The sequence below is a fragment of the Pedobacter sp. genome, from assembly GCF_039594775.1.
Classification (GTDB): Bacteria; Bacteroidota; Bacteroidia; order Sphingobacteriales; family Sphingobacteriaceae; genus Pedobacter.
This window is the reverse complement of sequence record NZ_JBCNMT010000001.1, coordinates 57672-173014: the sequence shown is the minus strand read 5'-3', so window position 1 is coordinate 173014 and position 115343 is coordinate 57672. Positions and strand designations below refer to the sequence as shown.

The 115343-nt window shown below is 37.3% G+C and carries 106 protein-coding genes (2 of these 106 cut by a window edge); 59 read left to right on the top strand and 47 right to left on the bottom strand.

The genetic code is table 11. From position 1 onward, the window contains the following. A protein-coding gene (locus tag ABDV71_RS00710; protein ID WP_343530473.1) for an OmpA family protein crosses the window boundary here: on the top strand, positions 1-394 show its 3' portion. 287 nt of this gene lie to the left of the window's left edge; only the last 394 of its 681 coding nucleotides appear in the window; its start codon lies off the left edge, out of view; its stop codon occupies positions 392-394. Positions 395-451: 57 nt separating this feature from the next. Here ABDV71_RS00710 and ABDV71_RS00705 read toward each other — a convergent pair whose 3' ends face one another. Further along, entirely contained in the window at positions 452-796 is a 345-nt protein-coding gene (locus tag ABDV71_RS00705; RefSeq protein WP_343530472.1) for a hypothetical protein, read from the bottom strand. A 47-nt stretch (positions 797-843) separates the two neighbouring features. Further along, positions 844-2148, bottom strand: coding sequence for an Ig-like domain-containing protein (locus ABDV71_RS00700; protein WP_343530471.1), 1305 nt, complete (start codon positions 2146-2148; stop codon positions 844-846). 114 nt (positions 2149-2262) lie between these two features. Between ABDV71_RS00700 and ABDV71_RS00695 the strand changes: the two genes are divergently transcribed. From ABDV71_RS00695 to hutH, 3 genes are all read left to right on the top strand, one after another. Beyond that, positions 2263-3279 carry a Gfo/Idh/MocA family oxidoreductase gene (locus tag ABDV71_RS00695; protein WP_343530470.1) on the top strand — a complete coding sequence of 339 codons (1017 nt, stop codon included), beginning with the start codon at positions 2263-2265 and terminating at the stop codon, positions 3277-3279. Positions 3280-3285: 6 nt separating this feature from the next. After that, on the top strand, positions 3286-4119 hold the full coding sequence (locus ABDV71_RS00690; protein WP_343530469.1) for a DUF5694 domain-containing protein: 834 nt from the start codon (positions 3286-3288) through the stop codon (positions 4117-4119). A 219-nt stretch (positions 4120-4338) separates the two neighbouring features. After that, on the top strand, positions 4339-5829 hold the full coding sequence (gene hutH, locus ABDV71_RS00685) for a histidine ammonia-lyase (protein WP_343530468.1): 1491 nt from the start codon (positions 4339-4341) through the stop codon (positions 5827-5829). A gap of 174 nt (positions 5830-6003) precedes the next feature. On the opposite strand, the gene ABDV71_RS00680 is transcribed toward hutH, so the two are convergent. The 6 genes from ABDV71_RS00680 to ABDV71_RS00655 form a co-directional block, all read right to left on the bottom strand. Further along, on the bottom strand, positions 6004-6846 hold the full coding sequence (locus ABDV71_RS00680; RefSeq protein WP_343530467.1) for a DUF2807 domain-containing protein: 843 nt from the start codon (positions 6844-6846) through the stop codon (positions 6004-6006). An 11-nt stretch (positions 6847-6857) separates the two neighbouring features. Beyond that, positions 6858-7226 carry a GntR family transcriptional regulator gene (locus ABDV71_RS00675; protein WP_343530466.1) on the bottom strand — a complete coding sequence of 123 codons (369 nt, stop codon included), beginning with the start codon at positions 7224-7226 and terminating at the stop codon, positions 6858-6860. Between the two features lie 17 nt (positions 7227-7243). Further along, positions 7244-8020: a hypothetical protein gene (locus ABDV71_RS00670; protein WP_343530465.1), complete on the bottom strand. Its 777-nt coding sequence runs from the start codon at positions 8018-8020 to the stop codon at positions 7244-7246. Positions 8021-8026: 6 nt separating this feature from the next. Next, positions 8027-8854, bottom strand: a complete 828-nt coding sequence (locus tag ABDV71_RS00665; RefSeq protein ID WP_343530464.1) for an ABC transporter ATP-binding protein — start codon at positions 8852-8854, stop codon at positions 8027-8029. A 184-nt stretch (positions 8855-9038) separates the two neighbouring features. After that, entirely contained in the window at positions 9039-11345 is a 2307-nt protein-coding gene (locus ABDV71_RS00660) for a TonB-dependent receptor (RefSeq protein WP_343530463.1), read from the bottom strand. A gap of 116 nt (positions 11346-11461) precedes the next feature. Then, a complete protein-coding gene (locus tag ABDV71_RS00655; protein WP_343530462.1) occupies positions 11462-11797 on the bottom strand; it encodes a hypothetical protein in 336 nt (111 codons plus the stop codon). A gap of 132 nt (positions 11798-11929) precedes the next feature. Between ABDV71_RS00655 and hutU the strand changes: the two genes are divergently transcribed. From hutU to ABDV71_RS00640, 3 genes are all read left to right on the top strand, one after another. Next, positions 11930-13570, top strand: a complete 1641-nt coding sequence (hutU, locus tag ABDV71_RS00650; protein WP_343530461.1) for a urocanate hydratase — start codon at positions 11930-11932, stop codon at positions 13568-13570. Positions 13571-13733: 163 nt separating this feature from the next. After that, the gene (locus ABDV71_RS00645) at positions 13734-15038 is read left to right on the top strand and encodes a voltage-gated chloride channel family protein (protein WP_343530460.1); all 1305 of its coding nucleotides are present in this window, start codon (positions 13734-13736) and stop codon (positions 15036-15038) included. Between the two features lie 56 nt (positions 15039-15094). Beyond that, positions 15095-15724, top strand: coding sequence for a hypothetical protein (locus ABDV71_RS00640; RefSeq protein ID WP_343530459.1), 630 nt, complete (start codon positions 15095-15097; stop codon positions 15722-15724). Between the two features lie 307 nt (positions 15725-16031). On the opposite strand, the gene ABDV71_RS00635 is transcribed toward ABDV71_RS00640, so the two are convergent. Together ABDV71_RS00635 and ABDV71_RS00630 are read right to left on the bottom strand one after the other, a co-directional pair. Next, complete coding sequence (locus tag ABDV71_RS00635; RefSeq protein ID WP_343530458.1) at positions 16032-18824, bottom strand: outer membrane beta-barrel protein; 2793 nt, start codon at positions 18822-18824, stop codon at positions 16032-16034. Positions 18825-18966: 142 nt separating this feature from the next. Next, positions 18967-19566: a hypothetical protein gene (locus tag ABDV71_RS00630; RefSeq protein ID WP_343530457.1), complete on the bottom strand. Its 600-nt coding sequence runs from the start codon at positions 19564-19566 to the stop codon at positions 18967-18969. 248 nt (positions 19567-19814) lie between these two features. On the opposite strand from ABDV71_RS00630, the gene ABDV71_RS00625 reads away from it, so the two are divergent. Both ABDV71_RS00625 and ABDV71_RS00620 read left to right on the top strand, forming a co-directional pair. After that, a complete protein-coding gene (locus ABDV71_RS00625) occupies positions 19815-22175 on the top strand; it encodes a PIG-L family deacetylase (protein WP_343530456.1) in 2361 nt (786 codons plus the stop codon). Between the two features lie 227 nt (positions 22176-22402). After that, a complete protein-coding gene (locus tag ABDV71_RS00620; RefSeq protein ID WP_343530455.1) occupies positions 22403-24112 on the top strand; it encodes a sodium:solute symporter in 1710 nt (569 codons plus the stop codon). Positions 24113-24380: 268 nt separating this feature from the next. On the opposite strand, the gene ABDV71_RS00615 is transcribed toward ABDV71_RS00620, so the two are convergent. Then, entirely contained in the window at positions 24381-25229 is an 849-nt protein-coding gene (locus ABDV71_RS00615; protein ID WP_343530454.1) for a DUF2911 domain-containing protein, read from the bottom strand. 91 nt (positions 25230-25320) lie between these two features. Between ABDV71_RS00615 and ABDV71_RS00610 the strand changes: the two genes are divergently transcribed. Continuing rightward, positions 25321-26142 (top strand): NAD(P)H-binding protein, encoded by an 822-nt coding sequence (locus ABDV71_RS00610; protein WP_343530453.1) that lies wholly within the window; start codon positions 25321-25323, stop codon positions 26140-26142. A 47-nt stretch (positions 26143-26189) separates the two neighbouring features. On the opposite strand, the gene ABDV71_RS00605 is transcribed toward ABDV71_RS00610, so the two are convergent. Together ABDV71_RS00605 and ABDV71_RS00600 are read right to left on the bottom strand one after the other, a co-directional pair. Beyond that, positions 26190-28103: a prolyl oligopeptidase family serine peptidase gene (locus ABDV71_RS00605; protein WP_343530452.1), complete on the bottom strand. Its 1914-nt coding sequence runs from the start codon at positions 28101-28103 to the stop codon at positions 26190-26192. Positions 28104-28262: 159 nt separating this feature from the next. Then, positions 28263-30578, bottom strand: a complete 2316-nt coding sequence (locus ABDV71_RS00600; protein ID WP_343530451.1) for a Tex family protein — start codon at positions 30576-30578, stop codon at positions 28263-28265. Between the two features lie 159 nt (positions 30579-30737). Here ABDV71_RS00600 and ABDV71_RS00595 point away from each other — a divergent pair, with 159 nt between their 5' ends. The 6 genes from ABDV71_RS00595 to ABDV71_RS00570 all read left to right on the top strand — a co-directional run bounded on the left by ABDV71_RS00595 (position 30738) and on the right by ABDV71_RS00570 (position 34686). Next, a complete protein-coding gene (locus tag ABDV71_RS00595) occupies positions 30738-31127 on the top strand; it encodes a hypothetical protein (RefSeq protein ID WP_343530450.1) in 390 nt (129 codons plus the stop codon). 128 nt (positions 31128-31255) lie between these two features. Then, positions 31256-32455, top strand: coding sequence for a GTPase HflX (hflX, locus tag ABDV71_RS00590; protein WP_343530449.1), 1200 nt, complete (start codon positions 31256-31258; stop codon positions 32453-32455). Positions 32456-32537: 82 nt separating this feature from the next. Further along, complete coding sequence (gene rbfA / locus ABDV71_RS00585; protein ID WP_343530448.1) at positions 32538-32921, top strand: 30S ribosome-binding factor RbfA; 384 nt, start codon at positions 32538-32540, stop codon at positions 32919-32921. 19 nt (positions 32922-32940) lie between these two features. Then, positions 32941-33576, top strand: a complete 636-nt coding sequence (locus tag ABDV71_RS00580; protein WP_343530447.1) for a hemolysin III family protein — start codon at positions 32941-32943, stop codon at positions 33574-33576. Between the two features lie 172 nt (positions 33577-33748). Next, positions 33749-34288, top strand: coding sequence for an energy transducer TonB (locus ABDV71_RS00575; protein ID WP_343530446.1), 540 nt, complete (start codon positions 33749-33751; stop codon positions 34286-34288). Positions 34289-34290: 2 nt separating this feature from the next. Then, positions 34291-34686 (top strand): hypothetical protein, encoded by a 396-nt coding sequence (locus tag ABDV71_RS00570; RefSeq protein WP_343530445.1) that lies wholly within the window; start codon positions 34291-34293, stop codon positions 34684-34686. On the opposite strand, the gene ABDV71_RS00565 is transcribed toward ABDV71_RS00570, so the two are convergent. Continuing rightward, positions 34676-35554, bottom strand: a complete 879-nt coding sequence (locus ABDV71_RS00565) for a YegS/Rv2252/BmrU family lipid kinase (protein WP_343530444.1) — start codon at positions 35552-35554, stop codon at positions 34676-34678. The genes ABDV71_RS00570 and ABDV71_RS00565 overlap by 11 nt on opposite strands. A 52-nt stretch (positions 35555-35606) precedes the next feature. Here ABDV71_RS00565 and ABDV71_RS00560 point away from each other — a divergent pair, with 52 nt between their 5' ends. The 3 genes from ABDV71_RS00560 to aat all read left to right on the top strand — a co-directional run bounded on the left by ABDV71_RS00560 (position 35607) and on the right by aat (position 37720). Further along, positions 35607-36584 (top strand): App1 family protein, encoded by a 978-nt coding sequence (locus ABDV71_RS00560; protein ID WP_343530443.1) that lies wholly within the window; start codon positions 35607-35609, stop codon positions 36582-36584. Between the two features lie 9 nt (positions 36585-36593). Further along, entirely contained in the window at positions 36594-36995 is a 402-nt protein-coding gene (locus ABDV71_RS00555) for an META domain-containing protein (RefSeq protein WP_343530442.1), read from the top strand. Positions 36996-37084: 89 nt separating this feature from the next. Next, positions 37085-37720 carry a leucyl/phenylalanyl-tRNA--protein transferase gene (aat, locus tag ABDV71_RS00550; RefSeq protein WP_343530441.1) on the top strand — a complete coding sequence of 212 codons (636 nt, stop codon included), beginning with the start codon at positions 37085-37087 and terminating at the stop codon, positions 37718-37720. Positions 37721-37734: 14 nt separating this feature from the next. Here the strand turns inward: aat and ABDV71_RS00545 are convergent, their stop codons facing one another. From ABDV71_RS00545 to htpG, 5 genes are all read right to left on the bottom strand, one after another. Continuing rightward, complete coding sequence (locus ABDV71_RS00545; RefSeq protein ID WP_343530440.1) at positions 37735-38316, bottom strand: TlpA disulfide reductase family protein; 582 nt, start codon at positions 38314-38316, stop codon at positions 37735-37737. A gap of 2 nt (positions 38317-38318) precedes the next feature. Continuing rightward, the gene (locus tag ABDV71_RS00540; RefSeq protein ID WP_343530439.1) at positions 38319-39236 is read right to left on the bottom strand and encodes a M28 family peptidase; all 918 of its coding nucleotides are present in this window, start codon (positions 39234-39236) and stop codon (positions 38319-38321) included. A gap of 185 nt (positions 39237-39421) precedes the next feature. Continuing rightward, positions 39422-40132, bottom strand: coding sequence for a DUF4397 domain-containing protein (locus tag ABDV71_RS00535; protein ID WP_343530438.1), 711 nt, complete (start codon positions 40130-40132; stop codon positions 39422-39424). A gap of 117 nt (positions 40133-40249) precedes the next feature. After that, the gene (locus ABDV71_RS00530; RefSeq protein WP_343530437.1) at positions 40250-41464 is read right to left on the bottom strand and encodes a metallophosphoesterase; all 1215 of its coding nucleotides are present in this window, start codon (positions 41462-41464) and stop codon (positions 40250-40252) included. A 77-nt stretch (positions 41465-41541) separates the two neighbouring features. Continuing rightward, a complete protein-coding gene (htpG, locus tag ABDV71_RS00525; protein ID WP_343530435.1) occupies positions 41542-43425 on the bottom strand; it encodes a molecular chaperone HtpG in 1884 nt (627 codons plus the stop codon). Positions 43426-43615: 190 nt separating this feature from the next. Here htpG and ABDV71_RS00520 point away from each other — a divergent pair, with 190 nt between their 5' ends. Both ABDV71_RS00520 and def read left to right on the top strand, forming a co-directional pair. After that, the gene (locus ABDV71_RS00520) at positions 43616-44845 is read left to right on the top strand and encodes a pitrilysin family protein (RefSeq protein WP_343530433.1); all 1230 of its coding nucleotides are present in this window, start codon (positions 43616-43618) and stop codon (positions 44843-44845) included. 68 nt (positions 44846-44913) lie between these two features. After that, positions 44914-45471 (top strand): peptide deformylase, encoded by a 558-nt coding sequence (gene def, locus ABDV71_RS00515; protein ID WP_343530432.1) that lies wholly within the window; start codon positions 44914-44916, stop codon positions 45469-45471. A gap of 114 nt (positions 45472-45585) precedes the next feature. Here def and ABDV71_RS00510 read toward each other — a convergent pair whose 3' ends face one another. From ABDV71_RS00510 to ABDV71_RS00475, 8 genes are all read right to left on the bottom strand, one after another. Further along, a complete protein-coding gene (locus ABDV71_RS00510; protein ID WP_343530431.1) occupies positions 45586-46626 on the bottom strand; it encodes a hypothetical protein in 1041 nt (346 codons plus the stop codon). A gap of 16 nt (positions 46627-46642) precedes the next feature. Then, a complete protein-coding gene (locus ABDV71_RS00505; protein WP_343530430.1) occupies positions 46643-47413 on the bottom strand; it encodes a HEAT repeat domain-containing protein in 771 nt (256 codons plus the stop codon). Next, positions 47403-47918 carry a sigma-70 family RNA polymerase sigma factor gene (locus tag ABDV71_RS00500; RefSeq protein WP_343530429.1) on the bottom strand — a complete coding sequence of 172 codons (516 nt, stop codon included), beginning with the start codon at positions 47916-47918 and terminating at the stop codon, positions 47403-47405. The genes ABDV71_RS00505 and ABDV71_RS00500 overlap by 11 nt, the downstream gene beginning before the upstream one ends. Before the next feature lie 201 nt (positions 47919-48119). Further along, complete coding sequence (locus tag ABDV71_RS00495; protein ID WP_343530428.1) at positions 48120-48659, bottom strand: hypothetical protein; 540 nt, start codon at positions 48657-48659, stop codon at positions 48120-48122. 181 nt (positions 48660-48840) lie between these two features. Beyond that, positions 48841-49389, bottom strand: coding sequence for a hypothetical protein (locus tag ABDV71_RS00490; RefSeq protein ID WP_343530427.1), 549 nt, complete (start codon positions 49387-49389; stop codon positions 48841-48843). An 11-nt stretch (positions 49390-49400) separates the two neighbouring features. Beyond that, on the bottom strand, positions 49401-50042 hold the full coding sequence (locus ABDV71_RS00485) for a hypothetical protein (protein ID WP_343530426.1): 642 nt from the start codon (positions 50040-50042) through the stop codon (positions 49401-49403). A 69-nt stretch (positions 50043-50111) separates the two neighbouring features. Further along, positions 50112-50357, bottom strand: a complete 246-nt coding sequence (locus ABDV71_RS00480; RefSeq protein WP_113648204.1) for a NifU family protein — start codon at positions 50355-50357, stop codon at positions 50112-50114. Positions 50358-50392: 35 nt separating this feature from the next. After that, the gene (locus ABDV71_RS00475; RefSeq protein WP_343530425.1) at positions 50393-51472 is read right to left on the bottom strand and encodes an Mrp/NBP35 family ATP-binding protein; all 1080 of its coding nucleotides are present in this window, start codon (positions 51470-51472) and stop codon (positions 50393-50395) included. A gap of 214 nt (positions 51473-51686) precedes the next feature. Here ABDV71_RS00475 and ABDV71_RS00470 point away from each other — a divergent pair, with 214 nt between their 5' ends. From ABDV71_RS00470 to ABDV71_RS00460, 3 genes are all read left to right on the top strand, one after another. Next, entirely contained in the window at positions 51687-53846 is a 2160-nt protein-coding gene (locus tag ABDV71_RS00470; RefSeq protein ID WP_343530424.1) for a transglycosylase domain-containing protein, read from the top strand. Continuing rightward, positions 53836-54375: a hypoxanthine phosphoribosyltransferase gene (gene hpt / locus ABDV71_RS00465; RefSeq protein WP_343530423.1), complete on the top strand. Its 540-nt coding sequence runs from the start codon at positions 53836-53838 to the stop codon at positions 54373-54375. Before ABDV71_RS00470 ends, hpt begins: the two co-directional genes overlap by 11 nt. Positions 54376-54575: 200 nt before the next feature. Continuing rightward, positions 54576-55235, top strand: coding sequence for a phosphatidylserine decarboxylase family protein (locus ABDV71_RS00460; protein WP_343530422.1), 660 nt, complete (start codon positions 54576-54578; stop codon positions 55233-55235). Between the two features lie 261 nt (positions 55236-55496). Here the strand turns inward: ABDV71_RS00460 and ABDV71_RS00455 are convergent, their stop codons facing one another. From ABDV71_RS00455 to ABDV71_RS00425, 7 genes are all read right to left on the bottom strand, one after another. Further along, positions 55497-56636, bottom strand: a complete 1140-nt coding sequence (locus ABDV71_RS00455; RefSeq protein ID WP_343530421.1) for a mechanosensitive ion channel family protein — start codon at positions 56634-56636, stop codon at positions 55497-55499. A gap of 3 nt (positions 56637-56639) precedes the next feature. Beyond that, positions 56640-57866, bottom strand: a complete 1227-nt coding sequence (locus ABDV71_RS00450; protein ID WP_343530420.1) for a Glu/Leu/Phe/Val dehydrogenase dimerization domain-containing protein — start codon at positions 57864-57866, stop codon at positions 56640-56642. A 155-nt stretch (positions 57867-58021) separates the two neighbouring features. Next, a complete protein-coding gene (gene rplS, locus ABDV71_RS00445; RefSeq protein ID WP_343530419.1) occupies positions 58022-58369 on the bottom strand; it encodes a 50S ribosomal protein L19 in 348 nt (115 codons plus the stop codon). 150 nt (positions 58370-58519) lie between these two features. Then, positions 58520-59194, bottom strand: a complete 675-nt coding sequence (gene trmD / locus ABDV71_RS00440; protein WP_343531552.1) for a tRNA (guanosine(37)-N1)-methyltransferase TrmD — start codon at positions 59192-59194, stop codon at positions 58520-58522. A 95-nt stretch (positions 59195-59289) separates the two neighbouring features. After that, on the bottom strand, positions 59290-59928 hold the full coding sequence (locus ABDV71_RS00435) for a hypothetical protein (protein ID WP_343530418.1): 639 nt from the start codon (positions 59926-59928) through the stop codon (positions 59290-59292). A 39-nt stretch (positions 59929-59967) separates the two neighbouring features. After that, the gene (gene rimM, locus ABDV71_RS00430) at positions 59968-60495 is read right to left on the bottom strand and encodes a ribosome maturation factor RimM (RefSeq protein WP_343530417.1); all 528 of its coding nucleotides are present in this window, start codon (positions 60493-60495) and stop codon (positions 59968-59970) included. Between the two features lie 145 nt (positions 60496-60640). Then, positions 60641-61210, bottom strand: coding sequence for a 30S ribosomal protein S16 (locus ABDV71_RS00425; RefSeq protein ID WP_343530416.1), 570 nt, complete (start codon positions 61208-61210; stop codon positions 60641-60643). A gap of 149 nt (positions 61211-61359) precedes the next feature. Between ABDV71_RS00425 and ABDV71_RS00420 the strand changes: the two genes are divergently transcribed. The 26 genes from ABDV71_RS00420 to ABDV71_RS00295 all read left to right on the top strand — a co-directional run bounded on the left by ABDV71_RS00420 (position 61360) and on the right by ABDV71_RS00295 (position 89627). Beyond that, positions 61360-61878, top strand: coding sequence for a 5'(3')-deoxyribonucleotidase (locus tag ABDV71_RS00420; RefSeq protein ID WP_343530415.1), 519 nt, complete (start codon positions 61360-61362; stop codon positions 61876-61878). A gap of 186 nt (positions 61879-62064) precedes the next feature. Continuing rightward, positions 62065-63201, top strand: a complete 1137-nt coding sequence (gmd, locus tag ABDV71_RS00415) for a GDP-mannose 4,6-dehydratase (protein ID WP_343530414.1) — start codon at positions 62065-62067, stop codon at positions 63199-63201. A 25-nt stretch (positions 63202-63226) separates the two neighbouring features. After that, a complete protein-coding gene (locus tag ABDV71_RS00410) occupies positions 63227-65686 on the top strand; it encodes an SLBB domain-containing protein (protein ID WP_343530413.1) in 2460 nt (819 codons plus the stop codon). A 25-nt stretch (positions 65687-65711) separates the two neighbouring features. Beyond that, positions 65712-66809 carry a Wzz/FepE/Etk N-terminal domain-containing protein gene (locus ABDV71_RS00405; protein ID WP_343530412.1) on the top strand — a complete coding sequence of 366 codons (1098 nt, stop codon included), beginning with the start codon at positions 65712-65714 and terminating at the stop codon, positions 66807-66809. Further along, entirely contained in the window at positions 66802-68079 is a 1278-nt protein-coding gene (locus ABDV71_RS00400; RefSeq protein WP_343530411.1) for a nucleotide sugar dehydrogenase, read from the top strand. The genes ABDV71_RS00405 and ABDV71_RS00400 overlap by 8 nt, the downstream gene beginning before the upstream one ends. Beyond that, complete coding sequence (locus ABDV71_RS00395) at positions 68079-69206, top strand: DegT/DnrJ/EryC1/StrS family aminotransferase (RefSeq protein WP_343530410.1); 1128 nt, start codon at positions 68079-68081, stop codon at positions 69204-69206. Before ABDV71_RS00400 ends, ABDV71_RS00395 begins: the two co-directional genes overlap by 1 nt. After that, positions 69207-69785, top strand: coding sequence for an acyltransferase (locus tag ABDV71_RS00390; RefSeq protein WP_343530409.1), 579 nt, complete (start codon positions 69207-69209; stop codon positions 69783-69785). 2 nt (positions 69786-69787) lie between these two features. Beyond that, the gene (locus tag ABDV71_RS00385; protein WP_343530408.1) at positions 69788-70828 is read left to right on the top strand and encodes a Gfo/Idh/MocA family oxidoreductase; all 1041 of its coding nucleotides are present in this window, start codon (positions 69788-69790) and stop codon (positions 70826-70828) included. A gap of 22 nt (positions 70829-70850) precedes the next feature. Next, positions 70851-72119: an oligosaccharide flippase family protein gene (locus ABDV71_RS00380; RefSeq protein ID WP_343530407.1), complete on the top strand. Its 1269-nt coding sequence runs from the start codon at positions 70851-70853 to the stop codon at positions 72117-72119. After that, positions 72116-72751: an acyltransferase gene (locus ABDV71_RS00375; protein ID WP_343530406.1), complete on the top strand. Its 636-nt coding sequence runs from the start codon at positions 72116-72118 to the stop codon at positions 72749-72751. Before ABDV71_RS00380 ends, ABDV71_RS00375 begins: the two co-directional genes overlap by 4 nt. Before the next feature lie 41 nt (positions 72752-72792). Further along, positions 72793-73863, top strand: coding sequence for a UDP-N-acetylglucosamine 2-epimerase (non-hydrolyzing) (gene wecB, locus ABDV71_RS00370; RefSeq protein ID WP_343530405.1), 1071 nt, complete (start codon positions 72793-72795; stop codon positions 73861-73863). Positions 73864-73890: 27 nt separating this feature from the next. Then, positions 73891-74514: an imidazole glycerol phosphate synthase subunit HisH gene (gene hisH / locus ABDV71_RS00365; RefSeq protein ID WP_343530404.1), complete on the top strand. Its 624-nt coding sequence runs from the start codon at positions 73891-73893 to the stop codon at positions 74512-74514. Beyond that, entirely contained in the window at positions 74515-75282 is a 768-nt protein-coding gene (locus ABDV71_RS00360) for an AglZ/HisF2 family acetamidino modification protein (protein WP_343530403.1), read from the top strand. A 2-nt stretch (positions 75283-75284) separates the two neighbouring features. Continuing rightward, a complete protein-coding gene (locus ABDV71_RS00355; protein WP_343530402.1) occupies positions 75285-76403 on the top strand; it encodes an N-acetyl sugar amidotransferase in 1119 nt (372 codons plus the stop codon). A gap of 12 nt (positions 76404-76415) precedes the next feature. After that, positions 76416-77591 carry a glycosyltransferase gene (locus ABDV71_RS00350; RefSeq protein WP_343530401.1) on the top strand — a complete coding sequence of 392 codons (1176 nt, stop codon included), beginning with the start codon at positions 76416-76418 and terminating at the stop codon, positions 77589-77591. 44 nt (positions 77592-77635) lie between these two features. Next, complete coding sequence (locus ABDV71_RS00345) at positions 77636-78226, top strand: acyltransferase (protein WP_343530400.1); 591 nt, start codon at positions 77636-77638, stop codon at positions 78224-78226. Positions 78227-78403: 177 nt separating this feature from the next. After that, positions 78404-79432, top strand: coding sequence for an EpsG family protein (locus tag ABDV71_RS00340; RefSeq protein WP_343530399.1), 1029 nt, complete (start codon positions 78404-78406; stop codon positions 79430-79432). A 5-nt stretch (positions 79433-79437) separates the two neighbouring features. Continuing rightward, a complete protein-coding gene (locus ABDV71_RS00335) occupies positions 79438-80520 on the top strand; it encodes a glycosyltransferase (RefSeq protein WP_343530398.1) in 1083 nt (360 codons plus the stop codon). Continuing rightward, positions 80499-81302 (top strand): glycosyltransferase family A protein, encoded by an 804-nt coding sequence (locus tag ABDV71_RS00330; RefSeq protein ID WP_343530397.1) that lies wholly within the window; start codon positions 80499-80501, stop codon positions 81300-81302. Before ABDV71_RS00335 ends, ABDV71_RS00330 begins: the two co-directional genes overlap by 22 nt. Beyond that, positions 81303-81896 (top strand): DapH/DapD/GlmU-related protein, encoded by a 594-nt coding sequence (locus ABDV71_RS00325; protein ID WP_343530396.1) that lies wholly within the window; start codon positions 81303-81305, stop codon positions 81894-81896. Positions 81897-81898: 2 nt separating this feature from the next. After that, a complete protein-coding gene (locus ABDV71_RS00320) occupies positions 81899-83032 on the top strand; it encodes an NAD-dependent epimerase/dehydratase family protein (protein ID WP_343530395.1) in 1134 nt (377 codons plus the stop codon). 1 nt (position 83033) lies between these two features. Beyond that, positions 83034-84062, top strand: coding sequence for a hypothetical protein (locus ABDV71_RS00315; RefSeq protein WP_343530394.1), 1029 nt, complete (start codon positions 83034-83036; stop codon positions 84060-84062). A gap of 6 nt (positions 84063-84068) precedes the next feature. Beyond that, positions 84069-84965: an NAD-dependent epimerase/dehydratase family protein gene (locus ABDV71_RS00310; RefSeq protein WP_343530393.1), complete on the top strand. Its 897-nt coding sequence runs from the start codon at positions 84069-84071 to the stop codon at positions 84963-84965. A 51-nt stretch (positions 84966-85016) separates the two neighbouring features. Then, the gene (locus tag ABDV71_RS00305; protein ID WP_343530392.1) at positions 85017-86006 is read left to right on the top strand and encodes a glycosyltransferase family 4 protein; all 990 of its coding nucleotides are present in this window, start codon (positions 85017-85019) and stop codon (positions 86004-86006) included. 51 nt (positions 86007-86057) lie between these two features. After that, positions 86058-87998 carry a nucleoside-diphosphate sugar epimerase/dehydratase gene (locus ABDV71_RS00300; RefSeq protein WP_343530391.1) on the top strand — a complete coding sequence of 647 codons (1941 nt, stop codon included), beginning with the start codon at positions 86058-86060 and terminating at the stop codon, positions 87996-87998. A 6-nt stretch (positions 87999-88004) separates the two neighbouring features. Continuing rightward, positions 88005-89627 (top strand): gliding motility protein RemB, encoded by a 1623-nt coding sequence (locus ABDV71_RS00295; RefSeq protein ID WP_343530390.1) that lies wholly within the window; start codon positions 88005-88007, stop codon positions 89625-89627. A 52-nt stretch (positions 89628-89679) separates the two neighbouring features. Here the strand turns inward: ABDV71_RS00295 and ABDV71_RS00290 are convergent, their stop codons facing one another. Further along, entirely contained in the window at positions 89680-90606 is a 927-nt protein-coding gene (locus ABDV71_RS00290) for a GDP-L-fucose synthase (protein ID WP_343530389.1), read from the bottom strand. A gap of 39 nt (positions 90607-90645) precedes the next feature. Then, positions 90646-92574 (bottom strand): 1-deoxy-D-xylulose-5-phosphate synthase, encoded by a 1929-nt coding sequence (gene dxs / locus ABDV71_RS00285; protein WP_343530388.1) that lies wholly within the window; start codon positions 92572-92574, stop codon positions 90646-90648. Between the two features lie 174 nt (positions 92575-92748). On the opposite strand from dxs, the gene glyA reads away from it, so the two are divergent. Both glyA and ABDV71_RS00275 read left to right on the top strand, forming a co-directional pair. After that, entirely contained in the window at positions 92749-94020 is a 1272-nt protein-coding gene (glyA, locus tag ABDV71_RS00280) for a serine hydroxymethyltransferase (RefSeq protein WP_343530387.1), read from the top strand. A gap of 27 nt (positions 94021-94047) precedes the next feature. Then, positions 94048-96807 carry a PAS domain S-box protein gene (locus tag ABDV71_RS00275; RefSeq protein ID WP_343530386.1) on the top strand — a complete coding sequence of 920 codons (2760 nt, stop codon included), beginning with the start codon at positions 94048-94050 and terminating at the stop codon, positions 96805-96807. 113 nt (positions 96808-96920) lie between these two features. On the opposite strand, the gene ABDV71_RS00270 is transcribed toward ABDV71_RS00275, so the two are convergent. The 3 genes from ABDV71_RS00270 to ABDV71_RS00260 are packed head-to-tail and all read right to left on the bottom strand — an operon-like array spanning position 96921 to position 99364. Then, complete coding sequence (locus tag ABDV71_RS00270) at positions 96921-98306, bottom strand: hypothetical protein (RefSeq protein WP_343530385.1); 1386 nt, start codon at positions 98304-98306, stop codon at positions 96921-96923. Then, positions 98303-99004, bottom strand: coding sequence for a ComF family protein (locus ABDV71_RS00265; protein ID WP_343530384.1), 702 nt, complete (start codon positions 99002-99004; stop codon positions 98303-98305). Before ABDV71_RS00265 ends, ABDV71_RS00270 begins: the two co-directional genes overlap by 4 nt. 33 nt (positions 99005-99037) lie before the next feature. Then, complete coding sequence (locus tag ABDV71_RS00260) at positions 99038-99364, bottom strand: helix-turn-helix transcriptional regulator (RefSeq protein ID WP_343530383.1); 327 nt, start codon at positions 99362-99364, stop codon at positions 99038-99040. Positions 99365-99913: 549 nt separating this feature from the next. Between ABDV71_RS00260 and ABDV71_RS00255 the strand changes: the two genes are divergently transcribed. After that, entirely contained in the window at positions 99914-101098 is a 1185-nt protein-coding gene (locus ABDV71_RS00255; protein ID WP_343530382.1) for a thioredoxin-like domain-containing protein, read from the top strand. On the opposite strand, the gene rlmN is transcribed toward ABDV71_RS00255, so the two are convergent. The 6 genes from rlmN to ABDV71_RS00225 form a co-directional block, all read right to left on the bottom strand. After that, on the bottom strand, positions 101095-102144 hold the full coding sequence (rlmN, locus tag ABDV71_RS00250) for a 23S rRNA (adenine(2503)-C(2))-methyltransferase RlmN (protein WP_343530381.1): 1050 nt from the start codon (positions 102142-102144) through the stop codon (positions 101095-101097). The two genes, ABDV71_RS00255 and rlmN, sit on opposite strands and share 4 nt — an antisense overlap. Positions 102145-102223: 79 nt before the next feature. Then, positions 102224-103765 (bottom strand): SPFH domain-containing protein, encoded by a 1542-nt coding sequence (locus ABDV71_RS00245; protein ID WP_343530380.1) that lies wholly within the window; start codon positions 103763-103765, stop codon positions 102224-102226. 1 nt (position 103766) lies between these two features. Continuing rightward, on the bottom strand, positions 103767-104333 hold the full coding sequence (locus ABDV71_RS00240) for a hypothetical protein (protein ID WP_343530379.1): 567 nt from the start codon (positions 104331-104333) through the stop codon (positions 103767-103769). Between the two features lie 90 nt (positions 104334-104423). Beyond that, the gene (rluF, locus tag ABDV71_RS00235) at positions 104424-105347 is read right to left on the bottom strand and encodes a 23S rRNA pseudouridine(2604) synthase RluF (RefSeq protein ID WP_343530378.1); all 924 of its coding nucleotides are present in this window, start codon (positions 105345-105347) and stop codon (positions 104424-104426) included. A gap of 112 nt (positions 105348-105459) precedes the next feature. Next, a complete protein-coding gene (locus tag ABDV71_RS00230; RefSeq protein WP_343530377.1) occupies positions 105460-105957 on the bottom strand; it encodes a DinB family protein in 498 nt (165 codons plus the stop codon). A gap of 90 nt (positions 105958-106047) precedes the next feature. Continuing rightward, positions 106048-106737, bottom strand: coding sequence for a YafY family protein (locus tag ABDV71_RS00225; RefSeq protein WP_343530376.1), 690 nt, complete (start codon positions 106735-106737; stop codon positions 106048-106050). A 127-nt stretch (positions 106738-106864) separates the two neighbouring features. Between ABDV71_RS00225 and ABDV71_RS00220 the strand changes: the two genes are divergently transcribed. Both ABDV71_RS00220 and ABDV71_RS00215 read left to right on the top strand, forming a co-directional pair. Continuing rightward, positions 106865-109342: an ATP-binding protein gene (locus ABDV71_RS00220; RefSeq protein ID WP_343530375.1), complete on the top strand. Its 2478-nt coding sequence runs from the start codon at positions 106865-106867 to the stop codon at positions 109340-109342. 166 nt (positions 109343-109508) lie between these two features. Beyond that, positions 109509-110297: a Cof-type HAD-IIB family hydrolase gene (locus tag ABDV71_RS00215; protein WP_343530374.1), complete on the top strand. Its 789-nt coding sequence runs from the start codon at positions 109509-109511 to the stop codon at positions 110295-110297. A gap of 225 nt (positions 110298-110522) precedes the next feature. Here ABDV71_RS00215 and ABDV71_RS00210 read toward each other — a convergent pair whose 3' ends face one another. Together ABDV71_RS00210 and ABDV71_RS00205 are read right to left on the bottom strand one after the other, a co-directional pair. Next, on the bottom strand, positions 110523-111845 hold the full coding sequence (locus ABDV71_RS00210; protein ID WP_343530373.1) for a sigma-54 dependent transcriptional regulator: 1323 nt from the start codon (positions 111843-111845) through the stop codon (positions 110523-110525). 67 nt (positions 111846-111912) lie between these two features. After that, positions 111913-112218: a hypothetical protein gene (locus ABDV71_RS00205; RefSeq protein WP_113664060.1), complete on the bottom strand. Its 306-nt coding sequence runs from the start codon at positions 112216-112218 to the stop codon at positions 111913-111915. A 217-nt stretch (positions 112219-112435) separates the two neighbouring features. Between ABDV71_RS00205 and ABDV71_RS00200 the strand changes: the two genes are divergently transcribed. The 4 genes from ABDV71_RS00200 to ABDV71_RS00185 form a co-directional block, all read left to right on the top strand. Beyond that, entirely contained in the window at positions 112436-113599 is a 1164-nt protein-coding gene (locus ABDV71_RS00200; RefSeq protein WP_343530372.1) for an amidohydrolase family protein, read from the top strand. Beyond that, positions 113599-114546 (top strand): nitronate monooxygenase, encoded by a 948-nt coding sequence (locus ABDV71_RS00195; RefSeq protein WP_343530371.1) that lies wholly within the window; start codon positions 113599-113601, stop codon positions 114544-114546. The genes ABDV71_RS00200 and ABDV71_RS00195 overlap by 1 nt, the downstream gene beginning before the upstream one ends. Positions 114547-114859: 313 nt before the next feature. Further along, on the top strand, positions 114860-115144 hold the full coding sequence (locus ABDV71_RS00190; protein WP_343530370.1) for an acylphosphatase: 285 nt from the start codon (positions 114860-114862) through the stop codon (positions 115142-115144). An 84-nt stretch (positions 115145-115228) separates the two neighbouring features. Next, positions 115229-115343: the start of a polysaccharide biosynthesis C-terminal domain-containing protein gene (locus tag ABDV71_RS00185; protein ID WP_343530369.1), read on the top strand. Its footprint extends 1397 nt past the window's final position; the window shows 115 of its 1512 coding nt (coding positions 1-115); its start codon is at positions 115229-115231; the stop codon falls past the right edge of the window.

The following is a 115343-nucleotide window of genomic DNA, read 5'->3' as shown; positions in this document are numbered from 1 at the left end:
TGAAGGTGAAGGAATTATTGTAAGATTTGATAGTGGTATCCTTTTCGATTTCAATAAAACTGAACTGAAAGATGCTGCTAAAAAGAATATCCAATCTTTAGCTGCTTCATTAAACCAGTATCCAGGAACTGATGTAAAAGTAATTGGCCACACTGATAACGTTGGTACTGCTGCGGTTAACCAAAGTGTGTCTGAAAAAAGAGCTGCTGCGGTTAAAACTTATGCGGTTTCACAAGGTGTTCCAGCTTCACGTTTAGTAACAGAAGGTAAAGGATTTAACGAGCCGATTGCCGATAACTCAACTGAAGATGGTCGTGCGGCTAACCGTAGAGTAGAGATTGTAATTGTTGCTAACGAGCAATTGAAAAAAGAAGCTGCTGAAAAAGCTGGATAAGCTAGTGGCTGATATAAATAAAAAAAATCCCCGATGACCTGGTCGTCGGGGATTTTTTTATTCGTAAATGTCTGCAAAGTAATTGATCGCTAACGATTTCAGTAGCATTTCTTGCTCTAATCCAACATATGGAGGTATCTGTTTAACCAAATTCCAGTGTGGCCAGCCGTCCTGATCAAGGCCTTCCAACTCGTAGAAGCCCATCTCGCTTAACAGGCGACAAGTAGCAATATGCATCAGCTCCTCCTTTTGTCTTTTGCTAAACTTTCCAGGTCCTTTTCCCAGTTCCTGTACGCCTATTAAAAAAAGCACTACTTTTAAGTCCGGTGTTTCCGAATCAAAATCCTGCGCAATCCTTTCTTGCAGCTCTTTCCATTTAATATTGATTTCTGCAGGTTTCATAACACAAATATAGTGTTAATGAATTTCAGATTATGAAAAACGCAATTTTACTTTGTGCTAAACTTGATCAAGTACTCGTTGTCCTTTAAAGGATAACCATCTTTAGATCTGAAGCTTCTATTGGTGATGATAAATTCGTAATCCTGCTGAGGTTTTAATTCAATATTCAGGACCAAAGTCTTATCATCATCTTCATGACCTTTTACCGTAGTAATAGGGAAATTGGCTTTGCCCTTTTCGGAAAAGCTGATAGAATATCGTTTAAGAATCATCGGTTTAGAGAAAGTTATCCTTAGTTCCTTTGTTGTTACATCTACGTTTTTTTCTCCGTTGCTAAATGGGGATATATTTACTATGGTAGGTTGCATTTTTTGATAGGCATCTATAATACCTTTTTTATCTATTTTCTCTGAATAAAAGCCAGAGGCCTCTAAAAAAGACTCTACTGCTTGGTCATTCCCAAAATCTAGTTCAATGATGTCTTTAATGGCCTGCTTTTTATTTTTGGCCTGCTGATAGTAGGCTTTACAGATTTCGTAGCCTACATAATAACCCAAATCTGCATCTTCTGTGCGTTGGCTTCCGTTATATAGCCAGTTGGTATAATCGTTAAAGAACATTTCTTTTTTAAAGAGTTCCTTGATGTTCAAAGTATTGGCTTTCCCATAACTCAGGTATTTGGTCTGTAGAGGTTTTTGGATAGATAATTCAGCAATAAAATCACAAGAACCTTCCCTTATCGACTGGCTTAATAAATTGGAGCTAGCGGGTTTTTGTTGCGTATGGATATATTCATGAATGTTTAGCGAAACGATGTTATCTAGCGATTGTTCCTTGAAAACATTTTTCAGCCAACTATTAGTAAATTCAGAGACGTCTGTTGTAGCATTTCCAGTAGCAATTTCACTGCCTACCAATACCATGTTATCCTTTACCGTACCACCTGATCGTAGCCCACCAATGGTGAAATACATTTCAGCGGGTTTTAAGTCTGGATAAATCTGTTTTAGTTTTTTAATCGCTTTTTCAAATTCGTCAGTTTTGTGTTTAATACTTAAAGTATTAGCTCTTATCGAATTCCAAAATTTAGGCAATTTGTCGATAAGCTGTACCCAAAGGGTATCATTATATTGCCTGGCGGCCATAAAAGCTTTAAGTCCTTTACTTCCTTTGTCGATGTATTGTGAATTGATAATTGTGATTTTTTGTGACAGGTCGTTTGTTTTTTGAATGGCATCATAAGCGGTCCAAAAATGGTCGATATCTGCGGTATATATCGGCGATTGCTTTTGAGCAGATAAAACTTTGGCTGATATTAATAAAATAACAATGGATAAAAATTTCTTCTTCATATCAAAAGGGACAATAATATTTTAAAGATGTTGCATCATTAAAAATAATAAAGATATGTTTTAATGCTGTTTATTACGGTTTCATATCTTGGTTAAATTTCTAGCTTTGTAGTTATGAGACCTAAAATCAATGTAGGCTTAATGGCCTATGGTATGTCGGGTAAAGTATTCCACGCACCCTTTGTTCACCAAAATGACGGTTTTAACTTTGTGGGCGTGGTGGAGCGGAGTAAAAAACAGGCCGCCCAAGATTATCCAAATATCACTAGTTATGACATTATCGAGCAATTGATTGCCGATGATAATATTGATTTGGTGATTATTAACACGCCTAACTATACCCATTACGATTATGCTAAAAAATGCTTGTTGGCAGGTAAGCATATTTTGGTTGAAAAGCCGTTTACCGCAACAGTTGCCCAAGCTAAAGAACTTTTTAATTTGGCGAAAGAGGTAGGAAAACATGCGTTGGTATATCAAAATAGGAGATTTGATAGCGGATTTAAAATTACAAAGGAAGTGATCCAGAGCGGTAGGCTAGGTAAACTTACTGAGGTATATTTTCGTTTTGATCGCTATAGGAACGAGATTGGCCCCAAAGCCTTCAAGGAAGATAACAGCTATGAAGCTAGCGGATTGCAATATGATTTAGGCCCACACTTAGTTGATCAAGCTATTGCGTTATTTGGCAAGCCAGAAAAATTCTATAAGGTTTTGGCCAATAATCGTGAAAATAGTAAAGTAGATGACTATTTCTTTATTCACTTAGCCTATCCTAACCAGCTTAACGTGTACTTAACGGCTACTTTGCTAGCGGCAGATATTCCTCCTGCATTTGTAGTAAATGGCGCTTTGGGCGCTTTTTCCAAAAACCACGGCGATGTACAGGAGGCGCAACTTTTGAAAGGTGTGAAGCCTTCAGACGAGGGTTACGGTTTGGAGGTCGTTCACGATGCGGGTAAACTTACTTTGGTAAATAAAGATGGCAGTAGGGATGTTTCTTTGCTAACTTCTCCGTTAGGAAATTATGGGGAACTATTTGAGGCTGTTTATCAAACTATTGCAAATAACGAGCTCTATCCTATTTCCGAAGAAGATATTATTGCTCAACTCGAAATATTAGAAAACTAAATAAAAATGAAGATTAGAAAAAAATTGCTCCTTTTGTATGTTGTCAGCCTCTTAACAACGCAATTTATTTACGGACAAACTCAGGTGTTGTTGTTGGGGACTTTCCATTTTGACACCCCAAACCTTGACCTTGTGAAGACCAACCCTTTTGATATAACCAAAAGGCAACAAGAGCTGGAGAAAATTACTGACCAAATCAAAAAATTTAATCCTACCAAAATATTTATTGAATGGAATTATAATGAACAGGGTGAACTGGATACTTTATACAATTTATACAAGGAGGGAAAATATTTCGACTTTGTAAAGCAAAAATATCCAGGTAATAAGTTTTACCAAGAAAGCGAGATTTTTCAGTTAGTCTTTAGAGCAGCAAAAAAATGTGAGAATGCTCAATTGCATGCTATAGATATTCAAACCAAGTTCCCATTTGATGAGGTCATGAAAGCTATTAAAGAAGCAAAGCAAGATCAGTTGGCCCAAACGATTCAAGATAAAATTACCGAAATGGGCAAAAAGGAAAATGAAGACCGAAAGAAATATAATCTTACACAATTACTTTTAGCAAAAAATACAGCGCAAGCTAGAAAAAATGATTATAGCGATTATATTACTTTATTTAACAAGGCGGGAAGTCTTCATGACTTTAGAGGGGTTAATTTGGTGTCAGAGTGGTATCGTAGAAACTTGTTAATGTTCTCAATGGTACAAAAGGCAATCACTCCAAAAGATGAACGTATAATGGTTGTACTGGGTTCGGGGCATATTGCAGTATTAAAGCAGTTGGTAGATTTTGATAGAAGCATGAAGGCCGTTGATCTACAAGAGGTTTTGAAATAAGCCTTTAATCTTTGATATATCGTTTATATACTAATTCTGATTTTAGGCATTAGTAATAAGTTTTTGCTTTTTGATCGCGTGTGCGGTAACAAGCTAATATCGAAAAAGAAAAGAGTGGCATAATTTAGGATTGCTCATATATAATGATAAACGTGAAGGCAACAAATTAGTTTAAATTTATCATTATTTATACTTTTGGGGCAACCAAATGAAATCGATATGACCAATTACGAAATAGGCAGTAGCATCCTAAGCATTGCCTTTTTGCAGGAAATTATACAGTCGGGGAAAAGCATCAACCTATCGGCAGAAGCTACAGCTCGTATTATTAAATGTAGAAATTATCTAGATGAGAAGCTAAGTAGGACAGAAGATCCTATTTATGGGATCAATACTGGGTTTGGCTATTTACAGCATGTAAAAGTGGAGGCTGATAAACTGACCCAGCTTCAACATAATTTACTGTTGTCTCATGCTTGTGGTACTGGGCAGGAAGTGCCAAAGCCTATCATTAGGCTAATGCTGTTGTTAAAAATACAGTCGTTAAGCTATGGACATTCCGCTGTGGCACTTAGCACTGTTCAGCGATTGATTGATTTTTACAATCATGATATTTTACCTGTCGTATATACACAGGGTTCATTGGGAGCTTCGGGCGATTTAGCACCGCTAGCGCATTTAGCCATTCCATTGATTGGTGAAGGACAGGTTTGGTATAAAGAACAAAAGATAAGTACCAATGAGCTTTATAAACAGTTAGGTTGGCAGCCACTCACGCTACAAAGTAAAGAGGGCCTAGCTTTAATTAATGGCACTCAATTTATGAGTGCTTATGGCGTACATTGCCTTTTGCAGGCCAAACGTTTATTGGCCTGGGCTGATGCGATAGCAGCTATTGCTATTGATGCCTTTAATTGCCGTATCGATCCATTTTTGAGCCTTAGCCATGTCATTAGACCACATCAAGGCCAGCTACAAACTGCTGAAAATATTAAAAATTGGCTAGAGGGAAGTGAACTTATTGAGCAACAAGGTAAACAAACACAGGATCCTTATTCGTTTCGGTGCGTACCACAAGTACATGGTGCAAGTAAGGATAGCGTAACCTATATACAATCGGTTTTTGAGACAGAAATTAATGCGGTAACCGATAATCCAAACGTTTTTCCTGATGAGGATTTAATTATCTCGGCAGGAAATTTCCATGGACAGCCATTGGCGCTTACCTTGGATTTTCTTTGTATGGCATTGGCCGAAATTGGCTCTATTTCTGAAAGAAGAACTTTCCAATTGATTTCGGGCACAAGAGGCCTGCCTCCTTTCTTGGTAAAAGAAGCTGGATTGAACTCTGGGTTGATGATTACGCAGTATACCGCAGCATCTATCGCCAGCGAAAATAAACAATTATGTACACCAGCATCAGTGGATAGTATTGTAAGTAGTAACGGACAAGAAGATCACGTAAGTATGGGCGCTAATGCGGCAACTAAATGCTTGCGAGTGGTAGAGAACGTAGAGCGAATTTTAGCAATTGAGCTGATTACAGCTACCCAGGCGCTGGATTTGCGTAGACCATTGAAATCATCACCTCAAATAGAAGCATTGTCTGATAACTTTAGAAAAGTGGTGAGCTTTAACGACGCCGATAGATTGTTGGCCAATGATATCAAATCTGCCGTTGAGTTTATTCGAAGCGAAGTATTTAACTAACAAGCTTTGCAAACGATGATAATGAATATAATTATATAAATCATAAGGTTGTTGATTTAGGGAAGTTAAGCGTAATCTCGTCATTTCGAACGCAGAGAGAAATCTAGCATCATCATACTAGCCGCTAGATTTCTCCTCCTTCGTTCGACGGTTTTATTGTCAAATAAAGGCTTGTTATTTTAGTATCTGTTTTAAGTTGATGATCGGCATTTGTATCGTTGTTTGATCAGACAAGCTGCCTGTAGCTTTTTGGATTTTAATGGCATCGAAATTTACGGTGGCACTATCTGTAGTGCGCAGAGTTAAATTTTGTATTTGAAACTCTTTTTTTCTTTGTTCAATATCCCCCTGAATAGAAATTTCTGATTTTCCTGCAGTGGTAATATTCAGTTCTTGATAAGAGGCCCAGCTACTCGTAAAACTAGTGTTGTTGAGCTTAAGGTTTAGTGATTTTGCAATGTCATTATTGATATTGATGTGACTACCCTCATCGGCAGTGATGCTTAATTTCTGAAATGCTGAAGTTGAGCCAAATGATAGGTATTTTGTTTTTTTAAGGCTAATGGCTAACGAATCTGTTTTTGAAACCAGATCTAAGGTTCCACCATTAACTACACTTATAGCATTGACGTCAGGGGTATAAATGTAGATGTTGACGTAACGACGCCCGTCTTTTTGGCCTATTAGTCCGATTTGCAATTGTTCTTGCTCGTCAACGCTCAACTGAACAAGATTTTTATCCCCTTTTTCAATTTTAACACCAGATTTTTGATCCTTAATTAAATGGATTGAAAAGCTTGTTTCTTTCCCGTCGGGAATATTAATGGAGTTGAATTTATTTAAAGGAATGGCCTCCATATTTTCTGATATAGCGTCGAAACTGTCGGTTCGTTTTTTTATTTCTGACCATTTTTCTTCATCTACATAAATGGCCTTTGAGACGTATACCATTCCCAAAATAGGTATAATAATAAGTGCAGCAGCAAAAGCGATTAATAATTTATTACTGGTTTTCATCTTGTTTGTAATTAAAAATTTTCTTTAACAAAAGTGTTGTAACGAGTTTTTAGCTCTTCAAAATCGATGTTCAATAAATAGATATTGCGAAAAACGGTTGGTAATTCTTCATCCATAAATTGAGTTTTACGGTAGCTTTTCACGTTTGCAATGGCATTATCCGCTACAAAAAAGCCAATGCCTCTTTTGTTGTTAATGATATTTTTGTTTTGCAGTAACTCATAAGTGCGCATCACCGTATTAGGATTTACCTCTAAAGCTACAGCCATCTCCCGTACCGAAGGTATTTTATGGTCGGTTTGCCATTTCTCCAATAAAATATGTTCGCAAACATAATCTGCTATCTGAAGATATATGGCTTTGTTATCTCTAAATTCCATGTTCTTATAGGTTTAAGTTAAACTTCCTTCTCTTTTAAACGCACGTAGCTTATTGCCCAAGTAATGAGTGAGAAAGTTAAAAGGATAATCAAGGCAATCCATTCGAAGTTGTCTTTTCCATGGTTGTTCCCCATACCAGTTTGTATTTTTCCGCTAAATAATATATCCGAAGTTTTGGATAAAATATAGGTTAGCATTCCTCCAAAAAGCATGATGCAAATGGATGTTTTGATATAATGGAACCTATTAAAATAAATAGAACCCAACATAAATACACTAGTTACCACAAGAGGCATTGCATAAAATGGGAGAAAGTTTCTGAAGTCATTTTGTGTGAAAAAACCCTTAATGTTTTCGAAGTCTTCTACATTTTTTGAGTTTTGGAAATGAGTTTTGATATAACCGATAAAGGCAAAATCTGTGAGATAGAAAAGTAGCGTGAAACTCAATGTCGATAATATAGAGGTAAATAAAATGCCAGCCAAGAACTTTTCTAGGGTAGAAGCAGGAATTAATAAGTCGATGATTGCTTTTGATTTTTGACCTAAATGAGCAAAATAGGCGCTGGCAATGATGCTGATGAATAGAAAACCAAATATTAGATAAAGTGGTTCTCTAAATCTTAGGCGGTAAGGTATTTCGCTAATTGTTTGTAGGGGTAATAACGTAAATCCGTAAAATGCCACAAAAATACCGACAGCTATTACCAAAGTAATCAGGAAAATTTTTCCGAACTCTAACCATTGCCTTTTTAGCAACAGGTTAAACCGATGTATATTGAAAGTATTGTTCATGTTTGTTTAGTTAAAAATTGGTTTTAATTTGTTTTTCTCTGCTAAAACTGCGTTAAAAAGCAATTCCATGTCTAGCTTACTGTCTTCTTGATGATAGTTTGCCACAACCGCATGATAGCCCGCTAAAGAGGGTTCAGCATAAATAACAGTTTCATCAACTTCTTTCATGCGTTTGAAACAAAGTTTGCTGGCAATTTCGTCTACTGAAGCCTTTAGGGCAATCTTGTTTTCATCCAACATAATTACAGTATCGATAAGGTTGTCCAAATCGCGTACTTGATGTGTAGAAATGATGATGCATCTATCTTCTGTTAGGGCAGAAGCCATAATTTTGCGGAACTGTGCTTTTGACGGAATGTCCAAGCCATTAGTCGGTTCGTCCATAATTACCAACTTGGCATTGGTCGCTAAACCAAAAGATATAATTACCTTTTTCTTTTGTCCGTAGCTCATATCAATCAGTTTTTGCCCAACTGGAATATCAAATTCTTTCAATAAGTCTCCAAAATATTGATGGTCAAAATCTGGATAAAATGGAGCGTTAACTTTTACATAGCTATCTATTTTGATGGCAGGTAAATGGAATTCTTCAGGAATGAAACAGATTTGTTGTAGTAATGCGGGCTGTCTTTTAGCCGGATTGTAGCCAAGAACATCAATTTTTCCGCTTTGCGCATATACCAAACCAGCTAAGTTCTTCAACAAGGTGGATTTGCCCGCGCCATTTTTGCCCAATAGCCCATAGATATGACCATTGCTCAATTGCATGCTAATGTTCTTAAAAAGGATACGATGCTTGCTATAACTAAAGTTTAGATTGTCTATTTTTATCATACTAGTGTATTAGTTAAATAATACACTAAAGTAGTGCTAAATTCTTAATCTCCAAATTTTTTGGAGAATTTTTTTTAGAAGGATTGATGAGAAGTAAATAAAAAAGCCCTTCCAAATTAATTGGAAGGGCTTTTTCGTCATTTCGAACGTAGAGAGAAATAACAATATTAAAGTTGGTGCAGTATTACAATGGTACACTTATGCCAAAACTTACATTACGTCCAGGGTTGTAAATTCCTGCTAGTTTATATCTGCTTAAATGATTGTAATAAAGCTTGTTGGTTAGGTTTTGGCCAGTAATCCACACGTTTAATTTACCTCTTTTGGTTTTAAAAGAAGTGCCTATGCCAGCATCTAACAAGGTATAGCCATCTGTTTCGATTTCAAAGGCATCAATTCTATCTTGCTTAAAAACGTTGGTTAGGCCAACTTTAATAAAACTATCGTTTAAGCCTTTTATGTTTGGCTCAAAGCGAACTTCATTATTTAAGCTTGCTGCAGGTATAAAAGGTAATGGTGAATTGGTGGCTTTGTTGGTACCTTTCACATAAGCAAAAGTATTTTCAAAATGTAAGGCCTTTATCAAGTGAAAATCTACAGAAGCCTCTCCTCCAACCAAACTGGCATTGGTTTGTAGGAAACGATAAACTGGCAAGGTTTCGGTGTTGCCATCGTGATCGGTATTCACAATGGTTTCATTGTTCAGATTGCTTAAGTAAATGTAGTCGTAAATTTTGTTGCTGTAAGCATTTAAACCTAGCGTAATATTTTCCGCATTATAGGTTAAGCCCAAATCAAACTGTAAACTGGTTTCCTGTTTCAAATTACTGTTACCAATTTCATATCTAAAAGTACCTTCGTGTTTACCATTAGCTCCAAGTTCCGCAATGTTGGGCGCCCTAAATCCAGAACCTATATTTCCTTTTAGGTTAAGATTTTTAGCAATATCAAAGGCAAAACCCAATGATCCAGTAAAGTTGGAGAAACTATTGTTAAAGGCCGTGAATATTTGATGCTCATGGTCGTCATGTGTCTCAAATAAATCTTTACCATCTATTTTTTTATAGTCGTAACGTACGCCTGCATTAATGGCTCCATTACTAAAATTACGTTTCAAATAGGCAAAAGCACCAATATTATTACTGTTGTAGTCGGGCACTAAAAATTCTTCGCCGCTGTTTTTGTTGGTTTGGTACATTCCCTGAATACCTATCGTTGGTTCCCATTTACCGTTATTGGCGAAAGAATATTTTACGTCGTAGGTGTACGAGTTGAGGCCTAGGTTTAATCCTGGCTCATCTTTAGTTTCCTCAAATTCCTTACGAATGTTGCGTTGGAAAGCCAAGGTAGACTTTAACTGTCCTCCACCAAGCAGGATATTACTGTTTAATGCCGCACGATAATGGTTGATGTTTTGGAAAGGCAAGTTTAATGATCTTTTGCGGGCATCACTATTGCTGATCACATTACCATCTTCATCTAGGTAATTTCCGTCTTCATTAGGGCCTTCTTCCACTAAACCAATATTGGTGGCAAATCTCGATAGGCTTAAGTGGGTGTAGCCCCAAGTTTTGTTAAGTCCCAGCATGGCGCTGGTATTGATTTCATTGAAACCTGCATTTGGAACCACATGACCTTTGTAGCCAAAACCATAGGCATTTTTGTAAGAAACCCTACCGCGATAAACAAAGCCGTTGGTATTGCCTTGCGCCATAATTGAAGAAGCCGTTAAGCCGCCATTGGTGTTGTAATTGGTAGTAAAGTTGCCATTAAAATCTCCCTCGGCAGGTACTAGGTCATCAATAATGTTGATTACACCACCCAAGGCATCAGAACCATAAAGTAAACTGGCGGGGCCTTTCAGTACTTCTATGCGGGCTGCGGAGAATTGATCTACTTGTACACCATGTTCATCGCCCCACTGCTGGCCTTCTTCTCTAGCACCATCAACCATGGTTAACACACGGTTATAGCCTAAACCCCTAATGGTTGGCTTTGAAATAGCACCACCAGTAGTTACCTGTGCAACGCCTGGTATTTTAGCAATAGCATCTACTAAATTGGTAGCGGCAGATTGAGCCAATTTATCACGGCTCATGGTTACTACCGCTAAACTATTGGTTTTGTTATTGGAACTAAAAGGAGTTCCCGTAATCACCACTTCCGCACTTTCAATTACTGATGGGTCTAACGCAAAAGTAATTTCTTCTTGTACGGACAAGTCAATGATTTTGGACGAAGTTTTATACCCTAAATATCGCACTTCTAACAGAAACTTGCCTTTTGTTGGTACATTATTAAATACAAATTCACCGTTATTATTGGTGCTTGTTGAAGCTTTTAAATCAGAAATATATAAAGTGGCACCAGCTAAGGGCGCCTGTGTGCTGGCATCAATTACTTTTCCCTTAATGCTGGCCAAGGTATTTGCCATGGCACTAACTGATAGCAATAATGCAATAATAGTTACTAAAAAAGGTAACCTTTTCATAAACGAAATATAATGAGGACGGTATTCCATCCAGATGTAATAAATAGATAATTAAAGCCATTTCAATTCATCGCCTTGATGGCTAATAAATAAACAGCATTACGAAATAGGTAGGATTATGAAAAGATAGGAGGTCCACGTAAACACGAAGCAATAATTTCTGTAAAAGCAACCGCTACTGAAGGCGTTGTTCTTTTAATGTAATTACTTTTTAAGTGGATCAGAAAGTTTTGGAAACTCGTAGTAAAGTTCTTCTCAAAGTGAGCTTTACAGATTAAACAGGTTTCCGTAGAAGTTTTTACGTGTACCGTATGTGTACAGTGCTTCTCTTTAACAATGATATTTTCTTCATGATGGTGCAGGGCGCTCCAAGGCGTAATGGCTAATGCAAACACTCCTAACATAAGCGTTGCAAAAAGCTGTTTCAAGAAATGACGTTTCCTTGCCTGCATGATTTTACAAAGTTAAGCAAATATTAAGCAATGTTTTTTTAAGAAATGTAACATTATGCTTCAAGTTAAATGCTAAACTATTTTAAAGTAACTACATTTGAGATACAGAATTTTCAATATAAAACCAAATATATGAACCTGAAAATAAGTCAAACACCTCATGGAAACACCTTGAACTGTAAAGGTTGGGTACAGGAGGCTGCATTACGAATGCTGTTGAATAACCTAGATCCAGCAGTTGCCGAAAGACCTGAAGATTTAATTGTATATGGCGGAAGGGGCAAAGCCGCTAGAAATATGGAGGCCCTTGAACTGATCATTAAAGCGTTGAAAAATTTGGAGGAAGACGAGACCTTGTTAGTCCAATCTGGAAAGCCTGTAGCCGTGTTGCCTACACATAAGGATGCGCCGAGGGTATTGATTTCGAACTCACAATTGGTGCCTAAATGGGCTACGCAACAGCATTTTGATGAATTGGAAGACAAAGGTTTGATGATGTATGGTCAAATGACCGCTGGTTCTTGGATTTACATAGGCTCACAGGGCATTGTACAAGGTACCTATGAAACTTATGCGGCGCTAGCCAGAAAACATTTCAATAGCAACCTAAAAGGAAAGCTAAACGTTACTGCCGGTTTAGGGGGTATGGGTGGGGCACAACCTTTGGCCATTACCATGAATCAAGGCGTTTGCTTGGCTGCTGAGGTAGAAGAATGGCGTATTCAAAAACGTTTGGAAACAAGATATATTGATGAAATCGTTTATGATATTGATGAAGCGATCAATAAGGCGTTACAATACAAAGAGGAACAGAAAGCGATTTCTATTGGAGTAGTTTGTAATGCCGTGGAATTGCTGCAGCGTTTAATTGACCGAAATATTGTTCCTGACACTTTAACCGACCAAACTTCGGCACATGACCCTTTGATTGGGTATTTCCCAGAGGGAGTAACGGTTGCTGAGGCTGCTGATCTGCGTAAAAATAATCCTGATGAATATGTGAAGCGTAGTTATGCGACCATGGCCAAACACGTTGAGCAGATGTTAGAACTGCAAAAACGTGGAGCAATTACTTTCGATTACGGAAATAACCTAAGAGGTAGAGCGCTTGAAGTGGGTGTGAAAAACGCCTTTGATTTCCCAGGGTTTGTGCCGGCTTATATTCGTCCGTTGTTTTGTGAGGGCAAAGGGCCTTTCCGTTGGGCAGCATTAAGTGGCGACCCTCAAGATATTTACGAAACAGATAAATTGATTTTAGAGCTATTCCCGGAAAACGAAAGCCTTAAGCAATGGATCACCATGGCGCAGGAACGTATTGCTTTTCAGGGATTGCCTGCCCGTATTTGCTGGCTGGGTCAGGGTGAGCGAGAAAAAGCTGGGCTTGCATTTAACCAATTGGTAGCTGAAGGTAAGGTGAAAGCTCCTATTGTGATCGGTCGCGACCATTTAGATACTGGCTCTGTAGCTTCTCCAAATAGAGAGACCGAAGCAATGTTGGATGGGTCGGATGCCGTAGCGGATTGGCCAATTTTAAATGCGTTGATCAATACTGCTGGAGGTGCTAGTTGGGTATCCTTACATCATGGTGGAGGCGTAGGTATTGGTTATTCGATCCATGCGGGTATGGTGATTGTTGCCGATGGCACTGAAGATGCGGCAAAGCGATTGAAAAGGGTATTGCACAACGATCCGGCAATGGGCGTAATCAGACACGCTGATGCAGGTTATGACATTGCAAAAGATACTTTAAGAAAGCATAGGCTAGGCTTATAGTTTTTAGCCACAGGTGCACTTCAAAAATGGAAAAATAAAATCTGTGCATCTGTGGCTAATTTTTTGTTTATTTGTGTGAAGGAAATGGTGTCTTCCTAATTGAACCGCCCTAAAAAGCTGATGGCGCCTGGTTGTAAATGTATTTACATTAATCAGGAAAAGTATGTCATTAAAGAAACAAAAATCGCTCGTAAAAAAACTCGACTTAAATTTTAAGTTACTCGTTAAACGATACCCAGCAATTCCCTATTTATTGAAATGGACCTTGATTAGCCTTTTGCTTGGCGGGCTAATAGGAACAGCATCTGCTATTTTCCTGCAATCATTGGAATGGGCTACACAAACAAGGGAACTGCATCTGTGGCTGATTGGTTTTTTACCCATTGCAGGTTTATTTATCGGATTACTGTATCATTATTATGGAAAAGATATTGCATCTGGAAACAACTTGTTGATTGACACCATTCATCAGCCAGCACAAAAAGTTCCTTTCCGGATGACGATATTTATCTACTTGGGAACTATTGCCACTCATTTATTTGGAGGCTCTGCCGGAAGGGAAGGAACGGCTTTGCAAATGGCCGGAGGAATAGCCGACCAATTGACCAAGCCCCTGAAGCTATCCAAAGATGATCGACGAACGTTAATTATTGCGGCTGTGGCGGCGGGATTTGGATCGGTGTTTGGAACGCCATTGGCAGGAGCCATTTTTGCCATGGAGTTTTTTTTAATAGGTAAGCTAAGGTATAACACTATTTTTCCGGCTTTTGCGGCGGCGATATTGGCTAGCGAAATTACCCATCTATGGCAGGTGAAACATACTGTTTATCACATTGCTTCTGTTCCAGATATTTCATTTTTAAATTTGATGTATGCCTTGTTGGCTGGCATTTCCTTTGGGCTATGTGCAGCAATGTTTAGTAAAAGCCTACGTTTTGTTGGTGGAATATTTAAAAAGGTAAAATATCCACCACTAAGACCATTTATTGGCGGCTTGATTCTAATTGTATGTATTTTGGCTTTGGGTAATACAAAATATATTGGCTTAGGTATTCCAATCATTGTAGAATCCTTTGAACAGCAATTGCCAGCATATGATTTTGCCATAAAAATAGGCTTAACGATAATTACGTTGGCGGCTGGTTTTAAAGGGGGTGAAGTAACGCCGCTGTTTTTTATCGGCGCAACATTGGGAAGTGCGCTATCCATGGTATTGCCATTGCCCGTTGCGCTTTTAGCGGGGATGGGTTTTGTAGCAGTTTTTGCAGGTACCACCAATACGCCTTTGGCGTGCACGGTTATGGCCATGGAATTGTTTGGAAGCCAGTGTGGTATTTACGTGGCCATTGCCTGTGTAGTTTCGTACTTGCTTTCAGGCCACACGGGAATTTACGATAAACAAGTTATAGGTGAAGCCAAGCACAGTCGCTTTTCAAATGATGCGAATAAATGGGTTGGTGATCTGTAGAAAATCATAATGAATAGGTATATTTTGATTTACAAAATATCTGTATATTCGAACCCATGCAAAACCACAACTTTGACGTAGATATCGTCATCCCTTCATCAAAACAAAAAGTAAAAATTACTGCCGAAGCTATCGAGGTGAATCAAACCCGCATTGCCTGTAACGATGTGGCTGCGGTTAAATATGGGGTGTCACTAATAGGCCCTGTAAAAAAGCCCACCAAGAAAAAGTACAGTATTGATGTAAAAAGTAAGGATGGCAAAACGGTAAATGTCCAGTTTGAAAGCAGTAAGGTAGAAGAGCTCTTAGAAGAAGATCATACCTACTATTATGTGATGTCTGGTTTGTGGCAATATGTGAAAAAGCATTTGATAAATGAGTTTATCGAGAAATTGAATAATCAGGAAAAGTTGGAAGTGGGAGCGGCAAAATTCAACTATCAAGGTTTCGAGATGCAGTATAAAACTTGGTTTCTAGGCAAAATAAAAACTACAGTAGTAGGTTGGAGCCAAATCAAGTATTTCTTGGATAAAGGAGTTTTGCATATTCAAGACATGTACGATAAAAAGAAGAAAGTTGCCGTGAGCTTACATGACGATTGGAATGCGGTAGTACTGAATACCTTGTTACACTACCTTTCGCAAGAACATAGAAAAGAGAAACTCGAAAGAGGAGAAAAAATATAAATGAAAGCTCTGCCATTTGGTGGGGCTTTTTTTAGGTAGTTTGCACAGGTTTTTGTTCAATAAACCTGATGGGGGCGGTTATCCTTTTTGTATGTCATCCTGAACGCTAGTGAAGGATCTCCAAGTTAAAGCAATCAAAAACAGATTCCTCGTTCCTCGGAATGACAGGTGTACCTGGCGCAAAAAGATAATAGCGGACAGCAGGGCTTTAAGTACCTATAGTAGACGGAGCGTTTATTTTCAGATAAGGAGTCAGGAAAAAAGCAAAGGCCGCATCCACGGCCTTACTGCTTTTAATTAACTATTATTAGAACCTAAATAAGGTCTCTTTACCGCCAACTTTGCCACCAAAGTTTTGGATGTTGTAAGTGAGGGTAAAGAGTCCGTGTTTACCAATATTGTTCACACGCATGTCCCTAGCGGTATTTTCCGTGATATACACATATCGTCTGTTATTGGTATTTAAAATATCGTTGAAACTACATTTCAATTGTAGTCGGTCATTTTTTAAGAAAAGGAAGGTAACGGCAGCATTCCAAAATGCAATTTTATTATCTACACCTGTAAGCGATTGGGTATTGTATTGCCAACGATAATTGGTTTCCCATACTACTTTTTTCGGCCAACGAAGAATCAATTCTGTATCGCTACCGTGATTGTAATAATTTAGATTGTTATAGAATTTATCAGTGTAATAACTGTTATTGAAACCAAAATTGTAAGTTTCACCAAGCTCAAATTTGTCGTTTAAATTGATTCTTCCGCCAATTCTTGGTCCCCCGTTAATTAATTTACTTTCGCTCCTTACGCCATTTACAATTACATAACTTTTGTTATAGTTGCCCCAATATCCGGCACTAATAGTGAATTGTTTTCTAGTGCCTTTAAAATCTTTGGAAATATTACCATTGCTGTGGAATTGCCATATGCCATCTTGGTTGACTGGTGTGGTAACTTGTTTTCCGGGTGTACTAGAGTTTTGGTCAAAAACTACCCTTTCCATAATCACTCCATCGTTTTGTACACTTCCGCCCAAATAAACATTATAACTAAGGGTTCTTTGCGTATCGTATTTATAAAGGTTTAAGTTGACTTGATGGGTTCTTGAAGGCCTTAAGTTTGGATTACCTTTTTGCTCGAAAAGATTGTTGGTGTTGTTGGTTACTGGTTGTAGGTAACGTACATCGGCTTCTCTAAATGAAGGGGAATAGCTTAAATTAAGACTTTTATACCTTACAGTTAATTGAGGTGCAAAAAAAGTAAAATGCTGCCCGAAATTCGGATGTTTGGTGAATTCATTTTCTAGGTCAATGGTATTAAAAACAAAGCCGGGTTGTATGTTCAAGTCTTTATTTATTTTCCAACGTAAGCTAACTCTATTGTTGGTTTTATAGCCGCTTTGCATCACGGTTTCCGTTTGATCAGGTACGGCAATGTCATAGGGTTGGTTAGCTGAATTGCGTACAAAAGTGGCAAGTGCATTCTCATTATCTATGTAGTTACTGCTGCTGGCAATATTCAGACTTAGTGATTTACTGATTGGCTCGCTGTAATTTACATTTAGGTTGATGTTAAAGTTGTTAATGTCGTTGTCTCTCCATTGATCAAATGACACCAGAGAGTTAGGATTATAGAAATTGCTAAGGATAAGGTTGTAATTGTCGCTGAGATTTTTTCTCTGAGAAACATTAACGGAGATATTTAGCGAACGACCAACTTTTTTAAAATCTTTCCAAAGACTAGCAGAAAGACCATAATCTGTATTTCTTCCATTTAATCGGGATGCATTTTTACCATCGTTGATCAAATCACGATTGGTATTAAAACTAGAAGTGTTTAAGTCCCCCATGTTTTTAGGTAATCCGATGGAAACTGCTGGCTCTACAGTTAGTTTGGTAAGACTGTCTAATTTGGCTTCAATTCTAGCGCCAATGTTGTGACTATAATTTCTATTATTTTGAGTAGATAGTGATTGGGTGTATAAAAACTCCTCCCCTAGATTTTGCTTTACATCTGTACTTTGCTCACTAAATGTTTTGGAATAGCCCAAGAAATATTTTGCATTGATTTTTGTCCCTTTCTTGGTAAGCGTATTAAAGTTGGCGCCAGCTCCAGAGGAGGTTTGCACACCGCCGTTCATGGCTCCGCCAAAGGAGATGCCATTGAGTGAAAATCCACCATCGGAATTGATCATGGTTGAATTAACCCCTGATCTAGAAAAACCACCAATGCGCATCACATCGCCGATACTGAAGCCGGGTTTATTGGCATTGTTGCCATAGCCTAAAACACTTACTTGAGTAGTATCTCTAAAAAAGTTCATGATACCGCCAGCTTCATAAAGTTTATTAGGTCCCCCACCTGCATAAAACTTTCCAAATGCACCACTTTTGATGGCTTTTTTGAGTTTAAGATTAATAATTTGTGGGACGTTGCCGGCAACAATATCCGGATCTCTACGTTTGGCCTCTGGATCATCCGTTAATTGAACTTTATCGATAATATTGGCTGGAAGGTTTTTAGTTGCAATTTGTTGGTCTCCACCAAAGAACTCTTTGCCATCTACCAATATTTTACTTACTGATTTGCCATTCACCATGATGCCACCTTCGCCATCTATGGATACGCCAGGCAGCTTTTTTAGTAAGTCTTCTACTACTGCACTAGGTAGTGTTTTAAAAGACTCGGCATTAAATTCAATGGTATCTTTTCTTACTACAATGGGAGGTCTTTCAGATTGGATGACCACCTCGTTGAGATTGTTCGTTTTTTCGGTAAGATAAATATTGCCCAAGTTTAGATTAGGCTGGGTTGCGGTTAGAGTGACTTCCTGACGATGGATATTATACATCCATGCGTTGATAACCAAACGGTATCTGGTGCCAATTTCAAGGTTGTTGATTTTAAAAACTCCCTTGTCATCTGAAAGTTTATAGGAGTGCAATACTGTGTCGGCACCCTTAAAAATAGAAATGGTAGCGAAGTTGAGCGTAGTCTTTTTGTTTAAGCTATCTAATAGTGTACCAGTTACACTACCTTTTTGGGCAAAGGACAGTTGAAAACTGACAATAAGCATAAATAAAAGTATGGTTTTCTTCATTTGTTAAGGTTTATGAATAGACGCAACAAAAAACATAATGTTGCATCAAATTCATAAACCAGTTTTCAAATTGGATACAAAAGCCAAATTGGCGCTGATCCTCAAACAGATGTAAATGAAGAAATTTTTATTGATAGTCAATTTATAACAAAATCTTACTGCTTACCTCTTTGTCTATGGTAATGTAGCCCGGATATTTTACCAGTCCGCCCCCAACTTTAATGGAAGGTCTGATTTTTAGGGTCACTAAGCCTTTTTTCTCCGATCCGTTGGTAGCTCCCCCAATAAATGTACCTATGTCGGTTAGCATTTTATTGTCGGTTAAAAACTGATAGATGTTGGCATTTACTTGTACGGGAACCCGGGTGGTTTGTCCGGCGCCAATATTAACGCTTTGGTTAACCGAACCATTGAAAACTTCTTGACGATTAATTAAAACAATATAATCGAAATTATTAATGGCCGCCAAAGCATTAGATGGGTTGCTGATTTCTAGATTGAGTTTTGCTCTTAACGGTATGTCTTTTCTGAGCATCCCCAAGGCAATGCCCGGGATGCTAAGTGTATTTACGGATCCGCCATCCATCAGCTTTCTAACATCGGTTCCTGCAATGGTAATATCGGTAGCATCGGTAATGCGGTAATCGCATTTTTCAAGGGCCTTGATTTGTTGGGCTTGTTTGTTGATGCCGCATGAACCCAAACTTAAAACGATAAGGCAAGCTAAAACTAAATTTTTCATCTGTGTGTAGTTTAAAATAGTCGCAAGTGCATAGATGTTTTAATTCTTTAGAGGTTAAACCTACTATTTGAATAAAAATATTTGTCCATCTGCGGCTTGTAAAAATATGATATAAGTTATGCAAACAGTGTTCCATTTCAGAAGGCTTTAGCAAAATTTAACTATTTTAGCCATACAACCAATACAGAATGAACGTCAAGAGATTTTTTCTTGCTGCTATGCTACTGCCATGCTTTCTAAAAGCGCAAATGCAACAGCCTAGCACGCTCAACGCTGCTGAAATAGCGCAAGGCATTGCTAGCCTGTCCGTAAAAGGTAGCGTACTTTATATCGCAGCCCACCCCGATGATGAAAATACTAGATTGCTGGCCTACCTAGCCAAAGAAGCTAAAGTTAGAACAGCTTATCTGTCATTGACCAGAGGCGACGGAGGGCAAAACCTCATTGGAAATGAACAAGCTGAACTTTTAGGCCAAATTAGAACACAAGAACTATTAGCCGCTCGAAGAGTTGACGGAGCTGAACAATTCTTTAGTCGTGCAAATGATTTTGGCTTTTCTAAAACTTCGGCAGAGACTTTTAAGATTTGGGGTAAGGAGCAGATTTTGGCAGATGCAGTTTGGATCATTAGAAAGTTTAGGCCAGATGTGATTATTACCCGTTTCCCTGAAGATGCGAGAGCTGGTCATGGCCATCATGCAGCTTCTGCAATTATAGCTAGAGAGGCTTTTGTAGCCGCCGCCGATTCAAAACAGTTCCCTGAGCAATTGAAAAAAGGTGTAACTACGTGGCAAGCAAAACGTATTTTGTGGAATACCTACAATTTTGGTGGAAACAATACCACTGCCCCAGATCAATTGAAGATCAATGTGGGGGTTTACAATCCTCTTTTGGGAAGAAACTATGGTGAAATCGCAGCCATTAGTCGTACCAATCATAAAAGCCAAGGCTTTGGTTCGGCATTGCAGCGTGGCGAAGCCTTTGAGTTTTTTAACCATACTGCAGGAGAACCCGCAAAAACTTCATTATTTGATGGCATTAATATCACTGTGGGTAATAAGGAAATCATTAATCTTTTAGCAAAAATCCAGCAGCAATATCAAATTAGTCAACCAGCGGCATCTTTACCAGATTTGCTGAAACTGAAAAAGTTGGCGGCTAAAGAGCCAGGCTTTAACCAACCATTGTTAGACGAAATGATTGCCGCTTGTGCAGGTTTATGGGCGGAAGCAGTGGTTCCAGAAGCAAATTATGCCGTGGGCGATTCTATCGCGGTTACGATAAATGCTATTTATAGAGCTTCTGGGCCATTAAAAGTACAGACTATGTTGAATGGTAAAAGGATTGATTTGCAGGAAAACCGTTTGTCATCTACCAAATATGGCATCAAAGCCAACCCATCAGATATTACCCAGCCTTACTATCTCAAAAAAGAACATCCTATTGGTTACTATGTGATAGATAGACAGGAGGAAATTGGTTATCCCGAAAATCCTTCAAGCTTGAGGGTAAAGGCGATATTTAGCATCAATGATGAACCGATCGAGCTTAATTTACCTATTCTATACAAATCGACCGATCCCATAAAAGGAGAACTTTACCAACCATTAGTCATCGCACCACAAGTAACGGCTAGCTTGAGCGATCAGGCCTATTTATTTGTGAACCAACAGCCAAAAAATATTGAGGTAAATTTGAAAGCCTTTACCAAAAACGTGAGTGGAGAGCTGATCCCGATTTTACCTAGCGGATGGAAAGCCAGTCCTGAAAAGATTGACTTTAAATTTTCCCAAAAAGGCGATGCGCAGTTAGCAATGTTTCAGATTACGCCAAGTGCGGGGTCAACTTCAGCAACACTTCGTTTACAGGTTAAAACCAATGGGCAAACGGAAAGCAAAGGTTTTAGAACCATTCGTTACGACCATATCCCTAATATCAACCTGTTCCCGGAAGCTACCGCCAAATTGGAAGTAGCTGATTTAAAAATTGCGGGAAAACGCATTGCTTATATTGATGGAGCGGGAGATTTAGTGGCCAATGCCTTACAGCAAGTGGGCTATCAGGTAGTGCATTTGAGCCCTTCGCAGGTGTTGTTAAATGACCTTTCTGGATACGATGCGATTGTTACTGGTGTGAGATTTTTTAACGTAAACGAAGAGGCGAAAAACATTCACTCGAAGTTGATGGAATATGTAAAAAATGGTGGGGTTTTGTTAGAACAATACAACGTGAACAACGGGTTGAAATCGAACACTTTTGGACCATATCCTTTTAGGTTGGTGAATAAGCGAGTGACCGAGGAAGATGCGGTAATTACCTTTACCAAACCTGCCCATGCTGCCCTTAATTATCCTAATAAAATTACCAGTAAAGATTTTGAGGGCTGGGTGCAGGAAAGAGGACTTTATTTTGCGGAAGACATTGACCCTAAATATGAAACTGTTTTAAGGATGAACGATACAGACGAAGCAGCCAGTGATGGCTCGCTTTTGATTGCAGACTATGGCAAAGGCAAGTTCGTTTATACTTCTTTATCGTTTTTTAGACAATTGCCTGCGGGTGTTTCAGGAGCCTATCGTTTATTTGCGAATTTATTGGCGAAGCCCTAGGGGATTTGTCATTCTAAGCAAAACGAAGAATCTCAGGGTTAGATTTCTCACATGCGTTCGAAATGACGCCTTATTTAAAGCAACAGTTACCACAAAAAAATAATTATGCAAGAAGACCAAAACGAACTACCCCCATTTGTAAAAAGCTGGAAACAGTTTTATTACCTATTGCTATTTTGGTTGGTACTACTCATTGCTTTGTTTTACGCTTTTACTAAATATTTCCAATGAGTAATTTAGATTGGGCCGTTTTGCTCATTACCCTATTGGGAATTGTAGGTTATGGCGTTTATAAGAGTCGCGGTACTCGAAGCATGGATGCCTATTTGTTAGGCGGTCAAAGCATGCCGTGGTATACGGTTTGCCTTTCGGTGATGGCCACTCAAGCCAGTGCCATTACTTTTTTATCTGCACCAGGTTTAGCTTATTCCTCGGGGATGAGTTTTGTGCAGTTCTATTTTGGCTTGCCCTTAGCCATGATTGTGTTGTGTATCACTTTTGTGCCTATTTTTCACAGGTTGAAAGTATATACTGCTTATGAATTTTTAGAGCAGCGCTTTGATTTTAAAACCAGGGCGCTTACGGCATTTCTGTTTCTGATACAACGCGGATTATCTACTGGAATCACCATTTATGCTCCAGCTATTATTCTTTCTACGATTTTAAATATTAATGTCACCTATACCACGTTGTTTATGGGCGGTTTAGTGATTTTTTATACTGTTTTCGGTGGAACAAAAGCTGTCTCATATACACAGCTCCTACAAATGACCATCATCTTTTGCGGTTTGTTTGCTGCGGGAGTGATGGTAGTACATCTATTACCTGAAAGCGTAGGTTTTGGTAAGGCTATTGATATCGCTGGGAAAATGGGCCGCACTAATGCCATTGATTTTGATTTTAGCTGGACCAATCCTTACAACGTTTGGAGCGGGATCATTGGAGGCTTCTTTTTACAGTTATCTTATTTTGGCACTGACCAAAGCCAGGTGGGAAGGTATCTAACGGGTTCTTCAGTAGGGCAAAGCCGATTAGGTTTATTGATGAACGGATTAGTTAAAATTCCAATGCAGTTTTTGATATTACTGATTGGCGTTTTGGTATTTACCTTTTACCAATACAACAAGGCTCCAGTGTTTTTTAATAGTTACGAGTTAAATAAACTAAAGAGCAGCGAACATAAGGCTGAGCTGGAGAATATTCAGTTAAAACATGATCAGTTATTTGAGAAGAAGAAACAAGAGGTAGAGAAATTGGATGCTGCCTTGTCTGCCCATAATCAGTCTCTGATTGATCAACAACGTACCTTGGTAAAACAGTATGATGAAGAAGGCAAAACCATTAGGGAAGATTTGAAAGCTTTAATGTTAAAGAATGATGCAGATGCGTCGACGAATGATAATAATTATATCTTTTTAAGTTTTGTAACCGAATATCTTCCAAAAGGATTGATTGGTTTGCTGATTGCGATTATTTTCTTGGCCTCTATGGGCTCAACAGCCAGTGCTTTAAACTCTTTGGCTTCTACCACAGTGGTGGATATTTACAAGCGTTTAATTAATAAAAGTGGTAACGACGGACAATATGTAAACGCTTCTAGATGGGCAACTATTTTGTGGGGTGTGGTATGTATCATCATGGCGTTGTTTACTAGTAAGATTGGTAATCTGATAGAAGCTGTGAATATTTTGGGTTCCTTTATTTACGGCACTATTTTGGGCGTATTTTTAGTAGCTTTTTATCTGAAAAATGTAGGGAGCAAGGCAGTTTTTTATGCTGCTATTTTAGCGGAACTAATCGTATGTGTTTTAGGATTTAAGGAAGTGGTAGCCTATTTATGGCTGAATGTAATAGGATGCTTGGCTGTAGTAGTTATTGCTTACTTGCTACAAATGTTCATCAAAGAAAAAGTGGCTGAAATAGAAATAAAAGGTTAATTAGATATACTTGCTTTCTCGTCATTGCGAGCTCTGCGAAGCAATCTTAAAGCACTTTAAATCTCTTTGCGTAGAATTTAACCGCTAAGAAGAAAGAAGTTACGCTAAGAGCGTAAAGTTTTTGGTAAATATATCCTTCGACAAGCTCTGGATGCCAGAAAAGCCTAAACAAAAGACAAAGTTGGACCAGTTCAAATGCTTTGGTAAATTGCTTTTACAAAAAAAGGCCCCCAATTTGGAAGCCTTTTGAATGATTTCAAAGTGTGAACTACTTTTTCGTTTCTCCCAATAATTGGGTATTTAAACGGATGTATTCGTCATTTTTGATTTTAGTAGCGATTTCGATACCTTCTTTTGCGCTTTTGGCTGCACCGGCTTTGTCGCCCATTTTCAATTGTACTCTGCCTTTCCAAAGTTTTACCCAAGGAGCATCGGTCATTTGTTTTTCAGCTTCGTTCATCCACTCCAAGGCAGTTTTTAAATCTTTGCCGTTGCTGTAGTAGTAAATTGCCGATTGGAAGTAAGGTTTTTTGTCGCCTTTCATCGCTTCTGCAATACTGGCCATCACTCTTTCGTCAACAGAGGTAGTGAGGTTAATGTTCACCAAGGTGTTTTCCCACGATAATTGCATTTGTGCAGAAGTATCGTAAACGTTAGCAAACTGGATGGTGAAGGTTTCTACTTTATCTTTTAAAGCAACGGGTTTTACTTTCACACGTAAAACATCATTAGCTTCGCTATAAGTATAGGCGCCCCATTCCTTAACACCTTTGTTAAAAATAATGGTCCACTCTGTTTTTCCTGGGATGGTAAACAAAGCATACTCACCGGCAGGCAAGTCTTTACCTTCTACTTTAATAGCATCGGTAAATTTAACTACCGTAGCAGAGTTTGCTCCAGTACGCCAAACTTTATCATACGGTTCTAATGCGCCAAATATTTTACGTCCTTTAACATTTGGGCGAGAGTAACTTACATTGATCTTGCCTAAGCCAAAATCTTGTGAAATGGTTTGCGGGGTGCTTGGTTGAGGCATTTTTAAGCCTTGGGCCTTAAGGTTTTCGCCCAAAACAACCAGTACAAAAAGTACTAAAACGAGTTTAATTGATGATTTCATCTTTTTTATATTTTGTTGAGTTGCGGGTTAAAATTACAGAATAAATCTTTCATGATTATGGCTGCTTAGAATTATGTTATTTTGCAAACAAATGGAAAATACAACAGTCGGAATTTTAGGGTGTGGGTGGTTCGGTTTACCTTTTGCCAAGGTTTTGGTGCAATTGGGTTATGCCGTTAAAGGTTCAACCACCAGTACGGATAAGTTACAAGTATTGGAAGAACTGGGCATTGAACCCTATCAAATTAATTTGAATGATACAAGTGAGCTGCCTACTGAGTTTTTTAAGGTAAATGTACTGTTTGTGAATGTACCCCCACGAGCTAAATCTGAAGATGCTTCAGCCTATCCTGAAAAATTAAAGGCAATAGCTAAAGCTGCAGAGGGAAAAGTGAAACAGTTAGTTTTCATCAGTTCTACTGGTATTTTTGAAGATGGAAATTTTGAAGTAAATGAAGAAACTACCCCCCAACCGGATACGAAAGCAGGTAAAGCATTGTTAGCTGCAGAAAAAGTATTTAGTCAAAATACTCAATTTGTCACAACTATTATCCGCTTTGCCGGGTTAATTGGTCCAGGCCGAAATTTGGCTAAATTTTTCGCAGGGCGAAAGGAGGTACCTAACGGAAAAGCTCCTGTTAATTTGATTGCTTTAGCCGATTGTATTGGTATTTGCCTGCAATTGTTAAACAAGCAAGCTTTTGGAGCAATTTATCATGCTGTGGTGCCTCAACATCCTACAAGGAATGAATTTTATACGAAACTGTGCGAAGTTTCTGGAATGGAAAAGCCAATTTTTAAAGATGAATTGTTGGCTTGGAAGGAAATCAATTCGGTTAATGTAGCAGATAGGTTAGCTTACACTTTTGAAGTTGAGGATTGGTTTGAGTGGATGAAAACCGCTTCGTTGTAAAAGAGTGTCCAAAAGGCTATGGTTGCTTTTTGGACACTGCTAACTTTTTATTTTTTCTGTTTTAAGTGTTTGTCGAGGAATTTTTCCATGGCGCCATAAAAATCATATTGATTGTTCTGGTTGTGGAAACCATGTCCTTCATCATTTTTAACCATATATTCTACATCAACGCCTTTTGCTTTTAGTGCAGCTACCATTTGGTCGCTTTCTGCTTTGTTTACCCTAGGGTCATTAGCGCCCTGAGCTACAAATAATGGTGTTTTTATTTTGTCGGCATGCAAGGCTGGCGAAACTTGGGCAAGTAAAATGCTGTCTTTTTTAGGATTGCCCACCATTTCGTGGAACATGTTTAAGTATGGTTTCCAATAAGGTGGAATGGTGTTCATGAAAGTAAACATGTTGCTTACGCCCACATAATCTACCGCTGCGGCATATAAATCAGGAGTAAACGCAACGCCTGCAAGTGTAGCGTAACCTCCATAACTTGCGCCATAAATGGCAATCCGTTTAGGGTCTGCAATACCTTCTTTCTTCAGATACTCCACGCCGTCGGTAATATCGTCCTGCATTTTCTTGCCCCATTCCTTAAATGATGCTTCCCAGAATTTTCTGCCGTAACCTGTGCTACCTCTAAAGTTCATTTGTAATACAGCATAGCCCCTGTTGGCTAAGAACTGTACTTCTGGATTAAAACCCCAGCTATCTCTTGCCCATGGGCCACCGTGGGGGTTAATCACTACTGGTAAATTTTTAGCTTCTATACCTAACGGAAGCGTCAGATAACCATGTATGTCCAATCCATCTCTAGATTTATAGACGATGGGTTTCATATGGCTCATTTGTTTTTCGTTGATCCACGGTAATGGATTGGCCACCTCTTTAGATTCTTTAGAAGCAAAATCGTACAAGTAATATTTTACCGGAAGTCTATCATTGCCTACCCATACAATGGCTTTTGTTCTAGCGTCGTTGTAACTGATTACGTCGGTTAAATAACCTTCAAACTTGCTGTCTAGACCTTTTTGTATCTCTTCCCATTCTTTATCAAAGAAGTGCTTTTTCTCTTTTTCGGCTTCCCAGCTAGCACTTACCAATACTTGTTTTTTTCTGTCGTAAAAAATGCTCGAAAGGTCATTGTCTCTATCACCGAATATTTCCTTTACTTCTTTTTTTGAAATAGGGTCATACTCTACTAAAATGCTTTTATCTCTGCCTATATTGCTAAGAACATAAATGTTCTTATTGTCCTTGTCAAAAGAAGCTGGTGAGAAACTTTCTGTAAAAGGTGTGGTGATTAAAGGAGTAAAGCCACCTTTATCGCCGCTGCGATAGTTCCATGTAACATTTACGCCATCAGTTTTTGACGCAAGACGAATGGCTCCTGTGTTATCTGTGATCCAGCCATCGTAGTTCTCCTTATTGTCATATAGCAAGGTTAAAGCTCCAGTTTCAATATTGAGGGTGTAGGGGTCGAAGTATTCTTTAACTCGTTTGTTGATGCCTACAATGAGTTCTTTCTCTTTTCCTGGAATATCAGTAAGGCCATCAATAATGTCTGTTCTTACTCCCGGAAAAGGAGTTAAGGCTTTTAGGTTTGTTCCATCAGCTTTAACAGAAAATAATTGGAAGTTTTCGTCACCACCAATATCTTGTGTATAAACTATTCTGTCGCCTTTCCAAAAGTATCCACCAATACTCCTTAAAGTGTCATTGGTTACTCTGACTGCTGTAGAGTCATTAGCTTTTTGGACAAAAATGTTCATTTTGCCCTTATAATCGGCACGATAGCTAAAATAATTGCCATCGGGAGATATTTTGAAAGAACTCTTTTCGCCATTTTTGAAAAAGGTGGTCATCTCCAATAATGGCGCAGGAACTTCTTTTTCTTCTTTAGATTTACAGCCGGCCAGCGAGAACAGTATTGCTGTGGCAAATGATAAAAATAACCCTGTTTTTTTCATGTTCATTTAGTTATGTGATTGATAGAGCGTTGATGGTTAAATCATCGACACATAAATATAAACAAGTTTTTTAGTTTAGGTTTATTGTTTTGTCTGTCAGTCTGTTATTTAACATAAATGACTAAAAATTTAACATTTATCTATCGAAAAGGACTTGTGCTATTTAAACAATCCTTTTAATTTGGCCAGCTTTTCTTGCAAGTCACCGTCAACTTCTTTTTCTTTTCTAGGCTGGTTTTGGTTAAACGGTTTTCGATGTTGGTCGCTATGTTTTTGATGGTCACCTTTATACCTATTCTCTTTCTGGCTTACTTCCCTGCTCTTTGTCCCTTGTTCTCTACTCCTGTTAACCTCCTCCTTCATCGACAAAGAAATTCGCTTGCGCTCTACATCCACCTCCGTCACGGTAACCTCAACTACTTGGCTCACCTTTACCACTTCATTAGGATTGGCAACAAATCTATTGGCTAATTGGCTGGTATGCACCAAACCATCTTGATGAACACCTATGTCTACAAAGGCGCCAAAATTGGTAATGTTGGTTACTATTCCTTTTAGTTTCATTCCTTTTCTCAAATCTGCAATGCTGTTTACGCCATCGGCAAAACTAAATGCTTCAAATTGTTCGCGAGGGTCACGTCCAGGTTTGGCCAGTTCTTTAAGGATGTCTTGCAAGGTAGGTAACCCTACTTCTGTACTTACGTATTTTTGTAGGCTGATTTGTTTTTGGAGGTTAGTGTCGGCAATTAACTTTTCTATGGAAACACCTAGGTCAGCAGCCATTTTGCCTACCAATTCATAGCGTTCAGGGTGAACACCGCTACTATCTAAAGGTTGCTCGGCATTACGGATGCGTAAAAAGCCAGCGGCTTGTTCAAATGCTTTATCTCCCAAACGAGGAACTTTTTTCAAGCTTTCACGGTTTTTAAACGCACCATTTTTACTGCGATAGTTGACAATGTTCTGCGCTAAACTTTCGCCTAAACCCGAAACATAAGCTAATAATTGTTTTGAAGCGGTATTCAGTTCAACGCCTACAGCATTCACACAGCTCATTACTGTATCATCCAAACTTTGTTGCAATTTGCTTTGGTCAACATCATGTTGGTATTGTCCCACACCAATTGATTTGGGATCGATCTTTACCAGTTCAGCCAAAGGGTCCATTAAGCGTCGGCCAATCGATACAGCGCCACGAACTGTTACATCATGGTCGGGAAACTCTTCTCTTGCCAACGGCGAAGCTGAATAAATGGATGCACCACTTTCATTCACCATTACTAGGGTTATTTTGTCGAGCTTTAATCCGCGGATAAATGTTTCTGTTTCTCTGCCTGCAGTTCCGTTTCCTATGGCGATGGCTTCTACGTCATGTTTTTCGCAAAGTTGATTAACTTTCCACTCGGCATCTTTAATATTTCCTTGTCCGGTATGTGGATAGATGGTCGTGTTTTCTAATAAGTTTCCTTGTCTATCTAAGCAAACGACTTTACAGCCCGTTCTAAAGCCTGGGTCAATGGCCATTACGTTTTTTTGCCCTAACGGTGCAGCCATTAACAATTGTCTGGCATTGGCTGCGAAAACTCGAATGGCCTCTTCATCAGCTTTCTGTTTAATGGCTGCTCTTAATTCGGTTTCCATCGCAGGGCGAAGCAGTCGCTTATAGCCGTCGTAAATGGCTAATTCCACTTGTTTGCTAGCGTCGTTGTTTCCAGTGATGAACTGACGAGCTAATAGTTCAATGGCTTCTTCATCGGGAGGAAGTACATCTAACTTTAATAGCCCCTCATCTTCTCCTCTTAGCATAGCTAATACGCGATGTGAAGGTGCATTTTTAGCATTTTCTTCCCACTCAAAGTAGTCCTTATATTTAATGGCTTCGGTTTCTTTGCCTTTGGCCACGGTGCTTTTATAAGTTGATTTTTGCTCAAAGTACCTGCGCATTTTGGTGCGTGCATCAGCATCTTCATTGATGATTTCTGCAATAATATCTCTAGCGCCGGCTAGCGCTTCTTCTGTATTGCCAACCCCTTTTTCGTTGTTTACATAAGTAGTGGCTTCTCCTTCCACATCTATTCTGCTTTGCGCCAGTATGCGTAAAGCTAGTGGCTCTAATCCTTTTTCGCGAGCTACAGAAGCACGCGTTTTGCGTTTAGGTTTATGAGGTAAATAAATGTCCTCTAAAATGGTCAGTGTTTGTGCGGCATTTAGATGCTTTTCCAGTTCTGGCGTTAATTTTCCTAATTCGGTTAACGATTTTAAAATAGCTTCCCTGCGCTTATCAAGCTCTTTTAATTGTTGGGCCAAATCTCTAATCGCTGCAATTTGAACTTCGTCCAAACTACCAGTAAGTTCCTTGCGGTAACGGGATATAAACGGAACAGAAGCACCTTCTTCTAAGAGTGCTAGGGTGGCTTTAACCTGCTTGCTGTTGATGTTTAATACATTGGAAATATGTTGTAAATGCTGATCCATCGTCGTTTTTTAAAGCGTTAAAATTATCATTATTAAATCAGATTAAGAGGCAAAATCCAAATGAAGTTGAAAACTTTATATTCTCTTATGTAATGGCAATGTCATAGAAATGGCATAAAAATTGATTTTGGTCTGATATGTTTAACCTAAATTTTAATCATGGAAAAGTTTAAAAAGTTATTGATGCTCTCTTTTTGCCTAGTTGTTTTAACCGCAGTTTTCTCTTGCTCAAAAGATGATGATAACAAAGGTCCACGTAATGTAGAATTTAAAGTTACAGCTTCTTCAAACGCAAGTATAAGTTCGGTTGTACATTCAAATGTACAAGGTGAAGCAACTACATTGACCAGTTTGAGTGGTAATAATTGGAGCACTAAACTGACGGTTAATGCAGATGTACAAACAATATCTTTAGGTGCTAATGCTACCGCCACAGATGCGACTGGAACTTTAAAAGTACAGATTTTAATTGATGGTGTAGTGGTAAAAGAAAATACGTCTTCTGGGCAATATTTAAGTGCTACAACTGTATATACGGTTAGTAAGTAGCCCAACAATTAAAAGAATAACAAGAAGCGCTGCCCATTTTGGGTGGCGCTTCTTGTTTAAACACTATCGCTTACACGTTGTTATCTTAAATTAAACGGGAATAGATTTCGTATCTTTGTAATTATTCAATGGGAAAACAGAAATTTTATGACACAGCGCCCAAACAAGAACGGGCGGTTTTGGTGGGGGTAGCCTTGCCAGGAGAAAAAGCAGAACAAACCAAGGAGTATTTAGATGAATTGGCTTTTTTGGTAAATACTGCAGGTGGAGTGGTAGAAAATGTATTTACACAGCGCATGCAAAAGCCTGATAGGGCAACTTTTGTAGGTACGGGAAAGCTAGAAGAAATACAAGCCTACGTAAAGGCTGAAGAAATAGACCTAGTTGTATTTGATGATGAGCTTTCACCGTCGCAGTTGCGTAATATTGAGCGTGAATTGAAGGTGAAGATATTGGACAGAAGTAATCTGATTCTAGATATTTTTGCAGGAAGAGCGCAGACTGCCCAAGCTAAAACCCAAGTGGAGCTGGCACAATTACAATACTTATTACCTCGCTTAACACGCATGTGGACCCACTTGGAGCGCCAAAAAGGTGGTATTGGGATGCGTGGCCCAGGGGAAAGCCAAATCGAGAGTGATAGAAGGATGATCTTGGAGAAAATCACCTTGTTGAAGGAACGTTTGAAATTGATCGATAGACAAAATGAAACGCAACGTAAAAATCGTGGGCAACTGATTCGTGTAGCTTTGGTAGGCTATACCAACGTAGGTAAGTCAACCATCATGAACATGCTTTCTAAGTCGGAAGTGTTTGCAGAGAATAAACTATTTGCTACCCTAGACACTACGGTGAGAAAAGTAGTGATTGACAACCTGCCTTTCTTACTATCAGATACGGTAGGGTTTATCAGGAAACTTCCTCACCATTTGGTAGAATGTTTTAAATCTACTTTGGATGAAGTACGTGAAGCGGATATTTTGGTACATGTGGTAGATATATCGCATCCAAATTTTGAAGACCAAATTGATACGGTAAACGAGACATTAAAAGACCTTGGAGCTAGAGATAAGGATACCATCATGGTTTTCAATAAAATTGATGCTTACGTTGCTCCAGAACAAGATCAATTGGTAGATGTTGACGAACAGCGAGAGCCGTTAACGCTTGCCGATTTTAAAAACACATGGATGGCTCATCATAATGCCCCAGCAATTTTTATTTCTGCTACACAAAAAGAGAATGTAGAGGAATTGAAAGCCTTGCTATATGAAAAAGTAAAAGATATTCACACCACGCGTTATCCTTACGATAAGTTGTTATATTAAATGTTTAATAATCAAAATTCCCAAAGAGGATTTTTATAGTGTTTGAACATTGAATATTGAGAATTGGTAATTTTTAAAAATTATGGAAAGTAACAGACAAAAGAAGTTTGCAGGATTATTACAAGAAGAATTGGCATCAATTTTTCAACGAGAAGGCGCTGCTTATTTGCCCAATACATTGGTAACTATCACTAAGGTGCGTGTATCGCCTGATTTGGCGGTAGCTAAGGTTTATCTTAGTTTTTTTAATACAAATAATACTAGCCTATCAGTGGCCACGGTAAATTCACACGCTGGCGAAATCAGATATAAATTGGGTTCTCGTATCCGTCACCAAGCTAGGGTAATTCCTACCTTGTCTTTCTTTGTTGATGATACCAACGAATACGTAGAAAGAATGGATCAGATTTTCGATAAAATTGCGAAGGAACGTAAAGAGAGCGAAGGCCAAGAGGGGGAAGATTAATTTCAATGATTCATTGAAAATGAATAAATATATCCGCGAACCAGGAAATTTCATTACTCATTTTTTACCAGCCGTACTGGCTTTGCCAGGGATGTATTTGTTGCTGGAGAATTCTTCAAATGCCTACGAAACCATTGCAGCATTGGTATATGGTGGTGGTATATTTTTGTTGTTCAGTGTAAGCGCTATCTATCACAGTGTACCTAAAACACCTTATGGTATTCGGTTTTGGCAGAAGTTTGATCATTGTTGTATCTACTTGATGATTGCAGGGTCATTTACACCTACAGCTCTAATTATTTTTGACGGTTGGTTAAGATGGCTGCTCTTTGGGTTGGTGTGGTTGATTGCCATACTGGGTTGTTTGCTTAAGATTTTCAATCGATTGAAAAACAAAGCAATCTCCACAGGTTTGTACATTACCATGGGCTGTTTGATTATTCCTTTTATCACGAAAATGATAGAGAATGTACCTGTCATGGGACTTTTTTGGCTTTTCTTGGGTGGTGTTTTCTATATTGGTGGAACTTATTATTATACGAAAGATAAGCCGTTATATAAATATTTACATAGCCATGAACTTTGGCACTTATTTGTAAATTTTGGAGCGTTATCACATTATTTCTATAATTACGCTTACGTTTTTAAAGCATAATGCGAAGTAACATCACGTTATCGCGCTGTTTTGAGATTTTAATTTCGTAAATTTAGGAATGCGCCGACTGATTTTCATTTTTATATTAAGCGCCGTGCTTAGCGCAGGTGCCCAACAACCTACCATCAAAAATGGCTTGGAATCCTTTGTGAAGGCCAATACCATTTATCCCATGTTTGCGCTTGATAATTGTATCCAAGGGACTATAGAAGTTGGCTTTAAGCTCAACAAAGAAGGTAAGGTTACTTATGCTACCGTCACTAAAGGAATTGGTGCAGATTTGGATAACGAAGCATTGCGCTTGATTAAACTCAGTAGTGGTAAATGGCAAGTACCTGTTGGATATGACACTACTTTTTTAATTCGTTCTCCCATGAAATTTTCTTTGCAGGATTATGGCTGTGAAAATATAAACCTTGGAAGCGTTGGATTAGCAATCAACCGTTACAAAGATGAAGTACAATCTTTAAATAAGATTGCTAACTTTTATCGTAATATAGAACAGGGCATCGAAAATTTTATTGAAGAAGAAAAAATCATCGCATTAAAAGATGAACTAGGAGTAGATGATCATTTCTTCAATAGAAAAATAGCCATTGCTGAAAAAAAAATAAATCAAGGTGACTTGCAAAGCGCCTGTGAAGATTTTAAGTTTGTAAAATATATGGGCTCAAAAAAAGCAGATAAATTGCTTGCCAAATATTGTAAATAAACATGCGTATACTTCTTCGTGCTTTTGCTTTGCTAGACCTATTTTCGTTGCTATTCATGACCATGCAGTTGGTCACTATCATCCGTAATTTTGATAAAATAGCATTGCTTTCAGACAAGGTACAAAGCTTTTTAATGTTTCCCATGTATATGTTGGTTGCTGTAGGAGTTTACGGTTTATTTTTCCAAAAAAAGATTGGTTTCATTAGCTATTATATTCAGTTTCCTTTTAGACTTTATCTTTGGGTATTAAGCCTTGGGTTTATAACACTCCTGCCAGAAGCCTTTGGTAATTACGATGAAAAATGGTTTCCTATTTTATTGAAGGTTTGTTATGTGGGAGAGTTCATCAGGTTATACCTCACCATTAAGACACATTATGATGCAGTTAGGGCATAATGATATTGATGGCATTAGGAATTAGTTTGGCTTCGATTTTGTTGGTTTTGCCCATATATTCGCCGTCAACCTGAAAATGAGCTTTGTATTTAGCGCTGATTTTTACTTCTGAAGCCTGAAAACTCTCAATTTTTTTTGGATTCCAAGGTAGTTTGCTGATCCAGATTTTCAAAATTTCCATTACCGCATACTCTTTAATAAGGATGACTTCAAAAACATCGTCGTCTAATTTACCATCTGGATTGATTTGGAAACCTGTACCATATTTAGTGGCGTTTGCAATCACTACCATCGCGGCGTTGGTTTTAATATTACGCTCTCCGACCTTAAATTGCACCTGCATTTTTTTGTGATTCCAGAAAGCATGCCAAGCAGATTTGGCATAGGTCAACATCCCTCTGGTAGGTAGCTCATCAAATTTTTTCACCAAATAAGCATTAAAACCAATGTCCGATAGATGGATACACAGTTCATCATTTACGAGAGTTGCATGTATCTTTTGGGGAGTTCCATTGCTTGCAACTTCTAGGGCTTCTTCAATATCCATCGGAATTGCCAATTCTTTTGCCATGCCGTTGGCAGAACCTGCTGGAATAATACCGATTGGAGTTTTGGAATTCAATAGGCATTCTGCTACTAATTTTAAAGTCCCATCACCTCCAACGGCAATTACCCTATCGGCATTTGCTTTTGCAATTGCTTTTTTAATTTGTTCGATGTCGCAGTTGCGGGGCAGCTCAAATATTTCTATACTTGTTCCAGTATTAGCGAAGTGATTGATGATTTTTTCGCTAAGGCTTTCATCCCTGCTGCCAGAACCTTGGTTCACCACAAAGAGTAATCGTTGTTTTTTGTTTTTATAGGTCATCTCAATAGTAATGTTATAAAAACAACATTAGACGTACTCTGTTTTAAATAATATGGCAAAAAAATCCGCTCAAGTTAAAATATATCATGGTTATGGTCATGCTCATAATCTGGTGGTTTATGGTCATGTTTTTAAATTCAGGGCAAAAGCCGAACAGCGATTTAAGACTGGCTTTTTTGCTAACTTAATGCATGTATTTAAACTGTTTGTTTTAAAACCTTATCCTTTTGTTGAGGTGAACCTTGCCTTTAGGGGGCAAAATATAAGTACAAAAACAGCCTATGATGGTTTCTTTAAATTAGAATGGGAGGCGCAGGAAAATGTAGAAGCGGGCTGGCATACCGTCGAGGTGGTAGCTTATGATGATAACCGCAAAGAAATAGCCCATTCAATTGGCTCTATTTATGTACCTCATATTACACAATATGCCTTTATTTCAGATATTGATGATACTGTGATGGTGTCGCACTCTAAAACTATTGTCAAGCGATTGAGAGAGTTGCTTTTAAGAAACCCACGTACCCGAAAAACATTTCAATCCACCAGATATCACTATGAGCTATTAGCCAGGGCACATACTGAACTGGAACAACCCAATCCATTTTTCTATGTGTCTAGCAGTGAGTGGAATTTATATGATTATTTGGTCGAAACTTTTCGTTTTAACGGTTTCCCGGAAGGAACTTTTCTTTTGAATCAACTTAAGCGGTGGAAAGATTTGCTAAAAACGGGCAAGACAGGTCATGAAGGTAAACTCTTTCGAATTATGCGTATCATAGATGCTTTTCCTAAGCAAAAGTTTGTTTTTTTGGGTGATAACTCGCAAAAAGATCCAGAAATTTATGCTAAAATTGCCGAAAAATATGGCAAAAATATAGTTGCCGTTTATATTAGAAATGTGAGAAAATCTAAATTATTCCAAACAAGAGAAATATTGAATAAATTAGAGGAAAATAATATTAGTACCTGTATTTTTGAGCACAGTGAAGAAGCCATTGAACATTCCAAAAAAATAGGTTTAATTGACTAAATAAACGTAATGATGAAAAAATTAATGATGGCGTTTCTTGTAGTATTTGCACTACAGGCATGCACTAAAGATCTCAGTTTAATCAAAGAAAAAGATACTAAATGGGAACTAACAGAATGGCCAGGTAAAACCCTGCCAACTACTGCCAAGGCCACTTTAAACATAACTGGAGGAAATAAAATAGGAGGAAAGTCATTTTGTAACACCTATGGCGGAAGTGCCGTAATTAACGGTAATGCCATACAATTCAGTAAGATATTTGGCACTAAAATGTATTGTGAGCCCGTAGGTGATGCAGAGAATAAGTACTATGCTGATTTGGAAAAAGTTACGGCTGGAAAAGTTTCGAGTGGTAAATTATATTTATATCAAAATGAGACTTTGTTGCTCGTTTTTTCTAAGGTAGAATAAGCTGGTCGATACAGTAGTATTTCTATATTTCACGTTTCGTAACTTAAAGAATAGTCTTTTAAGACAAGGACTATTCTTTATTTTTGTGCATGGTTTTTAGCTTGCCTCCTGATGAAGTTGTTTTTCCTAATCCCGAATTGGCCGACGATGATGGATTGTTGGCTGTTGGAGGCGATTTAAGTGCTGAAAGGTTAATTTTGGCTTATCATCACGGCATTTTCCCTTGGTTTAGTGAAGGAGACCCCATTCTTTGGTATTCGCCCCATCAACGTTGTGTAATTTACCCTGATAAGGTGAAAATAAGTAAAAGCATGAGACAGATTCTTAAAAGTAACACTTTTAAAGTGACTGCTGATCAGGCTTTTGAATCCGTAATAGCTAATTGCGCTAAAGCGCCTCGTAAAGATCAGCCGGGAACCTGGATTACTAACGAAATGAAAGAAGCTTATATTCGTTTGCATCAATTAGGCTGGGCACATAGTATTGAAGTCTGGCAAAACAATCATTTGGTTGGAGGCTTATACGGCATTGGAATGGGAGAAGTATTTTGTGGTGAGAGCATGTTCAGCATAGTTAGTAATGCTTCTAAGGTAGCACTCATTTACTTGTGCAAGCAATTTGAATTTCAGCTGATAGATTGTCAACTGCCTAATGATCATCTGTTAAGTATGGGAGCGGAAATGATGGATAGGGATAACTACATGAAGTTGCTGCAGAAGGAATAGATGATTTTCTTGGACTACTGATCGCTTTTTCTCAGCTTCTCAATAAAATCTGTAAATTTCTGACTGTTATAATTTGCAGGGCCTACATGCTGAAAAGATAGGCGGCCTTGCTTATCAAACACAACAGTAGTTGGTAACGAACCCGAAAAAATTTGCTCAGGTACACTACTCGCCATTTGATAAACGGGCATCTGATAATTTTTTCTTTTCATATAGCCATTTGCCTTTTCAAAATTACCGTCCGCATCGAGCATGATAAAAATTACATCCCTGTTAGCTTTATGTTGTTCGTAAAGCTTATTAATGGAAGGCATTTCTGCCAAACAAGGAGGACACCAAGTTGCCCAAAAATTTAGAAAAACCACCTTCCCCTTTAAATTATCCAAAGAAACAATATTGCCATTTTGGTCTTTAAATCTTAAATCAAGTGAAGGCTGTGTAATATTCTTTTCTGAAGGTACATCAGGATTAAATAACCCAACTTGCATTAAGCCTTGTAATAAAAGCGCTTTTGCCGATGGTACAAAAAGGAGTAATGCTAGGATTGCAATGAAAATACCATTGGAAATATATTTTTTTAAACGCTTTTTGTCCATTGTTATTGGGTTAATTTAAGCAAAGCTAAGTAAATGCCGTCAATTACTTTTGCCATTCTATTAATGTCTAAAGTCTCTATTGTATCTGTTTTTCGGTGGTAGTTTTTGTTCCTATAGAACGAAGTATCGGTAATCATCATTGCGCTGTAACCAAAATTCCAGTAATTTAAATGGTCAGAAAAATCTATTCCCGGTAAGGCTTTTGGAGCCGTAAATTTTTTGGTTTTTATGGTTTCGCCCTGCTTAAATCGCTTACTGAACTGTCTGGCAAATTTCCCTTTCCCAAATTTGTTTACCAGGGTAATATAATCTCCTTTATTGCCATAAAACCATGATAAAATACCCAAGGGGTAATTTTGGCTTTTCTTCTCATTACTAAAAAAACCAATCATTTCTACAGATAACATCCCAAACACCTCAATTTGATGGTCGGCGAGATATTTGGCATGTATGTAACTGCCCATATATTCCGTTCTAAAATAAGGAGGCTCTTCCAATGTATAGGCCACCAAATCAATCCTCTTACTAAGCTTTTGCCCCTTAAACTGTTTTGCTAGCTCCAACAACGCCACTACGCCACTGGCATTGTCGTCGGCGCCTTCCTGTTCACCGCAAACGTCGTAATGTGCGCCTACAATAATGCGTGATTTGTTTTCGGTACCAAATGAGCAAATGACGTTTTTATATATCTTCCCTTCAATTTCATATCCCTGGAATGAAGTGCTGTCGCTATATTTTGAAAGGTGATTTTTAATATAATCAGCAATGATATTTAACTGTGTTATGTTTTGGTGGTTGCGATAAGTCGCAGTTTTTGTGATATTTTCTAGATGATTTTTGATGCTTACCGTGTCGGTATTACCTAAACAGGTAAGAAAGCTAAAAGTCAAAAATAGGCTGAGGATTGTTTTGGTAATCATGTACGGTTTGAGTCAACCCTAAAGATACTCTTTTGGTTCAAACCAAATCATTACTTTTTGTAAAATAGGAAGCTTTGTAATAAAAATCGCCATTGCGATCAGAAGAAACCTATTGCTTAGACAATTGCTTCGAGTTTCTCCAAAAATCGCAATGGCGACGAAGTATTTAAAATCTGCGGAAGATGTTAGTTGTTGCTATGCAAAAATATTTTTGCAGAGAGCCCCATAATACCCGTACTTGCTTTTAATCCTCTCGCATACACGGTATAAATTTTACCCTCTTCAAGCTTAACACCTGGAATGGTAGCTTCAATAGCTCCACCAGTAGCATTTTTAATGTTCAAAGTCACAGTCTGTGTGCCTGTAGTGGCATTTACTGTTTCAAAAGTACTAAACTCTTTATAGGCTTTGTTGGTAGCTAAGTCTGTTGCGGAACCATCTACATTTAAGCTTAAGGCACCACCATCAGGACTTAAATTCACGAAACGAATTTTAGCTTTTCCAGCTGCCGGTTGGGCCAAATCGTCTTCCAGCATTAAAAGCTCAATATTCTCAAGAGTATTGGCTACAAAAAGCGAATAACCAACTTGAGGTTTCATATTATATGTTAGGCTTTTTAAAGAGGTAGGGCTACCTTTTTTAGTAACGTTAAAGGCTCTATTACCAGCGTAGGCGCTCAAATAGCCAATTTTGTTGCCATATTCAAAGTCTGAAACAGTTGCCCTAGAGTTATCAACATACACATCCAGTAGTTCGATTGTTGGTGATGCATGGATAACGTTCAACCCAGATACTTGGATTGGTTCATAATCTCTATCTAATTTAGAACAAGATAGGAAGCCTAGGGAAAGCACTAACGCAGCAGCGATGGCTTTATACGTAAATGAAAATTTCATGATTAAATAAAAAATATTAAACAAATCGGCACATTGCCATTAACTCACACCTTCCATACGCAGCTTGTTATAAAAACGCTACAACTTTATGAAAAGTTTTTTGTTTAGTGATACAAATTACCTTTTTCTCAGTTCAATGAGCGTAATCTCAGGCCATATGCCCACTCGTCCCGAGAAACCTATAAAACCAAAACCTCTATTTACATTTAATATTCGATGATTTTTTTCCTTTATGCCCGCCCAATGTTTGTAGCGGAATTGCACGGGGCTCCATTTTAAACCAAATGCTTCAAATCCAAATTGCATGCCATGGGTATGGCCAGCCAAAGTAAGCTGTATTTTTGAAGGATGGCTTTTGACCTGAGCCTCCCAGTGGCTTGGGTCGTGCGATAGCAGAATTTTAAATTCTTCTGTGGTAGTCCCTTGCAATGCTTTATTTAAGTCGCCTCTTTCTCCAAAGCCTAAGCCCCAGTTTTCTATGCCAACCAATGCTAATTTTTGTCCATTTTTTTCAAGGGTTACATGTTCATCCAGTAAAAGCCTAAAGCCAATTTCGGCATGATAATTTTTGAGATGCTGCAGATTTTGACGTTTGATTAAATCACTTTCCCACTTGATATAATCGCCGTAATCATGATTCCCCAAAACTGAAAACTGACCAAAAGGGGCTCTTATCTTTGAAAAATGTTCGATATATGGTTTTATTTCTTCCGCTTTGTTGTTTACCAAGTCGCCCGTGAATACAAACAGATCTGCATGTTGATCATTAATTAAATCTATGCCTTTTTGAACCGCCTTAGGATTTTTTAAACTGCCAGCATGTACATCGGAGATTTGCACCAATTTGAAGCCGTCAAAAGCTGCTGGTAAATCGTCAAAATAAAGTGTATGCTTAATGATACGATAAGCGTATTTACCTCTAAAAATGCCATAAATGAAAGCAATGATAATAAGGAAGCTCAATAATGCCCCTAAATAAACACCTGTTATTGGTCGCGCTGGATAGCTAAAATTGCCATCAATAAAATATTTGACTATGGTAATAGCTAGTCTGTAAATATCAGTTAACATTATAGCGAGTACAAATACCAATGCCGAAACAAAATAGATGAGCAGTGCATGGGCGCTTATCTTAAAAAGATTGGTCGGGCCATTTACGCTGAGTCTGATCATGCTATAGCTAAATACAAGAAAGATTGTAGCGGGAATTATCCATAGCCACGATAAAATGGCAGTTGAAAGCACTAAACTCAATGCACTAAAGGCATATCCATTGATAAGGAAAAAGAATAATGCAAAAATTAATAGCGGGATATAGGGACGGTTTCTCATATCATTAAACTAAAAACCGCCATTACGTTATTAAGTTTGTAATGGCGGTTTATTTATTTATCCTTTTTTAAAGGGTTTTAGATCAGCTCAACACTGCGACTCACAAAAGCAGTTAGTTCTGCACCGGTAAGCATACCTTGCGATAAAAGTGCTAGGTCAATGGCTTGCTTTGCAAATTTACCTTGCTCCTCTTCGCTAGCATTTAAAATTTTGCTCACCAATTTGTGGTTGCCGTTAATGGCTACTTTGTAGCTATCAGGCATATTTCCATAAAAGCTCATGCCGCCGCCCATTTTTGCCATGTCTTTCATGCGGCGCATAAATTCATCCATGGTGATGGTTACTGGAGCATCATCTGGATTTAGACCAACTACTTCTACGGTATAACCAGGCTTATTAATAGCGGTTTCAAAAATACTTTTTACGGTGTTTGATTGCTCTTCGCTCAGTACCGATTCCAATTTCTCATCTTTCTCAATTAACTGATTGGTAACGGACGAGTCGACACGCTTCAACAAAGTTTTCTCCAGCTTATGCTCCAAGCTACTTACGAAATGGTTGTCAATAGGTGAGTTCATCAACAAAACATCGTAATCCTTTTTGTTGGCCGCTTGGATAAATCCATCTTGTTTATCAGGGTCGGTAGTATATAAATAAACTACATTCCCATTTTTATCGGTTTGTAAGGCACCTACTTTTTCCTTATACTCGTCAAAAGTGAAATGAGTTTTGTTGGTGCTGGTTAGTAATGCAAAATCCTTGGCTTTGTCATAAAACTTCTCTTCGCTAATCATACCATATTTTACAAACAGACCAATATCACTCCATTTTTCTTCATAAGCTTTGCGGTCAGCTTTAAACAGTTCGCTTAGCTTATCGGCCACTTTTTTGGTAATGTAATTGTTGATTTTTTTAACATTGCTATCAGCTTGTAGGAAACTTCTAGAAACGTTCAAAGGAATATCTGGACTATCGATTACTCCATGCAAAAGCATTAAAAACTCAGGTACAATATCCTTTACCTCATCGGTAATGAAAACCTGGCGGCTGAAAAGCTTGATTTTATTACGTTGCATATCAAAATCCTCTTTCACCTTAGGGAAATACAATACGCCGGTAAGGTTAAACGGATAATCTACATTGAGGTGGATCCAAAATAAAGGCTCCTCCGAAAAAGGATATAATTGCTTGTAAAAATCCAGGTAGTCTGCATCTGACAAATCTGCAGGCGCTTTGGTCCAAATAGGGTTGGTGGTATTTACAATATTGTCAACCTCAACTGAGGTGTATTTTGGTTTGCCTTCTTCGTCTACACCATCTTCTACGCTATCTGTTTTAGTGCCAAATTTGATAGGCACTGGTAAAAACTTGGCATACTTATCTAGAATTTCTTGAAGTTTAGATTCGCTTAAAAACTCTTCACTTTCAGCGTTGATATGCAGAATAATATCAGTACCACGAGTAGTTCTGCTACCTTTCGAAATTTCAAACTCCGTGCTGCCATCGCAAGTCCATTTTGCTGGTTCAGCACCCTCTTGGTATGATAAGGTGTTGATTTCAACCAAATCAGCGACCATAAACGCAGAGTAAAATCCTAAACCAAACTTACCAATGATTTCGTTAGCATCTTTTGCATCTTTAAATTTCTCTACAAATTCGCTAGCACCTGAAAACGCAACCTGATTGATATATTTTTTGATTTCTTCAGCGGTCATCCCCAAACCATTATCACTAATGGTAATGGTTTTCGCTTTTTCATCTAGTTTCACCTCTACTAAAGGTTCGCCAACTTCGCCTGTAAACTGGCCAAGAGCACCTAAGCGTTTAATTTTTTGCACTGCATCAACCGCATTAGAAACTAATTCCCTTAAAAAGATCTCATTGTCCGAATACAGGAATTTCTTGATGATTGGGAAAATGTTTTCTGTGTGTATGGAAATACTTCCTTTTTCTGTTGTCATATCTTAAAATAATTTTTTGCTTATACCCTTGTTTATCAAGGCTTGTTCCAAAATAAAATTTAGGTCAAAATGACAGAGTTAGTTATGCCTTTTTAAAGATTTCTCGGCCAAGCCCGAAATGAGGAGCTTTTGTAACCTTACAATATTTCAACGGTTTAACAACAAACAATACGTATCTTTGCCATTTCAAATGGAGTACAACGTTCATACCCTTAAAAATGGCATCCGCTTATTGCATGTTCCCGCCGCATCCGCTATTTCACATGCTTGTATTTTAGTAAATGCAGGTTCACGCGATGAAGATGAGCAGCAAATGGGATTGGCCCATTTTATAGAACACTTGATTTTTAAGCGTACCGAAAAACGCAATACCACTCAAATATTAAATAGATTGGAAAGCGTTGGTGCCGATTTGAACGCTTATACGACCAAAGAGTACACTTGTATTCATGCTTCTTTTTTACATCCTTTTTTAGATAGGACACTAGAGCTTTTCAACGATATTGTTTTTCATTCTACCTTCCCAGAAGATGAAATGGAAAAGGAAAAAGGAGTAATCTTAGATGAGATTGCTTCATACTTAGACCAGCCCGAAGAGGCCATCAACGATGACTTCGAAGATTTGCTTTTTAAAGGTCATCAACTTGGTAAAAATATTTTAGGTACTCCAGAAACAGTTACAAGATTATCTAAAAAAGATATCCAAGCATTTATTAAACGCCACTATAAAACAGATCAAATTGTAGTGGCCATTTTAGGTAATTACAGCTTTAATAAGGTGATTAAAATAGGGGAGAAATACTTTGGAGAGGTTCAGGAAAATACTGCTTCGAACCAAAGAATAGCCCCTAAAGGTAATCCATCCTTGCACCAAATGGTGGACAAGCAAATAGCACAAAGCCACTGCATGATGGGAACACAAACCTATTCGTTGCATCATCCTTATAAAACAGGATTATTGTTGTTAAATAATTTATTTGGCGGCACAGGTATGAGTTCTATCCTTAACCTACAGCTCAGAGAGAAATATGGTATTGCTTATACCATCGAATCAGCTTACAGCCCGCTATCTGATACGGGTATTTTTGCCATTTATTTTGGTACGGATGTAGAAAAGGCTGAAAAAGCGATGAAGCTTATCCGTAAGGAAATGGATAAGTTGAAACAAAAACCTTTAACTGAAATACAACTTTACAAAGCACAAAGTAAATTCATTGGTCAAATAGCGCTTGGCGAAGAAAATAGGATTGGTTTGATCATCGCCATGGCTAAAAGCTTATTGGATTATCAACACATCGACAGCTTGGAAACAGTATTCCAGAAAATAAGCAAAGTAACTGCTGTGGAGATGAGAGAAATTGTAAACGAGGTTTTTGACCAGAACAACTGGAGCAGTCTTGTTTTTAATCCAATGGAATGATTTTAAAGAATCCAATGGCTTAAACCCTTCATTTTTACCTTCTATCTTATTTTTCTTAACTTTGCACCATGAAATTATCAATTGTTGCCTACGGAGACCCCGTTTTAAAAAAGGTATGCGAACCAATAGAGAAAGATTATCCTAACCTTAATGAGCTGATAGAAAATATGTGGGAAACCATGTATAATGCTAGCGGTGTAGGTTTGGCTGCACCTCAAATTGGCTTGCCAATTCGTTTATTTGTGGTAGATACAGGCGACAATGATGATGAACCACGATATAAAAAAGTTTTCATTAATGCACAAATTTTAGAAGAAAGTGGTGAGCCTTGGGGATTTACCGAAGGCTGTTTAAGTATCCCCGAAATACGTGAGGAAGTTTTCCGTAAACCTAATATTGTAATCAGTTATTATGATGAAAACTGGGAAAAGCATGAAGAAAGTGTTTCGGGATTTGCCGCTCGTGTTATTCAACATGAATATGATCACATTGAAGGAAAGCTTTTTACCGAAAAAATTAATCTGTTACGTAAACAACTCATCAAAGGCAAGCTCGATAAAATTTCCAAAGGAGAAATTAGAGCGGATTATAAAATGAAATTCCCTAAGCAGAGTAGGAAAAGATAAACAAAAAGGTCAACAATTACTGTTGACCTTTTTTGTTCATTGTGTAATTTGTTTAAATCAAAAAAAAGCTAGTCCAATAAAGAACTAGCTTTTCTCGGAATATATTTGTTTGGTTTATTTACGTAAATAGATTTTTCCGTGAGTAGATTTTAGGATAATTTTTTCACCCCCACCATTTAGTTTGCCGGTGATTGAAGTACCTCTTGAACCCCCAGAAAAAAGTGCGTTGCCTGAGTAGGTGTAAGTAAAGTCGCTGTTAATTAACGAGGTGGTTCTTTTTCTGCCTGCTTCTGCCCTGTCGCTAGTGGTAACACCTTGTCCTACCGCTACGTTTACATTAGTAGATGGTTCTGTAGTCGTTGCTGGTTTGGCCTTGGGAGCTGCTGGGGCTTGAGCACTTCCTGTTAAAGCAAATACTTGTACATCTTGCCCATCACCTTTTGTATTGTAAGTAACAACCGTTTTTGGACCACTAGTTTCTTTATTTTGAGTCGTCTCGGTAATTTCAAACTTAAGGTCTTTTGCCGCATAAAGCGTTTCAAAAACGGTGCTGATACTCATGTCAGCCTTGGCATTTTCTGGAACTTTTACGTCTACAAAGCCATAAACAGATACCAAAGAGATAGGGCCTTTAAAAGATGGACTTAAGGTACTCTCAATATTTCCGTGTAATGTTTTTATACTTACGGGACCGGTTATGTTCAACAGTTTAATGTTTTCATATTGGGTAGATGCATCTATTTCGCTTTTTAAATTACTAAGTACAATTGGGTCATTGTTGTCAGTAATTCCTGAAGTTTTAATAGAAAGATCAACGCCATAAGGTAATTTAATAGATACTTTTAGAAAGTTCGATCTGTCTACAGCAATAAGTTCAGCTATTTGGTCCTTTTGGCTAATGGTTAATCCAACGCCAGTATTGTCAAAGCCACTATTGCCTAATACAGTTAATCCTTCGGCTCGCGGGTCAACGACTTCTTTTTTGCCTGCTGAGCTGATGATGATTTCTTTACCGTCATAACCTTCAACGCTAAGGTTAGAGATATTATTGATGACTAATTTTCCACTGCTTTTTGCAAGTTTGTACTCTTTTTGGGCAAATGCTTGTCCTGCTGCAACAAGCAGTACTAAAGCTATGATTATTGTTCTTTTCATTTGTTTGTTATGTATCTTATTGAAATTGTTGTTTGGTTAGTAATGCATAATATACTTGGTCTTTAACTACATCCATGGTTAAAGGGTTGTCGGCCATGGCAATCAGTTTGTCGGTAGTTTCAGGATTATTGCTATTCCCAAGTACTTTTATTAATTCAAGCTGTATCACAGGGTCTTTTTGTTTGCTTAGTCCTGCGGTTAATTGTTGTTGTACGTATTTATCAGCCGAAAATTTGGACAATACTTCTAAGGTAGCCAAGCGTACGTTATCGTTTTCATCCTCATTGAAGACTTGGCATAATGATATTTTTAGTTTCTGGTCAAGTTTGTTTAATGAACCTGCTTTAAGTACAGCATTTAATCTGCTAGCTACGGATAAGCTATCTGCTAAGCCGGTGTAAATTTCCTTGTGTTGTTCCACTTTTGCTTGGTGTACCACTAAACGTACTGGTTTTTCAACCGTAACTTGTGTTTTCGGTGAAGTTGTTTTTACAGGTAAAGTAGGAGGTGCCTCAACACTATTATCTTCGGTGTTGGCCACTATTTGATTTCCTGGTTTAGTTACTACGCTTTCTTGCGAAAGGAACAAATAGGTGCCTGCAACCATTACAAGAGAAGCTGCTATAGCCATCCAAGTATAGGTAAGTTTACGTTTTTTCCTTTCCTGTAATAATTGGCGCTCTCTCATATTCCCCAAAATATTGCCTAGCATGTTTGGAGGCAAAGCTTCATCTTCAAAAGCATCCTTGTGCTCTTGAACGTATCGCTTGAAAAAATCATGTTCCATAATATGCCTTATCTTTTAATGCTAAATAAACTTTCTTTTTGGCTCGGTGGTATTGCGTCCGAACCGTGGTGTGGCTAATGCCCAGCATGTTGCCAATTTCTTCCTGACCCATATCTTCAAATAAATGCAGCGACATAATGGTGCGGTAGCCGTCGGGCAACTGCTGTATTGCTGCTTTTACGTCATCTACCTTGCACTGAAACAAGAGCTCTTCATTCATATCAACTTCCTCATCGGCTACCGTTTCTAACTGGCCATCTTCAGTAAAAACCATTTTTTTCTTTCTCAAGGTCGATATTGCCTGATTGAGGGCTATTCTTTTTAACCAGCCTTCAAAATTGTTTTGGTTTTTCAGTTTGCCAATTTGCTCAAAAGCGGTGCAAAATGCTTCTTGGACGATATCCTCTGTTTCGGCACTGTTACCCATTACCCTATAAACGGTATGGTAAACGCGCTTTGCGTATTTGTTGTACAGCATGGTATAGCCTTTTTCTTCGCCGGCCATACATTGCTTTACCAATTCTTGTTCGTTTATAGAAATGCTCAGATGCAAGGTTTTTAACTTATTTTCTACTAATTTCTTAAAACCTTATGAATTAAATGTTTTTAAATTCATAATGCTTTTATTCTTTATATATATGATAGTCGCAGAGAATTATTTTTTGTTGCATAGGTTTTGGTTTTTTTTCAAAAAAACTTTCTTGTTTTACTCCACATTTATCCCTATTAAAAAATAGTGGGGAAGTTTATATTGTTCATATAGTTTTTCAGGATTTATCCCAGATTGTGCAACCTCGCAATATACCTCGCTTTTATCCTCCCTAACGTAAGGCATCATATAGGCTAATACATAGTTTAGCTTGCTTAATACAATAGGCAGTTGTGGCTTTGCCCCGAAAAAACTTTTTAAAGTGAACTTTTCCATTGTTTCGGGAGCAACATTGTATTTCCTTGCAGAAGAAAATCCATCAAATTGAAATTGTATTTTGAAGTAGTTCCGGTCATGCATCTTTGTTAACACCGCAAAATTTAAGCTATCAGTCTTAATTCTAAAATACTCGTCCTCTTTTGAATTAAATACGGTATCTGTCTTTGTTAAAGCACCTTTCTGATATTCTTTGATGATGATTTGGAAGTTTTTCCCTTTCAATTCAGGGGACTTAATGTTGAATTTTTGAAGATCAATTCCTTCGAAATACAAGATGTGTTGTAAATCTTTAAAATTGAGCCCCGGTTTGCTTATCATTGTTGCTGTGTTTTGGGCGTAGACATAGCTTCCTAGTATAGATAAGGAAACTAATAGAAATAGATTTTTCATGCTAGATATATTGACTTTTTATTATTGTGTAACTATAAGATAGTCGACAAAGCCAGAAATTTTGTTGCACGATAAATAAAGAAAAAAGATTTTTTGCTAGTGGAGAAAACTATTTTCTCTTGTAAGAAAATCTTACTGGATGGGACAGTGCCGAATTATTTTGGATGTTAAAAACGATTAGGTCTAAACGTTCAATTTCAAGCTCTTGGTTGTTTTTAAGCGTAAATTTTCGAATATACTGTTCTTCTTGGGTTGAATTTTGAGTCTGGGCTTTCAGGTTAAAAACGAAGGAGCCTTGTTTGATTGAGAAGCTGCGAGAAGTAGGCCAGGTTTTCGGAGTGTACGCATAAAATAAATATCTTGCCTTAGCATTTCTAGGCGTATAAGTTTCTACTGGTACGCTTCCTAATGGACTAATAAAATGACCAATGGTTTCTGTTTCGTTAAATGAAAAATCGCTATTTAAGGTAAGATTTACATTAAATACATTTCTAAACGAATCTAGTGGAAAAGATTTATTTGTATCTACAAAAGTTATCTTGTTGAGCTCCCAAGTTCCTTCTAACTTCTTTTCGATAGGCTGCTCCTCTTTTTTGCAAGAGCAAATGGTTGTAATAATTAGAAAAAGAGACAGGTAGAGTGAGAGTGTTTTAAGCATGATATACTTTACTATTGTTCGGCGCTTCTAGCTTTATCGCCATTAAAGATTTCCTGCACTAATCTGCCCCAAGCAAATGGGTTCAGTAAAGGATTGGTTTGGCGCATGTTCACATTTACCATCCTATCAAAATTATATCGATAGTTGGCATTGCTAATCTCACCAGCATCACGAGGTAAGGTTAGTTTTAGGCCGTTAATGCTTTGACGGGATAAGTTTTTCTTGGCAAGAGCCATATCGTCATCCGCTATTTTTAACGAAAGAAAATCTTTGTTGAACTCTTCCACCGTAGCCCAAGGATTTACCCTAACGGTTTTAAGGTACACAATCTCTGATTTGATTTGAACCATTGCCGTATACTTATTGTCGATAATATTTCTCGGCAACACCAAAGTTTTACTGGTGAAACCTACTGCTGAAAACATTACCGTATCGCCAGGGTTGACCACAAAAGAGAAGAAACCCTGATAATTGGCTGCATATTTTTGGCCTTTGTTGCTAAGGTTGGTAATGGTAACATAAGGCACTACCATATTGCTGTCAGCATCGGTTACAATACCAGAAAACTGCACAAGTTTGTTGATCTGGGTTTTATCTTGAGCAAAAGCCAGGCTTGCAAAAAGCAACAATATGATGGTTAAACTAAATCTCATCTGTAATACAATAATAATACAAATGTAGGCGCTAAAGGGTTTCTATTTGGTTAAAATGTGTTAAAAGTGTTACGCTTGCTCTGCTAAATCAACGGCTACTACACCTTTAATTTCAGGGACATCTTTCATAATGGCTTGCTCAATGCCTGCTTTCATGGTCATGAAGCTCATTTTGCATGAACCGCAACTGCCCAATAATTTTACTTTTACGATGTTTTCAGGAGTAATTTCTTCAATAGCCACATTTCCCCCATCAGCTATCAAATAAGGTCTGATAGTTTCCAAAGCTTGCTCTACTCGTGCTGTTAAATCCATGTTTTAATTTTTTAAAATATAAAATTAGTAAAAATTTAGCAATTAGCCACTTGTTGTACATTGTTGATAGAAATTTGCTGGGCAATTTTACCTGCAATTTCTTTAAAGGCTAAGGCTTGTGGATGATTGGTTTCTAAAGCAATTGGCTTGCCTTTGTCACCTGCTTCGGTAATGCCCTGCACCAGTGGGATCTCTCCTAAAAATGGTACGTCAAAATGTTTTGCTAGTTCTTTACCACCATCTTTCCCAAAAATATAATATCTATTCTCAGGTAGTTCTTCTGGGGTAAAATAAGCCATATTCTCAATTACTCCCAATACCGGAATGTTAATGCCTGGCATTCCGAACATGGCCAAGCCTTTTCTGGTATCGGCAAGTGCCACTTGTTGGGGTGTGGTTACAATAACGGCCCCTGCAATTGGAAAGCTTTGGCTAATGGTAATATGAATATCGCCCGTGCCCGGAGGTAGATCGACCAAAAGATAATCTAATTCGCCCCAGTCGGCATCGTTAAAGAGTTGCTTGATGGCATTAGAAGCCATTGGGCCACGCCATGGCACTGGTTGATCTGGATCAGAAAAGAAGCCTAACGAGAGCAATTTGATGCCATATTTCTCAATGGGAAGAATTAAAGTTTTGCCATCGGCTGTTTCTTTGGCACTAGGTTTAGCACCTACTAAATCAAACATGATAGGTACCGAAGGGCCATAAATATCTGCATCGATCAAGCCTACCTTTGCGCCATCGGCAGCCAAGGTAACGGCCAAGTTGCTGGATACCGTAGATTTACCAACACCTCCTTTCCCTGATGAAATTAGCACGATGTTTTTAATCGCTTTCAGCTGACTGGTGTCTACTGGCTTGGTTACCCTCGAAGTAATGTTGATGTCGATTTCTGCCTCCGCAGCTACAAAATGCTTAATGGCATTAATACAGGCATTCTTCAGCATGTCTTTCAACGGGCAAGCTGGAGTGGTTAGCTCAAGAGTGAAAGCAACTTTTTTATCATCGATTTTAACATCCTTGATCATCTTTAAGGTCACCAGATCTTTTTTCAAGTCTGGGTCCTCCACATGGCTAAGTGCCGCTAAAACTTTTTCCTCGGTAATTATCATCCTTCAAAATTACTAAAACATTAGCTATAAATAATTTTGTATCTAGCTTTTTGTTGTAATTTTAACACGAAATGAGACGTGACAGACATTACTCCGCAAGGGGTGAAGTTTTGTGACGAAAATCCTGTGTCAGATGAGAAAACAATCGATATTTGCACATGAAAATAAACATTTGTGTTAAGCGTTTGTTAAAGCAGTAATTTCGAGGAGGTTTATGCAATTGCCCCAAATTAAGATACCGAAAAAATACCTGAAAATTGGCGCCTGGGTACTAGGCATATTTGCGTTGTTGTTAGTGGCTGGTGGAGCTGTGGCATATAGCAAAAGAGAATCGCTGTTAAATAAAATGGTGACAAAGGCCATTGCTAAAGCCGAAAAAGATTATGGCCTTTCGGTGAAGATTGGAGAATATGGCTTTAGTGGACTAAGCAAAGTGCACATGAGCAATATTTCGGTAGTGCCCAAAGACCGAGATACCCTAACCAATATTAAAGATATCACGATTGGCGTAAAGATTTTCCCCTTGTTGTTTGGAGATGTTAAACTCTCGGAGGTTAACCTTAATGATGGCAAACTGAATGTAGTGATGCGTGATACGCTGACCAATATCGATTTCATCTTGAAAAGGAAGAAAAAGGATAGTCCTGTCACCAAAAGTAAGGTCGATTTGAGCGAACTGGCCAGTAATCTCTTGAACCAGGTTTTCTACAAAATACCCGATGATATGGAAATTAAGAATTTTATGATGCAGTTGAATGACAACGATACTGCTTCTGTAAAATTTTTGACTACTACAGCAACCATTGACGGAGGCGAATTAAAATCGACCATTAAAGTGAATGATACAGCTGCTGTTTGGCACATCAACGGAAATCTTGATCCTAGCGACAAGCAGTTGGATATTATGCTTTTTGCAGATGGAAAGAAAGTGGAATTGCCATATCTGGAAAATAAACTGCACACTAAAATCAATTTTGATACGGTTAAGACACAGATGAAGGATGCGAGTTTTAGTGGTGGCGATTACAAAATTTCAGGCTCATGGGCCATTAAAAATTTGCTAATTAATCAGCCTCGTATTTCTGCAGAAGATATTGTTGTCCCTGATGCTCGTATAGAAGCAGATATGCTGATTGGGGAAAATTTTGTTTGCTTGGATAGTACTTCAACCGTTTATTTGAGAGATGCTTATGTGCATCCTTACCTAAAATATACCCTGTCTCCTAACAAGATTTACGAAATGAAGCTGACGGCTCAGGAACAGGATGCCCAAGCCATTTTTGATTCATTCCCTTTGGGATTGTTCGAATCTCTAGACGGGATAAAAGTACAGGGAAAGCTAAAATATAATTTAGATTTTTATTTAGATACAGCGATTCCCGATAGCGTAAGATTTAGCTCTACTCTAACTCCAAGCAATTTTAAAGTACTCCATTTTGGTAAAACTGATTTACAAAAAATCAATTCAGACTTTGTTTACACGCCCTATGAGTATGGCAAACCCATGCGTAACATTACTATTGGTCCATCAAATCCTAATTTTACGAGGCTCGAGGATATTTCTCCCAACTTTAAAAATGCATTGCTAACCGCCGAAGACCCGTCTTTTTATCGTCATAAAGGATTTGTAGAAGAATCAATCCGTAAATCTATTGCGGTAAACTTTAAGGAAAAGAAGTTTAAACGAGGGGGCAGTACTATTTCCATGCAATTGGTGAAAAATGTGTTCTTGAGCAGAAAGAAAACATTGGTGCGCAAAGCTGAGGAAATTTTAATTGTGTGGCTAATCGAGAACAATCATTTGGTGAGTAAATCTCGAATGTTGGAGGTTTATTTCAACATCATCGAGATGGGCAATAACGTATACGGAATAGGCGAAGCATCAAGGCATTATTTTGCCAAAAGCCCATCCGAATTAACTTTGGGTGAGGGTATTTTCTTGGCCAATATCGTACCTAAGCCTAAAGTAGCTTTGTATAAATTTATGAGCAACGGTTCGCTTAAAGGCTATTTGCTTCCTTATTTCAGGTATATAGGTAATATCATGGCAAGAAGAGGTTTAGCCCCTGCGGATACTACGGGCTACGGCTTTTATGATGTACGGTTACGTGAAGGTTTAAGGCAATACCTTGCGCCTGACTCTACCACATTAGACACCAATGCAGTGGCGATTGGCGAGGACGATATGATGACCCCTGAAGGCATGCAAGATAAGTCTAAGAGTTTGTTCGATCGCCTGTTCGGTGGTTCATCCAAAAAGGATACCGTAAAAGTTAAGCCAGCTGCCGATACTGTAAAAACACGTAAGCAATTGAGACAGGAGCGCCGCGAGGAACGTAAACGAAAAAGAGAACAAGAAAAAAATGGAAACTAGGGTAAGTGTTCACCAAAAGGAGTTTGAGCTCTTGTTAGAAGAAGATACCATTGCTAAGCGCATTCGCCTAATGGCCATACAGCTCAATGTAGATTATGAAGATAAAAATCCTATTTTCATAGGGGTGCTTAATGGCAGTTTTCTTTTTATTGCCGATTTGATGAAAGAAATCGACCTGCCTTGTGAAACAGAATTTATCAAAATTGCTTCTTATCACGGAACGGGAAGTACCGGAACCGTTAAAGATGCTTTGGGAATGCCAATCAATTTAAAGGGAAGGCACTTGGTTATTGTAGAGGATATTATTGATAGCGGTCTTACCATGAAGTACATTCTTTCTAAAATTGATGAACAGGAACCGGCATCTGTGGCTGTTTGTACCTTGCTTTTTAAACCAGATGCCCTGAAAGAGCCTTTGCAAGAACTGAATTATGTTGGTTTTGAAATACCCAATGAATTTGTAGTGGGCTACGGCTTAGATTACGACGGTTTGGGCAGAAATTTAAACCATATTTACAGAGCAGTTTAATTTTAATAGATGCTCAAAGCATAAACCTCGTAGGTTTCAAAAACCTACGAGGTTTTTTTGGGGTCTACAACAAAAAGCATTTTCCTTGTAACGGAGTTAGCTTATAAGATACTGTGCGCTAGTCTAAAAGAAAACATCCAATTGGGCAAAAAATTGATAAATTTTTACGAGTTTTGCAGGATAACAAAAAGCTAAGTTAAATGACCATACATAAAGAAGGATATACCTCCATAGCCCTTACGGTGCTTTTTATTTTTATCATTAACGCCGTTGTTGAATATCGTTTTGCCGACGTTTTTATTTTAAGATGGTTTGTCTATATCTTTTCGTTTGCTTTGTTCATTACGGTACTTCAGTTTTTCAGGAACCCAAAACGTACTTTTACTAATGGCGAAAATTTAATTATTTGCCCAGCTGATGGTAAAGTTGTAGTAATTGAAGAGACTGAAGAAGGTGAATACTTTAAGGATAAACGTTTGCAGGTTTCTATTTTCATGTCGCCAGTAAATGTGCACATTAACCGTAATCCAATTTCGGGGGTGGTAAAATTTTTTAAATACCATCCAGGAAAATACCTAGCTGCTTGGAATCCAAAATCGAGTACCGAGAACGAGCGTACCACAGTGGTGGTGGAACATAAAAATGGTTCTCCGGTATTGTATCGTCAAATTGCGGGAGCTTTGGCCCGTCGTATCGTTTGGTATGTAAAAGAGGGAGACCAAGTAGTGCAAAATGAGCAGTTTGGTTTTATCAAATTTGGTTCAAGGGTCGACATCTTTTTGCCTTTAGGCACAAAAGTAAATTTAGAGCTTAACCAAGTAGTTAAAGGTGGTATTACCGTGCTAGGCGAGTTGAGCTAATTCTAGATAAAAGTTAAAATTCAAAATATTGGAAGCCTCGTGAGTTTATACTTACGAGGCTTTTTGTTTAACTTGTGGGGATAAGGAAGGTCTGGTCGTTATTTCTAGGCATTTCGTTATTCCGAGGAACGAGGAATCTCTCCCCTTAATGGCCGCGCCAAAGAACTTTCGTTGTACTCTGAACGATAATGCAGCAAAAAGCCCGACTAACATTAATCGGGCTTCTATAATTGCTTTTCAAATTATCTTAAGGCTTTAAATCTATTTTTCTTCTTTGGGCGTGCTTTCTCCTACCGTGCGCTGGGTTGGATAAGCAAAGTCGGAACCATTTTTTCCAACAATTTCAATGATACTAAAATTTACTTGTTCCTTGATTTTGATAAGGTCGAACTCTTTTTTCATGGGTACAAGATAAATGATTTGGACGTTTAATGAAGAGTCGCCAAAAGAATCAAGAGCAACGGTGCTATCTGTAATCCCTGGATGCTCCTTTAGGTATTTTTCAATTTCCGAAATGACATTTTTAACGTTTTCAGAGCTCGTTTCGTAGGTAAGCCCAATATCAAATTTTACTCTACGGGCATTTCTCATTGTGAGATTTTCCAGCACGCCATCTATCATGGAACGGTTGGGGATTACGTAAGTAGTTTTGTCGGTACTGCGCAATACGGTACTTCTAAAACCCACTCGCTCAATAGTGCCCTCAATTCCATCAACCCTTACCACGTCGCCTACGGTAAAAGGTTTATCCATAAAAATAAGGAAAGAACCCAATAGGTTTTCCAGACTTTCTTTAGCCGCCATCGCAATCGCGATACCTCCAATACCTAAACCTGTAATTAAACTTACCGCATTTACCTCGAATACATACCCAAGTAGCACGAAAAACCCAATAAAGGCCACGATAAATTTCAGTAGCTCCTTAATGAAAGGCACTAACTGATCATCGGCCTTGTTTTTTGTTTTAGCTGCCCGTACCAAAAGCACATGTGCAATAAAATCAATAATCCTTAAAACAATCCAAAAAACAGATAGAATGATAAGAAAAAGAAAAATTTTATCAATGAACTCGCCAATGGTAAAAGCTTGGTTAACCTTTACCTTATCTATGGTTTTTTTATAATTGAAAAAAGTGACATCAAGTGGGTGTTTCAATTGGTTAATGGCAATGTATAGGGTAGATACACTGATGAAAAACTCAATTGGTTTTAACAGTAAAGCAATAAAAGTTTCGGAGTTTACTTGGTCTGCAAATTTTTTGAACAGTTTAAAAATTAACTGACTAAGGATACGTGATACAATCCTTTTAAAAAGTAGCCCTATAAGAATAATAGCAGCAACAATGATGTATTGCTTAATTGTATTACCCCAAAAAACTTGTTCTAAAAAATTAACTTCCATAGTTTATACCAATTGTTTTAATGCAATCTCAAACGCAGTACTCGATAAATTTGTTTTTTTATTGGAGGTTTGATGTATCGTAACAAGCGCATTCCTGATAATGTTCGAGGCATCGGTAAAGATGGCATCATCGCTCATTTCAACGTTGCGTTGCATCAAGTAAGCAAATACCCTAGCCATGCCGCAGTTGGCAATAAAATCGGGGATGATAGCCAAATGGTTGTCTGCATGTTCCATGATGTTGCCGAAGAAAATTTCCTTATCAGCAAAAGGAACATTAGCGCCACAGGCAATTACCTCCATACCAGCGGTGATCATTTGGTCTACTTCATTTTGTTTTACTAGTCTTGAGGCTGCGGCTGGAACAAAAATTTCAGCGCCCATGCTCCAAATTTTTTCGTTTGCTTCTTCAAAAGAAATCAGCTGATCTGAAACCAAGGTATTGTTCATTCGGTTGTTAAACAGATCGGTTACTTCTTGTTCGCTAAAGCCTTCTGGGTTAATTAATCCACCTACGCGATCAATAATACCAACTATTTTAACGCCTTGTTGCGATAGGTAGTACCCTGCAGCGGCAGCCACATTGCCCCACCCTTGGATAATGGCTCTCTTGCCCTTGATATTGCCTCCCCAAATTTCATAAAAATGACGGATAGACTCTGATACCCCATAGCCGGTAATCATATCCGCTACTTTATATTTTCTTTTAATATCTGGAGTGTAGGTTAAATCTTCCAGTACTTTAGAAACACCATAACGTAATTGTCCAATTTGATGGATGCGTTCGTTCTCTCGGGCTTGGTAATGACCATTAATTACGCCCTCTTGTGGATGCCATAGGCCATATCCTTCAGTAATAGGGATTACTTCGTGTATCTCATCAATGTTTAAGTCGCCTCCAGTACCATAATAGCTTTTAAGTAAAGGCATCACTGCTTTGTACCAGCGTTCCAAAACTTCTTTTTTACGAGGATCAGCAGGGTCGAAGTTAATTCCCGATTTTGCACCACCAATAGGAGGGCCAGAAACCGTAAATTTCACCTCCATTGTTTTTGCAAGTGATTCCACTTCATGTTTATCGAGCCCTTTACGCATTCTTGTGCCACCGCCCGCGGCACCGCCGCGTAATGAATTAATCACTACCCAACCCTCAGCTTCCGATTCTTTGTCTTTCCATTCAAAAACAATCTCAGGCTGTTTCTCTTCATACTTTTTTAAAAGATCTTTCATGTGTTCATGTGTTGAGATAATGGCTAGGTTTTCATCAGTCCATAGACTTAAATACGCTAGGCTATTATCAGATTTTATTTGGTTGCGCAAAGATATAAACAAAAAAACCTTCACGAATATTCCGTGAAGGTTTTAATACTTTTATAATAAATCTATTATTTTCTTAAAGATTTGATACGAGCTGCTTTACCAGTTAAGCTACGTAGATAGAACAACTTAGCTCTACGCACTTTACCATAGCTGTTCACTTCTACTTTCTCGATATTTGGAGAATTAAAAGGGAAAATACGCTCTACACCAACACCGTTGCTGATTTTACGAACAGTGAAAGTTTCATTAGCGCCATTGCTGTTGCGCTGAATAACAACGCCTTGGTAAATTTGAACACGTTCTTTGTTACCTTCGCGAATTTTATAATGAACACTTACGGTATCTCCTGATTTGAAAGTAGGAAATTCTTTTTTAGTGTTTGCCTGTTCTTCTACAAATTTTACTAAATCCATGATTTTAAGCTATTAAGCCGATATTTATGTTGTTTAAAATCGGACTGCAATATTAGGAATTATTTTTTTAAAAAAAAAGTGAATTTTAAAAATATTTGACGATTTGTAAATTAGTTAATTCGCTAAGTATCAAATTACCCAATTATTGCCTCATTTCAGTAAGTCTGGCCTGCGTTGTTGTGTTCGCTTTAAGGCCTCTTCGTGTCGCCACTCGGCAATTTTAGCCTCATGACCACTCAATAGTACGTCTGGTACTTTGTGTCCTCGCCATTCCGCTGGCCTGGTATAAATTGGCGAGTCAAGTAATTCACCTTGAAAGCTATCTGATAAGGCAGAAGTTTCATCATTAAGCACGCCCGGTATTAAACGTGTAACTGCATCTACCAATACCGCTGCCGGGAGTTCTCCGCCAGATAGCACATAGTCGCCAATGGAAATTTCGCGAGTAACATAAATATCGCGGATGCGCTGATCTATTCCTTTATAGTGGCCACATAAAATAATGATATTATGTTTAATGGAAAGTTCATTGGCAATGGTTTGATTTAGTGTTTCCCCATCAGGGCTCATGAAAATAATCTCATCGTATGACCTTTCGCTCTGTAATTTTTCAATGCAGTTGGCAAAAGGTTTAATACTCATGACCATACCACTGCCGCCACCATAAGGGTAATCGTCAACACTTTTTTGTTTGTTTGTGGCGTAATCCCTTAAGTTGTGCACCGCAATTTCGGCAATTCCCTTTTTTTGCGCCCTCTGTAAAATAGAATGGGCGAATGGGCTGGTTAACAAATCGGGGATCACAGAAATGATATCAAAACGCATGGCACAAATATAAGGCTTTGTTTGTGCTTTGCTATTATTCAAATCATAAGCTAATGCAGCTTTTACACTTGGGGGTGGTTGAATAATAACCTAAATCAGGTTGTCCACTGATCGTGTATAACCGCTACGAGGTAATAATTGCTTTGATATTGTTTGAAGACCAAACGAAGGCTGGTCCAGTCCATACCTTCGTGTTTTTTGTCGAAACCACTAAAGTAATATTCGATGAAGGGATGTTTTGGGAAAATTTCGTTAAGATTATTCAAAGAGTTGCCTTTGCCAATGATTTGATCATAGCCAGTTTTTTCGGCATGCAGATAATCGGCGTTATAGACGAATTTTTCTAGGTATTGCTGAGCGGTTAGTTTGATTTCGTCGCCAGTTCCGTCATAATTTCCCCAAATCGTTGAGCCTTTTTCTTCAACCAATTTTAAAAATGAAGCTTTCGATAGTTTTTTTACTGTTTTGGTGTCTATGAAGCCGTAGGGAGAAAATACAACACCTTCAGTTGGATGAAAATATGAAGCGAAAGCAGTATAATCTTTTGTTTTCAGTGCGATGAGAATTTCGGTCGCGATGGTGGTCAGAGTCCCTTCATCGGCTACGCTGTCCACAGCATTTACCGTTTTACTAGTATCCGTGGAAAGAGATGAATCTGCAGATTTATCTGTCCTGTTACAGCTAACAATAATCCATGCAAATGACGCAAGCCATAAGAAACCAAATTTCTTCATAGATATAAAACTTAAGAAAGGTGGGTTTTGTTTTGTAAGTTATGGGTTTAGATAAATATCCAATAGCCCTTCCGGTAAATCCAAGGTCAGAATGTTGTCCTCGTCATCTATTTCCACAATAAAATCTTCGTTTAAGGGGAAAAGAATTTCTTTATTCTGATAGTTTACAGTAGCTACAAATTGTTGAGGATATTCGTTCACTTCTATGATTTCGCCAAGTTCGCCTAATGTCTCGTCTACAGCAATAAAACCTTTCAAATCGGTGTAGTAGAACTCATCTTCCTCGCGTTCTGGTTTTTTACTCAAGGGCAAATAGACTTTCTTCTTTACCAGAGGCTGAGCTTTGTCCACATGATCAATGTCATCAAAATAAAAAAGGCCGGTGCTGTTTTCATAGAGTTTATGACTGGCAACAAAAAAGGGTACCATTTTCCCGTTCAGCTCCAAAAAAATGACATCCAAGTCCAAATCTTGGTAATCTTCAAATTCAAAATAAAGCTGAAGCTCGCCTTTTAAGCCTTTGGTTTTGGTAATGTATCCGATATAAAATGATTCTTCTTTTGTCATGTGTCTTGCATCGTGTCATTCTGAACGCTAGTGAAGAATCTGCAGGTGAAACAGATTTCCCATATTTCCGGAGTTCAGTTGGTTGGGTGGATATAAAAATAGCGTTCCGATTTTGCCGGAACGCTATTTTTTGAAGTAAAGTTAATTATTCAGCTTTATCTTCTGCTTGAGTTTCTTCAGCAGGAGCTTCTGTTGCTGCCTCAGCTTCTACAGCTGGAGCCTCTTCAGTAGCCTCTTCTACAACTTCTTCCGCTACAGGAGCGTTTTTAGCTGCAATGGCTGCCGCTCTTTCTTCATTTTTCTTAGCTTCAGCTGCTAAGGCTGCTTTACGAGCTTCAGCTTTACCACTAGCTAAACCTTCAGTTTTGCCAGCAATTTTACCTGCTTTAGCATCTAACCAAGTCGCAAATTTAGCATCTGCTTGTTCTTGAGTTAAAGCACCTTTTTTAATACCGCCTTCCAAGTGTTTTTTGTAAAGAACACCTTTGTAAGAAAGGATAGCACGAGCTGTATCAGTAGGTTCAGCACCATTAAGTACCCATTTTACAGCTTTGTCGAAGTTAAGTTCGATGGTTGCAGGATTGGTGTTTGGGTTGTAAGAACCTAAACGCTCAATGAATTTTCCATCTCTAGGAGCACGCGAATCCGCTACTACCACGTGGTAAAAAGGTTTTCCTTTTTTACCGAATCTTTGCAATCTGATTTTAGTTGCCATTCTTTTTTATGATTTATGTATTCAACATAGTTCCCGGAACTTCATGTTGCGGGGCTGCAAAGGTAAATAAAATGTTAATAACTAGCAAACTATGGTGAGATTAGAATTTATTTATCGATATCAGCCTTGCTTTGTGGATATTTGAATATATGAGAATAGCAATAGATATGGACGAAGTCCTGGCAGATCCGATACACAAGTTTATCCAGCTTTATAACAGAGACCATCAAGTACCCTTGGATTTGCTGATAAAGCCTGGGACAGAAATTTTCCAAAATGTTCCTGATGAAATTAACAATAAATGGTTCGACTATATTAATGAGAAAGGGTTTTTTCGTGATCTGCCCGTTATTGAGGGAGCTGTTGACGCCGTGAAACAACTACAACAGAAATATGATGTTTATATCGTGTCTGCGGCTATGGAATTTAGAAATTCATTGGAAGATAAGCTAGATTGGCTTGGAGAGTACTTCCCTTTTATAGATTGGAAGCATATTATATTTTGTGGGGAGAAAATAGTCAATGTAGATATTATGATTGACGATAGGATTAAAAACTTTTCTGGCTTTAACGGCCGTTCACTACTTTTCACTTCGCCGCACAATCTTCTGATTTCTGAGTACGAACGAGTTGATGATTGGCAGCAGGTTTTAGATAAATTAATGTGAAATATAGGTAACAAAAAGTTAAATCGCTGATTAGATAACTGATGGAGCGATTGTGAACTAAGGTGATTTTTGCATGATATAAGTTCAATAAAAATACTATTTTTGAGGCGTTGACATCTACAACTTTTTTATTACAAATAAACTGTTTGTATATGTTTCACGCTATTTTTTTACTTAAATATTAAAATGAAAGTTGCGCTTATTACGGGGGTGACCGGCCAGGATGGTGCTTATTTGGCAGAGTTTTTATTGAAAAAGGGCTATTTTGTACATGGTATCAAGAGGCGCTCCTCTTTATTTAATACTGATAGAATCGACCATCTTTATCAAGATCAACATGAAAATAATGTGAGATTCAAGCTGCATTATGGAGATCTAACGGATTCGACTAATCTTATCAGGATTATTCAAGAGACTCAACCTGACGAGATTTATAATTTAGCAGCGATGAGCCATGTAAGAGTGAGCTTCGAAATGCCTGAGTATACTGCTAATGCAGATGGCATTGGAACTTTGAGGTTGTTAGAAGCAATTCGGATACTTGGATTAACTAAAAAGACTAAAATATATCAGGCCTCTACTTCGGAGCTCTACGGTTTAGTACAAGCGGTGCCACAAAGTGAAAACACTCCTTTCTACCCTCGGTCGCCTTATGCTGTGGCAAAAATTTATGGTTATTGGATTACAGTTAACTATAGGGAGGCTTATGGTATGTTTGCTTGCAACGGCATTCTTTTTAACCATGAAAGTCCTTTGAGAGGAGAAACTTTTGTAACTCGTAAAATTACCAGAGCCGCTTCAAAAATAGCTTTAGGTTTGCAAAATTGCTTGTACCTTGGAAATCTGTCTGCGCAACGTGATTGGGGGCATGCTAAGGATTATATCGAAGCCATGTGGTTGATCTTACAACAAGAAAAGCCCGAAGATTATGTTATTGCAACTGGTGTGACCACTACCGTTCGTGATTTTGTACGCATGGCCTTTGCTGAACTTGGGATTACTGTAGAGTTCTCGGGAAAAGATGAACAAGAAAAAGGCGTGATTATTGATGTTGATACTGAAAAGGCAACGCAGTTAGGTTTAAATTTAGAAACTTTAAAACTAGGTACTACGGTAGTAAAAGTAGATCCCAAATATTTCAGGCCAACTGAAGTGGATTTGCTACTTGGAGACCCTACCAAAGCAAAAACTAAATTAGGATGGCAACCTAAATATGATTTACAAGCGTTAGTGGAAGATATGATGCAGTCTGACTTAAATTTAATGAAGAAAGATGAGTATCTGAAACAAGGTGATTATAGAACACTGAATTACTTCGAGTAATTAGTAAAAACAGAATATACTATTCATGAAAAGAATTTTTCTATCATTTTTTTTAATTTTAATTGTCCAGTTATGCTTTGCGCAATCAGCTTCAAACATAAAGGTTGATGAACTTTCTGACGCCCAGATTTTACAGATTGTCAAGCAGGCAGAAGCGATGGGCTATACAACAGATTCTCAACTTGAACAAGCTGCTACTGTTAAGGGCATTAGAAAGGAAGAGATGCTTAAGTTTAAAGCTAGGGTAGAGAAATTAAAAAAGCAAGGAGCTGGAACACAAACTATCGATAAGCCTACTACTGGTACCGGTAGAGAGTATAGTGAGACTACGGACGGAGGAGCCATCGACAATCTCAAGAAAGAAGATGATAATGAAATCCAATCGAAAATATTCGGTTCAGATTTATTCAAGAATGGGAATATTACCTTTGAGCCGAACTTAAGAATAGCAACTCCAAAGAGTTATGTTATTGGTCCGGATGACAGATTGATTATCGACTTAACAGGTGATAACGAGCGGAGCTATAACCTGCAGGTGAGTCCAGAAGGGGTAATCAACTTAGAATATGTTGGCCGAATAGCTGTTGGAGGCTTAAGTATTGATCAAGCTGCTTCAAAAATAAAGGCTACAATGGCAAAAACCTATCCCGCTTTAAGAACGGGTAGAACTTCTGTGGCTATTAATCTTGGCAATATCAGAAGTATCCAGGTGACCGTTACTGGTCAGGTTGTTAAGGCAGGGACTTACACCTTGCCATCGTTAGCAAATGTTTACCGTGCTTTATATGTATCAGGCGGACCTTCTCAAAATGGTTCTTTTAGAAATATCCAAGTTGTTAGAAATAATAAGATCATAGCCACGATAGATGTTTATGATTTCCTTTTAAGAGGAATTCAGCAAGGCAATATTCGATTGCAAGATCAGGATGTGATTAATATTCCTGCCTATGATAAAAGGGTAGAAATTTCTGGAGAGATAAAAGAGGCTGCCATTTTTGAAGTGAAAGCTAATGAAACTTTACAAGACGTTATAAATTTTGCGAAAGGTTTTACTGCAGATGCTTACACAGCCAAAATAAAATCTTTCCAAAATACCAATAGAGAAAGAAGAATTAGTGATATTTTGGAATCGCAATATGGGAATTACCATCCTAAAAATGGCGATAAGTTTGTAGTAGAAGCTATTTTGGAGCGTTTCGAAAATAGAGTAGAAATTATAGGAGCTGTATTTAGACCTGGAGTTTATTCTTTAGACAATGGATTAACACTTGCTGGTTTAATTAAAAAGGCTGATGGCATCACTGAAGATGCTTTTTTAAATAGAGGCTATATTAATCGCTTAAACCCAGACAAAACACAGCACTTTGTTTCCTTTGATGTGGCTAAAATTCTTTCCGGAGAAGAAAAAGATATTCCTCTAGCTAGAGAAGATAAGGTTACAATTAGTTCAATATTTGATTTAAGAGAAGAATATACTGTAACGGTACAAGGTGAAGTCCGGGCACCAGGAACTTTCCAATATGCAGAAAACCTAAAGCTGGAGGATATCGTCCAAATGGCTGGGGGATTAAAAGAAGGTGCTACTCCAAATCGAATTGAAGTTTCAAGAAGAATAAAAAATACAGATCCTAATTCTACTTCTTCAAAAACAGCAGATTTATTTGTTGTAAATATTGATGAGAATTTACGAATCTTTGGAGATAAATTTGAAATTAAGCCCTTTGATATTATATCCGTTAGAAACTCAGAAGGTTATTCGGTTCAAAAACAGATTAAAATTGAAGGAGAAGTACTTTATCCGGGAATGTATACCATCACAAGTAAAGATTATCGCATATCAGACTTGATTAAAAGAGCGGGTGGATTAACTCCTTTTGCTTATGCAGAAGGTGCTTCTTTAAAAAGACCAGGAGCAGAAAAAATAAATCCAGCTGATAAAAATGCTATCAACAATAGAGACGAAGAAAAGAGAAAATTTGCAAATTTGGAAAGACTTCAGGAAAAAGATACAAAAAACTCTGATTCTACTAAGAAGGTTAAAGAAGAATTAGTTCAATCTGATTTGGTAGGCATTAATCTGGAGAAAATTTTGAAAAAGCCTTTGTCAAGGCAAGATCTCATTTTGGAGGAGGGAGACATTATACGTGTACCAAAGCAACTTCAAACGGTTAAAGTAACAGGAGAAGTTTTAAATCCCAATAGTATAGTCTACATACCCGGAAAGAGCTTTAAACAATATATTAATGGCGCAGGAGGATTCACAAACTCAGCTTTAAGGAGCAGAGCGTACATTAAATATGCAAATGGTTCTGCTGAAGCAGCAAAGAAATTCTTATTCTTTAATAATTATCCTAAAGTTAAGCCAGGAGCAGAAATTTTGGTACCTGTAAAAGCAGAGAGAGAGAAAATGAGTGCACAGGCCTGGGTAGGTATAGGAACTGGAGTTGCATCTTTAGCAGCAATTATTGTGAGTTTGTTTAGATAATTCATTACATAATTTACATATAAGAATGTCATATAATAATGGAGTAGTCGCAAAAGACAAAGAGATTACTTTAAAAGAGCTTATCCTTAAAATTAAAGAATGGAGGCAATACCTTTGGGGTAAAAAATGGATTGTAATTGCTGTTGGTGTTGTTGGAAGCTTATTGGGCTTGGGATACTCATTTATTAAAAAGCCAATTTACACAGCAACCACTACCTTTGTTTTGGAAAGTGGTGAAAAAAGTGCTGGTTTAGGGGCTTATGCTGGTGTGGCATCAATGATGGGTATTGATTTAGGAGGCGCAGGCGGAGGGATTTTTCAAGGTGATAATATCTTGGATTTGTACATGTCGCGTAAAATGATTGAAAAAACATTATTTAGCCCCGTAGATAGTGTTTCGAAACAATCTCTGATTGAAAAATATATAGCCGTAAATAAAATAAGGGAAAGTTGGAAAAACCCGCAACTAAAAGACATACATTTTACCATTTCCGATTATAAAAAGAAATGGAATAACCCAACCCAGCAACGCTTATGCGATAGTGTAATTGGCAAAGTAGTACAAGATATTAGCAAAAGTTACCTAACTGTAGCAAAACCCGATAAAAAACTGAGTAAAATACAGGTTGATGTAAAATCTGGGGATGAAGTTTTCTCCAAACGATTTAACGAAGAATTGGTGAAAAACGTAAACGATTTTTATGTACAAACCAAAACCAAAAAATCGTTGGATAATGTAGCTATTTTGCAGCATAAAACAGACTCGGTACGTGCCGTAATGAATGGCGCTATTTACAGCGCAGTAGCAGTGGTTGACGCCACACCCAACTTAAATCCTACTAGGCAAGTACAAAGGGTAGCCCCAGCACAACGAGCACAGTTTTCTGCTGAGACCAACAAGGCTATTTTGGGTTCGCTAGTACAAAATTTAGAGATGAGCAAGATGGCTTTGTTGAAAGAAACACCGTTGATACAGGTTATTGATGAGCCAGTTTATCCATTGGGAAAAGAGAAATTTGGTAAAGTAAAAGCAATCCTAATAGGGGGCTTGCTTTTTGGCTTTTTATCAATAATTATCCTATTTATAAGAAAAATTTATAATCAAATATTGTTAGGTGAATAATCAAAAAAAAATTGCCATCATCGGTTTAGGCTATGTAGGGCTTCCTCTTGCAATCGAGTTTGCAAAAAAATATGAAGTAACGGGTTTTGATATTAATAAAGAAAGAGTAGAAGAACTACAAAATGGAGAAGACCGAACCAAAGAAGCGGATTTAGTTACATTGAAAAGTGTTGTTACCAATGAAGGTGTGGGTTTATCGTTTTCTTCTGTTGTTGATGATCTTAAAAAAAGTAACATTTACATAGTTACAGTTCCAACACCTATTGATCAATTTAAAGCCCCTGACTTAGCTCCACTTTTAAAAGCATCACAAATGTTGGGGGAAGTAATAAAAAAAGGAGACATCATTATTTACGAATCTACTGTTTATCCTGGCTGTACAGAAGAAGACTGTGTACCAGTGTTAGAAAAATATTCGGAATTGAAGTATAATGAAGATTTCTTTTGCGGTTATTCACCCGAACGTATTAATCCTGGTGATAAGGTAAATACACTTACCAAGATAAAAAAGGTTACTTCTGGCTCAACACCAGAGATTGCCGATATAGTTGATCAGCTTTATTCAAGTATTATTGTTGCAGGCACTCACAAAGCTCCTAGTTTAAAAGTAGCAGAAGCTTCAAAAGCAATTGAAAATGCGCAAAGAGATGTAAATATCTCTTTTGTAAATGAACTTGCTTTAATATTCGACAGAATTGGGATTGATACTACAGATGTAATAGAAGCGGCAGGAACTAAATGGAACTTCCTAAAATATAAACCTGGATTAGTAGGCGGTCATTGTATTGGAGTAGATCCCTATTATCTTGCTCATAAAGCAGAATCATTAGGTTATCATCCACAAGTGATCTTATCGGGGCGACGTGTTAATGACAATATGGGTATGTTTGTTGCCAATAAGGTAATTAAGCTTATGATCCATAAAGGGCACAAAATACAAGGTGCAAATGCCTTAATACTTGGTGTTACTTTTAAAGAAGACTGTCCTGATATTCGTAATTCGCGGGTAATAGATATTTATTCTGAATTGAAACAGTTTGGATTAAATGTAGATGTATATGATCCCCACGCCGATGCTCACGAAGTAAAAGAAGAATATGACATAACGCTTGTAAATAACATTGATAAGCAATATGATTCTATTGTTTTGGCGGTGAGTCATAAAGAATTTTTAGCTTTGGATTTTAAAAGACTAAAAAACGGGAATAACACGGTAATTTTTGATACAAAATCATGTTTAGACCGTGATTTAATTGACGCCAGATTATAATGGAAAAAATACAAATGGTTGACTTAAAAAGTCAATATTCAAGAATAAAATCCGAAATAGACGAAGCCCTGTTAGCAGCAGTTGAGCAAACAGCTTATATAAATGGCCCCCAAGTAAAACAGTTTGCCGAAGCACTAAAAGAGTTTAATAATGTAAAAGCGGCTATTACCTGTGCCAACGGTACTGATGCATTGCAAATTGCAATGATGGCCTTAGATTTCAAGCCCGGCGATGAGGTAATTGTTCCAGCTTTTACCTATATAGCAACTGTTGAGGTAATTGCACTATTAGGTCTTATCCCCAAATTTATAGATGTAAAAGAGGATACTTTTGAGCTAGACCATACACAACTAGAGGCATTAATTACCGATAAAACAGTAGGTATTATTCCTGTACATTTATTTGGTCAATGTTCTAATATGGAAGCTATACTTGCTATTGCTAAAAAACATAATATAGCTGTAATAGAAGATACCGCTCAGGCCATGGGTGCAAAATATTTTTTTAAAGATGGTAACGAAGCATTTGCAGGTACAATTGGCAATGTGGGCACAACTTCTTTTTTCCCTTCGAAAAATTTGGGATGCTTTGGTGATGGTGGCGCACTACTAACACAAAATGAAGCCCTTGGAGAGAGAATAAACATGATTGCTAATCATGGGCAAAGGGAAAAATATTACCACGAAACTATAGGTGTAAATTCTCGACTAGATACGTTACAAGCAGCAATTTTAAGTGTGAAATTAAAATATCTGAATGATTACAGTGAGGCCAGACAACAAGTAGCCCAAAGGTATGACGAACGTTTAAGAGAGATAAATGGATTGACGATTCCTGTAAGAGCTAGTTATTCTACCCATGTATTTAATCAATATACTTGTCGTATAGCAAATAATAAACGGGATGAATTGCAAGCCGATTTAAAAACGAAGGGAATACCTACAATGGTATATTATCCGGTGCCTGTACATTTGCAAGAGGCTTATCTTGTTTACGGGTATAAAAAGGGAGATTTTCCAATAGCCGAACGGTTATGCGAAGAAGTAATCTCATTTCCTATCCATACAGAGATGAAAGAAGAGGTTCAAAATTATATTATCGAAAACATCATTAACTTTTTTGATTAAATGATAAATAAATATTTTGTTCATGAAACAGCAGTTATTGATGAAGGTGCCCATATAGGACAAGGAGTTAAGATATGGCACTTTTCTCATATCATGACGAATTGTGAAATCGGCGACAATTGTAATATAGGACAAAACGTAGTTATATCTCCAGGCGTTGTTTTAGGCAAGAATGTAAAAATTCAGAACAATGTATCCATTTACGAGGGGGTAACTTGCGATGATGATGTGTTTCTTGGCCCATCAATGGTATTTACCAATGTAATTAATCCAAGAAGCGCGGTAAACAGAAGGGGACAATATTCAAAAACTCATGTTGGTAAAGGAGCGTCTATTGGGGCTAATGCTACTATAGTTTGTGGTCATGATATTGGAGACTATGCTTTTATTGGAGCAGGAGCAGTGGTAACCAAAACCATAGCACCCTATGCATTGGTTGTAGGCAACCCTGCAAAGCATATTGGTTGGGTAAGTGAATACGGACACCGATTAAACTTCGATGCCAATGGGTTTGCACTTTGTGAAGAAAGTAAGCAAGAATACAAACTTGAAAATGATATTGTAACAAGGGTTAAATAGAAATGGGAACCGACAAAAAAATAAAATTTGCTGTAATTGGCTGTGGACATATAGGTAAAAGACACGCCAGCATGATACAGGGCAACGAAAGCTGTGAGTTGGTAGCTTTATGTGATATAAAACCAAAAATTGAACTTGGAATTGAAGCGTATTCAGAAGCGACTTTATTTTCTTCAGTCGAAGAGCTTTTTAAATCTAATCTACAATTTGATGTTGTATCAATTGCAACACCAAATGGTTACCACGAAGAGCATGCTTTGAAAGCATTAGACAGAAACTGCCACGTGGTAATAGAAAAGCCAATGGCCTTAACTAAGGCAGGTTGTGAAAAAGTAATTTTTAAAGCTTTACATAAACATAAACAGGTATTTTGTGTAATGCAGAACAGATATTCGCCACCTTCTGAATGGTTGAAAAATATTTTAGAACAAGGCCTTTTAGGAGAAATTTTTATGGTTCAAATCAATTGCTATTGGAACCGTGATGACCGATACTATAAACCAGACCCTAAAACAGGAAAACCAAGTACTTGGCATGGCACAAAGACATTAGATGGCGGAACTTTGTTTACCCAATTTTCGCATTTTATAGACTTGATGTATTGGTATTTCGGAGATATAAAGAATATAAACGCTAGACTTAAAGATTTTAATCATGAAAGAACAACAGATTTTGAAGATTCTGGGTTCGTAAGTTTTGATTTCGTTGACGGAGGTATAGGTTCATTAAATTATTCTACCGCTGTTTGGGATAAAAATCTAGAGAGTTCAATTACTGTAATTGCAGAAAATGGGTCGTTAAAGGTAGGTGGTCAATACATGAATGAGGTAGAGTATTGTCATATTAAAAATTACGAGATGCCAACTTTAAAGGCTAGTAATCCTCCAAACGATTACGGCCCTTATAAAGGTTCTGCAGCCAATCACCATTACATTTATGAAAATATTGTTGATGTAATTAATGGGCAAGGTAACATCACAACAAATGCTTTGGAAGGGCTTAAAGTGGTAGATATAATTGAAAGAATATATCAAAATGCATAATAGTCTTAATAGATGAGAGAAAATGGTTGAGTATGACAAGAATATTTTAAAGCTGTTTACTGGAACAGCAATGGCGCAAGCTATATCTTTTCTTGTTGTTCCTTTGGTTGCAAAGCAGTATGGGCCTGAACAATATGGAATTTATGCTGGATTTCTGGCTTCCATTACCATTCTTAGTACCCTGACCACTGGCAAATATGAGCTCGCTATTATGCTGCCAGATGATAAGAGAGAAGTAATAACGTTAATGCAATTATGCAATTGGATAAATCTTCTAGTATGTGGATTAATTAGCTTGATTATGATTTTTTCACCCCTTTCTTTTTTGAATTGGGCATTTGGAATTAAACAGGGGGATCGATTTATTTTTATGATCATCCCATTAACTACATTTCTTTTGGGATCTTTTCAAATATTAAATTATTGGTTTGTAAGGGAAAAAATGTTTACAGTAATCTCTTTAAATAAAATTTTAAGGAGTGTTTTATTTGGAGTTTTTGCTCTTTCTTTTGGCTTTTTTTGGCCACAAGCTTTATTATTAGCCGCTGGACTCACATTAAGCCATCTTTTTTCAAATATTTTTTTGAGACAGAAAATTAAAGGTTTTAGCTTGAGACCAACATTCTTATTGAATACCGAAGAAAGATTTAATTTTAAAGAAGCAAGTAAGAAGTATAGTAAGTTCCCGACTTATGTTTTACCAGCTGAACTAATGAATGTAGTATGTGCTCAACTACCAGTTTTTGTATTTCTGTGGGCTTTTAATCCTAAAGATTCTGGCTATTTCTCGTTTATTCTGACTTTATTAAATATTCCAATTTCTCTTCTTGCTGGTGCCATTCTTGATGTTTTTAAGGAAAAAGCCTCAAAGGATTATAGAGAAACTGGAAGCTGTAGAGAAGCCTATATGAGTACATTCAAAAAAATGTTAATTATTTCTGTATTTCCTTTTATTTTATTGTTTTTTTTTGGAAATGATGCTATAGTCTTATTGTTTGGAGATCAGTGGGCACCAGCTGGTAAATTTCTAAATATTTTGCTTTTAATGTTTTTTTTCAAATTTATCTCTAGTCCTCTGAGTTTTATTTTTTATATAGTTAATAGGCAAAGGGAAGATTTTATATGGCATATTTATATTTTGGCTACTACCTTTCTTGTTTTATATATAGGAGCAGTAATTTATAAAGATATATTAGTTACTATTAAACTTTATAGCATTAATTTTTCTATAATTTACCTTGTTTATCTAGTACGATCATTTCAGCTTTCAAAACAAAAATCTAATACATGAGTTTTATAAAAAAAACAGTAAAAGGAATTTATTGGGGTATTATAAAGTTCATCCCGTTTACGAGATGTATATATGAGACAAGGAATACCCAAACTCCTATTAGTTTCAGATATCTATTCTTTCAAAAAATCTTAGGGTTTAATAGAGGTGCATATTGGCAAGTGCATTTTACAAGTATTATTACCTATCCACGTAATGTAGTTGTAGGAATAGAAACATCACCTGGAATGATGCCAGGATGTTACATCCAAGGAATGGGCAAAGTATTTATTGGTGACTATACACAACTAGCTACAAATGTTGGTATTATAAGTAGTAATCACGACCTTTATGACACTTCTAAGCATGAAGAAAGTACAGTCCGAATTGGGAAGTATTGCTGGGTTGGGATGAATTCTGTTATTCTTCCAAAAGTGGAGTTGGGAGATTTTACCATAGTGGGTGCAGGCTCGGTAGTTACAAAATCTTTCCCTGATGGACATTGCGTAATTGCTGGTAACCCTGCAAAAATTATTAAATTATTAGATAAGGATAAATGTATAGGCTATGAAAGCCCCTATAAATATAACGGCTATATTCCGCACCATAAATTTGAAAAATTTAAGAGAGAGAAGTTGAATATTTCAGAGTAAAATGAGTGCTTTTCATTAATCAAAAATATGTACTATAACATATGAAAATTTGCACAATAATTGGGGCTCGCCCACAATTTATCAAAGCAGCAGTTGTTTCAAGGATTATCCAAGAAACAGATGGTGTTGAAGAAATTTTAATTCATACAGGACAGCATTTCGACGCGAATATGTCGGATGTGTTCTTCGAGGAGTTAAATATTCGTAAACCAGATCATCAGTTGAAAATTGGTGGAGGAACCCATGGACAGAATACAGGGCGCATGATTGAAGCTATTGAGAATGTGCTCATAGCTGAAAAACCTGATTGGGTATTGGTATACGGCGATACAGATTCTACTTTGGCAGGTGCTTTAGCAGCCGTTAAACTTCATATTCCAATTGCACATGTTGAATCAGGTCTAAGATCTTATAACAGACGTATGCCAGAAGAAATTAATCGTGTACTTACAGATCATGCCGCTAACTTGTTATTTGCGCCTACAAATACGGCCGTTGGTAACTTAAAAAATGAAGGGATAGATTCAGATAAAGTTCATCAAGTTGGCGATGTAATGTATGATGCTACACTATATTATCGTGAAAGTGCTAAACGCCCATCTTCAATTGAAGAGATAGATGATAAATTTATATTGTGCACCATCCATAGGGCAGAAAATACAGATGATTTAACAAGATTAACAAGAATCTTAGATGGCTTAAACGTAATTGCTGAGGAACATATTATAATTTTGCCCCTTCACCCAAGAACAGCAGGTGTGATAAAAAGAATGCCCTCACTTAAGTTAAAAGATAACATTAAAATCATAAATCCAGTAGGCTTTTTGGAGATGCATTGGTTATTACAACATTGTTCAGTAGTAATGACCGATAGTGGCGGAGTTCAGAAAGAAGCTTTCTTTCATCGTAAACCTTGTGTTACTCTTCGCGATGAAACGGAATGGGTAGAATTAGTGGACGCAGGTGTAAATATATTAGCCGCTCCAGGAAGTGCCGATATTGTTTTAGCATTAAAATCGATGATGGGGTTAGAAATTGATAAGAAGCTAAATTTATATGGTGATGGTCAGACTGGTAAGAGATTACTTGACATAATTATGGTTGAGAAATAATTGACTACTTTTGTTGATTAGTTTAAAATGAAAGAAACGACAATATACATACCAAACCTTTCTCTTGGTAATACCAAGTCGGTTGTGAATATGATTAATCGTCTAGGTGGTGAGGTAATTATAGCAAATACGCCAGAAGAACTATTAAATGCACAGAAAATTATTTTGCCTGGAGTTGGTTCTTTTGATGTTGGAATGCAAGAATTGAATGATGGTAAATGGATTGAAGTGTTGAATAGGTTAGTTCTTAATGATAAAATTCCAATATTAGGTATTTGTTTAGGGATGCAATTTTTCTTTGATAGTAGTGAAGAAGGTGTGTTGCCTGGTCTTGGTTGGATCCCCGGGAAATTGCGACGATTTGTCTCTAATGAGGAAAATCCAATAAAAGTTCCCCACATGGGATGGAATGCTGTAAAAGTACGTAAGTCAGGTGGCTTAATACCTCAACAAGAAGAGGAATTACGATATTATTTTGTTCACTCATACCATGCTGTTTGTGCTAATAATGATGATGTAATCGCAACTGCGTATCATGGATCAGATATTACTGCTGCTGTACAGCATGATAATATTTATGGCTTCCAATTTCACCCAGAAAAAAGTCATCGATTTGGTATGGATTTGTTAAAAACTTTTTTGTCTGTTTAGATGCTTAAACATAGAGTAATTCCCGCATTATTACTTAATCAACATGGAGGTCTTGTAAAAACTACAAAATTTTCCAATCCAAAATATATTGGAGATCCGCTTAATGCAATAAGGATTTTTAATACTAAGGAGGTAGATGAATTAATGGTTTTAGATATCGAGGCAAGTAAATTGCAACGTGAACCTAACTATGCATTAATTGAACAATTTGCTGGTGAGTGTTTTATGCCTCTGTGCTATGGTGGAGGAATTCGAACCATTGATCAGGCATATAAGATATTTAAACTAGGCGTTGAGAAAATTTGCCTGCAAACAGCCGTTCTTGATGATCTTGAGTTTGTGAAAGACTTGGTTGACCGCTTTGGAAGTTCTGCAATTGTAATATCTGTTGATGTTAAAAAAGATTGGTTACAAAGACCTAAACTTTATAAATCTTCTAGCAATCAGAATAGTGGTAAAAATTGGTTATCCTATATAAAGGAGGCTGTTGAGGTTGGAGCCGGAGAGATTTTGCTAAATGCAGTAGACCGAGATGGTACTTTACAAGGAGCAGATTTGACATTAATAGAACAAGCAAGCAAAGAAATATCGGCACCACTTATAGCAATAGGTGGAATAGGTAGCTTAAAAGATATAAAAGACGCAATAAATGCAGGGGCAAGTGCCGTAGCTGCAGGTGCTTTTTTTGTATTTTACGGCCCTCACCGGGCTGTGTTAATTACTTATCCAGAATATCAGGAATTAGAAAAATTATTTAAAACAATTTAAAAATGACCACAAAATATCAAATATGCACTCGTTGCGTAATGGATACGACAGATCCTGATATCATATTTGACAATAACGGAATATGCAATCATTGTCATATGCACGATCTACAAGTAAAAAAAAATGTCATTTCAGGAATTGAGGGGCAAAAAAGACTTAAAGAAATTGTATCTAAAATAAAGGAAGAAAATAAAAATAAGAAATATGACTGTGTTATCGGCGTTAGTGGAGGGGTTGATAGCACTTATGTAGCTTATAAAGTTAAGGAGATGGGATTAAGGCCATTAGCGGTTCATCTTGATAATGGTTGGAATTCTGAACTAGCCGTAAAAAATGTAGAAAATATCTGTCGGAAATTAGAAATTGATTTACACACAATTGTTTTAGATTGGACTGAATTTAGCGACCTACAACTGTCATTTTTAAAAGCATCGACCCCCGACTCTGAAATTCCAAGTGATCATGCAATTGTGGCTTCATTGCTTGACACAGCAAAAGAAATAGGGGTGAATTATATCATTGCTGGACATAACGTTCGTACTGAAACTCATCTCCCTGTCGCTTGGTCACAGGGACACACAGATTGGGGATATATTAAAAATGTACAGAAGCGATTTGGAAAAATTGAACTTAAAACATTTCCCCATTTGAATTTTTTTGAATTCTTTTTCCCTCCTTACGTTAAAAAATTCGTCAATATTCTTAATTACCTAGATTTTTCAAAAACAGAGGCCATGCCCATCTTAGAAAAGGAACTTGGATGGAAATACTATGGTGGGAAACATTACGAATCAATATATACCCGATGGTATCAAGGCTATTGGTTGCCTGCTAAATTTGGATACGACAAACGCAGATCCCATTTATCTAGCCTAGTTTGTGCGGGAGAATTAACTAGAGAACAAGCATTGTCAGAGTTAGAAACTAACACTTATACCCCAGAACTACAAAAAGAAGATACGGCATATGTCTTAAAAAAGTTCAACATAAATCAAAATCAATTAGATGAAATCTTTTTTAGCCCTAAAAAGACATATTGGGATTATGCGCCTTATGCCAGATTATATAGAACATCTCTATATCGCGGCCTAAGATCTATTTATCGCAAAATCAAAAAATAGTTATATTTCTTCATGAAAAAAGTATTAGTGATCGCTACATATTTCCCTCCTGCGGGTGGTATTAGCACATTTCGCGTGACTAAGTTTGTCAAATATTTAGGCGAATTTGGTTGGAAGCCAGTGGTGGTAACTATTAGTGAAAAATCTTACAATGAATGTAAGGTTTTAATGGATAATAGTTTGCTAAAGGATTTACCCGAAGATTTATCAATTCACAGAACAAATGTTTCTAATATTAATAAATTAATAAAAGATCCTAGTATAAAATGGCTTTATCCGCTATTTTCGGGTATTAAAAAGATCATTGAAAAAGAAAAGCCAGATCTTTTGTTTGCAACTGGTGATCCTTTTTTTCCGTTACTTGTAGCGCCATTTGTTAAACGTTTTTATGGCGTTGAATATATTATTGATCTACGTGACCCTTGGAAATTAGCAGCACCAGAAAATACTTTTAAAGCTCGATTAAGGCGTCCGTTAAACAATTTATTGGAACCTATTGTTATTAAAAATGCTAAGAAAGTTATAGTGGTTTCTGAAATAATGGCTCAGCAGTACAGAGATGCATATCCGAAACGGGCAGCAACAGATTTCATCGTGATACCTAATGGATTTGACCCTGACGATTTCGATCCAATCCCTGCAGTAGCTTTTACAGACTTTACAATTGTCTATGCTGGTAAGTTTCTAGCAGAATCATCTTTTCGTAATCCTCTCTATTTCTTGCAAGCATTAAAAATACTCCAAAAACGAAACTTACGTATATGCTTCAAGCATATCGGACAAATGAATAGTCATCTTGTGAATTTAGTCGATGAAATTGGGCTGGTAGATCAATTTGAGTCAGTTGGACAGCTTAGCTATTACGATACAATTTCCTATATGAAAGGAGCTAACGCTCTTCTCTTGATTGGAAGTGGAGCTGAAACAGAACAAACTGGGAAAATTTTTGATTATTTAGGATGTAAGCGTCCTATTTTGGCGCTAGCTTCGAAGAAAGGTGGTATAGCAGATGTTGTTAACGATTTAGATGAAATTACTTTGATGGAGAATGAAGATCCAATCAAAATTGCCGATGCGATTTTTAAAATCTACTTAACACAAAGTAACCTGCCAATTGAAAGGGCTAATATTTCTAAATATCTTCGCAGAAATTTAACGTCTGAATTGTCAGAAGTATTTAATCAATAAAGTTAGGATAATATATATTGGTTTTCAAAAATGGCATAAAAAATATGAAGATGCTAAAAAATATTATACTTTTTTCTTACAACTTAATTGTATCCTTAATTGCGTTGCCGTTCGCAGTTATTCTAATTTTAATGGGAAAGTTAGCAATTTATGCTAGTTCTTATTCAGAAGTCTCTTTAATCGCATCAAAAATACCATTCTTATTGGGGCAAAAAATCAGATTCTATTATTATAAAGCTACATTGAACCATTTAGGAGAGAAAGTTGTATTTATGTATGGAAGTTTTTGCCAATATCCTAACGCATCTATCGGCGATAGGGTTCATATAGGATATTATAATGCCATAGGTGACGTAATTATAGGTAACGATGTAATTGTTGGGGGATTCGTCAATTTTATCAGTGGTACAAATCAGCACTCGTACGAAGATCCCACTCAGAAAATAAGCATTCAAAAGGCTGCGGGAAGATCAACAATTAACATTGGATCAGATGTATGGATTGGTAGTAATGCTGTTATTGCAGCAAGTATTGGAGATAGATGTGTAATAGGTGCTGGGAGTGTCCTTGTTAAATCAGCCGAAGAACATAGTATATATGCAGGTAATCCAGCAAAGTTGATCAAAAAAATTTAATAACATATTGTTTTGCAATACTTTGTGTAAGAGCTTATGATTGAAAATTTGCATTTCAATTTCTATAATACGTAATAATGGAATGCATTTAAAGTCTTTCTTCAACCTATTTTACCCAAAATACTTGTCTAAAAGTCTTTGAGCTTTAAAATTCTGTCATAATTCGGTGACTAAATAATGATTTATTTAATAGTTTGTTTATTCATAATCCTATTAGGTTATATAGAGATTCTAGAAAACTCACGCGTATCCGCTTCTTTATATGGCATTTTTGTTGCGTTTATTATGGTTGCAATGGCAGCATTACGTACTAATGTTGGACCAGATTGGCAAGCTTACTATGAGTTTTATATTCATGGAGCGGAGGGCACTGAAGCTGGTTACCATTTTTTAAATGATCTTTTTTTTGAATTTGGGATTCATTATAATGTATTTTTATTATTCATCAATACTTTATCTTTAATACTTATATACTTAGGCTTACAGAAGCATGCAAAATTTTTGATATTCCCAATTTTGTTATTTTACTGTGAGCTATTTCTTTATTTTAATTTTAGTGGTATACGACAGGCATTGGCTATTTCATTGACTATTTACAGTACGAGATTTATCATTACAAGAAGTTTTTGGAAATTTTTGGCGATAGTTGTCTTAGCAACCTACTTTCACAATACTGCTATCGTTTTTATTATCGCATATTTTATTCCTTTTAGAAAGTTAACGAAAAAGGAATATTTTATTCTACTACTCGGGTTTCTTTTATTTTCAACATTGATATTTTCAATTGTAAATTTATTATCGGGTAGCCTAGCTGCAAAGGCAATGTATTATTTGGAATTCCAAGAGCGGGATCCGAATATTAAAAGTTTGTTTGTAATTGGAACTATAAAAAGAACTATGATAATAGTTTTAGTATTATTTTTCGGGAAAAAAATGTTGGAAGATAAAAATTCAATATTTTTTTTTAACATTTATCTTATAGGGTTTGGTATGTACTTAGCAACTTATTTGATATCAGCAGATATTGGTGTTAGGTTAAGTAGTTATTTTTTAATATTTGATTTGTTTTTAGCAGGTAATTTATTATCAGCGAATTATAAATTGACGACAAGGTTATTAATAGCTACTATCCTTTCCTTAATTGCGTTATATAAAATTACGACATATATGGCTATGGAAACTTATACCTACCATTGGATATTCTGAAAGACATGAAAAATATCGTGTTTTACTTTAACAGTATGACCCCGGCTGGGGGAATTGAGCGTGTAATAGCTACACTAGCCAATAAATTTTCGGAGTTTATGGAGGTTACTATTTTAGTAAAAGATAAAGCTTTTAGCCATTACCCATTAAATTCGAAGATTAAAATCGAAAGCCTAGATAATGAAATCAAGTTTGACTTGAATAGTAAACTTAATAGGATAAAAGAAGCTGGACGTAATTTAATAAGTAGCAAAAAAAAGCTTAAAAAATACCTCTCCAACAATAAGTTTGATTACTATTATATTGCCCATCCGCTTAATGTTTTAGAGTTTTATTTAGCAAAAGGTATTAATAAACAAGTAATAATTACCGAGCATGGCGGTATAGATGCTTATAATAAGATATACAAAGGGCTAAAAAAATGGTTATATCCTAAAGCAAAAACCTATGTAGTTCCAACAAAAACAGATACAAGATTGTATGCAGACTTAGGTTTTCCATCAGTATATATTCCACACTTCAAATCGGCATTAATTTACTCTAAAAGCTTGCAAGATAAAAAAATTGCCATTACAATTGGCCGAATGACAGAAGCTAAAAGACAATGGATTTTAATAGACTTGTGGAACAAAATTGTACATACTCATAAAATATTAGATTGGCAATTGCATATTGTTGGAGATGGAAATCTTAAAGAAGAGTATGTAAAAAAAATTGAAAAATTTCAATTGAAGGAATATGTTACCATCCTTCCGCCCATAAAAGATGTAGAAAACTATTATAAGGAAGCTTCTTTCTTTTTGCTTACCTCCCAATCAGAAGGTTTTGGAATGGTAATTTTAGAGGCCATGTCATTTGGGTTGCCTTGTGTAAGCTACGATTGTCCGGCTGGACCTAGAGATATGATTACTAACAATGCGGATGGTTTTTTAGTTGAGATGGATAATTTTGAAGCATTAGAAAAATCTACTTTAGAGATGATTACTAATCGTGAAAAGATGCTGGAGTTTGGCGAGCAGGCTTATTTAGTAAGTAAGAAATGGGATGATAATAGCATATTAAATGAATGGAAAAAGCTATTGAATTGAAGAAAATATCTGTAGTTATACCTATGTATAACTCGTCAAGAACTATCGAAAGGGCACTGCTATCTGTTGTTTCACAACTCTATAAAGGAACAATAGAAGTAATTATAGTAAACGACGGCTCTAAAGATAATTCGGCAGAGGTGGTAAATAACTTTATCCTTAGATATCCAGATTTTAATATCAAATTAATTAACCAACAAAATGGAGGGGTTTCTAAGGCAAGAAATACAGGACTAAAGAATGCTACAGGAAATTATATTGCATTTTTAGATTCTGATGATGCATGGTTTCCGGAAAAATTAGAAATACAAATAAGCTATTTAACATCTGATATGTCAATTGATTTTTTAGGCGCCTCGTTTGATGGATTTGGTTTAGAAAATAAGCACATAGGAGAGTTAATAAAGATAGATTTTAAAGATCTATTGTTTAAAAATTATTTTCAGCCATCTACCGTTTTCTTTAAAAAAGCAATTATAGATAAAATAGGTTTTTTTGACGAAACTCAGAAATATGCAGAAGAAGGAAACTATTTTATGAGAATTGCTAAGGAATTTAATTGTTTCTTTCTAAACAAAAGTCTTATAACTTTTGGGGATGGTAAGGCAGGGTTTGGTGAAAGTGGGTTAAGTGCCAATTTGAAAGAAATGGAAAAGGGAGAATTGAAAAACCTAAAATTTGTATACAAACAAGGCTGGATTAGCCCAATATTATATGTCTTGGCAGTTTGTTATTCCTTATTAAAATATTTTAGAAGAATTCTAATCGTTAAGTTTAGATAAATGTCGTTTTTTAAAAGATATACATTTTTGCAGTTATTGTCTCTTGTTTTTTGTAAAATAAGAACAAGATTTATATTTGAAAATGCCCGTATCATTCGTTTTCCAATTGATATAAGAGGTAAAAAATTTATTAAAGTATCAAAAGGATTTACCACAGGGGTGGGCTGTAGAATAGAGGCTTATCCAGAAAATAACCAAACAACTTTATTTTTTGGAGAAAATTTCCAGATGAACGATTATGTTCATATTACTGCAATGAAAAAAGTACATATTGGAAATAATGTGCTCATTGCCAGCAAAGTATATATATCAGATTGTTCGCATGGTAGTTATGCTGGAAATCAAGATGACTCCAACCCAAATTCTATACCTAAAGATAGACCATTATATTCAAAATCTGTAATTATAGAAGATAATGTGTGGATAGGAGAATTTGTATCTATCTTGCCCGGAGTTACCATTGGTAAAGGTACCATTATTGGTGCAAACTCGGTAGTAAGCAAAAGTTTACCCGAAAACGTAATTGCCGTGGGCTCTCCAGCAAAGGCAATAAAGCAATTTGATTTTGAAATCCAACAATGGGTAAAAATATAAAAATGAAAAATATACTAATTACCGGCGGAGCTGGATTTATAGGATGTAATTTAGCTTTAAAATTAATCAGTAAGGGCTATGTAATAACTGTGCTTGATAATTTATCAGAACAAATTCATGGTAAAGATGCCGAGCATACATCACCTCTTTATATTAGCATAAAGGATAAAGTTAAATTTATTAAAGGAACTGTTACCTCAAAAGCTGATTGGCAAGAGGCTATAAAAGGACAAGATGTAATTGTACACTATGCCGCCGAAACAGGTACTGGCCAATCTATGTACGAAATACAGAAATATGTTGATGTAAACATAAACGGTACAGCCATACTTTTAGATTTATTGGCTAATGAGCCTCATCAGGTTAAAAAGGTTGTAATTGCGTCATCTAGATCTATATATGGAGAAGGCAGATATAAAAGTAAAGAACTAGGTTTTGTTTATCCGAAACATCGTACAGCTAACTTCATGGATAATGGAGATTTTGAGGTAAAATATCCAAACTCAACAGCGTTAGAATTGGTAGCAACCGATGAAGATTCTAAAATCCATCCGTCATCTGTTTATGGTATTACCAAACAAAATCAAGAACAAATGATTATGACGGTTTGCCCAACTTTGGGAATTGCACCTGTTGCTTTCCGATACCAAAATGTATATGGACCTGGGCAATCTTTAAAAAACCCGTATACTGGTATTCTTTCAATTTTTTCTACTCAAATAAAAAATGGTAATGGCATTAATATTTTTGAAGATGGAAAAGAAACCCGAGACTTTGTTTTTATAGATGATGTAGTAGATGCTACTATTTTAGGTATAGAAAAAGACGAAGCAAATAATGAGGTTTTTAATGTAGGTACTGGTGTTCCAACTGATGTAATAACGGTAGCTAATGGGCTAATAAATAACTACGGTGTTAATGTCCCAGTATCAATTAATGGTAATTACCGTTTAGGAGATATTAGACACAATTACGCGGACTTAACAAAAATTAATTCTAAACTAGGATTCGAACCCAAATTTTCATTCGAGCAAGGGCTTAAGCAATTTACCCATTGGGTAAATACACAAGAAGTTGAGGAGGATAGATATACAAAATCTATAGAAGAAATGAAAGCTAAAGGGCTTTATAAATAAAATGACATTAGAAAATAAGCTTTCTGGTAAAAATATAATTTTCTTTTCAGTACAAACTTTTAATTTGGAAAAGGAGATTAAAAACAAACTAGAACAACTTGGAGCCAAAGTGTATTACTATGATGAAAGGCCATCGAATAGTAATTTTACAAAGGGTATTATTAGATTAAAAAGGAGTGTTTATCAAACCAAAATCAATAATTATTATAAATCAATACTCAATGACACAAAAGACTTAACGCTCGATTTTTTATTTGTTAATAGAGGAGAGGTAGTTCCAGCTTTTTTCCTCTCTCAGTTTAGGGAATTGCATCCAAAATGTGAATTTATTTTTTACACTTGGGATTCTTTTACAAATCACGTTCACCCCACTACAATTTTGAGTTATTTCGATCGAAAATTAACTTTTGATCCAGAAGATGCTACAAAATACAAAATTGATTTTAGACCTCTGTTTTATCTTGATGCATTTAAAAATTTACAGACAGACAAGATAGAAAACGATATCCTATTCTTAGGAACTGCACACTCAGATCGGTATAGAATTAGTACACAAATATTTAATTGGGCAGACACCCAAAAAAAGACCATGTTTTGTTATTATTACATGCATGGGCGTTTAGTATATCTTTATAAAAGGTTGTTTGATGTCACGTTTAAAGAGTTTGATTATAAAAAATTAAGTTTTAAGTCTTTGAGACTGGTAGATATCATAAAGCTCTACAAAAAATCGAATATTATTTTGGATATCAATCATCCTCATCAAAAAGGATTAACCATGCGTACATTCGAAGCAATTGGCGCAAGAAAAAAATTAATAACAACAAATAAAGAGATTGCTAAATTTCCATTTTACTCTAAAGAAAATGTTCAAATTATAGAGCGAGAAAACGTAAAACTTGAAGAAGATTTTTTTAAAAGCAATTATATAAATATTGATAATGATTTATATAAAAAATTATCTTTAGAAGGGTGGTTGTATAATATCTTTGTTGATAGTGAGGAAGATTTTTGGAATAAATGCAAATAAAAAAAAATGAAACTTTCAATTACAGGCTCCTCAGGCTTCGTAGGCCAAAATCTTCTGAACTATCTGCAAGATTTTTCTATCCATAAAATTGATCGCTTGCAGTTAAATAATCCAAAAATCCAGCAATTCAACAATTCTGAAGCAATTATCCATCTTGCAGGCAAAGCGCATGATCTAAAAAAGACATCAAATCCTGAAGAATACTATCAAGTTAACTTCGAATTGACAAAGAAGCTTTATGATGTGTTCTTAAAATCTGATGCAAAGAAATTTATCTTTATTAGTTCTGTAAAGGCCGCGGTAGATAGCGTAGAAAATATTCTCACAGAAGATCATCAACCAAAACCTAAAACAGACTATGGTAAATCTAAGTTAATGGCTGAACAATATATTCAGTCTCTTGAGCTTCCAGAAGGAAAATCCTATTATATTCTTAGACCTTGTATGATCCACGGTCCAGGAAATAAAGGTAATTTGAATTTGCTATATAAATTTGTTCAAAAAGGTATTCCATACCCTTTGGCTGCATTCGATAATAAACGTTCATTTTTAAGTGTAGAAAACCTTTGCTTTGTGATCAAACGGATTCTTGAAAAAGAGATACCTTCGGGAGTGTATAATGTATCCGATGATGAGGCGTTATCGACGAATGAAGTAGTAGAAATTTTAGCAAATTCCTCAGGTAAAAAAGCTAAGCTTTGGAAAATTCCTTCGAAATTGATATCAGGAATAGCTAGATTGGGTAATGTTTTAAGATTGCCTTTGAATTCTGAACGACTTCAAAAATTAACGGAAAGTTATGTGGTAAGTAATGCTAAAATTAAAACAGCGCTAGGTGTGGAGCTCCCAAAAACGACTTTAGAAGGTTTAACTATTACTGCAAAATCTTTCAATAGCCAATAACTAGCCTCAACATCCTAAGAAGCATAGAATAATTTATTTATTTCAAACCTAATGCAAATCTCAATTCTACTGATATACTTAATCACTTTTTTAATTTTAGAGCTTGTCTATTTCAAAATCGCCGATCGATTTAATATCATCGATAAGCCTAACCACCGCAGTTCACACACCAGTATCACTATCAGAGGAGGCGGCATCATTTTTCCTATAGCCATTTTGGTTTACGCATTAATTAACGGCTTTCAAAGTGCTTATTTTATCATTGGTTTGCTGGCCATTTCAACCGTTAGTTTTTTAGATGACATTTTAACCCTAAATAATAAAGTTCGTTTAAGTGTACATCTTTGTTCGGTTCTACTATTATTCCTTCAATGGGATTTATTCAGCCTAAGTTGGTATTGGGTATTAATCGCCTTAATATTTGTAATCGCCACCATTAATGCCTACAATTTTATGGATGGCATCAATGGCATTACAGGGGGGTACAGCTTATTAACTATCGCTACGCTGTATTATATTGATCAAAATGTAATCAGTTTCACCTCAGCTGAACTTTTGTTAATCGTTGGATTAGCGTTATTGGTGTTTAATTTCTTCAACTTTAGGAAAAAGGCGAAATGCTTTGCGGGAGATGTTGGAAGTGTAAGTATTGCTTTTATCATTGTCTTTTTAATTGGACAATTAATTCTAAAAACACAAAATATATCCTATATCCTTTTATTATTGGTTTATGGTACAGATACGGCTTTTACTGTTTTATTTCGTAAAATAAGAAAGGAAAATATTTTTGAAGCGCACAGAAGTCATTTCTATCAGTTTTTATCTAATCACATGAAGTATTCTCATTTATTAGTTTCATTATTATATGTAGTGGCGCAATTATTGATAAATGTTTTGCTGATTTTACTAACTGGCGAAACTATGATTTACACTCTACTTTTGTTCTTTGCCTTTATTGTGATATATCTTTCTCTAAGATTAAAGCTTGAGGGAAAAAAAAGGCTGCTGCTCTCTTACGATAAGCATAGTTCACAAATGTAAAAATTTTGCTAGACCATGGTTTTGTTGTACCTTTATTTAAAATAGCCTGTTTTGTTTGGTAAAATAAATATCGTCCCTCGGTGGATTATCTTTCTCCTAGACTTGGGCATTTGCTTAGCTTCGCTCACTATTGCCTACGCAGTCAAGTTAAACTTGGCATTGTCTGATATTAATGTCGTTGAATTTAGTAGGAATATTCTCATCCTCACTGCTATTAATATCATTGTATTCTTCAATGTGAAAACCTATGCCGGAATTATTCGGTATACCAGCGCACAAGATACTTTTAGGATACTTTTTGCAGTGCTGATTAGTAATGGTGTATTTTCTTTCCTGAATTTTGTCATCACAGCGCTTGGGTATCATCCTTTTATTTCTAGCACAGTACTTATTATCAATTTACTTACATCATTCCTTTTATTGATTACATATAGAGTACTGATTAAGTATTTCTTTATGTATATCAAAAATCTGAATCTTGATAAACGTAAAGTGATTGTTTATGGTGCCGGGGAAGCAGGATTGGCTACAAAGCGAACTTTTGATCATGACGGCAAGGTTAATAAAACCATTATGGCTTTTGTAGATGACGACGAAAGAAAAGTGGGTAAAGCTATTGATGGTATCAAAATATTAAGCGCCCAACGCTTGGAACAACTTATCCGCGAACATGAAGTGGATGAAGTAATTTTTGCATCTTATACCATCCCTCTAGAGCGAAAAAATAAGATAGTTGATGTATGTCTAGAAAATGATGTTACCGTTCTAAACATTCCTCCTGCTGACGCTTGGGAGGGTGGAAAACTTAACAGGTCACAAATACAAAACATTAATATTGAGGATCTTCTGAATAGAAAGCCGATTGAAATAGACGTAAAGAGTTTACAGGCACAATTAAGAGACAAAAGGATTTTAATAACGGGAGCGGCCGGTTCTATCGGAAGCGAAATCGTTCGTCAGTTACTTAACTTTGATGTTGGTCTTATTATTCTATGTGACCAGTCTGAAACTGCTCTACATAATATATATATCGAATTAGAGGAAACTTATAAACATAATAATTTTCATGCGTTTATTGGCGATGTAAAAGACGCAAAAAGAATGAAGCATCTTTTCGAGATGTATAAGCCTCACTATGTATATCATGCCGCTGCTTACAAGCATGTTCCTTTAATGGAAGATAATCCTTCGGAAGCCATTAAAAATAATGTATATGGAACCAAAATGATTGCGGATCTTTCTGTGAAATATGGTGTGCAGAAATTTGTGATGGTATCTACGGATAAAGCTGTAAACCCTACCAATGTAATGGGAGCCTCAAAACGTATTGCTGAAATCTATGTGCAGTCACTAAATAATTCTCTTACACAAAAGAACTTTATCTTTAGCAATGGTCTAAGCTATATCAATGATTTAGAAGTTAAACCTATTACCAAGTTTATCACTACCCGTTTTGGCAATGTTTTGGGGTCTAATGGTTCTGTAATCCCGCGGTTTAAACAACAAATAGAAAAAGGCGGACCAGTAACGGTTACTCACCCCGAGATTACTAGATACTTCATGACTATTCCGGAAGCCTGCAGATTAGTGCTTGAAGCAGGTTGCATGGGTAATGGGGGAGAGATTTATGTATTTGATATGGGTAAATCTGTGAAGATTATAGAGCTGGCGAAAAAAATGATTCGTTTGGCCGGATTAATCCCTAATCAAGACATTAAAATTCAATATTCGGGCTTAAGGCCTGGAGAAAAACTTTTTGAAGAGTTATTAAATGATAACGAAAACACCTTGCCTACCCATCATGAGCAAATTATGATTGGTAAGGTTCGGGAATATGTTTTTGATGATGTTGAACAACAGTTACAGACATTAGTGCAACATGCAAATGCTAACGATGACCGAAAAGTGGTTATTGCAATGAAGAAAATTGTAGCCGAATTTAAAAGCAAAAACTCTGTTTTTGAAGAACTGGATGGTGCGATAAATGACTAAGATTTAATGAAAAAATGTACAATATTGGCCGCTTTCATGGCCTTTTTTATTTTAAGTGCAAAAGCACAGGAAACTCCAGCTACAGCTAATCGAAACATACTACACGATTATCAATTATATCAAAAACTAAACCGTTCGGTTTATGATACTAATACTAAGTTCCATTCTTCAATTAGAGGGTTTTATGCAGATGATCCGAGACTTAAATCTACTTATGATTCTTTGATGAATTATGGTACTGATAGTCTCAATAGAAGAAGTTGGGTACACAGAAAACTTTTTCAGGAACATTTAATAGAAGTTAAGAATGAAGACTATCATATCTATGCAGATTTTCTTGGAGATTTTCAATTAGGAAGAGATTTTAAAGGCGATAGAACAACTTGGTTGAACACTCGAGGTTTTCAGGTTGGAGGAAACGTAGGAGAAAAATTCTCTTTTTATTTGAATGGCTTTGAAAACCAAGGAAAGTTTGCCGACTATGTAAATAACTACATCGTGAGCAATCAGGTAGTACCGGGTCAAGGCTATGGAAAATTAGCAACTGATAAGCAGGATTGGTCTTATGTGACGGCGTTGCTTTCTTATACACCTAATAAATACTTGAACTTTGCACTCGGATATGATAAAAACTTTATTGGTGATGGTTATCGCTCGGTTTTATTATCTGATGTTTCTTCAAATTATACATTTTTCAGATTGAGAGCCAGCTTGGGTAGTTTACAATATCAAACGATTTATGCTTATATGCTTGATCCTGGAGCGCCAAAATTGACGAACGATAGAAGATTGGGGGATAGGGGAAAATGGATGGCAGCGCATTACTTGGACTGGAATGCTACCAAAAGACTCTCCGTTGGATTTTTTCAAGCGGTAACTTGGGCTGATGCAGAGGTGGAAGGAAAACGAGGGTTCGATTTTAACTACATCCATCCTTTTATGTTCCTACGGCCAGTTGAAAATACTAACACCACTTCCCCGGATAAAATGAGATTGGGAATAAACGTGAAGTATGAAGTCTTGGAAAAGACAGCGGTTTATGGGCAGTTTATGTTTGACGAATTTACTGCAAAAGAGTTTTTTAAGGGTAACGGTTATTGGGCCAATAAATGGGCAATACAGTTGGGATTAAGAGGTTCTGATTTATTTAATGTAACTAACTTGAATTACTTAGCTGAATTTAATACAGCACGTCCTTATACTTATGCGCACTTTGATAGGTTATCTAACTATTCAAATTATAACCAGCCGTTGGCCCATCCGTTTGGCGCAAATTTTAGAGAGTTTTTAGGAATTTTGAACTATAGTGTTAAGAAATTTGACTTCCAAGGACAAGGTATATACGCAGCATATGGTTTAGATCCAGCTGGTTCAAATTTTGGAAAGGATATCTTTAAAAGCTATGACACTAGGTCTGTGCAGTACGGAAGCCACGTGGGACAGGGAATTTTAACCGAGCTTTATATGCTGCAAGGGAAGGTTGCTTACTTGCTCAATCCTAAATATAATTTGAGATTAGAATTAGGCGGTGTATTGAGACAGGAAAAGAATAGCTTGGGTAGCCATGGGACAGCTATGGTAACTTTTGGTTTGAAGACTAGCTTTAGGAATTTATACTACGATTTCTAAAATCGTAGAAATACTAACATAAACTAAAAAAAGGGCGCATATGCGCCCTTTTTTATTTCTTACTGAGATAATCTTGATAAGCAAGTTTCAGTCCTTCTTCTAATTCTATTTGATGTCTCCAGCCCAAATTATGGAGCTTTGATACATCCATTAATTTACGTGGAGTGCCATCTGGCTTGCTGGTGTCAAAAACAAGTTCTCCTTCAAAACCAACAGTCTTCTTAACGGCTAGAGCTAAATCTTTAATGGTTAGGTCTTCGCCTGTGCCAATATTGATGAGATTTGGCTCGTTGTAGTTCTCCATTAGAAAATAACAGGCATCTGCTAAGTCATCGGCAAATAGAAATTCACGCATTGGAGAGCCTGTGCCCCAAATGATTACTTCTTTGCTGCCATTGTTCTTCGCCTCATCAAATTTTCTAATCAGTGCAGGCAATACATGAGAATTCTCTGGATGATAATTGTCGTTGTAGCCATAAAGATTGGTTGGCATTACCGAGACAAAGTTGCAACCATATTGATCTCTGTAAGCATCGCACATTTTAATGCCCGCAATTTTCGCGATGGCATAAGGTTCGTTAGTGGGTTCTAGCAATCCAGTTAATAAATATTCTTCCTTAAGTGGTTGGGGAGCCAATTTTGGATAAATACAGCTAGAACCTAAGAACATCAGTTTTTTTACACCGTTTATGTATGATTGGTGGATTACATTGTTCTGTATTGCCAAGTTTTCATAAAGAAAATCAGCTCGGTAAGTATTGTTAGCAATGATACCTCCTACTTTTGCTGCTGCTAAAAAAACATAATCTGGTTTTTCTAGAGCAAAGAATTCGGCAACTGCTTGCTGGTCTCTGAGGTCAAGTTCCTTTGAAGTACGGGTTATGATATTTTGATAACCTTCTTTTTGTAATTTACGATAAATGGCAGAGCCAACCATTCCTCGGTGGCCTGCTACAAAAATTTTAGAATTCTTTTCCAATGTATAGGATAATTATTAAGCCTAATATGCTTATAGACACTAAGATGCCATTATTTTAGTAGGTCTGCTTACGGCAATTTTCTTTACTGCTTGAATAATTGAATTGGTATCGTAACCACATAACGCCCATAGCTCAGGTTGTTCGCCATGCTCTATGATTTCATCAGGAATACCTAACCTAATTACATTTGCCTTGTAGTTATGGTCGGCCATAAACTCAAGTACAGCGCTTCCCATTCCTCCCTGTAAACAGCCATCTTCAACAGTGATTATGTTTTTGAAACGTGTAAATACCTCATGAAGCAATTCTGTATCTAAAGGCTTTACAAAGCGTAAATCAAAATGAGCAGGATTAATACCATCACTATTAAGTTCTTTGCAAGCCTCAACTGCAAAGTTGCCCACGTGACCTATAGTTAAAATGGCAACATCCTCACCATCACATATTTTCCGGCCTTTTCCGACTTCTAACGTGTTTAATGCCCTTTTCCAATCTGGAAGAACACCACTACCTCTAGGATAACGGATGGTAAAAGGACCCATGTTTTCTTGTTGGGCGGTGTACATCATATTACGCAATTCTTCCTCATTCATCGGCGAAGCCACAACCATATTTGGGATGCATCGCATAAAGGCCAAGTCATAAGCTCCATGATGGGTCGCTCCATCAGCGCCAGCTAAACCTGCTCTATCCAGACAAAATACTACGTTTAGGTTTTGTATCGCCACATCGTGGATGACTTGGTCATAAGCCCTTTGCATAAAGCTAGAGTAGATGTTACAAAAAGGGATTAAACCTTGTGCAGCCAAGCCAGCTGAGAAAGTTACGGCATGTTGTTCGGCAATGCCTACATCAAACGCTCTGTTGGGCATGGCTTTCATCATAATGTTAAGTGATGAACCTGAAGGCATTGCAGGGGTAATTCCAACAATTTTGTCATTTGCCTCAGCAAGTTCAACCATGGTATGGCCAAAAACATCCTGATACTTGGGTGGTTGGGGTTTGTCTATTACTGGCTTTTTAATTTCTCCGGTAATTTTATCAAACAGGCCGGGCGCATGCCATTTGGTTTGGTCTTTTTCGGCCAACGCAAATCCTTTTCCCTTAACGGTAACACAATGCAGCAGTTTGGGACCTGGAATATCTTTTAGGTCCTTAATGATAGCAGCCAAGCGTTTTACATCATGACCATCTACTGGACCGAAGTATCTGAAATTTAAAGCTTCAAAAAGGTTACTTTGTTTAAGCAATGTTCCTTTAATGCTTTTTTGTATTTTTTTTACGTATTTCTGAGCGTTAGGGCCAAGTTCCGAAAGCTTGGTCAAAACGTTAAATACATCGTCTCTAAAGCGGTTGTATGACTTAGAAGTGGTAATGCTGGTAAGGTATTCTTTTAGGGCACCTACATTAGGGTCAATAGACATGCAGTTGTCATTCAAAATCACCAGAACGTTCGATTTTTCTATGCCAGCATGGTTTAAGCCCTCAAAAGCAAGTCCTGCTGTCATGGCACCATCGCCAATTACCGCAACATGTTGTCTGTCTTTTTCGCCTTTATAATGTGAGGCAACAGCCATGCCTAAAGCTGCTGAAATAGAAGTGGATGAATGGCCAACGCCAAAAGTGTCGTATTCGCTTTCACTAATTTTTGGGAAGCCGCTAATGCCGTTAATGATACGGTTGGTATGAAATTGGTCACGTCTTCCTGTTAAAATCTTATGTCCGTAAGCTTGGTGACCTACATCCCAAACAAGTTTGTCGTATGGGGTGTTTAAGGCGTAATGTAGTGCAACGGTAAGTTCAACCACACCTAAACTGGCACCAAAATGCCCACCATTAACACTCACAACATCGATAATATATTGACGCAGCTCTTGACAAATTTGTTCAAGATCCTGTTCCTTGTATTTTTTTAGGTCAGCTGGATAGTTTATCGTTGATAATAAGGGCCCTGTCTTAACTTCCATGTAATATTATAAAAGCACAAATTACGGTATTTTGTTTAACAAATTTATGAAGAATAATTTCAAATTACAGAAGAGCCTCGATCAATGTTGATGAGAATGACTTAGTTATACGAATTACGTCATTGTATAACCTAATAATTTGAGTATTTTTACCGAACAAACATAATTCCAATAATGAATAGAGATACATTAGTTTTCGACTTAATTAACAAAGAACTAGACAGACAAGAACACGGATTAGAACTTATCGCATCAGAAAATTTTGTAAGTAAGCAAGTGATGGAAGCGGCAGGTTCAGTATTGACCAACAAGTACGCTGAAGGACTACCAGGAAAACGCTATTATGGTGGTTGTCAAGTAGTGGATGAGATTGAAAATATTGCCATTGAAAGAGCTAAAAAGCTTTTTGGTGCCGAGTGGGTAAACGTACAGCCGCATTCAGGTGCGCAAGCCAATGCTGCGGTAATGTTGGCGGTTATTCAACCAGGTGATAAAATTTTAGGGTTCGACTTGTCTCATGGAGGTCACTTGACCCATGGTTCTCCAGTTAATTTCTCAGGAAAACTATATCAACCTTTATTTTATGGGGTTAAAAAAGAGGACGGTTTAATTGACTATGCAAAATTGGAAGAAATTGCTTTAGCCGAAAAACCGAAATTGATTATTTGTGGAGCTTCTGCCTATTCGAGAGAGTGGGATTATGCTTTTATTCGTAAAGTTGCTGATCAAATTGGTGCTTTGGTATTGGCTGATATTTCACATCCGGCAGGTTTTATTGCCAAGGGATTGTTGACTAACCCACTTCCTCATTGCCATATTGTGACCACTACTACCCATAAGACCTTAAGGGGTCCTCGTGGAGGTATGATCATGATGGGTAAGGATTTCGAAAACCCATTTGGTTTAAAAACGCCAAAAGGTGAAGTAAGAATGATGTCTTCTTTGTTGGATATGGCAGTTTTTCCGGGTACACAAGGAGGTCCATTAGAACATATTATTGCAGCTAAGGCTATTGCTTTTGGTGAGGCTTTAACTGATGAGTATGGTGATTATATTAAACAAGTTGGTGCCAATGCGCAAGCAATGGCGAAGGCTTTTGTTGCCAAGGGTTATGGCATTATTTCTGGTGGTACAGATAACCATTTAATGCTGATTGACCTAAGAAATAAAAATATCACAGGTAAACTAGCAGAAAATTCTTTAGAGAAGGCCGATATTACTGTTAACAAAAACATGGTTCCTTTTGATGATAAGTCGCCATTTGTAACTTCTGGATTTAGAGTAGGAACTGCAGCGATTACCTCAAGAGGTCTTAAAGAAGCTGAAATGGCTACTATCGTTGATTTGATTGACGAAGTATTGACCAACCCAGAAGATGAGCAAACAATAAATAACGTAAAAGAAAAAGTTCAAGCGTTAGTAAGTCGTTTTCCACTTTATAAATAGTTATATTAGGAAATCAGTTATCCAAATATGCTACAAGTCCCTTCTCCAAGTCAAAATCTGGAAGAGCAGCGTTTGGCTGCCCTTTATTCATATGACGTACTTGGAGAAGGCCTTGAAAACGAGCTTGATAATCTAGTTAAGCTCGCCGCTCAAATCACTTCGGTAAAAAAAGCCTACATCAGCTTTGTTGCGAAAGACACTATTGTTTTTAAAGCATCTTATGGCCTTATCACAAAGGAACGTATATTTAAAAGAAGTGACAGCATCTGTCAATATTCGATGTATCAGGACTTTTATGTTGCAGAAGACATTCGAGTTAATGATGACTTCATTGGCAACCCTTTGTTGCATTCGCAAGAAAACTTAGTCTTTTATGCCAGTGTCCCATTAGTTGATGCGGAGGGTTTTCCTTTAGGATGTCTGTGCATTGTAGATGACTGTGAAAGACAGCTAACTCCCCAGCAAATTGAAGCATTACAGACACTTTCCGTTCAAATTATTGCCCAACTTGCCTTACGTAGAAAAAACCTTCAATTAGTTGCTCAAACAAAGCGTGCAGAGGGTTTTGTTAACGTGTTTCAGGCCTCGCCAGAAATTCATTGTATTTTGAATAGAGAAGGCGATATCATGTTTGTGAATCAAGCAGTTCAAGCTATGTTGGGTTACAGCCCTCAGGAAGTACTAGGGAAAAGCATGTGGAGTTTTTGCTATAAAGAAGATATTTTAAGGATAGCTAGCCATATTGAAGAAGGGTTAAAACACGGTAACAAGCAATTTTTCTTAGACTTTAGAATTGTAGATAAAGAAAAGCAGGTAAAATGGCTAAGCTGGAGTATGGTCTCAAAAGATGAGAATTGGTACAGTTATGGCCGTGACATTACCGAAAAGAAACGATTAGATATAGAACTTACTCATTTATCCTTCGTTGCCAGCAAAGTAAACAATGGGGTGGTGATTAGCGATGATTATAATCGAGTAAGTTGGGCTAATGACGCCTTTACGGAAATTACAGGTTTTACGCTCGAGGATATTCAAGGCAAGCCACTTGGCGATTTAATTAGAGGACCAGAAACCGATTGGTCTGTGATTGAAAATGCGAGAAAACTGACAAGTGAAAAAAAATCGTTTACAGTTGATATTCTTGCTTATCGGAAAGATAAAACGAAAATTTGGTTATCTATTTACAGCACTATTATCTTAAGTGCAGACGGTGAGGTGGAAACTGAGATAGAGATCATTATTGATGTTACCGAGAAGAAAAAGGCAGAACAGGAAGTTGAGGTCTTGTCGACTGTTGCCAGTAAAACCCATACAGGAGTAACTATTTGTAATCAAAAGGGAGAGATTACTTGGGTAAACGATGCATTAGAACAATTAATTGGCTATTCTGCCCAAGAATTGGCTGGTAAAATGTTGGGAGATGTGCTCTCAACTGATGAAACAGATAGACGGGTAATATTAGAAGCAAGAAAAGCATCTGAGCATAAAAAGTCTTTCTCTATTGAAGTACTTGCACAGAAAAAAGACGGCACATCCATTTGGTTATCGGTTTCCAATACGCCTATCCTTAATGATAAAGGTGTTGTAGAACGCTATATTGAACTTATTGCGGATATTACTGAACGTAAGCAGGCCGAGCGAGATATTTTATTTGCGAAAGAACAAGCATTACAACTTAGCGAAGCCAAAGAAATGTTCTTGTCGGTAATGAGCCATGAAATACGTACGCCTTTGAATGCGATCATTGGTATGACTCATTTATTGATTGAAAATGATCCTAAACCTTCACAAACAGAAGATTTGAATATTCTCAAGTTTTCCAGTGAAAATTTGTTGAATATCATTAACGATGTACTTGATTTCACCAAAATAGAAACTGGAAATCTGAATTTGGAATTTTTACCAGTTAATCTTCACAATCTTTGTAATGATATTATTAGTTCGTTACAAGTAAATGCAAGTAAACAGCGCAATGTATTGAGCCTGAATTTTGACCATCAGGTGCCAGTACTGGTATTGGCCGATAAAACTAGACTTTATCAAGTATTGATGAATTTGTTGGGCAATGCTATCAAATTTACCACCAATGGTAAAGTAGAGCTGTCTGTTAAAGTGCTAACGGATAATGTGGGAGAATTGGAGGTTTATTTTGAAGTTCGTGACAATGGTATCGGTATTCCATCTGATAAAAAGGATTACATTTTTGAAACCTTTACACAAGCAAAAGCGGACATCTCAAGAAAATACGGAGGCACCGGACTTGGTTTGGCCATCACTAAAAAGTTATTGAAACTACACGGTGCCGATATAAAAGTTGATAGTGTTGAGGGAGAAGGTACCACCTTTTCATTCGTTATTAATTTTAAAAAATCATCGCTAACTGAATTACCAGAGCAATCTAAGGCTGTAATTTTTGAAGGGAAGCGAGTGCTGGTAGTTGATGATAATGAAATCAACACCCTCATTGCCAAACGTATTTTAATGAAATGGGGCTTGAATATTGATTTTGCCTCTGACGGTTATAAAGCCATTGAAGCCATTACTCAAAACAAATATGATCTAGTGTTTATGGATATCAAAATGCCTGGAATCAATGGATTTGAGACAACTATCATCATCAGGGAAATGGATGATGCTTATTATAAAAATCTACCAATAGTAGCGCTAACAGCCTCTACGTTGCACGACGAGGAAAATAAATTCAAGGAAAGTGGCATGAATGGACACGTGTTGAAACCTTTCAATCCCAGCGAGATTAAGAAAGTGTTGGCCCGCTATTTATCCTAAAAGTAAAGGGCCGATATCCCGAATGGAACTATCGACCCTTACCATCTAAATTAACGCTCTCGATATAATAAACGAGAACTAGGGTCGAAAAGTTTTTTAAAAAAGAAAAAAAATCAATTTTTTTCATAACAGCCTAATTCAGAAGGAAATAATCTTTCTTTTCCTAGGATGTCTTTTGATAGATAGGTTGAAAAATAGGGATGAGTCAGTAAGACAATTCCTTTGTTTTTTACAGGACTGGTATCGTTAATCCTAAAATTGCCTTGTCTCGAATTAATGAACAATGGATCAGCATTAATCAAATTGCCGTTATTGGTATAGATTTGCTGGCTGCTTTTGATGAGATTGCTTTTAACTTCAATCGCCGAAACGGCACTAGATTTCTTTTCTACAGTAAGTTCGTCTTCCAAACTTCCCCAAATAATGTTATTGGTTAAGGTTGCATTTAAGGAAGCAAATTCGCTGGTGCTAATAAAGTCAGAAAGAAAGACCGCTGGGGTTCGTCGGGCAAAATTGTAATTGTAAGCTGCAAAAGTATTTTGGGCCAAATCGTAGGTGCCGCCTCCAATACCATAAACTAAATATTGGCCACAATTGTAGAAGAGATTGTTATAAGCGACCAATTGGGTATGATAGCCCAAAAATCCCACTACTTGCATGTTTTTAACTACAGTATTGGCTAATACCAATTTAGGGTTGCTGTTTGATGAAAGAGAATCGACTGTAATACCCGCAATGCCATTTTTAATGGTAGCATGATTGATTACTGAGTTCTTGCTACTACCATAGAAATGCAAGCCATTCCATTGACCGGGCTCTTCTTCGTATATGCGTTCTGTTCTATCACTAGCAAACAAAATGGTGTCCTTTGGAGTGCCCATTGCAGTTAATGTTCCCTTAATGTTCATCGTAGAACCGTTATGGAAGAATATTCTGCTGCCCGCTGCAATGTTTAATGTAACATTTTCAGGTATGGTCAAAGAGTTATAAATAATGTAGGGCAGTTTGCTGTCCCATGTGGTATTACTATTAATGGTGGCATTTTTAAGGAAATTGGCATTTTGTCCATAAGCAACCAGTGGAATTTTCTCTTTCTTTCCATTAAAGAACATCATGATGGAGTCTTCTACAATGAAAGGCTGGTTTTGGGTAGTTGGGTTGACCATTACCTTCACCAAAATATTGATAGAATCTTTCCCGTTGATTTTTACATTTCTCCCTTGAACCATTTGCTTGCCATTTACATTGATACTAAAAGGTGAATTTGCTCCCCCACCTACTTTAATATCATCTATGTTAATCGCTTTTTCATTATAGTTGAACACTTTGAATCTTCGTACTGTGGAGCCAACAGAAGTAAATACGGTATCAAATAATACACTATCTGTAGAGAAATTAAGCTTTGCATTAGGGTCAAAAGTAATATCTTCGTCTTTATTGCAAGCCGCAAAAGACAAAGTAAGCGTTGCTAGTAAAAGAAGTAGATAATTGTGTTTCATTGTTCTGCAAATGCTATAGCTGCAATACTTAATTTTTTAACCCCGTGGTTCATCAATATATTTCCACTAGCTTCCAAGGTAGCTCCAGTAGTTACTACATCGTCAACTAGCAGAATATGCTTATTGGCAAGCCCTTCCGTATCGTTAACGCAAAAAACATCTTGCATATTCTCGTAACGGGTATATCTTGCTTTTTTGGTCTGGCTTTCGGTCGCTTTATTTCTCATTAAGCTCTTGGTATCCATTGGAATGCCAAGCTCCTCGGCCAAACCTTTTGCAATATACTCACTTTGATTGTAACCTCTTAGCCTAAGTTTCTTTTGATGAAGTGGAACTGGGACAATAACATCAATATCTACATATAATTGACTTTCTGAAAGTCTTTGCGCCAATAACTTTCCTAAACGGATTCCAATATTGGTTTGGTTTTTATACTTTAAGCCATGTAACAGGTTTTGAACTTTTGTTCCTTTTTTAAAATAGAGCATCGCCATTGCAGTTTCTAGGGGCAAACGTCCCCAAAACTGTTTGGCTAATAGATTATTTGCATGAAGGTGATAATCAGTATAGGGTAAATCATAAAGGCAAGCGGTACAAATATCCTTTTCCCCGTGGTATAACAAATTTCCACAACCATAACACAGTTCTGGAAATAAGAGATTGATGAGGTCTTCGATATAATGTTTTAAGGTAAACATCTTAAGATTGCTAATATAGATTGGAAATAATCACTATTGCTGACCCAATACAATTTTAAGCTCTCGTATTTCTTTAGCTTGTAAAGCAATAATTTCTTTTAACGCTTCGACCTCATCAACGCCTAGTCCATTTCGTTGGCTTGATTGGAAATGCTCGATTTCTTTACCAAGAATATTCGCAATTTCAATTAAACGTTCCTTCGTGATATTGATTTTTCCGTTTTCTATTTTTTGATAAGTACTTTGGCTAATGCCTAGTTTTGACGCCATATATTCTTGGGATAGACATTGTTCATCCCTATAGCGTCGAATATAATCCCAGCTTTGGCCATAGATGGTTTTCATTTCCGCTCTGGACATTTTTTTTAGATTTTGCATAGGTGTTGGTAGGTTGGGTCGTTAGAAATTCAGTTAGTTAGATGAATAAATTTATTCACAAAAAAATTTAAAAGCAAATAGAGCTTTATTAATTTTAGGAACAACTAGTTGAAATAAGGCAGCACGATTGCAAGCGACACTGCCTTAGAAACGAGTGCCAACGTATATTGCCACCGCCGTAAGCAGGCCAGCGTGGAAGGCCTGCAAAACTTAAACATCCAAATTTATAGGGAAAATGAACAAATTAAATCAATTAACTAGAACTGAGATGAAAAAGGTGATGGGAGGAGCTGTCCAACCATCCCATAATGAAAATTGTGGACCGACTAACCCGTATGGAGATTATACTTGTTGCACTTGGGATGGCGCTTACTACGTAGGACCTATGGATTGTGATTCCGCATCTTTGGAGTGTGCTGGATTAGGTGGTCATGGAATAACTACTGATCCGTCAAGATGTAATTGGTAATTTTATTTACTCTTGTGAGCTGGAATTATTTGGTTCCAGCTCATCTTAGGCATTATTAAATAATGAAAAAAATAAGGTACATAATCTTTTTTGTATATACCATGTCATTTGCGTCATGTAATCAAGAAAACTTTGTGACCGTAGCAGTGGAGTTCAAAAATCAAGATGAGGTTTTAGTGAAATTTTGGCTCGATGATAAAATTTTACGGAATAACACCATTAAACAAGGAAGACTAGATGCTGTAATTAAGGTGCCAAATAACAGGCTTTTCTATATTTCTTTCCATAATCCAAAACCTGATAGATTTATCAAACATGTACCAATTTATAATAACCCTACGTTAAGGCTGTTTACTGATGATCAAAATAATAGTAGTTTTACAATAAAGGCTAATTCCATGAAGGATTTATATGATATGGATAAGTTTTTGGTTGTTACTTCATCTAAAAACCAAATCGATTATAGTCGTTATCAATCCTTACTTAAAAAGGATAGAGAAAATAATCAAGCAAAATTTAACGCCCTCAGTAAAAAGCAAGACAATGCTTCTTCAGCTAAAAACGATTCGTTGTATACATTGTATACGGATTCTCTAAGATTTCAAGAGCAATTGAATAAAACATCTCATAATAAAGTAACTAGAGGTTTTATAGCCAATAACCCAAATAGTTATGTTTCCATGTACTTGCTTTCAGAAAGATTAGATTTAAAAAATAATCTAGCACTCTATCAGCTGTTATACAACAAGGCGGATAGGAAATATAGGAAGAGCTGGTATGGCTTGTATTTTGCCAAGCGTGCAGAGCAATTGGAGAAACTGAAAGAAAAATATATTAAAAAGCTAGAGGTTAACGCTTTTGATGTGAGTGGTTTGAGTTTTAATTATGGGAAGTACGCTAATAGTAAGTTGATTGTTTTTGATATATGGGCCACTTGGTGCGTTCCGTGTATGGAAGATATGCCTGCTGCTTTAAAGCTGGCAAAGGAGCTGGAAGGTAAATCGGTTAGTTATGTTTTCCTCTCGTACGATTTTAATGATAAGTATTGGAAGCAACAGAGTCAAAAACTAGGGCAAATAAACAGCTATTATCTATCGGGAAAGACCAGAAAGTTTCTTGACGAAGAATTGGTCGTTACAACTATCCCTAGATATATGATTTTGAATAATAAAGGGGAGGTATTGGTATTGGATGCGCCATCGCCGTCATCTCCAGGGCTCAAGAAATTAATTGAAAGTATGCTTTAACCCTTTTCCTTTACTGCCAATTGTCCGCAGGCGGCATCAATATCCTTACCGCGACTCCTTCTGATATTGGTGGTGATTCCCTGCTTGCGAAGATAGGCTGCAAAAGCATCAATTTTATCGCCTTCGGCATTAATGAAATCTGCAAACTGGATAGGGTTGTATTCGATAATGTTCACTTTGCAAGGAACGTGCTTACAGAATCTGGCCAGTTCCATGGCATCTTGTATCTCGTCGTTAAAGTTGTTAAAAACAATATACTCGTAGGTAACTGGATTTTTGGTTTTTTGGAAATAGTATTTCAGCGCTTCTGCTAAGGCAGTTAATGAATTATGCTCGGTAATAGGCATAATTTCATGGCGTTTCTCGTCATTAGCCGCATGAAGAGAAAGTGCCAAGTTGAATTTTACACCATCATCGCCCAGTTTTTTAATCATTTTGGCAATACCTGCGGTAGATACCGTAATCCTCTTATAGGACATATTCAAACCATCTGGAGCAGTAATGCGTTCTATAGATTTAAGTACATTGGCGTAGTTCAGTAAAGGCTCGCCCATGCCCATATACACAATGTTGGTAAGGGGGATATTGTAGTTCTGCTTGGCTTGCTGATCAATTAAAACCACTTGGTCGTAAATCTCGTCTGCATTTAAGTTGCGCTTACGCTCCATATAGCCTGTGGCACAAAATTTACAGGTTAAACTACAGCCCACTTGTGAACTTACGCAAGCTGTCATTCGATCTTCAGTTGGAATTAAGACACCTTCCACAATGTTGCCATCATATAATCTAAAAGCATTTTTGATGGTATGGTCGTTGCTGAATTGCGCATTGCTGATTTCAACCGTATTGATGGTATAGCCATCATCAAGTTTTTTGCGCAAATCTTTTGAAAGATTGCTCATTTCCTCGAAACTACGTGCAGATTTTTCCCAAAGCCACTGATAAACTTGTTTGGCCCTAAACGCAGGTTCGCCCATATCCTTAAAATGTTGGGCTAACTGTTCTGGACTAAGTGCTCTGATGTCTATTTTTTTTGTGCTCTGCATGAGGCTACAAAGGTACTTAAAAAGATTGAGGCTTCGAAAATCTAATTCCGAAGCCTCAAAAAGGTACGTTTATTAAATTTTATGCTTTAGGATTGGTACTGTTTGTATCAATGCTTGGCGTAATTTCTGCGTCTTTATCTTCACCCTTTAAATAGGTTGGCAAGTTTAAACCAGCCATGTTAAATAAATCGTTCAAAGGTGGTACAGTTTTCATCATGCCCGAAACAAAGTTTGCGGTAGAGCCGGTGCCATTTTCACCTGTTCCATTACCTGAATCCCAAACCGTAATTTTATCAATTTTGATGTTCTTAACGGCTTCAACTTGTGTTTTAACCAATTCTGGTAACTTCTCAATCAACAATAGTTGGAAGGCCTTGGTTGGGTCACCACCTGCTGCCGCTACTACTTCACGATAGCCCTCTGCTTGTTTGGTCAATATTTCGAACAAACCTTTCGCTTCGGCTTCCATTTTGGCGTAAATCGCATCGGCTTCACCTTTAGCATTTTCCCTAATGGTTTCTGCATCAGCCTGTGCCTGAATGATTGCTTTTTGTTTAGCAATTTCGGCAGGTACTACAATGTTGGCAATTTGAGTGGCTCTTTCTCTATCAGAGCGGGCTTCCTCAGCTTTTTGTTCGGCTAAATAAGACGCTTCCAATGCTTTTGCCTGTTGTACTTTTTCTGCTGCTACTGCAATTTTCAATGCTTCAGCTTCTTTTTCTCTACGCAAGGCATCAGAACTTGCAATTTCTATTTTGGCCTCATTTTCTCCTTTTACGGCAATAGCGTTAGCTTCCGAAGTTTTGATACGAGTATCTCTTTCGGCTTCTGCCTTACCAATGGCTTCATCTTTAAATGCAGAGGCAATGCTGATTTCCCTATCTTTCTGTGTGATAGCGATTTTTACATCGCGTTCACGTTGTGTCTCTGCAATTTGAACGTCTTTTTCTCTATCAGCAATGGCCTTACCAGTTTCTCCAATTTTGGTTTGCTCGGCAACGCTAATGATGGCTTCATTAATCGCTTTTGCAGCAGCCTCCTTTCCTAAAGCTTCAATATAACCCGATTCATCTTTGATGTCAGTTACGTTTACGTTGATGAGTTTCAGGCCTATTTTCTTCAGCTCGGTATCTACGTTTTTAGAAATGTTATCTAAAAATTTATCACGGTCTGAGTTAATTTCTTCAATAGTCATGGTTGCAATGACCAAGCGTAGTTGACCAAATAAAATGTCTTTTGAAAGTTCTTGGATATCGCCAGGAGCTAAGCCTAATAAGCGCTCGGCCGCATTGTTCATGCTGTCCGCTTCGGTAGAAATGGCAATGGTAAATCTACAAGGGACATCAACGCGGATATTTTGTCTACTTAAGGCATTTACCAGGTTGGCTTCAATAGAGATTGGCTTTAGATCTAGATAAGCAAAATCTTGGATTACTGGCCAAATAAAGGCACCACCACCGTGGATACATTTGGCAGAAGTGCCACCAGTTTTTCCATAGATAACTAAAATTTTGTCGGAAGGACAGCGCTTGTATCTGGCCAGCAACGCTGATAGCGTTACGAATACAACGATAACGGCAATTAAAACAATGGTGATAGGCGATTGTAAGAGGTTTTCCATGTTATATTTTTTCTACGAGTACTAAGTTGTTACTTTCTATTTTTATGATTTTGATGGCGGAGCCACTGGCTATTTGCTCCTCATTGGTAATGGCATCAACTTCCCTAAAGGAACCATTAATGCTTACCTGAATTTTGCCCATTCCAGTTCTTTTTTCAGGGATACGTAGGTAAACCGAACCACTCCTGTGCAGCAATGACTCAATTTTAAAGGAATTATCTTCGGCCAGCTTTTGTATTTGTCTGATAATGGCGAAGAAAATCAGGATAAAAGCTACGCCTATTACTACGGAAAGGATAAGAAGCAGGGGCTTATTGCTAATTAGGCCATAAAATGAAATCCCTGTCCAGCTAAAACCCAATAAAAAGTTAATAAGGTTCCTAAAAGAAAAAAGTTGGAAAGGTGCATGAGCGTTGTCTAAGTCTCCATCAAAGTCAGCATCGATGCCATCTCCCGAATCGGCACCTATAAAAGTCATGATGGTTTGAATGATAAAGACAAGGCTTACGGGTATTGCTAAATACCAAAATACCCTAAGTAAGGGTTCAAGATTGTTCAGTGCGTCCATAGATTGCTTGTTGAGGTTTCTGGCTAATATAATGAAAATAGCCGGTTTTTTAAAGCAATTCGAGGAAAAAGCAGCTGAAAATATCGTTTTTTATCGTCTTTTTCCCTTTGAACTAAAGTTGCCGGGTTTCGATTTGGAAAAACCTCCTTTGGTATTTTTGTTATTGGGCTTGTTCCCAGGTTTCGAAGAACTAGACCTGGATCTTCGGTCTGCATTTGCGCTTGTATGGTTCGGTTTTGCCTTGTTAAAGCTTTTTTGTGGTTTTGTAACGGGTTGTTTTTGTGGCTTAGAGGTTTCCGAACTTGAATCCGCTAATAATTTGTAGAGGTCTGTTTGTTCCTTTTCGTCTAGCTCACGCCAATCGCCAATGGGCAACCCCTTGAGGGAAATGTTCATAATGCGTACGCGCTCTAGTTTGGTTACCTCATAACCAAAATATTCACACATGCGGCGTATCTGTCTGTTAAGTCCTTGAATAAGGGTGATTTTAAAGACATTACTGCCTTCCTTTTTTACCTTGCATTTTTTGGTCATTACACCGAGAATAGGAACACCACTGCTCATATCCTGTATAAATTGTTGGGTAACCGGTTTATTTACCGTTACGATGTATTCTTTCTCGTGATTGTTACCAGCTCTAAGGATTTTATTGACCAAATCACCATTGTTGGTTAAGAAAATCAGGCCCTGTGAATCTTTATCTAACCTGCCAATTGGAAAAACTCGCTCACTATGGTTGACGTGTTCTACAATATTATCTTTAACTCCAGCCTCAGTAGTACTGGTTACACCTACGGGCTTATTGTAAGCAATGATGATTATATTTTCTGCTTCGCGAGCAGCAATTTTTTGTCCGTTAACGCTTACCAAGTCGCCAATGGCCACTTTGTCTCCTACCTTGGCTCGCTTACCGTTGATAAATACTTGGCCCAACTCGATAAATTTATCGGCTTCTCGCCTTGAGCAGAGTCCGCTTTCGCTAATGTATTTATTTAAACGTGTGGTAAGTTCCATGATTAGAGTTGGTATTGAAATGCAAATTAACCAATTCTAATTGGGATATGCTCATAAATAGCCTTGCGAAGTTCAATTATAAACTTCGCAAGTGATTATTCTTGTCAATTCATCAGAAACCCAGTTCATCTGCACTTGGCCCATAAGATCCCGGGATTGGAATATCTAACAAACGTAGATACACGCCTAATTGTGCTCTGTGATGGGTGATTTGGTTAAGCGATACTCGAATGATGCCATATTTGGTCATTTCGGCATGGATTTGCTCGCCAGTACGCAACACCCAAGGCTTGTCCAAATCTGCTTCGCTCAAGGTGGAAAGGCTATCCAAACTCTCTTGCGTGTTTTTCTCCATTAAGGCGATAAGTTGTTCGTTATTTTCGGCTTTTGCTGGATTGTAAGGTGCGGTAGCAAAATCAAGTTCTTCTGTTTCAATACCTAGCTTTGGCCAGCTGCTCAAATCAGCAATGTGAGTCGCAAGATCTAACATTTTCATGCTTTTTTCATGTGGTGCCCAGTCTGATTTTTCGAAAGGGATCAAAGCTAAAAATTTAAGGGTGGTTGCAGTTTCGTTTGCCAACTCTTCTTTCAATTGATTGATAATATTCATGTCTAAATTGTTTTGTTAAACAAAATTGAGACCTGCTACTGACAACCCTATGGCAGCGTGTTTTTTTTATTAAAATTATTTTTTTCGAGTTTAAAAATCCACAGGAAGGAACTTCATATATTCCTCCAAGGGCATGTGTTTTTCTTTCTTGAAAGGTTCGCAACGGTTCAGGATATCTTTTATCCTGTCTACCCTAAAGTCGCGGTACTCGTTGCGCAAGTGGCACCATGCAATCAAATGCCAACCAAAAGCATAAAAGATCAGGCCAATAGGTTCAATCTCTCTTTTGCTAACTTCCTCTTTATTATTTTTATAACCAATAATAATGCAATGTTTGGCGCTAATGGCATTTTGCAGCTGTGCAAGATATTCAAAGTCATTCTTTAATCGCTCTGGTAGTTGTAGTTTGATATTTTGGTTAAGGCTTTCCAGAACTTCTTTTTGGTTGCTTTTCAGCACGTTTTTTACCTTGTCCAAAGCACTGTGGTAATGTTGTTTGATGGATTTGTCGGCAAAGCCCTCTAAAAAGCGTTCCATCATAAGTAATGCTCCAGCTTCATCGGTATTGAAGGAAACGGGAGGCAGGAAATAGCCCTGTACAATATAATAACCCTTGTTGGGTTCGAAACTAAGAGGTACACCCTGTTCGGCCAATGCTTTAACATCACGGTAAACCGTACGTACACTAATCTCAAATCTGTCGGCAATGGTTTCGGCACTTACATGCTTCTTAGATTGCAGTAAAATAAGGATTCCAAAAAGCCGATCTATTCTGTTCATAACACAAATATAAAAGCAGAACACTTGGCTCACAACCTTTGTTGAATTAATAATTGATGGGAATTGTTACAATTTTTTTAAATAGTTAAAACACTTTCGGTGCGTGTTTTGTGGTTAATCTTAATATATGGCTATCAAATCAGCAGCTCAATCCCAAAAACGATTTTTTACAGCTACCAAAGGAAAGGTTGTAATCGGTTTCCTGTTTGCTGGTCTAGCCCTGTTATTGGCGTGGGGCGTAAGTAGATTTGTGTTTGGTGAAATATTGGTAACCGTAGAAAAAATATCAGCGCCTAATGATAAACTGCGGATTGTGAACAAGCTCTCGCATCAAATTGCATCTCTAGATCAGTTGCAGCGGGAGCCGAAAAATAATGTTAGTTTTTTTGCCGCAACTCAAAAGCTTCGCAGAACACTTGATACTTTAACTACATTGTATGTTAACGACGAGGAGCAGTTGAAGCGTATTAAAACCTTGAAAAACCTACTAAAAGATAGGGATAAGCAATTCTTGCTTTATTTGGAAGTAAAGGAGAATTTGGTGAATACCCAGTCGTTTTCGGAAGAAGTAGAAAAGCTGAATGAGTTATTTGTACAACGTACCCGAGAGGCTGATAGTGCAGTTTTTACCACTCAAACATCTACATCAACCACTACGGTAGCGCCAGAAGAGGAACAAAAGTCAAGAGGATTTCTCGCTAGGTTATTTGGCAAAAAAAAGGCAGATGTTTATAAAATCATCAGTGAAGAATATAAGGTAAAAAGAGACACGCTCAATCCGCAGGCACAGGATAGTGTGATCCAAAATGTAGAGACTACGTTAAAGACCATCGAAACCGAGCAGCGGGAGAAAAGTAACCGTTTCCTAAAGAGGGAGGCCGAGCTAGCCAGTTCAAGTAGTGCCCTGACCAAACAAATGCTCAATGTACTTCGTGAAGTAGAGGCCGAGGCGCTGATGCAAATTGACCTGAATGGCGAGCAAGCAAAAGGAATTGTTAACGAAGGGGTATTTCAAATCAAAGTCATCATTATTGCCTTTTTTGTAATTACCTTGATTTTAGGCTCGCTTATTTTAGCAGATATTACCAAAAACAACAAATATAGGCTGGCACTAGAAAAAGCAAAAGAAGAGGCCGAGTATCATGGTAGGGCAAAGCAGCGCTTTCTTTCTAACATGAGCCACGAAATTAGAACGCCCTTGCAAGCCATTTTGGGTTATGCAGAATTTATATCCAAACAAGAAAATCCTGATAGAAAGCACGTGGAAGCCATTCATCGCTCTTCTGTTCATCTACTTCAAATTGTAAATGAGGTACTAGACTATAATCGGATCACTTCGGGAGAATTTAGCTTTCAAAAGGAAGATTTTGATTTGAAGAAATTATTGGATGAAGTGATTGATGCAGTGAAGCCTCTTGCTGAAAATAAAGGCATTAGTTTGATCACGAACTTTAATCTTTCGGAACAGCACTGGATGAACGGAGATGCTTTTAGACTAAAACAAGTGTTGTACAATTTGCTGGGAAATGCTATCAAGTTTACATTAAAAGGCCATGTGAAGCTAATGGTAGACTGTAAGCCATATGAAGGTAACTTGCATTGCTATTTTACGGTAGAAGATACTGGGATTGGTTTTTCGGAGGAAGATCAAGAGAAAATTTTCAAGGAATTTGAGCAAGGCGGGAATCCCAATCATCAATCTATTAATCAAAATGGAACAGGTTTGGGGCTAGCCATTGTAAAAACACTGATAGATGCGCAGGGTGGAAGAATTAATGCCAAAAGTAAACTCGGAAAAGGGACTTCTTTTGTCGTTTATCTTCAATTTAAAGCCGCTCAAATGCCAACGGAAATTGTAAGTTTAGAAAATGAAGATGTTATAGACCACACTAAAACCGTGTGGGTTGTGGACGATGACAAATTGATTTTGGACTTATGTGAGTTGATTTTTTCTGCGCATCAAATTCCTTTCAAGGTTTTTAGCACTGCACAAGCAATACTGTCTGAGCCAATAGACCAAAACTTATCTTATGTATTTTTAGATATGCGTTTGGAAGGTGTAACGGGTATTGAGCTACATCATCAGTTACGTAGAAAATTGCCAAATAAAGTTAAATATTATGCCATTACTGCACAGGTATTACCTGATGAACAGCAGGCAGTGTTAGATCAGGGGTTTGAAGGGATTATTATTAAACCATTTAAGGCCGAAGATTTATTGTCACTTTTTGTATTGCCTGCTGATACCATACGAAAGGTAGATTTTGACGATAGTTCACTACATAAAATGACCATGGGCGACCAAGCAATGATGACCAAGATATTGGCCAGTTTTATGCAAGATTGCGAAGATGACCAAGAGTTATTGCAACAGGCTATTGATGACCAAGACCAGGCACATGCAAGGTTGGTGGTACATCGGTTGGCAGGCCGCATCTCTCAAATTGGAGCTAGAGAATTAGGTGGCGATTTCAGACAACTTGAACAGGAGATTGCAAGGGTTGAGTTAATTGATCACCAATTGCAAGCCAAAGTACTCACGTTAATGCAGCAACTGAAGTCGTTATTGGAAACGGTAAAACTTAGGATTCATTCTTTTTCTTGATTTCAACCTTGTAGCCACGTCAACTTTGTCAATCTTAGCCCGACCTGTTTATAAGATTGACAAAGTTTATCCTATGTGGATTATTTGGGCAACTCAGATTAGTTAATACAATGTTATATTTTGGGTTCTTTTTGCTTGCCGTTATTGGCTTTGCTAAATTTGTGATATGCAAAATCCATCCGTAAGAGCTGTTTTTTTCGATATCGACGGCACATTGTTAAGTTTTAAAACACATCAAGTTTCCGAATCAACAGAGAAGGCTATAGCAGCGTTGCAAGCCAAGGGAATTAAAACCATTTTGTCTACTGGGCGTTCAATTAATAGCATTGACCATATCAAATATTTAAATTTTGACGGATTTATCACCTTTAATGGAGGCTACTGTGTTGCGCCGCAAGGGGATGTGCTGTTTAAGAAATGTATTGATGCTGCGGATATTCAAGCTATTCTAAATTACACAAAGGAAAATGCCATAAGTTTTTCCTTCATGTCGGAAAAAGAAATCAGCATTCATGACGTTACGCCAGAAATTGCGGGTATGTATGCGCATTTGAATATACCTGTGCCTCCTTTGGTAGATTTGGATAATGTTGATGTGAATTCGGTATTGCAAACCAATATCTTTTTGGGGCCCGAGCAGGAAGCGGCTTTTATGGCGGCAGTAATGCCAAACTCGGTAGCATCTAGATGGACACCTTTGTTTGCCGATGTTAATCCGAAGGGACAAAGTAAAAAAATAGGTGTTGATGTTTTCTGTAAGCATTTTGGTATTGATCTAGCAGAAACTATGGCTTTTGGCGATGGGGGTAATGATATTGAAATGCTCAAGCATGTAAATATAGGCGTAGCTATGGGCAATGCTAATCCTGAAGTGAAAACCATTGCCGATTATGTTACCGATGATGTGGATAATGATGGTATTTGGAATGCTTTAAAACATTTTGGAGTGCTGTAAGAATTTCTAAATCTTCATTGAAAGGAAGTAAAATCCAATTTCCTAGCCGTTTCAAGTGGTGCGTATTCCGATTTTTCTGAAGGGTTAGGGAGAGGTTCTTTTTATTCTAAGTATACTCGTTTTGTGTAATAAACCTTATTGAAGCGACAGCTCCAAGGCGAGCTTCGGCCTATAGCGGAAAGAAGGGCTTTCTGATAATAGAAGCTGTACAATTGCTTTTCAAAACTAATCAATCCCGTAACGCTCCATTTTAGCATAAAGCGTTTTACGGTCTATGTTGAGTAATTTGGCCGCTTTAGATTTGTTATACTTTACCTTGGCCAAGGTTTCGGTAATAAGCGCCCTTTCATTGCTCTCGTTTACAGCTTTTAAATCAGATGGATTGTCCAGAGGTATTTCGTTAGATACTGCAATCTTCATTTCGTCCGGTAAGCTATCTGCGGTAGCTAAGGAACCTGCGGTAAGCAGCACCATGCGTTTGATTACGTTTTTGAGTTCGCGTAAGTTGCCTGGCCAATCGTATCTTAATAGGAGTGATCGGGTATCTTTATCAATCTCTTTAACGTTCCTATCTAATTCCTCGTTGGAAAGTTTTATAAATAAATCGATAAAGAGCTCTAAATCTATGCCTCGTTCCCTCAGGGGAGGTAATTGTATTTTAAATTCATTTAAACGATGGTAAAGGTCTTCCCTGAACTCGCCGTTTTTCATGCTGTTGGCTAGGTCATCGTTGGTAGCGGTAATTACCCTTACATCAACCGGAATTTGCTTGTTGCTGCCCAATGGTTGTATTACACGTTCCTGTAAGGCTCGTAAAAGTTTTACCTGTACTTCGTAGCTAAGGTTACCAATTTCATCTAAAAAAATGGTTCCTCCATTGGCAGCTTCAAAAGAGCCTTTTTTATCGGCAACAGCACCGGTAAAGGCCCCTTTTACGTGTCCAAATAATTCACTTGCGGCTAAATCTTTCGATAGTGCACCGCAATCAATAGCAATAAAAGGTTTGTTTTTGCGCTTACTTTGTTGATGAAGTGTTCTTGCCGCAAATTCTTTTCCTGTGCCACTTTCGCCTTGTATAATTACCGACATGTCGGTACCGGCCACCAAATCAATATGTTGGTATAATCTGTTGGCCACTTCGCTTTTCCCTCTAATAAAATTATTGTTGGAAGTAGTTTTGGGCGTTTCCTTTTTTTGAAGTGCATTGCCGATGACCATTAACAGTTCGTCTGGATTAATAGGCTTGGTAATATAATCGGCAGCCCCTAGTTGGATAGATTTTACCGCCGTGCGCACATCGTTAAAAGAAGTCATGATGATGGCAGGCACAGTCAACCCAGTTTCACGTCTGTGGTTCAGCACGTCAATGCCAGTTCCATCAGGTAGGCGGTAATCAATTAATAAAAGCTGGAAATCTTCGTGGGCAATCAGTTTTAATGCTTTAGCTACATTGTTAACTGTGGTGACCTGATAATTGTTCTTGCTTAAAAAGCCTTCAATAATTTGAGCAAAGGTAGTGTCGTCTTCAATAATTAAAACTGCTGCCATATACAAAAATAAGAAAAGCCAGAATAAATCTGGCCTTTCCATTTAGTTTTAACGATGTGTTTTAAGCTTATTCTACTGGTTTACCTTCAGCATCGAATTTTAAAGAAGCAGTTTCTTCTTCCTTTTTAACATCAACTTGGAAGTATGATTTGCTACCGTCTTTCACGCTGAACGCTGCTGTTGGAGTCCATGCTTTATATGGGTCTGTTTGTAGAACAGTTTTAATGGCTTCTGGTAATTCTTCTAATTTAATAGGTGTTTTAACAACGCTATCTTGTACGCTAACAACTTCTACTTTGTTAACTGATGCTTGGGCTTGAACTGCGGTAAATCCTGCGAATGCTACGATAGCTGCTACAAATAACTTTTTCATAATATTAATTTTTATAGTTTTTACAATTTTTCAATTACATCAACTAATGATACATAATGGTGCCATTGGGTGTGCCAAAAAATAAAAACCTATAAATGAGTTGTTTATGTTTTTTGCGTGTAAAAACGGTTTGGGGAATTTCTCCACAAGCTGTAGCTAAAGGCAGCAAAAAAGTTTTTAATTTTAGTATTATGCCTTATTCCCTTTAATTTGTAGCATGCAAAGATACTTATCGGCAAACTGGATATATCCCGTAACTAGCGGGCCTATTGCTAACGGCGTACTGGTAGTTTCGTCAGAAGGCGAAATTTTAGATATATTGACAGAGGAACAAGCCACAGAAAGGAAAATTGAGAACGTAGAGAAGTTTGAAGGGGTTTTAGTGCCTGGCTTTGTAAATACGCACTGCCATTTGGAACTTTCACACCTGTTTGGTAAAATATCGGAACAAACTGGTTTGCCTGCATTTGTTAGGGAAATTGTAGCGCAACGTACGGCTGATGATGAAGTGGTAATTGCTGCGATGGAGAATGCCGATAGGCAAATGTATGAAAATGGCATTGTTGCCGTTGGTGATATTTCGAATGTGTCACTCTCCAAAACGGTGAAGCAAAACAGCCCTATTTATTATCATACTTTTGTGGAGGTATTTGGTTTTAACCGACCTTCGCAGCCAATTATAGATGAGGCTGTGAAAATAAGGGATGGTTATTGGCCGCTTAATGCTTCTGTGGTGCCACATGCACCTTACTCCGTATCATCAGAACTTTTTCAGTTTATTGAAAAGAATACCAGACCACAGGATATTTTAAGCATCCATAATCAGGAAACTGCTGCCGAGAATGAATTTTTTGAAAGGGGAACCGGCGATTTTGAAGCCATGTATCAGCGCATGGGCGTACCAAAAACTGAAGCCCATGGTACTGGCGAAAATGCTATTCGTTATCATTTACCGCAGATGCCGGTTAATCGCACGCTATTGGTACATAATACTTTTACCAGCCAAGCCGATGTTGATTTTGCTTTGGCACAGCATAAAGATTTGTATTGGTGCCTTTGTCCTAATGCTAATTTGTATATAGAAAATAATTTGCCAGAAGTTACCCTGTTTATGCGGCCACAAGTAAAGGTTACCCTAGGAACAGATAGTTTGGCCAGCAATCACCAGTTATCAATCTTGGCAGAAATGCAGACTTTACAACAGCGTACACGTATTGCTTTTGATGAACTGCTAAATTGGGCAACCATCAACGGAGCAATATTTTTAGGTATTGAGCAACAATTTGGGAGTTTCGAGATAGGCAAGAAACCAGGAGTGAATTTGGTCGATCTTTCTGAATCGAAAATCATAAAGTCTAAACAAGTAAAACGACTGATCTAATGGCTAATGTAATCAACTCATTATTTAGCATCAAATATCCAATTATACAAGCCGGAATGATTTGGTGTAGCGGCTGGCGCTTGGCTGCTGCGGTTTCCAATGCTGGCGGTTTGGGCATTATTGGTGCTGGGTCTATGTATCCCGATGTATTAAGGGAGCATATTCAAAAATGTAAAAAGGCAACGACACAGCCTTTTGCCGTTAATGTGCCTTTGCTTTATCCAAATATTCAGGAAATCATGGATATTTTGGTAGAAGAACAAGTGAAGATTGTTTTTACTTCGGCGGGTAATCCTGCCACATGGACCAGCTTTCTTAAAGAAAAAGGAATGACGGTAGTGCATGTAATTGCCAACACCAAATTTGCGCTTAAGGCTCAACAGAGTGGCGTGGATGCAATTGTTGCGGAAGGTTTTGAAGCCGGAGGTCATAACGGAAGGGAAGAGACAACTACGTTGTGCTTAATTCCGATGATTAAACAAGCGGTAAATATCCCTGTAATTGCTGCTGGAGGCATTGGGAGCGGCAGGGCAATGTTGGCCGCTTTTGCCTTAGGGGCTGATGGAGTGCAGGTGGGTTCTGCTTTTGCTATAGCGGAGGAATCATCGGCGCATGCTAATTTTAAGAAGAAAATCATTTCTTCGATAGAAGGGGATACCAAATTAAGATTAAAAAAATTGGTGCCCGTACGTTTGTTGCAAAATGAATTTTCGGATGCTGTGGCGCAGGCGGAGGCTAATGGGGCTGGTACGGCAGAGCTTGCAGAGCTACTAGGCAGGGCAAGGGCTAAACTCGGAATGTTTGAAGGGAATATGGATGAAGGTGAATTGGAGATTGGGCAGGTATCGGCCATGCTTAGCGAAATAAAACCTGCAGCAGATATCCTTAATGAAATTTGGGAAGAATTTTTAGCGGAAAAGGAAAGGGTTAGCGGACTGGAGTTTTAGTTTTTTACCTTCTTAGACACCTTAGAACATTTTAGTTTTTGGCTATTGCTCTTAGGTGTCTTAGGTGGTTATTTAATTCTTAAACATTAAGGTATGAAGAGACATGAAGTTGCACGCCTAATGGTTTATTACCTTAATTTCTTAATGGTTTAATTTTTTTACCACCTTAGACATTTTAGGACATCTTAGTTTTTGGCTATTGCTCTTAAATGACCTTAAATATCTTGGATGGTTTAATCAAACACGATTGTTAAATTATTGGCATGTTAAATTACTGCACCTTATCTTTACACCCTAATGATTATAGCAAAAAATGAAGCATATCAATATAAAAGTAATAGGCAAAGTACAGGGCGTGTTTTTTAGGGCAAGCACTAAGGCCGTTGCCGACCAAATGGGCGTGAAGGGGAAAGTAAAGAACGAAAAAGATGGCTCGGTGCTTATTGAGGCAGAAGCAGATGCCATTAGCTTAGATATGTTTGTGGAATGGTGCCGTAAGGGACCTGAAAAATCTGTTGTAGAACAAGTGCTGATTGAAGACGGCGAATTGCAACATTACACCAACTTTGTGGTAATCAAAAAGAACTTATTGTGGTAAAGTTAATTTACAATTGTAATAGTCGAAAATGTAAACCTCGGTTTTAGAAAGTCGTAAATCTAAAATCTAAAATCTAAAATCAACTTGTCTGCATTAAAGAAATTTGTTGGCCAAACGGCAATTTACGGCGTTACTACAGTATTGTCGCGCTTGCTGAATTTTATCTTGACCCCAATATATACGAGGGTTTATCCAGCGG

Coding starts and splice junctions, on each gene's coding strand:
- ABDV71_RS00705 (WP_343530472.1), bottom strand. CDS start 796: ATGAAACCTGCAGAAATCAATATTAAATGGAAAGAGCTGCAAGAAAGG.
- ABDV71_RS00700 (WP_343530471.1), bottom strand. CDS start 2,148: ATGAAGAAGAAATTTTTATCCATTGTTATTTTATTAATATCAGCCAAA.
- ABDV71_RS00695 (WP_343530470.1), top strand. CDS start 2,263: ATGAGACCTAAAATCAATGTAGGCTTAATGGCCTATGGTATGTCGGGT.
- ABDV71_RS00690 (WP_343530469.1), top strand. CDS start 3,286: ATGAAGATTAGAAAAAAATTGCTCCTTTTGTATGTTGTCAGCCTCTTA.
- hutH (WP_343530468.1), top strand. CDS start 4,339: ATGACCAATTACGAAATAGGCAGTAGCATCCTAAGCATTGCCTTTTTG.
- ABDV71_RS00680 (WP_343530467.1), bottom strand. CDS start 6,846: ATGAAAACCAGTAATAAATTATTAATCGCTTTTGCTGCTGCACTTATT.
- ABDV71_RS00675 (WP_343530466.1), bottom strand. CDS start 7,226: ATGGAATTTAGAGATAACAAAGCCATATATCTTCAGATAGCAGATTAT.
- ABDV71_RS00670 (WP_343530465.1), bottom strand. CDS start 8,020: ATGAACAATACTTTCAATATACATCGGTTTAACCTGTTGCTAAAAAGG.
- ABDV71_RS00665 (WP_343530464.1), bottom strand. CDS start 8,854: ATGATAAAAATAGACAATCTAAACTTTAGTTATAGCAAGCATCGTATC.
- ABDV71_RS00660 (WP_343530463.1), bottom strand. CDS start 11,345: ATGAAAAGGTTACCTTTTTTAGTAACTATTATTGCATTATTGCTATCA.
- ABDV71_RS00655 (WP_343530462.1), bottom strand. CDS start 11,797: ATGCAGGCAAGGAAACGTCATTTCTTGAAACAGCTTTTTGCAACGCTT.
- hutU (WP_343530461.1), top strand. CDS start 11,930: ATGAACCTGAAAATAAGTCAAACACCTCATGGAAACACCTTGAACTGT.
- ABDV71_RS00645 (WP_343530460.1), top strand. CDS start 13,734: ATGTCATTAAAGAAACAAAAATCGCTCGTAAAAAAACTCGACTTAAAT.
- ABDV71_RS00640 (WP_343530459.1), top strand. CDS start 15,095: ATGCAAAACCACAACTTTGACGTAGATATCGTCATCCCTTCATCAAAA.
- ABDV71_RS00635 (WP_343530458.1), bottom strand. CDS start 18,824: ATGAAGAAAACCATACTTTTATTTATGCTTATTGTCAGTTTTCAACTG.
- ABDV71_RS00630 (WP_343530457.1), bottom strand. CDS start 19,566: ATGAAAAATTTAGTTTTAGCTTGCCTTATCGTTTTAAGTTTGGGTTCA.
- ABDV71_RS00625 (WP_343530456.1), top strand. CDS start 19,815: ATGCAACAGCCTAGCACGCTCAACGCTGCTGAAATAGCGCAAGGCATT.
- ABDV71_RS00620 (WP_343530455.1), top strand. CDS start 22,403: ATGAGTAATTTAGATTGGGCCGTTTTGCTCATTACCCTATTGGGAATT.
- ABDV71_RS00615 (WP_343530454.1), bottom strand. CDS start 25,229: ATGAAATCATCAATTAAACTCGTTTTAGTACTTTTTGTACTGGTTGTT.
- ABDV71_RS00610 (WP_343530453.1), top strand. CDS start 25,321: ATGGAAAATACAACAGTCGGAATTTTAGGGTGTGGGTGGTTCGGTTTA.
- ABDV71_RS00605 (WP_343530452.1), bottom strand. CDS start 28,103: ATGAAAAAAACAGGGTTATTTTTATCATTTGCCACAGCAATACTGTTC.
- ABDV71_RS00600 (WP_343530451.1), bottom strand. CDS start 30,578: ATGGATCAGCATTTACAACATATTTCCAATGTATTAAACATCAACAGC.
- ABDV71_RS00595 (WP_343530450.1), top strand. CDS start 30,738: ATGGAAAAGTTTAAAAAGTTATTGATGCTCTCTTTTTGCCTAGTTGTT.
- hflX (WP_343530449.1), top strand. CDS start 31,256: ATGGGAAAACAGAAATTTTATGACACAGCGCCCAAACAAGAACGGGCG.
- rbfA (WP_343530448.1), top strand. CDS start 32,538: ATGGAAAGTAACAGACAAAAGAAGTTTGCAGGATTATTACAAGAAGAA.
- ABDV71_RS00580 (WP_343530447.1), top strand. CDS start 32,941: ATGAATAAATATATCCGCGAACCAGGAAATTTCATTACTCATTTTTTA.
- ABDV71_RS00575 (WP_343530446.1), top strand. CDS start 33,749: ATGTTTGCGCTTGATAATTGTATCCAAGGGACTATAGAAGTTGGCTTT.
- ABDV71_RS00570 (WP_343530445.1), top strand. CDS start 34,291: ATGCGTATACTTCTTCGTGCTTTTGCTTTGCTAGACCTATTTTCGTTG.
- ABDV71_RS00565 (WP_343530444.1), bottom strand. CDS start 35,554: ATGACCTATAAAAACAAAAAACAACGATTACTCTTTGTGGTGAACCAA.
- ABDV71_RS00560 (WP_343530443.1), top strand. CDS start 35,607: ATGGCAAAAAAATCCGCTCAAGTTAAAATATATCATGGTTATGGTCAT.
- ABDV71_RS00555 (WP_343530442.1), top strand. CDS start 36,594: ATGATGAAAAAATTAATGATGGCGTTTCTTGTAGTATTTGCACTACAG.
- aat (WP_343530441.1), top strand. CDS start 37,085: ATGGTTTTTAGCTTGCCTCCTGATGAAGTTGTTTTTCCTAATCCCGAA.
- ABDV71_RS00545 (WP_343530440.1), bottom strand. CDS start 38,316: ATGGACAAAAAGCGTTTAAAAAAATATATTTCCAATGGTATTTTCATT.
- ABDV71_RS00540 (WP_343530439.1), bottom strand. CDS start 39,236: ATGATTACCAAAACAATCCTCAGCCTATTTTTGACTTTTAGCTTTCTT.
- ABDV71_RS00535 (WP_343530438.1), bottom strand. CDS start 40,132: ATGAAATTTTCATTTACGTATAAAGCCATCGCTGCTGCGTTAGTGCTT.
- ABDV71_RS00530 (WP_343530437.1), bottom strand. CDS start 41,464: ATGAGAAACCGTCCCTATATCCCGCTATTAATTTTTGCATTATTCTTT.
- htpG (WP_343530435.1), bottom strand. CDS start 43,425: ATGACAACAGAAAAAGGAAGTATTTCCATACACACAGAAAACATTTTC.
- ABDV71_RS00520 (WP_343530433.1), top strand. CDS start 43,616: ATGGAGTACAACGTTCATACCCTTAAAAATGGCATCCGCTTATTGCAT.
- def (WP_343530432.1), top strand. CDS start 44,914: ATGAAATTATCAATTGTTGCCTACGGAGACCCCGTTTTAAAAAAGGTA.
- ABDV71_RS00510 (WP_343530431.1), bottom strand. CDS start 46,626: ATGAAAAGAACAATAATCATAGCTTTAGTACTGCTTGTTGCAGCAGGA.
- ABDV71_RS00505 (WP_343530430.1), bottom strand. CDS start 47,413: ATGGAACATGATTTTTTCAAGCGATACGTTCAAGAGCACAAGGATGCT.
- ABDV71_RS00500 (WP_343530429.1), bottom strand. CDS start 47,918: ATGGCCGGCGAAGAAAAAGGCTATACCATGCTGTACAACAAATACGCA.
- ABDV71_RS00495 (WP_343530428.1), bottom strand. CDS start 48,659: ATGATAAGCAAACCGGGGCTCAATTTTAAAGATTTACAACACATCTTG.
- ABDV71_RS00490 (WP_343530427.1), bottom strand. CDS start 49,389: ATGCTTAAAACACTCTCACTCTACCTGTCTCTTTTTCTAATTATTACA.
- ABDV71_RS00485 (WP_343530426.1), bottom strand. CDS start 50,042: ATGAGATTTAGTTTAACCATCATATTGTTGCTTTTTGCAAGCCTGGCT.
- ABDV71_RS00480 (WP_113648204.1), bottom strand. CDS start 50,357: ATGGATTTAACAGCACGAGTAGAGCAAGCTTTGGAAACTATCAGACCT.
- ABDV71_RS00475 (WP_343530425.1), bottom strand. CDS start 51,472: ATGATAATTACCGAGGAAAAAGTTTTAGCGGCACTTAGCCATGTGGAG.
- ABDV71_RS00470 (WP_343530424.1), top strand. CDS start 51,687: ATGCAATTGCCCCAAATTAAGATACCGAAAAAATACCTGAAAATTGGC.
- hpt (WP_343530423.1), top strand. CDS start 53,836: ATGGAAACTAGGGTAAGTGTTCACCAAAAGGAGTTTGAGCTCTTGTTA.
- ABDV71_RS00460 (WP_343530422.1), top strand. CDS start 54,576: ATGACCATACATAAAGAAGGATATACCTCCATAGCCCTTACGGTGCTT.
- ABDV71_RS00455 (WP_343530421.1), bottom strand. CDS start 56,636: ATGGAAGTTAATTTTTTAGAACAAGTTTTTTGGGGTAATACAATTAAG.
- ABDV71_RS00450 (WP_343530420.1), bottom strand. CDS start 57,866: ATGAAAGATCTTTTAAAAAAGTATGAAGAGAAACAGCCTGAGATTGTT.
- rplS (WP_343530419.1), bottom strand. CDS start 58,369: ATGGATTTAGTAAAATTTGTAGAAGAACAGGCAAACACTAAAAAAGAA.
- trmD (WP_343531552.1), bottom strand. CDS start 59,194: ATGCGTTTTGATATCATTTCTGTGATCCCCGATTTGTTAACCAGCCCA.
- ABDV71_RS00435 (WP_343530418.1), bottom strand. CDS start 59,928: ATGAAGAAATTTGGTTTCTTATGGCTTGCGTCATTTGCATGGATTATT.
- rimM (WP_343530417.1), bottom strand. CDS start 60,495: ATGACAAAAGAAGAATCATTTTATATCGGATACATTACCAAAACCAAA.
- ABDV71_RS00425 (WP_343530416.1), bottom strand. CDS start 61,210: ATGGCAACTAAAATCAGATTGCAAAGATTCGGTAAAAAAGGAAAACCT.
- ABDV71_RS00420 (WP_343530415.1), top strand. CDS start 61,360: ATGAGAATAGCAATAGATATGGACGAAGTCCTGGCAGATCCGATACAC.
- gmd (WP_343530414.1), top strand. CDS start 62,065: ATGAAAGTTGCGCTTATTACGGGGGTGACCGGCCAGGATGGTGCTTAT.
- ABDV71_RS00410 (WP_343530413.1), top strand. CDS start 63,227: ATGAAAAGAATTTTTCTATCATTTTTTTTAATTTTAATTGTCCAGTTA.
- ABDV71_RS00405 (WP_343530412.1), top strand. CDS start 65,712: ATGTCATATAATAATGGAGTAGTCGCAAAAGACAAAGAGATTACTTTA.
- ABDV71_RS00395 (WP_343530410.1), top strand. CDS start 68,079: ATGGAAAAAATACAAATGGTTGACTTAAAAAGTCAATATTCAAGAATA.
- ABDV71_RS00390 (WP_343530409.1), top strand. CDS start 69,207: ATGATAAATAAATATTTTGTTCATGAAACAGCAGTTATTGATGAAGGT.
- ABDV71_RS00385 (WP_343530408.1), top strand. CDS start 69,788: ATGGGAACCGACAAAAAAATAAAATTTGCTGTAATTGGCTGTGGACAT.
- ABDV71_RS00380 (WP_343530407.1), top strand. CDS start 70,851: ATGGTTGAGTATGACAAGAATATTTTAAAGCTGTTTACTGGAACAGCA.
- ABDV71_RS00375 (WP_343530406.1), top strand. CDS start 72,116: ATGAGTTTTATAAAAAAAACAGTAAAAGGAATTTATTGGGGTATTATA.
- wecB (WP_343530405.1), top strand. CDS start 72,793: ATGAAAATTTGCACAATAATTGGGGCTCGCCCACAATTTATCAAAGCA.
- hisH (WP_343530404.1), top strand. CDS start 73,891: ATGAAAGAAACGACAATATACATACCAAACCTTTCTCTTGGTAATACC.
- ABDV71_RS00360 (WP_343530403.1), top strand. CDS start 74,515: ATGCTTAAACATAGAGTAATTCCCGCATTATTACTTAATCAACATGGA.
- ABDV71_RS00355 (WP_343530402.1), top strand. CDS start 75,285: ATGACCACAAAATATCAAATATGCACTCGTTGCGTAATGGATACGACA.
- ABDV71_RS00350 (WP_343530401.1), top strand. CDS start 76,416: ATGAAAAAAGTATTAGTGATCGCTACATATTTCCCTCCTGCGGGTGGT.
- ABDV71_RS00345 (WP_343530400.1), top strand. CDS start 77,636: ATGAAGATGCTAAAAAATATTATACTTTTTTCTTACAACTTAATTGTA.
- ABDV71_RS00340 (WP_343530399.1), top strand. CDS start 78,404: ATGATTTATTTAATAGTTTGTTTATTCATAATCCTATTAGGTTATATA.
- ABDV71_RS00335 (WP_343530398.1), top strand. CDS start 79,438: ATGAAAAATATCGTGTTTTACTTTAACAGTATGACCCCGGCTGGGGGA.
- ABDV71_RS00330 (WP_343530397.1), top strand. CDS start 80,499: ATGGAAAAAGCTATTGAATTGAAGAAAATATCTGTAGTTATACCTATG.
- ABDV71_RS00325 (WP_343530396.1), top strand. CDS start 81,303: ATGTCGTTTTTTAAAAGATATACATTTTTGCAGTTATTGTCTCTTGTT.
- ABDV71_RS00320 (WP_343530395.1), top strand. CDS start 81,899: ATGAAAAATATACTAATTACCGGCGGAGCTGGATTTATAGGATGTAAT.
- ABDV71_RS00315 (WP_343530394.1), top strand. CDS start 83,034: ATGACATTAGAAAATAAGCTTTCTGGTAAAAATATAATTTTCTTTTCA.
- ABDV71_RS00310 (WP_343530393.1), top strand. CDS start 84,069: ATGAAACTTTCAATTACAGGCTCCTCAGGCTTCGTAGGCCAAAATCTT.
- ABDV71_RS00305 (WP_343530392.1), top strand. CDS start 85,017: ATGCAAATCTCAATTCTACTGATATACTTAATCACTTTTTTAATTTTA.
- ABDV71_RS00295 (WP_343530390.1), top strand. CDS start 88,005: ATGAAAAAATGTACAATATTGGCCGCTTTCATGGCCTTTTTTATTTTA.
- dxs (WP_343530388.1), bottom strand. CDS start 92,574: ATGGAAGTTAAGACAGGGCCCTTATTATCAACGATAAACTATCCAGCT.
- glyA (WP_343530387.1), top strand. CDS start 92,749: ATGAATAGAGATACATTAGTTTTCGACTTAATTAACAAAGAACTAGAC.
- ABDV71_RS00275 (WP_343530386.1), top strand. CDS start 94,048: ATGCTACAAGTCCCTTCTCCAAGTCAAAATCTGGAAGAGCAGCGTTTG.
- ABDV71_RS00270 (WP_343530385.1), bottom strand. CDS start 98,306: ATGAAACACAATTATCTACTTCTTTTACTAGCAACGCTTACTTTGTCT.
- ABDV71_RS00265 (WP_343530384.1), bottom strand. CDS start 99,004: ATGTTTACCTTAAAACATTATATCGAAGACCTCATCAATCTCTTATTT.
- ABDV71_RS00260 (WP_343530383.1), bottom strand. CDS start 99,364: ATGTCCAGAGCGGAAATGAAAACCATCTATGGCCAAAGCTGGGATTAT.
- ABDV71_RS00255 (WP_343530382.1), top strand. CDS start 99,914: ATGAAAAAAATAAGGTACATAATCTTTTTTGTATATACCATGTCATTT.
- rlmN (WP_343530381.1), bottom strand. CDS start 102,144: ATGCAGAGCACAAAAAAAATAGACATCAGAGCACTTAGTCCAGAACAG.
- ABDV71_RS00245 (WP_343530380.1), bottom strand. CDS start 103,765: ATGGAAAACCTCTTACAATCGCCTATCACCATTGTTTTAATTGCCGTT.
- ABDV71_RS00240 (WP_343530379.1), bottom strand. CDS start 104,333: ATGGACGCACTGAACAATCTTGAACCCTTACTTAGGGTATTTTGGTAT.
- rluF (WP_343530378.1), bottom strand. CDS start 105,347: ATGGAACTTACCACACGTTTAAATAAATACATTAGCGAAAGCGGACTC.
- ABDV71_RS00230 (WP_343530377.1), bottom strand. CDS start 105,957: ATGAATATTATCAATCAATTGAAAGAAGAGTTGGCAAACGAAACTGCA.
- ABDV71_RS00225 (WP_343530376.1), bottom strand. CDS start 106,737: ATGAACAGAATAGATCGGCTTTTTGGAATCCTTATTTTACTGCAATCT.
- ABDV71_RS00220 (WP_343530375.1), top strand. CDS start 106,865: ATGGCTATCAAATCAGCAGCTCAATCCCAAAAACGATTTTTTACAGCT.
- ABDV71_RS00215 (WP_343530374.1), top strand. CDS start 109,509: ATGCAAAATCCATCCGTAAGAGCTGTTTTTTTCGATATCGACGGCACA.
- ABDV71_RS00210 (WP_343530373.1), bottom strand. CDS start 111,845: ATGGCAGCAGTTTTAATTATTGAAGACGACACTACCTTTGCTCAAATT.
- ABDV71_RS00205 (WP_113664060.1), bottom strand. CDS start 112,218: ATGAAAAAGTTATTTGTAGCAGCTATCGTAGCATTCGCAGGATTTACC.
- ABDV71_RS00200 (WP_343530372.1), top strand. CDS start 112,436: ATGCAAAGATACTTATCGGCAAACTGGATATATCCCGTAACTAGCGGG.
- ABDV71_RS00195 (WP_343530371.1), top strand. CDS start 113,599: ATGGCTAATGTAATCAACTCATTATTTAGCATCAAATATCCAATTATA.
- ABDV71_RS00190 (WP_343530370.1), top strand. CDS start 114,860: ATGAAGCATATCAATATAAAAGTAATAGGCAAAGTACAGGGCGTGTTT.